The organism is Comamonas kerstersii (assembly GCF_002056725.1).
Classification (GTDB): Bacteria; Pseudomonadota; Gammaproteobacteria; order Burkholderiales; family Burkholderiaceae_C; genus Comamonas; species Comamonas kerstersii.
Genome location: NZ_CP020121.1, coordinates 226,923 through 342,265, shown reverse-complemented (window position 1 = coordinate 342,265; position 115,343 = coordinate 226,923). Strand labels below are relative to the sequence as shown.

The window sequence follows — 115,343 nt, the reverse complement described above, 5'->3', positions numbered from 1 at the left end:
GCATACCTCGCGCCACTGGCCGATCGACATTTATTTCCCGCAGTTCTCCGAGCACTGGAAGCAAAACACCCAGGAAGTACGCCTGTCGACACGGGCGAATGAGACGGGTGGTGCCTCTCCTCGCGCCTGGGATGCCGTGTTCGGCCTGTACCGCCAGGAAGTGGATATGTCGCGGGGTTATCAGTTCGACATGGTGGTGCCCAGCCTGTATCGGGTCGTGGATTCTGCATCGACCAACCGCACCGAGTCCCTGGCGGCTTATGGGGATGTGACCTGGCACCTCACCTCCAAGGCGGATATCACGACCGGCCTGCGTTTCACTCGGGATGAAGCCCGAACCCGTTTCGACGGCGAGCAGATGGGCAATGGCTTCCAGGGCCAGGCGTCGTCGAGCCAGAACACCTGGCTGGGGCACGTTGCCGCTGGCTATCAGTTTGCACCGCAGTGGCGTGGCTACATCAACGTGGCGCAGGGTTACAAGCCGCTGGGCTACAACCTGGCCCCTTCCAGTGTGGATGATGCCAAGGGCTATGGCCGCGAGCGCTCAATCAGCTACGAGGCCGGTGTGCGCTATTCCGCCGATACGCTGCGCGCCAGCATGGCCGTCTACCGCGTGGACAGCAAGGACGTGCAGCTTTATGGCGATGGTGACGTGGGCAACCAGACCTTGCGCAACGTCGGTGACACCCGCTCAGTTGGCGTGGAGTTCAATACCGAGTGGGATATCACCCGACAGTGGACGCTCAGTGCCGGCGGCTTTGTGAATGACGCCACGTTCCGCCGCTTCGAGGATTCCAGCGCCTGCACCGGCTGCAAGCACAACGACGTGCCAATGGCACCTCGTTATGGCCTGACCTTGGCCGCCAAGGGCAATGTACGCGTGGGTGACACGGTATTGCGACCACAGCTCTCAGTGCGCCGTACCGGAGCACATTACTTCGACAGCGCCAATACCCTGCGCCAGAACGCCTATACCGTGGTGGATGCCGGGCTGGCCTGGAGTCCGACCAGCAATCTGGAATTGATGCTCTACGCCCAGAATCTGACCGACAAGGCCTACCGGACCTATGGCTTCTCCTACGGGGCAACCGGCAATTTCGCTCAGGTGGCACCAGGCCGGACCGTGGGGCTGACGGCAACCTATATGTACTGATGCAGGCATGAGTGCAAGCCTTTGCTTCATTTGGACTGCACTCATGCCCTAGATCACGATCGACAACACCCTTGATGAACACATCGGATATGGAGGCTAAGGAACCTCTGCATAACTCGATTTCAAGCGTGATAGTGCTTGAACGAGTGTGATGTTCCCTTGCCCCTGGCACCCAAGATGCCCGCGTTTCGCGGGCATCTTGCTTTTTATGCACCCACACCAGGCTTGGATTGGCTGTTTTTCAGCAAACGGCCACGGGCCATCCACAAGTTCGCCAAGGCAAACAGGGTATGCAATTGCTGCGTGTTCTTTCTCAAGCCTCGGTAGCGAACTTTGACGTGGCCAAACTGACGCTTGATGACTCTGAATGGGTGTTCGACCTTGGCCCGGATCCTGGACTTCACCTGCTCAAGCTGCTCTTGCAGGGCTGATATCGGGTGCTGATGATCTAGCGCCTTGTGCTGGCTGCGCTTCATGGCGATATGCCATTGGAATTTGCGCTCAGGTTCTGGCGTTGGCATGTCGGGACGTTGGTCCGCGCCTTGGTAGCCAGCATCTCCATAGCCATCAACCTCTTTTCCATGCAGCAGGCTGTTGGCTTCAACGACATCATTGACGTTGGCTGATGTGCCCCGCACGGTATGCATCAAGCCAGAGTCCGCACCCACGCCAATATGGGCCTTCATGCCGAAGTACCACTGGCTGCCCTTCTTGGTCTGGTGCATCTCAGGATCACGAGATTTGGTGAAGCAGCAGCTTTTTACGCGCCAGCAAGTCCGTGACGGTCTTCAGGATTTGCTCGGCCAGCTTGTGTGTTTCCAATAGATGACGAAACCGCAGGATAGTGCTCTCATCAGGCGTGGCACTGCCCCATGACAGGCCAACGAATTCCCGAAACAAGGGCATGTCATGCAGCGCTTCTTCCATAGCTGGATCACTGAGGTTGAACCACTGCTGCATAAAGTGAATGCGCAGCAGCATCTCCACAGGAAATGGAGGCCGCCCTTTGCGACCTTCAGGTGCATATGGCGCAATCAAGTCCACCAACTCTTGCCATGGAACGACTTGCTGCATCTGCTCCAGGAATTCGCGTTTACGTGTTTTTTTTGGTGGAAAGGTTCAGGCCAAGATCAAATTGCTGCATAGGCCGGGATGCTGCCGCACCCGGCACGCATGTGCAAGCACATGCGTTGGGGACTTATGCAGAGGTTCCTTAGCTGGACCTTGCTGGCCAAGGCCTGCAGCGCCGCACTGGCCTGCACACCCTCAGGGTCAGCCATAAGAATATGAAACAACTCGCGCAGCAGTTCGCCGGTACGGCGACGGGTAACTTCAGCCATGGTTTTTCTCAAGAATCGTTGATGACTTACTCAGGGGTTACGAGCCCATAAAAAACCGAGATCTGCCGCTTGACATGCTCGCGCAGCGAGTTGGTGTCATTGACACGCAGTTGCTTAATGGCCGTCAGGTTAAAACCCACATCGGCCTTTGCATCACCAATTCCGCCGTTGTGCAATAGCAAGAAGTTTTCATGCTTAAGACCTTTACCCTGGTTCAAGCCCATCAAGTAGCCGATCTCGTGATAGACGTTCTTGTTACCGCAGGTCAGGTCGGCGATTAAGTAACCGGACCCCTCGATCAGCCGAAGGATTTCGTCGTTTATCTCGTATGAGTAGCCTGTATCAAACTGATCGATGCGAATTGGTCGTAGCTGAATATCGAGCTTGTGTTCACTGTTCAGATCGTTCACGGCTGCCTGGATGGCAGTGAAGTTGGCCTGTGTGTTGGCCGAGAACTGCATCGATACGAAAATCTGGCGACTCCGTGCCTGAGCCACCTTTTCAAAAATCCGAATCAAGTCCGGGGCGTTGATACGCTGCAATTCGTACTGATGGTTGCGCAACACCCAGTTTTCAAACTGCCCAAAGCGTTGAAGCCCTCCCGCCTGCATGACATCGCTCAGAGCAAAGTATAGAAAGGCGGAGAATAAACCTGATGCAGCACAACGCTGCAAACGGGTGTCGCCCTCGTACCTTGGTGCATAGCTTGTGTTGATCCGCTGGATGGCTCGCAACAGCACCGATTCAGCAGGGAGGCTGGGATCAAGATTTAAACGTTGACGCTCAGCCTGCCAATCGCGCAGCGCTTCAATCAACAGTGAGCAACGGGCATCAGATAAATCCCCTGCTTCGGGCAACTGTCCAAAGACCCGGCACAGATGGGGAAGATAGTCAAAATCCAAACGCTTGCGCAGCGCTCGACATAGCACGAACTCTGCGCCGAAATCACGGGCGAGCACATCGTCGGGAAAGCCAACCTCATCATCGATGATGCCTTTGTAGACCTCTTCCGATGTCAGCGGCAACGCCTTGCTGTTGATGTTGTAGAACAGCGCCTTCTCGCTTTGTTTGGCGCTGGTTTGGGGCAGCAGCAGGATGCAGAACGACACTGGTTTGGCATCCAGCAGGGCTTTGTCTGCCAGCGCTTCAAATGCACTGATGCGGTGATTGCCATCAATGCGCTTGAGCGATTTGCCCGATTCGGCAGGCACAGTCAGATTCACCCGCGTCAGTTCAGCCGCTGTCTTGGTTTTTGTTGGGCGTAGGCTGATGCCGTTGACATTGGATTTGAAGGGCTGGCCCTGCATTAAAAGCTGCATTGGATCAGCGCTCGGCGCGTCTTTCTTCTCGTAATCCACCTGCAGCTCCAGCGCCAGCACCACCTCGGGGAAAAACAGATACTCGCCACGCTGGTAGTAGGCCTGAATATCTTGCTGGTGCTTGGGCTTGAGATCGCGCTGGTAATCGTCGGCAAAAGAACATGCAGCCAAATCGCTAAGTTTGGCGAAGCCGCGCAACACCCGAAAGCCACCCAAAGTTTCGGTCATGACACCGTGGAGGGTCAGGCTCATACGGTTACCTCCCCAAGCAGCATCGCTTCGATGCGGCGCTTAGCAGCGCTAAGTTCAGACGCTGCCTTGGTTCTAAGATTTTCAGCTTCGGTCATGCGACGGTTCGCTTCGCTCACAATTTTTTCCTGAATAACGGGATCAGCAACAGGAATCAGCAGGTCTTCGATATCTTCCGTTTGGAGGCGGGGAAGTGTGTTTCCAGACATCAAATGTTTGGTTTGCTTTACTACCACCTGTGACCGCAAATACAGTGCGAGAAATTCGCTGCTAACTGAGCGCCCTTCAAGAACATGGAATTCGGTCGAACACAGTCCGTCAAATGGGGCGCAAAATACCTTATTCAGATAAGGACGCAATTTCGGAAACAACACTTGCCCTTTTCGGAATGCAAAAGCACTACTAACGGTCTCTTTCTCACTTGAAGGTATGTAGCGCCCAGTATTGGATTCAATATTCTCCAAGCCAATGTAAGTTGCGCCTTCCGGTATCTCTGTTCGCAAATCTCGAACGAAGAGGCAAACCGATTTTAAAGATAGCGAATTCAATCGTCGTAGCGCATCCACACAAGCTTCTCTTTCAGGGTGCAAAGCCTGGGGATCAAACCGCCACCCCACTAACTCCTTGCGCTGCGCCGTGAAGATGCGATTGTCAATGGTGTTTTCAGGCTCGGGCGGCAGGGTGATGCCGAGTTCTGACAGAAGATATTCGTCGATGCCCCCAAGAAGTTCGCTGGCTTTGGCTTCTGCCTGTTTGTACTGTTCATACGCGCCACTAAGCTCGTTGTGCACCTGCTTGTCGAGAATGACTGGAATCGAGCGCAACGCGGGATAGTCCAGCGCGGGGCGTGTGCCGCCCGTTGAACGACGTTTGGCCAAGGTTTCCGCGATGTCGGTGTTGAGCCAGGCAGCCAATGCCTCACTTGTGGCGCGGCTTTCGGTTCGAATGCGGGCAATGTGCTGATTGATATTGCCTTCGAATCCAATGGGCGGAACTGAGGCGACGGCCATGCGCCCGACGCCGGTGATTTTCACTAACAGGTCATCCTGAAGAACCTTGCTTCGGTTCAGCAACCCTTCGTGCGTTTCTCGGTTGACGTACTTCACCTCGTCCAGTGACAGGTGGCCGTCCACGTTGAGGTTCTGCACCCGAACAAATGGAATACCTGATTCCTGATCGGAGTAGTACTTTTCCTCTCCCTCTTTTTTGGGAGTAGAGCCGCCCGACATGACCATCACATAGTCGCGTAGCCTTGCGGTACTCCGAGCCGTAACACGAGCCTCCAGCCGCACAAACTTGGGAAGGTAGTAATAGGGGTCGTGCCTAGTCTGCATGTTCCCCCGGTGAACGATGAAGACCTTGTCTTCATCAAGCCCGGGGGTCAAACAAAAGGGCGTGTGTCTCCCGTTTCGAGCTGTTCAAGAAATCGCGCCAGCTCCTGCGTCACAGTGTCCAGCTCGTTTAGCGCCGTGGGGCGGCCTGTAGCGTCGTAACCGATATCTTCAGCAATCGCCATAAAGATGGGGTAGTCCTCGACCTGCTCTTTTACCTTGGCGAGGAAGTCGTCTTCCAGCGCTTCGCGCAGGTTGGCGATGCGTTCGTTGTAATCGTCGGTGGTGGCTTGCTGCCAGGCGGCGTAGGCCTCAGTCTCCATGTGCGCCTTGATGGCCGCTTTGGCTTCGGCTTTCAGATCCTTCTTGATGGCAGCAGTGAGCGTTCCTTGGGCTTCCAGTGCCTCTAGTCTGGCGACAAGGCCGTTTTCGATGTCCTGAATGGTTTGATCGCCCATCTTGAGTTTGATCTTCTTTTCCAGAATCAAGCTCTCTAGCGCCTGGCCCTGCGATTTCTTGCCAAACAAGTCGTCTTGCACTTGGGTCTTGATGGCTTGGATGGCCGCAGTGGTTTGCGCGTTGTACTTTTTGAGGAAGAGCACTGAGCTTTTTACGCCCGCGCCGTTGGCGGCAAAAGCAAACTGCGGCAATGACACCACGGCGACGATGCGCCAGTGTTCCTCTATCCAATCGCGCACGTATTGCATGCTGCTATTGGTAAGGATGCTGTCTGGGATCACCATGGCCAGATAGCCACCAGGTTTGAGGAAGCGGTGGCATTGCTCGATGAACAACACTTCAGTGGTTTGCTGCTCACGCACGGTTTCACGCAGCAGGTTGATGTTGTTGAGCTTGGCGTCGATCCAGTCCACACCCTTCTTGCCCAGCGAGTAGTTTTCCAGATAGCGCTTTTCAGCAAATTTAACCTTGGAGCCGAAGGGGGGGTTGGTGATGATGAAGTCGAAGGCATCTGCCTTGAAGCCTTTGTTCTTGGTCCTTTCGCGCATGGTGTCGATGGCCTCCAGGCCATCGAAGGCAATCACATTGGTATGACCATCGTCGTGAATGATCATGTTCATCTTTGCCGTGCGGGCAATGCCTTCGGAGATTTCAATGCCGAACAGATTATGTTCAGCAAAGTCGTGCCAGAAGTCGAAGTGTTCTTTGTAGCCTTCGGGCGTGGTAGGGTCGAAATAGCCCTCTCTGGCCTTTTGATCGGCTTGTTTGCGCACCTTGTCGAGCGCATGCAGCAGGAAGCCACCGCTACCGCAACTGGTGTCCAGCACCATGCTTTCATTGGTGATGGGTAGGGCATCGACAATGAACTGAACGATCTTGCGCGGGGTGAAGTACTGGCCGAACTCGCCTCGAAAGAAGCCCGTCATGAAGGTTTCAAAGGCTCGGCCCTTGCTGTCAAGATCGGTCTTGTTCAGGTTTGTGGCAGCCAGGTAGCCCACCACAGTTTGCAGCTCGGCATTCGACAGCCGAATGTCTTCCTTGAAAACCTCAGCATCCTTCTTACGTCCTTCTAGGTACAAGTTATGGATGCGTACCTTGAGGTCATCCCCTTTGTCATCGCTGAAAACCTGGAAGTCGTACGGTTCACCGTTTTTCCGCTTGGCCCGCTCATCCCAGATCTTGCAGAAGATCAGTTTATCCAGTTCGTCGAAAGCCTCTGCCGGGTTCCGCTTTCCTCCAGCCCACAGCGCATCGTGCGCCTGCTTGAAGATGCGCGTCAGTTCATTCTCTTCAACCGTTTTCAGCTCGAACCCACCTTGCCCGCCCTTGACGTACTTGGCTCGGGAGAGATGTCCCCCTGCGCGAGGTAAATCGGCTAAGCGATTGGCAACTCTCTCTTTAGGTGCCTTGCGGTCACGTAGGAAGTAGTCATTGCGAATGCCGGATGTCATCCAGACGAAGTCGGCATCAATGGAGTTTGCATAGCCAAAGCCTTGCTCCACCGCTTGATCCAGCTCGCCTTGACTGGCCTCTTCTCGCTTGCACTCGACAAGGATCACAGGCTTCTTCAGCGTCTGATCAGCATAGACAACGAGGTCAGCATATATGTTGGGTACGCGATGCTCTACAGCCACTTCGATGTCGATTTGACGTGCTGCGTATCCGTACTCCAGCACGAGCGAGGCGAAGGACTGCGCCCTGACCTTTTCCTCCGGATCACTCCAACGCAGCCGTTTGTTCTGATGAACGTAGGTAACGTTCTTCTGTTCGTCGTCGAAAGCCAATAGACCTTTTTCAACGGCCTTGGCAATCAATTCTTTGTTACTCACTGTGTCCTCATTTCTCTTCGAGTTCTGGATTGACTCATCGCTTGCCCAACAATCGAGGTCAATCAATCTTGGATTGGTCTGGCTTCAGCTCTGGCGGCGCGGAGAATCCCTGATGTTGCCCCTGCTTTGTGGAGTTCTTAGCTCCCTGCTTACGCGGCCTTTTTGCGCTGTGCCTCGTACCAGCGTTTCTCGTATTGCATAGGGCTGAGATAGCCCAAGCTCGAATGCAATCTGCGGCAATTGTAGAAGGCCATCCAGTTCATGATGGCCTGCCTTGCTTGCTCCCGAGTAGCGAAGCGCTGCCCATGCACGCAAGCGGTCTTCAATCGACCCCAGAAGCTTTCGATGGGCGAGTTGTCCCAGCAATTGCCTTTGCGGCTCATGGACGAGCGTAGGCCCCAGCCTGCTAACGCAGCTTGGAAGTTCTGGCTGCAATATTGGGCTCCCCTATCGCTGTGGAAGATGGCCCCTGGCTCGGGCCGCCTTCGCCACCAAGCCATTGCCATGGCATCTTTAACCAAGCTGCTTTGCATGTGGGGCTGCAGGCTCCAGCCCACCACCTGACGGCTGAACATGTCAATCACTGCAGCCAAGTACAACCAGCCTTCATCGGTCTGGATGTAAGTGATATCTCCACACAGAAGCTGGTTAGGGGCCTGTGGCGTAAAACGCCGTTGCACCAAGTCTGGAGCTACAGGCAGACTGTGCTTGCTGTCTGTGGTCACGATGAACTTGCGCTTGGTTTTAGCTCGTATGCCATGACTTGCCATCAGCTTACGAACCCGCTCTTTGCCAATGCGCAGCCCTTTGGCTTGCAGCTCTTTGTGCATGCGAGGCCAGCCGTATTCGCCTTTAACCTGTGCATGAATGGCACGTATGTGGGCTAGGGCCAGTTCATCGCTACACAAGCGTGATACCTCACCACCGTTGCGTCTGAATCGGAAGTAACCACTGCTGCTCACTTGCAGAACATGGCAAGAAACAGCGATTGGATAGACGTTCTTCATTTGGTCGATCCAGGCATACCTCGCAGCACGTCCTGCGCGAAGTACGCCGCCGCTTTTTTTGCGATGTCACGCTCCATTCGCAGGCGTGTAACTTCGGCTCGCAGACGGCTTATCTCCATTTGCTCCGGCGTGACCTTGCTTGCACCATCGGCAACCCCAAGCTTCAGAGTACCTGCTTTTACTTGTCGCACCCAACTGCCCAAGCTGGCCTTGGGGATGCCCAGCGTCTGGCACACCTGCATCTGAGACTGCCCGCTTTGCACCAAGCGCACAGCCTCCAACCTAAATTCCTGCGTGTATGCCGCACGTACTTGCTTTGCCACCATTTCTTAGCTCCTTGTCTACATTTTGGACAAAGCTAAGAACTCCCATTTCTAGGGGCAACTTCAGTGTACTGACTTGCCAAGCGCGGGGGCTGGATGCAGTATGCACTGCAGTGTGCGGTGTTGTTTGCCGCTCTTATTGATGAGCAGAAAGGTGCTGAGCCATGTCCGAAACGTCCAAGAATCTGTCCATTCCGATTGCGCATGCGCTGGACCCCCGTCTGTCGCAGGTGCTGGAGTACTGGCTGGGCGCGGAGTTTCCAGACAACGCCTCAGCCCTGACGCGCCAGCAGCTGTGGTTTACCAAGTCGGAAACCACAGATGAGGAAATCCGCAAGCTGTTTGGTGGCCTGCTGCAGGAGGCGCTGATGGGCAAGCTTGACGGTGAGGCCCTGGAGCAGCCGCTGGGCATGCTGGCCGTGCTGATTGTGCTGGACCAGTTCACCCGCAATGCCTACCGTGGTACGGCCAAGAGCTTTGCAGGCGATGAGCGCGCCCTGGCGCTGGCGCGCAAGGCGATTGATCTGGGCTGGGACACGGACGAAAGCATTCCCACCGTGGCGCGCATTTTTATGTACCTGCCGCTGGAGCATTCGGAAGACCTGCTGATGCAGGAGCACAGCGTGGTGGCCTTTGAGCAGTTGCACCAGGAAGCACCGCCCGAGCTGCGCGAGTTCTTTGCCACGACACTGGATTACGCCATTCGCCACCGCGAGGTGATTGCACAGTTTGGGCGCTTTCCGCACCGCAATGCCATGCTGGGGCGGGAGAGCACGGCTTCAGAGCGGGACTATCTGAGCAAGCCGGGGGCCGGGTTTTAGCCGCAAGAAACTGGCGTATGAACATGCCAAAGGCTGCCGGTTGGCAGCCTTTGGTTTATGAGCATTTTTTGCTGCTAAGGCTTGTGCAGTAAGCCTTGGCAGCTATACATCTTGCTGCTCCTCTCAGCTTGAGGGCGTGAGCAAGCGTGCGTCTATGCGGTATGCCACTGGTTCCAGATGCGCTTCCAGACAGGACATGGGGTTTTGTACGGCGAGTACGTCTCCTGTGCATCCATCGGCATGCAGCGCTACGCGGTACAGCCATGCCTTGTCGCCCAAGGTGGTGAGCACTTGTCGTTCGTTCTCACTGAGATACAGCGTGGCTGCGGGGGAGGGGGAACTTTTGACTTCAATGCAGCGCTCTTCCCCATAGGTGGTGTGAATGTCGTAGCCCCGGCCCACATCGCTCTGTGCCACCAATTGCACATGGCGCTCAGGATCGGGGCAGCCCATGCGGCGCAGACGTGCCATTTCAAATTGCAGGGCGACTTGCTCGCCTTGCTGACCTATTTCACTGCGACGTTCCAGCAGGGCTTGGAACATGTCTGCGTCCATAACGCGAGCTGTGGCGGCAGTCAGGGGACTGGTGGTCACAGGTGTTGCAGGCTTTGCATGGCGGGCAGGCGCTGACATCTCGTCCAGATAGATGTCCAGCAAAGCATGCAGTGCGAAAGGTGCGACGTGCAGCATCAGCGCCTGATGGCCATGCTTGGGGCCCATATAGGTGCAGGCCAGTACGCTGGCTGCAGGCTTGGCAGTGCCTGGTGCGTATGTTTCCTTCAACAGCACACCTTCAGGCAGACGGTCGCACAGTGCTTGGCCGGACTGTGAGCTGGCACGGACATAGAGGGTCACCATGCCTTGATTGGCCTTGTCGCTGCTTGTCAGTGCCATGCGTACGACGGCAGGGGTGCCTTCAAAGCCGTAGGTCAAAGCAGGGAGTTTGCGGCCTTTGGCATCGGCGCTACTGCCGTGTCCGGTTTCATGAATGACGGAGGCACCTCGTTCTAGCAGTACGCGGTGTGCCTGAACGCATTTGTCCGCTGCCTGTTGCAGCAGCATTTCCACATCTCTCATTGCATTTCCTTCTCAACTTGTAGGTAGCGGTTGAGTGAGGGGAATGCTAATCCTCGCCAAAGCATGTAAAGGATTGATGCTCTAAATTGATGAGCAAACGCAAGAAAAAAAGCTGCCGGATGTGAGGCGGCAGGCACCATTACCGCGGTCCACTGTTCCACATTGAGCTTGGGCATGCCTGCTTCAGCAGTGGTGGGCACTTCTGGCACCTGGGCGTTGCGCTGGTCGGTCGCAATGGCGATGGCGCGCAGTTTGCCAGCCTTGACAAAGGGGATGGACTCAGGGAAGTTGCTGAAGATCACATCCAGCTGACCGGCCATCAGGTCCGACAGCGAGGGTGAGCCACCCTTGTAGGGAATGTGCTGGATGCTGGTGCCATTGAGCTGGTTGAACAGCGCCAGTGACAGGTGTGAGGGCGTACCCAGTCCGCTGGAGCCAGCGTTCAGCGGCTTTTGCTTGGCGCCTTTGACCAGATCCTCCAGGCTGTGAATAGGGCTGTTGGCAGGCACGACCACCAGCACGGGGGAGCCCGCGAGGAAGGCCACGGGCTTGAGGTCTTTGCTCAGATCAAACTTGACGCGGCCCTGAAACAGCGTGGCGTTGACGGAGTGCGTCATGTTCACGGCCAGGATGTTGTAGCCATCGGCAGCTGAACGCACGGCAGCTTCAGCCCCCAGCATGGCTCCTGCGCCGGGCTTGTTGTCGATAAGCACGTTGAGGTTCATGCGCTCGCCCAGATGCTGGCCGACCAGTCGGGCCATGACATCGGTCAGCCCACCGGGCGTAAAGGGCACGATGTAGCGCAGCACGCTGCCTGCCTTGGGATAGGCAGCATCGCTTTGCGCCCAGCTGGCGGCAGGTGCGGCCAGTGCAAGGGCGGCAGCGGCCAGCAGGGAACGGCGAGTCAGAGGGGAAGCGGAGGAAGCAAACTGGGACATGGGAAGACGCTTCGGATGTTCTGGGAGGGCGGCGTGCGATGGTTACGGCACTCAGGCCAGCTTGGCCAGGGCCTGCAGCACCTTGTCAGCCACGAGGCTGCTGACGCGTTCGTTGGATTCCACGGTCAGGCCGGCAATGTGTGGGGTGAGGATGAGGTTGGGGCAGTCCACAAAGTGCGGAGCCGCGGGCAGGGGTTCCTGCGCAAACACGTCCACCGCAGCGCCGCTGAGTTGGCCGCTGCGCAGGGCGCTGGCCAGTGCCACTTCATCCACAATGCCGCCGCGTGCGGTGTTGATGAGCACGGCACCGGGCTTCATGGTGGCCAGGCGCTGGGCATCAAACAGGTTGCGGGTGCTGTCCAGCAGCGGCATGTGCAGGCTGACGACATCGGCCTGCTGCAGCAGGGCGTCCAGCGACAGCGGCGTGACCTGGTGCTCGGCATAGACGCTGCTGTCCGCTGGCAGGGCAGGGTCATAGGCGACGACGGTGACGCCCAGTGCGCGGGCCAGACGTGCGGTGAGCTGGCCGATGGAGCCAAAGCCCACCAGCCCCAGTGTGCTGCCCGACAGTTCACGGCCCTGCGACAGGGCGCTGCGGGGCCACTGGCCCTGCGCCACCAGCTGGCTGGAGCCATAGGCACCGCGCAGCAGCAGCATGGCGGTGGCAATCACGTATTCCGCCACGCTCAGTGCATTCGCGCCGGTGGCGGGAATGACGGTGATGCCGCGTGCTTCGCAGCCTGCGACATCGATGTTGTCCAGCCCCACGCCGAGGCGCCCCACGACGCGGCACTGGCCCAGCGCAGCCAGCAGCTCACCACGCACCTGGGTGCGGTTGCGCACGATGATGGCGTCGCAGGTCTGTGCGGCAGCCAGCAGTTCGGCAGGCTTGTCGACCAGATCAGGCTGGTAGCTGACTTCGTGAGCGGCTTGCAGACGCGCCACGGCGGGCAGGTCCATAAATTCAGTAATCAGAATGCGCATGGCAGCAAGAATTCGTTCGTCCCCTGCTGCGCTGCGGGCCGCGTAACAAAGCGCCAGTCAGCCTGAGCAGTCAGAGGGCCAGACCGATGCAGCCGCTGAATCTGGCTGCTCCGGCATGGCGGGTTATGGGATTGCGGCGAATTCTATGGACGCTGATTTTTGATTTATTTATATAGAAATTATCAAAACATCCTTGGGGCGATGCTTGAAAATAAAAATGTTTTAAAACAAAGGCTTGGATTTATTTTTAATAATGAATATGGTTTAGATGAATAATCTATAAGCTATTGCTCTGAAGCCCCATATTCCGTCGGAGTCATGGGTTTTCAAAATGTGTGCAAGTACTTGCAATGACTCGCAAGGCTGCAATGCATGGCCATGAAAAAAGCCACCGGCAGTGACTGCGGTGGCTTGCATGTTTTGGGGCGCTTTTTGGGCGCCAGAGCTTGTCCATCAAACGCTGGCAGCTATCAAAATGACGAATCAGGAACGACGGCCCGTGACCGACCAGCCAGCGTGCATGTTGTTCTTGTCGTTCTCGTATTCCCAGTTGGTGCCGCAGCGCTCGCACACATAGCGGGTGATGGTGACGGTGCCGGTTTCACGCTCGCGCTTGTAGTTGCTGCCCTGGGTCAGCTCCACGTGGCCGGGAGCTTTGCGCCAGTTGCGCTGGATGCCTGTGCAGGCATCGCACAGTTCGATTTTCTTGAGTTCGGAGATACGGTCGTTTTGATCTGGATTCATGGTGTGTGCCGGGCTGTAAGGGGCCAGACTGTACAGAAATTGCCGCGCTGAGGTGTGCATAGGGGTGCTTGCCACCAGCAGTTACAGACCTGCTGGCACCCCGTGTCAGTATGTGTGGATGCACCAATTCCCCATGGGAGCAAGGCGGCATACGGCCTGCGCCGGGAATGACTTGGTAACACCTGTTCCAATCTCCGGTTTGCACAGGCTTGTGCATGCTCACTTTAGGAGCGCAGCTGACCGGGTGAGTGGCGCTGCACAGGCCGGGTGTGCGGGGCATGTGAGCGCGCTTGCTGGGATTTCTTCTGTCTGTGGTGATGGTGGCAAATTGTTGGCAGGCACTGCTGTGGCAGTGGCTGGAGAGCGGGTGTGAGCAAGGCCTTTTGCCATGACAACACTGGAGGACAGAGAACAATGACTGCAAATACACCGACGCTGGTGACGTTTGCCATTTACCTGATTGGCATGCTGCTGATTGGCTGGATGGGCTACCGCGCGACCAGCAATCTCTCGGACTACATCCTGGGCGGTCGCAGCCTGGGCAGTGTGGTGACAGCGCTGTCAGCCGGTGCTTCGGACATGAGTGGCTGGCTGCTGATGGGCTTGCCGGGGGCGGTGTTTCTGTCCGGACTGTCAGAGGCATGGATTGCCATTGGCCTGTGCATGGGTGCATGGCTGAACTGGCGTTTTGTGGCGGCACGCCTGCGTGTCTATACCGAGAAGGTGGGCAATGCGCTGACGCTGCCCGACTACTTCACCAACCGCTTTGAAGACCGCAGCAGCCTGCTGCGCATTGTGACGGCGGTGGTGATTCTGGTGTTCTTCACGATTTACTGCGCCTCGGGTGTGGTGGCGGGGGCGCGTCTGTTTGAGTCCATGTTCGGTATGGACTACCAGACCGCGCTGTGGGTGGGTGCGATTGCCACCATGGTCTATGTGTTCATCGGCGGCTTTCTGGCTGTGAGCTGGACAGACACCATTCAGGCGGCGCTGATGATTACGGCGCTGATTCTGGCACCGCTGATGGTGATCTACGCCGATGGTGGCGTGGGTGCTTCCATGGACGTAATTGCTACGGCACGTGAGGGTGCGTTTGACATGCTCAAGGGCCATGGCTGGATTGCCATCATCTCGCTGCTGGCCTGGGGTCTGGGTTACTTTGGCCAGCCTCACATTCTGGTGCGTTTCATGGCGGCGGAGTCGGTCAAGACCATTCCCAACGCCCGCCGCATTGGCATGACCTGGATGATTCTGTGCCTGGGTGGCGCGGTAGCCGTGGGCTTTTTTGGCATTGCCTACTTTGGCTCGCGCCCCGAGGTGGCTGGTGCGGTGAATGCCAATGCAGAGACCGTGTTCCTGGAAGTGGCCAAGCTGCTGTTCAACCCCTGGATTGCCGGCGTGCTGCTGGCTGCCGTGCTGGCAGCGGTGATGTCTACCTTGTCGTGCCAGCTGCTGGTGTGCTCCAGCGCGCTGACGCAGGACATCTACAAGCAGTTCCTGCACAAGCGTGCCAGCGACAAGGAACTGGTGTGGTTTGGCCGTGCCATGGTGTTTGCGATTGCCGTGATTGCCATCCTGATTGCGCAGGACCCCAACTCCAAGGTGCTGGGCATGGTGAGCTATGCGTGGGCAGGCTTTGGTGCGGCCTTTGGCCCCATCGTGCTGTTCTCGCTGCTGTGGAAGCGCATGACCCGTAACGGCGCGCTGGCTGGCATGCTGGTGGGTGCGATAACGGTGCTGGTGTGGAAGCAGTATGGCTGGCTGAATCTGTATGAAATCGTGCCTGGCTTTGTGTTCTCGTCCATCGCCATTGTGGTGGTGAGCTGGCTGGGCAAGCCACCTTCCGAGCGCGTGCAGCAGGTGTATGCTGAAGTGGAGCAGGAAATCGCTCGCAGCGGCCAGTAAGCCAAAACTGCAGCATTGCCAGAAAAACCGCCGGGAGATCTACCCCGGCGGTTTTTTTATGTCTGCTTGCACTCACATGCCTTGCTACCTGGACGGCAAAAGCCTTGGCTGGCAGCAGCTGGTTCGGCAGCAGGGGCGGCAAAGGTGCAGACCCCAAGGGTGAGTTTCTGAGCGGATGTTTCTTGCGTTATAAGTGCTGTACCAGTGCAGCGGTTCGGCCAAGGCGGTGATCTCTGCATGGCCTGTCTGCATTGTCACGCTCACCAGGAAGCTCATGCCTCACCCCATACAGATCAAAGCCACGGAAAAACTTGCCATCAAAACGGTGCTGCTATCTCTGGTCATCGGCACGCTGGTGGGCTTTGTCGGTATTTTTTTTGAGATGGCCACCAGCTGGGTATTCGGCCAGCGTTCGGTCTGGGTGGACCAGTGGTTTTCCAACACCTATGCCGTGATTGCTGCCACGTTCACCGTGTCTGCGCTGCTGGCGGGTGCTTCCTACTACATCGTCAAGCGTTTTGCGCCAGAGACGGGGGGCTCGGGCATTCCGGAGATTGAAGCCTCCATGCAGGACCTGCGCCCTGTGCGCTGGTGGCGTGTGATTCCGGTGAAGTTTCTGGGTGGCGTGGGCAGCCTGGGCTCTGGCATGGTGCTGGGCCGTGAAGGCCCGACTGTGCAGCTGGGCGCCAATATCGGCCAGATGGTGGCAGATGTCGGGCGCGTCAAAGACAGGGAAACCCGCCACACCCTGCTGGCAGCCGGTTCCGCAGCGGGCTTGACCACGGCCTTTAACGCGCCGCTGGCAGGCATCCTTTTCGTGATCGAAGAGATGCGTTCGGAGTTCAACTACAACCTGATTTCGGTCAAGGCGGTGTTTGTGGGGGCCGTCATGGCGACGATTGCATGCCGCATGGTCAGTGGGCAGTCGCCCATTTTGCTGCTGGGCAGCTATGACATGCCTGCACAGAGCACGCTGTGGCTGTATCTGGTGTTGGGGCTGCTGTTTGGCGTCATCGGTATTGGCTTCAACAAGTTCCTGCTGTGGCTGCAGCAGAAGTTTCTGGACTTCTATCAGGGCAGCATGCTGCGCTTTGTGCTCACGGGGGCTTTTATTGGCGGGTGCTGCGGCCTGTTTGGTCTGTATCTGCCGCAGGCCGTGGGCGGCGGCTTTGATGTGGTGCACCAGGTATCTGCCGGGCAGATTGGTCTGGGCCTGCTGATGCTGGTGTTCGTGCTGCGGTTTCTGACATCCACCATCAGCTTCAGTTCTGGTGCTGCGGGCGGTATTTTCTCGCCCCTGCTGGCGCTGGGAGCCAGCTTTGGTGGCATCTTTGGCTATGTGGCCGACATGATGTTTCCGGAGAGTCAGCTACAGATGGGCTCGTTCGTGATCGCAGGCATGGGGGCGCTGTTCGCCGCCACGGTGCGCGCTCCGTTGACGGGGACAGTGCTGGTGCTGGAGATGACGGCCAGCTACACACTGCTGCTGCCCATGATCATCACCTGCCTGGGAGCCACCATCGTGGCGCAGTGGCTGGGCGGCAGGCCGCTGTACACCGTGCTGATGGAAAAAATCCTGGAGCGCAACGGCATTCCCTACGAGCGCAAGGAATAGGCCGCTGCGAGGCGGCAGAGAGAGCTGAGAGGCCGTATCAGCGCACGCGGCCTACGCTGGCATCAATCTCGCCATAGACGGTGATGCCGCTGGACGAGCCTGCAGAAGTCTCACCGGGCTGGTAGCTGCCAGAAGATGCGCAGCCGCTCAGGGCTGTGGAGATGGCGAGGGCCAGAATGGCCAGATAGCGTGTGTGCATGGAAAAACTCCTTGGCCTGCAGGCTAAACCATATCTGGCGCAGCAGTCGTAAGCAGCTGTCATGCACTCTGGTCCTGCTGCAGTGCTTCAGCCCTGAGGCAGATAGCGCAGCGCTGCTTCCACCAGTTTCATGGTGGCTAGTGGGTCATCGCAGGCAATGGTGTGGCGCTGGGGCATGCTGCGCAGCCAGGTGATCTGGCGCTTGGCCAGCTGGCGCGTGGCGGCAATGCCTTTCTCGCGCACCAGATGCAGGTTGATGTCAGTTGCGCCTTTGCGTTCCTGCCAGTCCAGCTCTTCCCAGACCTGGCGGTAGCCCACGCAGCGCATGCTGGGCAGATCGGGGTTGAGGTCGCCACGTGCGCGCAGGGCTTTGACTTCGTCAATAAAGCCCGCGTTCAGCATGCTCTCATAGCGCTGAGCAATGCGTGCATGCAGCCAGGCACGGTCATTGGGTTCCAAGGAAAAAAGCGTGCAATCGAAGGCTGGTCCTGCCTCAGCAGCTCTCTTTTTTGCCTGATGAAAGCTCGACAGTGGCTGGCCGGAGACATGCCAGACCTCCAGCGCACGCTGAATGCGCTGGCTATCGCCAGGTGCCAGGCGGGCTGCGGTTTCAGGGTCCACCTTGGCCAGTTCTGCATGCATGGCAGGCCAGCCTATTTCAGCCGCCTGTGCATCCAACTTGGCTCGCACTTCAGGATCGGCTGCGGGCATTTCATCAATGCCATCCAGCAGTGCCTTGAAGTACAGCATGGTGCCACCCACCAGCAGCGGGATAGCGCCGCGTGCACGAATCTCGGCGACCAGGCGCTGGGTGTCCTGCACAAACTCTGCTGCGCTGTAGGACTGAAGAGGGTCGATGATGTCAATCAGGTGGTGGGGAACGGCTGCCTGTTCTTCAGGGGTGGGCTTGGCCGTACCAATGTCCATGCCGCGATAGACCAGGGCAGAGTCCACGCTGATGATTTCGCTGGCCTGGCCGCGCTGAGCCAGTACGGCAGCCAGTGCCAGTGCGCCATTGGTTTTGCCGGAGGCAGTCGGGCCTGCAATCGCGATGCAGGGCAGGGGGGAAGTGGAGGCTGTCAAGGTCAAGCAGGAACAAACAAATCAAACCGGGCGACAGCCTGCATCGAAGGCATCAGTGGCTGCCGGGTTCGCCATGGCGGCGCACCAGCGTCCATGATGCCAAGGCTGCGCACAGGCACCAGAAGCTCAATCCGAAAACCAAGGGGTATACAGTGCCATTGAAGCTGCGGCCCAGCACCTGTCCGGAGGCAAAGGCAAACAGCATCATGATGAAGCCATTGAGTGCAGAAGCCATGCCTGCGGCCTGTGGAAAGGGGCTGATGGCGCCACTTTGCCCGCAGGGCTGCTGAAGGCCGTGGGAGACGGAAAACAGCATGCAGGTGGCTGCATAGGGCAGGCCATGGCGCACATCGCTGAATGCCAGTGCCAGCAAAATGGCGGCACAGGCTACCGCCAGGCAGCCTGCGAAGGCCACGGTCTGGCGCAGGCCAATGCGTTGCAGCAGCTTGCGGCACAAAATGGTGCCACCGATGTAGAGCATGCCGTTGCACGAAAGCAGCCAGCCCACTTGCCCGGGCGTCCAGCCCAGTACCTGTATAAAGACAAAAGGGGATGCTGTGAGAAAGATCACCAGACTGCCATAGGAGCTGGTGGTGGTAGCTGTGTAGGCCAGAAAGGTGCGGTGGCGCAGAATCTGTGACCAGCTGCTCAGCAGCAGCCGTGGCTGCAGTGCCTGCTTGTTGGGCTGCTGCACGCTTTCACGAAAACGCAGCCAGACCATGAGCCAGCCGATGATGCCCACCACGCCCAGTGCGGCCATGGTGGCACGCCAGCCGTACTGGGTGGTCAGCCAGCTGCCAAGGATGGGGCTGGTGCAGGCAATCAGCCCCAGCCCGGTCAGTGCCTTGGACATGACATGTGCACCTTCTACGGGCTGGTACAGGTCACGCACAATGGCGCGCCCGGCCATGACCACAGCGCCCAGTGCCATGCCCTGTGCACTGCGCATGGTGATCAGCATGTTCATGTCAGGAGCCAGCATGCAGCCAAAGCCAGACAGGGCATACAGCGCAATGCCGGTGAGCAGAATGGGGCGGCGACCAAAGCGGTCAGACAGCGGCCCCCACACCAGCTGTGAGCAGCCAAATGCCAGCACCATGGCGTAGAAGGTGGTCTGGGTCTGGGCCACGGTGGCCTGCAGCTGCTGTGAGATTTGCGGCAGGGCGGGCAGGTACAGGTCCGTGGTCAATGGCTGAAAGCCCAGCAGCACGGCCAGCAGTACAACGATGAAGACGGGGGACATGACGGCTGGTGCCGCCGCCGCAGTGGCAGGGGTATGAGACACGAAGCAGGAATCCAGTACAAACAAAAGCCGCTGTTGCGCTGCGGCATGCGCAGGCTAGCAGAGTTGTCTGCTGTGTGGTGTCGCTTGGGTCAGACGTTTCAGGTGAAAAATGCCGATAACGCCCATGGAATGAGCCGATGCAGCTATGGAATTTTCTGAGTATCTGACCTTGGCCTGCCAGAGGGCATCGATTGCATCTATGCTTGTGCGCCGCGGGCAGCAGCACGGCTGCCCCTGCTTGAAAAGGACAATGTGATGATGTTGTTGGGTATTGCTGCCAACCGGCTCCACCACCAAACCGAAGATGCCGCCCTGTTTGCACTGCTGCGCGCGTGCGAGTCCGGCATTCGTGAACTGCACCTGGGCCTGCATGCCGTGGGCCGTACCTATGACGCCATTGCGGCAGCCGACATGCTGCACCGTTACCCTGGTCTGGTGCGCTATCCCTATGGCCGTGAAGGTGGCCTGATGAAGCTGGTGGCCGAGGTGGTGGGCATGGGGGAAGGGCGTACGCTGGACGGTGCGATCTACCTCACGGACCCGGTGGATCCATCGTCCATCTTTCCCGAAGCGCTGGCGCTCAAGCGCCAGTGCGTGATTCACGGCAAGCCTTTTCTGTCTACGGTGGCCAGCGCCCGTGACTGGATAGAGATGGAGCGCATGCATGCAGGTCTGCAGCCCGACCGTAATGCCGACCGCTTCCACGACTACGAAAACCAGACCGTGGCGCTGATTGCCCACGATGCCATGAAGCCTGCCATGCTGGAATTCGCGGAAAAGAACTTTGCGTTGCTCTCACGCTTCAAGCGCCGTGTGGGCACAGGCACCACGGGCCAGCGCCTGAATGAAATGGCCTGGAGCAAAGGCTGGCCCGCAGACAAACCCTGGGTGGATCGATACAACAGCGGCCCGCTGGGTGGCGATGCACAGATTGCCGATCTGGTGCTGGAGCGCCGCTGCCAGCGCGCCATTTTCTTTGAAGACCCGCATGTGGCACGCCAGCATGAGGCCGACATCCAGTTGCTGGAGCGCGCCGTAACCACGGTGACGCACGAGGCTGTGTGCATCACCACACCCAAGGTGGCGCAGCGCTGGTGCGATGCAGCCACCTTGCGCGCAGGTTGACCGCGCAGGCCACAGTTGTCACAAAAACCATGGCTTGCTTGATCCGCATCAGGAAGCCTGTTCAGGCCTGTCAGGAGGTGAGGGCAGACGAGGCATTATGGAAAACCCTAGTACGAGTAATCAGAGATTTCCATGACTCCACGTTCTGTTTCTTCTCCCAAAAAGTTTTTGATTGGCGCTGGTCTTTTCAATCAGGTGGGCGAATACATCGCCGAGCATGGTGATTTCGTCTGCATCATTGCCGACCAGTTCTTCCAGCAGCGCATCGTTGAGCAGACCGTGCCCCAGCTGGCGGCTCAGGGCATTCGTGCCCATGTAGAAGTGTTTGGCGGCGAGTGCACCACCGATGAAGTGGCACGCCTGGAAGCTGCCGTGAAAGCGGCGGGTTGCAATGTGCTGCTGGGTGTGGGTGGTGGCAAGGGCCTGGACGTGACCAAGGCCGTAGCCCACAACTGCAAGCTGCCCCAGATTCTGGTGCCCACGATTGCATCGACTGATGCCCCCTGCACGGCCCTGTCTGTGATCTACAAGCCCAACGGCGAGTTTGACCACTACCTGTTCATGCCCCACAACCCCGATACCGTGCTGGCTGACACGCAGATCATTGCGCAGGCACCCGCACGCTTTTTCGCAGCGGGCGTGGGCGATGCACTGGCGACCTACTTTGAAGCCCGTGCGGCATGGCGCTGCAATGGCACCAACCTGATTCTCAAGCGTCCCTCGCGCACGGGGCTGGGGCTGGGTGAGATGTGCTATGAAATCCTGCGCAAGAACATTGATGCCGCCATGGACGCTGTGCGCAACAAGGCGGTGACGCCAGCCCTCGAAGAAACCATTGAAGCCACGATCTACCTGAGCGGTGTAGGTGCGGAAGCAGCCGGTGTGGCAGCGGCTCACGCTGTGAACAATGGCATGGCTGTGGTGCCTGCACTGCACAACGCCCAGCACGGTGAGAAAGTGGCCTTTGGCCTGCTGACCCAACTGGTGCTGGAAAACGCGCCTTTGGCAGAGGTGGAAGAAGTGATCCGCATCATCAAGGCTGCGGACCTGCCCCTGTCGTTGCGCGACTTTGGCCTGACCGAATGGGTGGAGGCTGAGTGGCGGCAGGTGGCCAAGCTGGCCTGCGACAAGAACGACACCATGGGCAATATGGGGCGCGTGATCACCGAGGAAGAGGTGTATGACGCGATGCTGGCGGCCAATGCCTTGGCGGAGCGTTACCACGATTAAGCGCTGCGTACGGGCTGACTGGCTGCATGGCCTGCAGCCAGTGCGCTTCAGGTTTGGTCATGCTTTGCAGGCGCGCTAGGATGGTTGCATCTCCCACAGCAATGGTGGGATGTACGGCATTGAAAGGAAAAGCATGACTGACCATGATTTGCGACCACCCCTGCAGCAAAAGCATCGCCCAACGGGCACTAGTAAGTGGCTGGTGGGGGGCGTCGTGATCGCTGTCGCCGCAGCTGTAGCCTGGTACACCAAGGATGACTGGCTGACGCAAGAGACTGTGCCTGTACCGACGCCGCCTGCCATCCCTGCTACTCCACCAGAGCCCGAGACGGTTGCGCCTGAACAGGCTGTGCCAGCAGCACCCCTGCGGGAGCTGACACCGCAAACGGAGCCAGGCCCTCAGCACCCTGTGCCCGAGCAGGTGGGGGATGTGCAGCCCGTGGCGGATGCAGCTTCGCTGGACCGCTGGGCTGTCGAATGGCTGGGCAAGCCTGCGCTGAAGTTCCTGATGCTGCCAGGTCTGGCCCACCATGTGGTGGCTACCATCGATAACCTGCCGCGCAGTCATGCAGCGCCGCACCTGTGGCCGCTGTCGCCCGTGGGCGGCAAGATATTGCTGGAGGAAGGCGCTGAGGGGCAGCAGATCGCACCAGCCAACAGTGCCCGTTATGACGCCGTGGTGGACTTTGTGACTGGCATCGCCCCCACACAGGCGGCAAGCTGGTATCGACAGGCCTACCCCGTGCTGCAGACGACCTATGAAGAGCTGGGCTATCCCGGTCAATATTTCAATGACCGATTGGTGGAAGTCATTGACCATCTGCTGCTCACGCCCGAGCCAGCAGGGCCGCTGGCTGTAACGCTGGTGCAGGTACAGGGCCAGATCGCGCCGCAGCAGCCTTGGCTGCGCTACGAATATGCTGATCCTCAGCTGCAGTCACTGTCTGCAGGGCAGAAGATCTTGCTGCGCCTGGGGGCAGAGCACCGCCAGCGCCTCAAGACTTATTTGCAGGACGTGCGCGCGCAGGTTGCAGGTCACTGATCCAGGCAATGGATCCAGGCATCAGGCTATGCGCCGCGCATGGCCTGATGCAGTGCTTGCAAAGTCAGTGCTGGCCTAGCCAGCCAACGGCTCCAGGGTCACGGGCACAGACTTATAGCAGGGGATGCCGCTGTCTGGGTCGTGGTACTCCATGGGGCACAGGTCGTTGGCCTCAGGAAAGTAGGCAGCAACACTGCCTCTGGCAATGTCATGCGGGACGGCAGTCAGTACCAGTCGTCTGTGGGTCTGGCCGGGCAAGGCTGTCTGCACCACCAGCTGAGCACCTTTTTCGATGCCGCGCTCGGCCATGTCCTGTGCATGCATCAGCAGCACATCGCGCCGGCCAAATACACCGCGATAACGGTCGTCATAGCCGTAAATGGTGGTGTTGTACTGGTCGTGGCTGCGCACGGTGGTCAGCCGCAGCACGTCTGTGAACTCAGGGTCTTCATGCAGGCCGGGAAAGACATGGAATTCGGCTTTCCCGGAAGCTGTTTTCCAGATGCGCTCCGTGGCAGGCAGCGGCAGACGGAAGCCGCCGGGGTGGCGAATGCGGGCGTTGTAGTCTTTGAAGTCTGGGTACACCTGCTCGATCAGGTCTCGAATGCAGTCATAGTCTTCAACCAGATAGGCCCAGTTGACACGGCTTGCTGGCAGTGTGGCCTGGGCGATGCCCGCGATGATGGCTGGCTCTGATCTGAGTTCTGCTGAAGCAGGTGGCAGCGCACCGCGAGATGCATGCACCATGGACATGGAGTCTTCCACCGTTACCGCCTGCGGGCCGCTGGCTTGAACATCACGCTCGGTACGTCCGAGTACAGGCAGGATGATGGATGCCTTGCCAATCAGCAAGTGTGAGCGATTCAGCTTGGTGCTCAGGTGGACGGCCAGCTCCAGGTTATGCATGGCTTGCTTGCAGCGTGCCTGGTCTGGCATGGCGGCTGCAAAATTGCCCCCCAGGCTGATGAGTACACGGCTGCTACCTTCGCTCATGGCCTGCAGGGCGCTAACCGCATTGTGTCCTGCCTTGTTCGGAGGGCGAAACCCGAAGGTTTGTTCAATGCGGTCAAAGAGCGCGGGATTGAGCAGCTCGGTAATGCCAACCGTGCGGTTGCCTTGTACGTTGGAGTGTCCCCGCAATGGGCAGATGCCAGCACCGGGCTTGCCCATATTGCCACGCATGAGCAGCAGCGCGGTGATTTGCTGCACATTGTGGGTGCCAGTGATGTGCTGGGTAATACCCATGCCATAGGTGGCAATGACAGCATGCGATGCGGCGTAGATGCTGGCAATCTCATGCATGGCGGCACGGGGCAAGCCACTGGCTGCTTCTATGCTGTCCCAGCTGCTGTTTTGCAGATCAGCGCTGAAAGCCTCAAAGCCCGAGGTGTGCTGGGCAATAAAGGCATGGTCGATCACGCCAGGCTGCTGGGCATCCAGCTCCAGCAGGGCTTTCATGATGCCTTTGAGTGCTGCGGCATCACCGCCGACTTTGAGCTGGTAGTAGGAGGAAGCAATACGGCTGGAGCCACCGGTTGCCATTTCCACAGGGCTTTGCGGGTTGGCAAAGCGCTCCAGCGAGCGCTCGCGCAAGGGGTTGAACACCAGAATCGGCACGCCACGCTGTGCGCAGTCATGCAGGTTGCTCATCATGCGTGGGTGGTTGGTGCCTGGGTTGTGCCCGAAGCTCAAGATGAGATCACAGCGGTCAAAGTCATCGAGGGAGACCGACCCCTTGCCCTGGCCAATGGTCTTGGGCAGGCCCACGCTGGTAGGCTCGTGGCACATGTTGGAGCAGTCGGGGAAGTTGTTGCTGCCGTACTCCCGTGCAAAGATGTTGAACAGAAAAGCCGCTTCATTGGAGGCCCGGCCTGAGGTGTAGAACTCCACGCTGCTGGGGTCTGACTGTTGCTGCAGCACTTGGGCAATACGTGCATAGGCCTCTTCCCAGCTGATGGCCTGGTAGGTGTCGCTGCCAGGCTCGTAGGCCATGGGGTGGGTCAGACGCCCTGTGTCTTCCAGATCGTGATCGCTCCAGCTCAGCAGCTCCTTGACCGTGTGCTGCGCAAAAAAATCGAGCGTTGCACGCTTTTTGGTGGCTTCCCATGTGACGGCTTTGGCGCCGTTTTCGCAGAACTGAAAGGTAGAAGTGTGTTCCTTGTCAGGCCATGCACAGCCCGGGCAGTCGAATCCGTCAGGCTTGTTGGTGTGCAGCAGTGTTTCAGCCGCCTGGCAGACATGCATTTCTTCTGCAATAGCCCAGGCAGTGGCCTTGAGTGCCCCCCAGCCCCCAGCGGGTGCTGTGTAATTGTGAATACCTTTCAGGTCGTTTTTTTCCATCGTAGAAGCCTTTGTTAGCGAGTATGACAATGGGTAAGCGCTTGTCATGCTAAGCAGATACGGGCCAACGATGCTGTCATCCAATACCCTGTTTCGCCCAGTGGGCAGTGCAGCAGTACATAAAAAAAGCCTGCGTAACGCAGGCTTGAAAGAAGATAACCTTCAGACTCAGGCAGCTGGATTTTCATCCTTGCCCTTGGACTTTTCACCGCCCAGCAGGCGATCCTTGAAGTCCAGTACCCGGGTGACGGCAGCACCCATGCCCATGAGCTGCATGGCAGTTTCAGGCTTGAGGCGCTGGACATCGTCGAACCAGGTCATGAGTTTCTCAATCAGCTCATACATGTCCTGCATGCGCTGCTGGGCATAGCGTTCATCATCGCTGGAAGCTTCTTCCAGCAGTGCAGAGCGCAGCATGGACTGCGTGGGTTCGATCTCGCGGCGGCGACGCTCTTCGGCCAGGCGGCGGAAAATTTCCCAGACGTCTTGTGGTGCTTCAAAGTATTCACGGCGATCACCGGCGTGGTGGCGCAGGTTGACCAGACGCCACGACTGCAGCTCCTTCAGGCCCATGCTGACGTTGGACCGCGAGAACTCCAGGGTCTCGGCAATCTCTTCGGCATTGAGTGCACGTGGTGACAAATACAGCAATGCGTAGATCTGGCCTACGGTGCGGTTGATGCCCCAACGGCTACCCATTTCGCCAAAGTGCGAAACGAATTGCCGTGTCAGTGCAGGAAGTGGGGTGTTTTGTGTCATACCCAGATTGTGCCTAGGAATGGGGAAATTACTGCAATTGCTGAATTTACTGATGCTTACCGGTATGGACTCTCTGCGCAGGATGTGGCGTGCAAGGCACGCCGGTAGCTGCTGTATCAGCGATGCAGTTCGCCAGAGCGCTCTGGCTGGTAGGTGATGGCTTCCACTTTGACGGTGACGACTTTGCCCGTGGGGCTGGGCAGTTCAAAGGTGTCACCGATGCGCAGACCCAGCAGTGCTGTGCCTACGGTGGCAAAGACGGAAACCTTGTCCGGGCTGCCATCGACTTCCTTGGGGTAGACCAGTGTCAGTGTCTGGCTGTTTTCGGTACCTTGCAGGGAGAAGCGGACGGTGGAGTTCATCGTCACCACGTCAGCAGGCATGTCCTGAGGATCGAGTACGTCAGCTCGGTCCAGCTCGGCTTCCAGAGCGTCACGGCCTGGAAAATTCTGGGGCAGCTTGTCCAGCAAAGCTTCCAAACGATCCATGTCCAGCGACGACACGGTGATAGCAGGTTTTTGGGTTGCCATGAAATACTTCCTCGCGGAGGTGCGGTTAAACCGCTGTGAAAGAAGGTCCGGCCCAGTGCATGCAAAGCTGTGGCGACTAGGCTGGAGGATAAGGCGAAAAGGGTGTTACAGCATGACTTCCAGGTTGTAGGACTTGTTCTGCATCTGTGCTGCAACAGAGAAAAGCCCGGGCAACGGTGGTTGTCCGGGCTTGGGGCTTGCACCCTCAGGGTGCAAAACCAATTGTTGGCGGGCCGGCCGACAAATGCAAGCATTTCGCACGGCCACAGTGCGGCAATCAGCAGTAAGTGTTAACCCGCTTTGGCGGCGTCCGCCAGCTTTTGTGCGCAGTGGCTGGCTAAGTCTGCATCACGTGCTTCCACCATCACACGCAGCAATGGCTCTGTGCCGCTGGCACGAATCAGTACGCGGCCGGTATTGCCCAGCCGCTGCTCCACTTCCTGCTGGGCTTGGGCCAGGAGCTGGTTCTGCTTCCAGTCCTGCTCAGGGGACAGGCGCACATTGATCAGCGTCTGCGGAAAGAGCGTCAGCGCTGACAGCTGCTCAGCCAGTGTCTTGCCACTGCGTACGCAGCTTTGCAGCACCTGCAGGGCGCTGACCAGACCGTCGCCTGTGGTCTGTTTATCCAGTGCCAGCAGGTGCCCAGAGCCTTCGCCCCCGATGAGCCAGCCCTTGTCGTTCAGGGCTTCCAGCACATAGCGGTCTCCCACCTTGGCGCGGACAAAACCAATGCCCTGCTGCTGCAAGGCAATCTCTACGGCCATATTGGTCATGAGCGTACCGACCACACCTGCGACTTGCTCGCCGCGCTGCAGGCGCTCCTGCACCATGAGGTACAGCAACTCATCGCCGTTATAGATGCGGCCGAAGGCATCCACCATGAGCAGCCGGTCTGCATCGCCATCGAGCGCCACGCCATAGTCGGCGTGGTTGGCACGCACTGCCAAAGCCAGTGCTTCAGGATGGGTTGCACCCACGCCATCGTTGATGTTCAGGCCATTGGGGTCACAGCCGATGGTGATGACATCGGCACCCAGTTCGTGCAAGACCTTGGGGGCAATGTGATAGGCCGCGCCGTGGGCAGCATCTACCACGATCTTGAGACCGTGCAATGACAGCTGATTGTCAAAGGTGCTCTTGCAGAACTCGATATAGCGGCCTGCGGCATCATCCAGGCGGCGGGTCTTGCCCAATGCTGATGAATCCACCCACTGCGGCGCATCTTCCAGCGCAGCTTCTACGGCTTCTTCCCAGGCATCGTCGAGCTTGCTGCCCTGTGCGCTGAAGAACTTGATGCCGTTGTCGTAGTACGGGTTGTGACTGGCACTGATGACCACGCCCAGGCTGGCGCGCTGGGTGCGGGTGAGGTAGGCCACGCCAGGTGTTGGCAGAGGGCCGAGCAAGATGACATCCACTCCTGCGGCATTGAAACCGGCCTCCATGGCTGCTTCCAGCATGTAGCCAGAAATACGGGTGTCCTTGCCAATCAGAACAGTGGGGCGCTCTTGCTGCTGTTTGAGCACGCGGCCTACGGCGTGCGCCAGACGCAGGGCGAAGTCGGGGTTGATGACCGATTGCCCCACTCTGCCGCGAATACCGTCAGTGCCAAAATACTTGCGAGCCATTGTCAATTCTCTTGTGATGCGTTGTTGTGTGTCTGGTCGTGCATGGCTTGCCAGACGGACAGTGCGGCCCTGGTTTCAGCCACATCATGTACGCGCACAATGCGTGCGCCGCGTTCTACGGCCAGCAGGGCCGCTGCGACGCTGGGAACCATGCGCTGCTGCACCGGCAGTCCACTGACCTGGCCCAGTGAGCCCTTGCGGGACCATCCGGCGAGCAGGGGAAAGTCTAAATCCAGCAGCTCTGCCTGTCGCGCCAGCAAGGCAAAATTTTGTGGCACGCTTTTTCCAAAGCCGATGCCATAGTCCCAGACGATGCGATTGCGTGCCACGCCACGAGCCAGCAATGCCTGGGTTTCGCGCAGCAGAAAGTCGCATACCTGAGGGACAGCATCGCCTTGCATGTGCTGCAGGTGCATGTTCTGCGGCGTCTGGTGCATGTGCATGAGGCAGACACCGCAACTGTGGTGGGCTGCGACCACATCCTGTGCGCCGGGCTGGCGCAGTCCCCAGACGTCATTGATGATGTCCGCTCCCAGATCCAGCACAGCCTGCATGACCTGTGGTTTGTAGGTATCCACAGAAACAGCCACGCCCAGCCGGACTGCTTCCTGTACTACGGGCAGTACGCGTGCCAGTTCTTCCTCCAGGGGGACGGCGGGCGAGCCGGGGCGGGTGGACTCTCCGCCGATATCCAGAATATCCGCACCGTCCTTGATCAGCTGCTCGGCATGTTGCAGGGCACGCTGGCCCTGGTACTTGCCGCCATCCGAAAACGAGTCTGGGGTGTTGTTGACGATGCCCATGATCAGAGGGCGCTTGAGGTCCAGCAGGAAATGGGTGGTTTGCCATTGCGGCATACGTTGATCTCCAATGGGCAAAGAAAAACGGGGCACTATGGCCCCGTCTGATGTGTAGTGCTGTCTCAGGCAGCGCTAGGCGATGGATTGGTGTCTACGGATGTAGCGCCACCGCTGGAGTTGTTGTTGTCGTCCGATGGGTTGGGCGTGCGGGGAACGAAGTCCTTTGGAGGACGGGGCTCCTTGCCAGCAAAGATGTCGTCCAGCTGCTCGGAGTCAATGGTTTCCCACTCCAGCATGGCCTTGGCCATGGCGTGCATCTTGTCCTGGTTGTCTTCGATGAGCTTGCGTGCCAGATTGTACTGCTCATCGATGATGCGGCGCACTTCGTCATCCACCTTCTGCATGGTGGCTTCGGACAGGTTGGCACCACGGCTGAAGGTGCGACCCAGGAAGGGTTCGCCTTCCTGCTCGGAATACACCATGGGGCCAAGTGCATCACTCATGCCGTAGCGGGTCACCATGTCGCGGGCGATCTGGGTAGCGCGCTCAAAGTCGTTCGATGCACCAGTGGTCATCTGGTTCATGAACACTTCTTCTGCGATGCGGCCACCGAACAGCATGGCGATCTGGTTGAGCATGTACTCCTTGTCGTAGGAGTAGCGATCCTTCTCGGGCAGGCTCATGGTCACGCCCAGTGCTCGACCACGAGGGATGATGGTGACCTTGTGCACAGGATCGCACTTGGGCAGCAGGCGGCCGATCAGGGCGTGGCCCGCTTCGTGGTAGGCCGTGTTGCGGCGCTCTTCCTCGGGCATGACCATGGTCTTGCGCTCCGGGCCCATGATGATTTTGTCCTTGGCCTTTTCGAAGTCCTGCATCTCGACAGTGCGCGCGTTACGGCGTGCAGCCATCAGAGCAGCTTCGTTGCACAGGTTGGCCAGATCAGCGCCGGACATGCCGGGCGTGCCACGGGCGATCACGGAAGCGTTCACGTCCTGACCCACAGGGATCTTGCGCATGTGCACGTTCAGGATCTGTTCACGGCCACGGATATCAGGCAGCGTCACATAGACCTGACGGTCAAAACGGCCGGGGCGCAGCAGGGCCGCATCCAGAATGTCGGGGCGGTTGGTTGCAGCCACGACGATCACGCCGAGGTTGGTCTCAAAGCCGTCCATCTCGACCAGCATCTGGTTCAGTGTCTGCTCACGTTCATCGTTGCCACCACCCATGCCGGCACCACGCTGGCGGCCCACAGCATCAATTTCGTCAATGAAGATGATGCAGGGAGCGTTCTTCTTGGCGTTCTCGAACATGTCGCGCACACGGGCAGCGCCCACGCCGACGAACATTTCTACGAAGTCCGAACCGGAGATCGAGAAGAAAGGCACCTTGGCTTCGCCGGCAATCGACTTGGCCAGCAGGGTCTTACCTGTACCAGGAGGGCCGACCAGCAGCAGACCACGGGGAATGCGGCCGCCGAGCTTCTGGAACTTGTTGGGGTCTTTCAGGAAGTCCACGACTTCCTTGACTTCTTCCTTGGCCTCGTCGCAGCCAGCCACGTCAGCAAAGGTCACGCTGTTGCTGTTTTCATCCAGCATGCGGGCCTTGGACTTGCCAAAGCTGAAAGCGCCGCCCTTGCCGCCACCTTGCATCTGGCGCATGAAGTAGATCCACACGGCAATCAAGAGAAGCATGGGGCCCCAGCTCACCAGCAGGCTCATGAGCAGAGAACCTTCTTCACGGGGCTTGACGTCGAACTTGACATCGTGGTCGATCAGATCTCCGACCAGGCCGCGGTCCAGATAGGTCGCAGTGGTGCGAACACGGCGATCATCGTTTGTGAGTGCAACGATTTCGGTGCCACTGGGGCCTTCCTGGATGGTTGCACTTTTGATGCGGTTGCTACGCACATCTGCCAGGAATTCCGAATAGCCGATTTGGGCAGCACCGGCACTGCCACGGGTATCAAATTGCTTGAATACCGTGAACAGCACCATGGCAATGACCAGCCAGACGGCAATTTTTGAAAACCACTGATTGTTCAAGCGGGGCTCCAGAGGAAAAGAGGAGAAACATTCATATGGGAAAGGGGTGTTTCCCAGATGTGGCTCATTTTAGGTCTTTCAAGCGAGAGCGCCGAGACCCTATTCCCGCCAAGACAACGGGATTCAAGGTTTTTCTGCGCCAGCAAGGGGGCTGCCGTCTTATTTCAGACCGATTCCGATCAGGAAAGTTTCTGCGGACTTGTCACGCGAAGACTTGGGCTTCAGGGGCTTGACCACCTTGAAATGCTCACGGAACAGTTTGACCAGTTCGTCGTAGCCGGGGCCGTGGAACACCTTGGTGACCAGCGCGCCTTCTGGGCGCAGGTGGCGGGTGGCGAAGTCCACGGCCAGCTCGATCAGGTGGGCTACGCGTGCGCCATCGGTGGTGCTGTGGCCGGAGAGATTGGGGGCCATATCCGAAACCACCACATCCACCGGCCGACCCTGAACCACATCTTCCAGTTGAGTGAGTACAGACTCATCGCGGAAGTCGCCCTGGATGTAGTGCACGCCTTCAATCGGCTCCATGGGCAGCAGGTCCAGAGAGATGATAGTGCCGTTGAGTTCACCTGCGGCTGCGCCGGTGGGCGATAGTCTGCGGCGCAGGTACTGGCTCCAGGCGCCGGGGGCGCAGCCCAGGTCGACCACAATCTGGCCGGGCCTGATGAGCTTGAAGGTCTCGTCAATTTCCTTGAGTTTGTAGGCTGCGCGTGCGCGGTAGCCGTCCTTTTGTGCGGCTTGCACATAAGGGTCGTTGATGTGCGCATGCAGCCAATTCTTGTTGACCTTCTTGCTTTTCGTTTTGGTATTCATCGCAAATTTCTTCCTGCCTCGATAATACGGGCATGCCCCAAATTGAATTAACTCCCGCTGAGCGCCGGGAACACCGCGCCAATGCCCACCATCTGGACCCTGTGGTCATGATTGGTGCTGACGGCCTTACACCGGCCGTACAGAAGGAAGTTGACGCCGCTTTGAACGCCCACGGCCTGATCAAGGTTCGTGTGTTCGGTGACGATCGCGCCGCACGTGAGCAGGTTTATCTGCAATTGTGCGACGAACTGAACGCTGCCCCCATCCAGCACATCGGCAAGCTGCTGGTGCTGTGGCGTCCCATTCCTGAGAAGGACAAGGCCTTTGACGAAGACCGTATGCCCGGTCCTCGTGACGTCAAGCTGCTGAAGTTTGGCCGCGCAGGCACCAAGCCTACGGTCAAGCAGATCCGCGTGCTGGGTAACCAGCGCCTCACACAGGGTGGCCTGATCAAGCGTGCCAAGAAGGCCAAGCCCAAGTCGCTCAAAAAAGGTCGTCCTGATTAAAGGCGCACTGCTGCATGACAGTTACTGCTTCCACATCTTCCGAGCGTCACATTCTGTGCATGAAGTGGGGCACCAAGTACGGGCCTGAGTACGTCAACCGCCTGTATGCCATGGTGCGTCGCCATCTCAGTGGTGATTTTCGCTTTGTCTGCCTGACCGACAATTCCGAAGGGATTCGTCCCGAGGTGGAATGTCTGCCGATTCCTTCGCTGGACCTGCCGCCTGGCATTCCCGAGCGCGGCTGGACCAAGCTGACCACCTTCAGCAAGGATTTGCATGGCCTCAAGGGCACGGCGCTGTTTCTGGATGTGGATGTGGTGATTACCGGTCCGCTGGATGACTTTTTCACCTATCCCGGTGAATTCCTCATCATCCACGACCACAAGCGCCCATGGCGCATCACTGGCAATTCTTCCGTCTACCGCTTTGAGCTGGGTGCGCACCCTGATGTGCTCGAGTACTTCCGCGGTCACTTTGAAGCAATCCGCAAGCAGTTCCGTAACGAGCAGGCCTATCTGTCGGATGTGCTGCACAAGCAGGGCAAGCTCAAATACTGGCCTGCTGAATGGTGCCCCAGCTTCAAGTACCACTGCATTCCCTCCTGGCCCACGAATTACTGGAAGCCACCGTTTGTGCCGGATAACGCGCGCATCGTGATCTTCCATGGTGAGTGCAATCCGCCGGATGCACTGGCAGGACGCCGCAACCGGCGTTTCCGCTTTATCAAGCCTGCCACCTGGGTGGCCGAGCACTGGCGCGAATAATTCCGTTTCTTTTTTTATTGCTACATAGACCAAGCCCCTCTGGCCGTGCCTGAGGGGCTTTTTTGTATGCCTGTGCTTTGGCCGCCAGGCATTTTCCGCAGTGTTGAAAAGCGAAAAGGGGCCTTGCGGCCCCTTTCGGTACTTTCAGTGAAACGCCCAGGCGATCAGATCACGCCTTGAGCCAGCATGGCGTCAGCCACCTTCACAAAGCCGGCGATGTTGGCGCCGTCGATGTAGCTCACGGAGCCGTCGTTGCGCTTGCCATACTTCAGGCAGGCGGCGTGGATGCCTTGCATGATCTGCAGCAGGCGTGCGTCCACTTCTTCGGCGGTCCAGCTCAGGCGGCCAGCGTTCTGGGACATTTCCAGACCGGATGTGGCCACGCCGCCCGCGTTCGATGCCTTGCCGGGGGCGTACAGCACGCCAGCGGCTTCGAAGGCCTTGGCCGCTTCGATGGTGGAAGGCATGTTTGCGCCTTCAGCCACGCACAGCACGCCGTTGGCGATGAGCTGCTTGGCATCGGCTTCGTCCAGTTCGTTCTGGGTGGCGCAAGGCAGAGCCACGTCGACCTTGATGCTCCAGGGGCGCTGGTCTGCCAGGAATTCCACGCCGGGCACCTGGGCGGCGTAGTCGCTCACACGGCCGTACTTGTTGTTCTTGATGTCCATCAGGATGGCCAGCTTCTCGGGCGAGAAACCTGCAGGGTCGTACACGGTGCCCGAAGAGTCGGACACGGTCACTACCTTGGCGCCCAGCTGCATGGCCTTTTCCACAGCGTACTGGGCCACATTGCCAGAACCGGAGACGGAGACTGTCATGCCCTGGAAAGACTGGCTGCGGGTCTTGAGCATTTCTTCCGCGAAATACACCGTGCCGTAGCCGGTGGCTTCAGGGCGGATCAGCGAGCCGCCAAAGCTCAGGCCCTTGCCGGTGAATACGCAGGCAGCGCTGTTGGACAGCTTCTTGTACATGCCAGCCATGAAGCCCACTTCACGGCCACCCACGCCGATGTCGCCCGCAGGTACGTCGGTATCAGGGCCTACGTGGCGGAACAGCTCCTGCACGAAGGCCTGGCAGAAACGCATGACTTCGGCAGGGCTCTTGCCCTTGGGGTCGAAGTCGGAGCCGCCCTTGCCGCCGCCCATGGGCAGGGTAGTCAGTGCGTTCTTGAAGGTCTGCTCGAACGCCAGGAACTTCAGCACGGACTGGTTGACCGAGGGGTGGAAGCGGATACCGCCCTTGTAAGGGCCAATGGCCATGCTGTGCTGGATGCGGTAGCCACGGTTGACTTGCACCTGGCCCTTGTCGTCGGTCCAGCAGACGCGGAACTGGATGATGCGCTCAGCTTCCACCAGACGCTCCAGCAGGGCCTGGTCAGCGTACTTGGGGTTTTGCTCGATGAAGGGCCACAGCGACTCCATCACTTCGGTGACGGCTTGCAGGAATTCAGGCTGACCGGGGTTGCGATCAGCAACGTTTTGCAGAAATTGGTCGAGGTTGGCGTACTTCATGGAGAGCAGGTCTTTCAAGGCACAAAAATAAAAGCGCCACAGCGCACGCCCAAAATTATGCCAAAAATGTATGCCTTCATGCACCAAAAAAGGCATAACGTGTATAAGTTTGGTGCATAACTGAACAATGTCAGTGCATGCATGCACGGTTGTTGGCGCTTGCTGCACAGAGGAAGTGCGGCGGTTGCAGCTGTCTGGCGCTTGATTTTTGATAGCACTCCGGGTGTGCTGTGATGACTGCTCTCTTTTGGATATGTGGGTCATGCCTGATGGCGCATGGTATGCAGCGCTGAGGCTGCTTCAGTTTTACAAGCAGCTAGCGCCCGATTTATGGGCACTTCAAATACAAAAGCGCCTGAAGTCCTTGAACTTCAGGCGCTGCAAGCTATAAAAACAATGAATGACTGGCTGTGTGAGCCGTTTCAGATCAGCTCAAACGGAATCGCACCCCACTGGATGGTGTGGGCCGCCAGGCCGTAGGCCAGTGCCTGGGCTGCGCTGGTGTCGGTGAGGTGGCGCACCTCGGGTGCATGCGATGTGGTGTGGCAGCGCAGCAGCCAGTCCGAAGGGGGTGCATGGCTGGCAGTGTCGGTAATGCAGATCAGCTTGGCGCCGAGCTTGCGGGCGCGCTCGCACAGGTCGGCCATGTCGGCACGGATGCCGCCCAGCGCAAACAGCACCACCATGTCGCGCGGTGCAATGCGGGCCAGTACGTCTTCCACGGTTTCCCCCGCGGCCGGTGCGCCGTAGATAGGCTTGTCCAGCCCCGCCATCAGGTGGCCGCGCAGGGAACGCGCCAGCATGTGGTTGTGCTGCAGGCCCACGCAGAAGATGGCCGGAGCCTGGTGCAGGGCCGAGGCCATGGCATCCATGGTGCTGGCAGGAATCTGCGCCAGCGTGGCGGTCAGGTTGTCCTGCAGCTGCTGCCACAGCAAGGCGCAGTTGGGCGTGCTGGGCGAGATGCTGACGTCGGCCGCTGGCAGGGGCAGGCCGCCGGTGCTGGCTTCCAGGCGCGCGGTGCGGCGTGCTTCTTCATAGCTGTCATAGCCCAGGCGGCGGATAAAGCGCGTGACCGTGGCGTTGGATACGCCCGTCAGCTGAGCCAGTTCGCTGGCGCTGTAGCCTGCCAGGTTGATGGGGTAGTCCAGCACCACCTGGGCCAGCTTGCGCTCGGTGGGAGAGAAGGTGTCGAGCGCCGCGCGCACGCGTGCGAAAAAGGGAATGGACATGCGTTGGGAAGAAGAAGTGGTGGGCGTAGCCATGATCAACGGCCTCGCAGAAACAAGGCGTCAAGCTCTTTCATGCTCAGCTGCCGCCAAGTGGGGCGGCCGTGGTTGCATTGGTCAGAGCGCTCGGTGGTTTCCATCTGGCGCAGCAGGGCGTTCATTTCGTCAAGCGTGAGCCTGCGGTTGGCGCGCACCGCACCGTGGCAGGCCATGGTGGCCAGAATTTCATTGCGTGCGCGCTGAATGACGCCGGAGGCTTCATGCTGCTCCAGCTCTGCCAGCACGCTGCGCGCCAGTTCTACGGCATCGCCTTGCGCCAGCGTAGCAGGCACGGCGCGCACGGCCAGCGTCTTGGGCGAAAACGGCGCAATTTCCAGCCCCAGCACGCGCAGTGTCTCAGCATGGGCTTCGGCCGTGGCCACTTCCTGCGGCGTGGCGGCAAAGGTGGCAGGTATCAGCAGGGGCTGGCTGGCAATGGGCTGGTCATTGCCCAGCTGGGCCTTGAGGCGCTCGTAGACGATGCGCTCGTGGGCGGCGTGCATGTCCACAATCACCATGCCTTGCGCGTTCTCGGTCAGGATGTAGACACCATGGATTTGAGCCACGGCACGGCCCAGCGGCCAGTTGCTGGCAGTGGGTGCAGGGTTGGATGCTTCAGATACAGAAGCGGCTTGCGCTGGATTGGCAAGGTTTTCCGTATGTTTTGTATCTGAAATGCTTGTGGATACAGCGCTGGTAGCTTGTAATTCTGTAGCTGCAGGTGCAGATGGGGGGGCAGATGCAGAAGTGGGTACAGATGCGGGGGCGGTGGCAGGTGGCGTATCGGCCTTGGCTTCACGCAGTGGGGCCCACAGCGCCTGCAGGTCGCTGACCTTGTGCCCAGCCTGCTCCTGCAGCGGCATGCTGAACTGCACTTGCGGCTTCATGGTCGGGCGTACAGGTGCGCTCACCTTGGGTTGCCAGAGCGCGCTGGGGTTGGCTGTGGTGGGGGCAGTGTCAGTTTGCGTAGCTGTGCCTGCCTCGGCCTGTTCCTGCTCGGCCAGCAGCGCAGCACGCGGTGCGGCCAGCGCATCTTCCACGGCATGCTTGATGGCCTGGTGCACTTCGCGGCTGTCGCGAAAGCGCACCTCGATCTTGGTGGGGTGTACGTTCACGTCCACGCGGGCGGGATCGATCTCCATGTACAGCGCGTAAATCGGCTGTTTCTGGCCGTGCAGCACGTCTTCATACGCACTTTTGGCGGCGTGGGTGATGACCTTGTCGCGCACAAAGCGGCCGTTGACGTAGCAGTACTGCTGGTCCGGGCGGCTGCGTGCGGCATCGGGCAGGCCTGCGCGGCCATAGACGGTGATGCCGCTGGAGGCCGAGGTGCGCAGTACGGCAATGGTGTTGCTGACGAAATCGTCACCGAGCACATCGCTCAGACGCCGGGCCAGAGCGTCGGCGCGCTGCTGGCTGTCCTGCGGATCAAAGCTGACGGCACGCCACTGCTCGACCAGCTTGCCTTCGTGCCAGATGGCAAAGCCCACATCGGGGCGCGCCAGCGCATGGCGGCGCACGGACTCGATGCAGTGCGCCAGCTCCGTGGCATCGCTCTTGAGGAATTTGCGGCGTGCGGGCGTGCTGAAAAACAGTTCCTTGACTTCCAGCGTCGTGCCGCGGCTGCGTGCAGCGGGGCGCAGTTCGCCGCTGCGCGCTTCCAGCAGCCAGGCCTGCTGTTCGCCTTCCAGGCGCGAGAGGATGGAGGTTTCGGACACCGAGGCAATGGCGGCCAGTGCCTCGCCACGAAAGCCCATGGTGCCTACGTGTTCCAGCTCCTGCAGATCACGGATCTTGCTGGTGGCATGGCGGCGCAGGGCCACGGGCAGCTCTTCACGGGGAATGCCGCAGCCATCGTCTTCTACGGCAATCAGGCGCACACCGCCCGCGAGCAGGCGTACGGTGATCTGGGTGGCGCCAGCGTCCAGGGCGTTATCGACCAGCTCACGCACGACAGAGGCAGGGCGTTCGACCACCTCACCTGCCGCAATCTGGCTGATCAGCTCATCGGGCAGGTCCTGGATGGAACGGCGGGTAAGAGGGGGGGTATGAGGGATATCCACCCCGGTGATTCTATGCAGTGTGGCTGTCTGATACAGGCTGTGCGTGGTTTAGGGCTGTAGCCAGGCGTAAAAAAGCCGCTTCAGGAAGCGGCCAAAGAAGGGGAAAGCGAAAAATATTCAATGGCGTTTTTTGCCGCGGTGTGGCTGGTCGGATTTTTTGCCCACTTCATTGCCAATCAGTGCACCGGCGGCTGCACCGCCCACCGTGCCCAGTGTGGAACCAAAGACGGCATCGCCGAGCAGTCCACCTGCGACTGCGCCAACGCCTGTGCCAATCTGCGCATTGCTGGGGGAGTTGGTGGCGCAGCCGGCCATGGCCAAGGTGATAGCCAGTGCGCCGCTGAGGAAGATGGTACGTGTGTTCATGTTCGGCTCCTGTTGAGTAAGCGGGTGCTGCAGTGCCTGCAGCGCATGGACAGTGACTGTGCCAGCAATGTTGCAGCGGTCTTGCAAAGAAGCTGTTATGGGTGCGTGAATTACGTAAACGAATGTTTTTTTGCTGCAAACAAGTGTGATGCCTGTCTCGCAAAGTGAGGGCCGCATCTGCAACGCGGTACAGTGCAGGCCGTGCTCTGCCAGTCAGACTGACGTCTGGGTGGTGCACTGTTGCAAAGGATATGGATTGTGGAAATCGTTGCTTTTTTGATTGACTTTATCTTGAACGTCGACAAGCACCTGGAGGCGTTTGTGGTGGCCTATGGCCCCTGGGTGTATGCCTTGCTGTTCATCATCGTGTTTGTGGAAACCGGCGTGGTGGTCATGCCGTTTCTGCCCGGGGATTCGCTGCTGTTCATCGTGGGCGCCATGTGTGGTGCAGGCATGATGGACTACTCCATTGCCGTCCCTATCCTGCTGGTGGCTGCGGTGCTGGGCGACCAGTGCAACTACAGCGTCGGGCGTTTTTTCGGCCCCCGGGTGTTTCAGTGGGAAGACTCGCGCTGGTTTAACCGCAAGGCCTTTGACCGTGCGCATGACTTTTATGAGCGCTATGGCGGCGTCACCATTATCCTGGCGCGTTTCATGCCCTTCATCCGTACCTTTGCGCCTTTTGTGGCTGGTGTGGCCCATATGTCGCGCGGCAAGTTCACGATGTTCAATGTCTCGGGGGCCATTTTGTGGGTGGTGGGCATCGTGACGGCAGGCTACTTCTTCGGCAATCTGCCCTGGGTGAAGGAGCACCTGGAGAAAATCATCTGGGCGCTGATTCTGATTCCTGGCCTGATCGCCATCTACGGCGGCTGGAAGGCTGGCCGTCAGGAAAAGCAGACCGCCTGAGCTGTTTTCTGCTGCTCTCCCTCAAACGCTGCCGCTGGCAGCGTTTTTTTATGCCTGATTTTTGAATGATTTACGGCATGGGTGCAGCCGTCGCATCTACAGATATTTTTTGCATGAATGAAGTGGCCATTTTTTCAGCACTGTCAACGGGCAGATTTACATGGAAAAAATGTGCATGAAAAAACGCATTTTTTACAGGTATGCACATTTTCGGAAGCTTCCTAAACATGCAGATGGGCGCCCTGCCTAGACTTTGCCCTGAAACAGGTTGCCAGCTGCTATGCGCATGAAAGAGCTGTGTGAGGCTGCAGGAAAAAGTGAGAGGGCGTGCCGTGTTCAGTCGTCAACCCAGCGGGAAAAGATCAAATGCCGGGTGTGAGTAGTTGCTTTTGTATTGCAATGACTGAGGCTGCATGTGTCACCTCAGGTTGAAAAAAGATGGATGAAATAAAAATATTTTGCAGAGATCAAGCACTATGCCGTTATTCCGAATAATGAGCTTTGTGATATTCGCATGGCTTTCTGCGCTGTGGTGTGCGCTGATATTGTTTTACGCTTCCATGGACTGGCAGATGGAGTATCAGCTGGGTAGCGTGGGGGATAAGCGCGCAGCAAGCATTCACGCGGCAGAGGTCGGTGATGGCCGTACTGCCAAGCATGTGTTTGAAACCACGAAGGTCCGGCACGCAGAGAACTAGCTGTCGGGTCCCGGACGATTGGTTACTTAAAAACAAGCGTCCGTTGCTGCATGGCCGAGAGGTACTTCGAGAAGTTCTGGCAACATGGCAAGCCCGCGCCAAGGCGTTGCCATGCTGATCAGTCTTCATAAGAACGGCACGACCACACCTGCCACCCGCTTGGCATTGCAGTAAGCCACTGGTACAGATCGAGAGTTAGCACAGCAATACGGCATTGGCATAGGGACCGTGCGTAAGTGGCGCAGCACAAGCACGGTGCATGACGCCAGCCACACGGCCCACCGCCTGCAAACTACGCTCAATGCAGGGCAGCAAGAGCTGGTTATTTATCTGCGCAGCCAGCTGCGGCTACCTCTGGATGACTTGTTGGCGGTGGTGCGAGCGTTCATTGAGCCGGCCATGAGCCGTTCTGCGCTGGATCGCTTGCTGCGCAGACGAGGCTACTCCAGATTGCCCGTACAGCCCAAGCCTGAGAGCGAGCACAAACCCTTCAAGGCGTATGAGCCTGGCTATGTGCATGTAGATGTGAAGTACCTGCCCCAGATGCAAGATGAGGACAAGCGCCGCTATGTCTTTGTTGCCATTGATCGGGCCACACGCTGGGTGTTCATTGATATCAAGCAACACAAGGCGGCAGCGTTCGCCAAAGCCTTCTTGGCCGCCGTCCGCAAAGCTGCAGCATTTAGGATTCACACCATCCTCACCGACCACGGCAAAGAGTTCACAGACCGCTTGTTTGGCAGTCGCACTCGCCAGCCCACAGGCGAGCACGAATTCGACCAGCTATGCCAAGCACTGGGGATAGAACACCGGCTCACCAAGCCCAGGACGCCAAAAACCAACGGCATGGTCGAGCGCTTCCATGGCCGCCTGCGTCCAGTACTGCGCGCGCACCACTTCAACAGCGCAGAGGATTTGGAAAAGACGCTGCACAGGTTTGTCTGGCTGTATCACCACCACTTGCCGCAAAAGGCACTGGGGCACGAAGCCCCAGTTCAAGCAATCAAAAAATGGAAGATGAAAGCACCTGATTTATTCGTCAAGAACGTGCGCAATCATCCGGGACCTGACAACGGCTGCCGGCGCTGGGGTTGTGCTGGCTCAGTCCTTTGTAGGCAGAAACCTGCAGCTCACGCATCTGGTAAACCTGCCACAGCCGCGCCAGCCGCTGGCTACGCTGGTCTTCAGGAAAACGTGCCAGCACATCGGCGCTGAGCTGCTCAGCCTGCTGCCACTCCTGCAGGTCCAGTGCGGTCAGGCCCTGTTCCACTTCCACGCCGTGTGCGCGTGCAGCGCGGCTTCGGCAATTTTGAGTTCCTGCTCTGCCAGCCTGGGCCAGCCACGTATGCGGTACAGCTGTGCCAGGTCGGTGCGCAGATTGTTATTGGCGGGTGCGGTGCGCACCATGTGTTCCAGCCGATGCTGCGCATTGGGCGTGGCATTGGCATACAGGTCCATCAGGGTCGAGGTATGGATGGCGTCGAGGTACGGCGCATTCGGAATTTTTTGTGCATCGCCCTCTACATAGCGCCATGGGGCGTAGTGCTGTGCCAGCACCGGTGCCAGCTGCTGTGCAGTGCCCACAGCGCCCTGGTCGGCATAGGCAAACAGCAGGCCCTGATCCTGGTTGCGGCGGATGCCTGCATCCTCACGCAGATAGCTGCGCTGTATGAGCTGCTCATACAGCTGCGCCGCTCGTTCTGGCTGGCGCAGGTACAGATAGGCTGCAGCCACCTAGGCCATGACGTAGTCCGGGATGGACACGCCTTCTGTCTGCAGTGCCTGGAATTCCTGCACCAGCTCTTGCATGGCATAGCGCGCATGGAAAGCCTGCAGGCGGTTAAGGCGCACACGCTGGTACAGGGGCTCAGCGCCTGCTCCTGCGTATTGCAACTGTGTCAGCAGTTGCCTGTACTGCTGCAGTGTGCGGTCGGCGATGGCAAAGCGTTCCTCTTCGCTGCGCGTGCTCAGGTCCGCAAAGCGCACGCTGAATGCCAGTGCATCGGCCTGCAGCTCCCAGTGCTGCATGGGGCTGAGCAGCCCGGGGTATTGCTGCGCGATGCGCAGGGCAGCCTCTGGCTGGTGGGCACGCTGCAGTGCCAGCACATACTCGCGGACGACGTAGCTGTGCTCACCGGCCTCGGCCATGGCCCGGTCTACATACTCCAGGCTGGCAAACACCCCGTGCTGGCGCAGCTGGGCATAGGCCATGACCAGCAGTGCATCTACATTGCGTGGCTGTTGCAGCAGCAGATGCTGGGCCATGGTCACGGCCTGCGCTGCAGCGCCGCTGTCTGCCAGCACATAGATTTCGCCCCAGGTGTAGGCCGCTTCTTCGGGATGCTGTCGCTGGCCCTGGCGGTACAGCTTCAGGGCTGCGTCCCAGTCTCTGGCATCACGCAGAGCCTGTGCCTGCTGTAGCAGCGTACTGCTGGCATGGCTGCGCACGGGGCCTGCTATCAGGCATGCACAAAACAGGCTGAAGCACAGGATGCGTCGGTACGGTCGTGGGTGAACTGTCCCTCGCAGTTCAGGTGTCACTCGATGACAGCGCATGGGGCTTATAAATTATTTGAATTGAGTTGTTTGGTTTTTTGTTTTTATTAATTCTCTGACATCAAAGAGCATGTGTTTGTCAAACAGTGTCAGGAGGTATCGGCATGAGCCACATGCCGTCTTGCATCAAGCCGTGCGGGAGGAGAAAGCATGGATGCAAGATGCAAAAAACCCACGTTTTCAGGCGTGGGTTTTGGGGAGGGCGGTTGCAACGTTCCGTCAGATGGAGCGTGAACGCGGCATGGGTGGGTGCTTGGCAAAGTACTGCAGGATGCCTTTCATGAGTGCATCGGCCAGCTTGGCCTGGTAAGCCGGGCTGCGTAGCTTCTGCTCTTCGCCGGGGTTGCTGATGAAGGCCGTTTCCACCAGCACACTGGGAATGTCTGGCGCCTTGAGCACGGCAAAGCCTGCCTGCTCCACGCGTGGCTTGTGCAGCTTGGCAAAGCTGCCCAGCTGGGTGAGCAGTGCGGTGCCGAGCTTGAGGCTGTGGTTGATCTGGGCGGTGGTGCTCATGTCCAGCAGCATCTGCTGCACGGCAGCATCCTGGCTGCGCACATTGAGGCCACCGACGAGGTCAGCCTGGTTTTCTTTGTTCGCCAGCCAGCGCGCTGCCGTGCTGGTTGCACCTTTCTGGCTCAGGGCAAACACGCTGGCACCGGCGGCAGAGGGCCGGGTGAAGGCGTCTGCGTGGATGCTGATGAACAGGTCCGCCTGCACGCGACGCGCTTTTTGCACGCGTGTGCCCAGGGGCACGAAGTAGTCGCCATCACGTGTCATATAGGCACGCATGGGGTTGCCGCCCACAGAGCTTTTGTTGATGCGATCGCGCAACTGTTTGGCAATTCGGAGCACCACGTCTTTTTCCCGCGTGCCCTTGGGGCCGATGGCACCCGGGTCTTCGCCTCCATGACCAGGGTCCAGCGCAACAATGATGATGCGATCGGTTTTGGTGGCATTGCCTGGTGTCTTCGCAGGCTTTTTGGCTGTGCTTGGCGCTGGGGGCGCCGCAGGGGCGCTGGGCTGGGTTGGTGCGGCCGGAGGCTGAGCAGGCGCGGCGGGGGTGTCCGGGCCGCTGTGCTTGGCAATCAGGTCAGCCAGCGGATCATCGCTGTCTGCAGGCAATGATGCGCTGGGGGCAGGCGCAGTTGGGTCTGCTGCATCGCGCAGGCGGTCCTGAATCAGGGCTTCCAGCGGGTCTACTGGCGTGGCGGGATACAGGTCGAACACCAGGCGGTGCTTGTAGCTGGCCACAGGCTTGAGCGAAAACACCTGCGGCACGGCCTTTTGCTTGAGGTCTATCACCAGGCGTACCACGGTGGGCGAGTTCTGGCCGACGCGGATGGCCGCAATATTCGGATCGTCAGGCTGGACTTTGGCGACCAGCTCCTTGAGTTCGCCGTTCAGTTGCAGGCCTTCGATGTCTACGGCCAGACGTGGCGGGTCATCCACCAGCGTCTGTTTGGCAGACAGCGGCACATCGGACTCCAGCGTCACGCGGGAGTAGTCTTCGGCCGGCCATACGCGAACGGCCACAATGGTGGCTCCAAAGGCCAGGTGCTGTTTGCCGGCCAGCAGCAGGGCCAGGCTGCCAGCTTGCAGCAGGGTGCGTCGGTTAGGTCGGTAAGCGGTAAATAGGGGGTGCGCGGCGTCTTCGCTCATTGTGACCAGTGCTGCAGCATGTGCCGTCCACGCTCTGTGCTGGTGCGCAAAGTGACACGGCGTTGTGTTTCGTCAATTGCTTCAATATAGATAGCTAGATCCGCTGGTGGAGTCAGCGAAGCAGCTTTTTCCGGCCATTCTGCCAGTTTCAGTCCTTCACTGGCGAAGATATCTCTAAAACCCGCATCTTCCCATTCGCGTGGGTCGTCAAAGCGGTAGAAGTCAAAGTGCCAGATGTTCAGCTGCGGCGTTTCGTGTGGCTCCACCACGGCATAGGTCGGGCTCTTGATGCGGCCCTGCACCCCCAGGCTGCGCAGCAGGTGGCGCACCAGCGTGGTCTTGCCTGCGCCCAGGTCACCGTGCAGCGTGATGTAGGCATTGCGCACCTCGGGCATGGCAGCCAGTTCGGCCGCAAAAGCCGCAGTGGCTGTCTCGTCTTGCCAGGTCAGTACGCGCTCGTCTTGCATGGTGCTTTCTACAATCGGTGGGTTATGGTTTGCAGCAGTCAATTGATTCCTTTGATGCAGGACTGGGCCCGCGAGCTGGGATTTTCCCAAATTGGCGTTTCCGGCGTGGATTTGTCGTCTTGTGAGGACGGGCTGCTGCAATGGCTGGCCGCAGGTTTTCACGGCAGTATGGATTACATGGCCGCCCATGGCCTCAAGCGCGCCCGTCCGGCGGAGCTGGTGCCGGGCACGGTGAGTGTGATTACCGCCCGCATGGACTACCTGCCGCGCGACACGCTGGATGACTGGCAGACCGTGGAATGGGCGCGCCAGCACAGGCCGCAGGAAGCGATTGTTTCGGTCTATGCCCGTGGGCGGGATTACCACAAGGTGCTGCGCAGCCGCCTGCAGAAGCTGGCCGAGCGCATTGCGCAGGAGCTGGGCCCCATGGGCCACCGCGCCTTTACGGATTCCGCCCCGGTCATGGAGGCCGAACTGGCCCGGCGCAGCGGCCAGGGCTGGCGCGGCAAGCACACCCTGGTGCTCAGCCGCGATGCGGGCTCCATGTTTTTCCTGGGCGAGATCTATGTGGACATGGCGCTGCCGGAAACTGCCCCCGTCACGGCGCACTGCGGCAGCTGCAGCAGCTGTATGGACGCCTGCCCTACGGGAGCCATCGTCGCGCCGCATCGCGTGGATGCGCGGCGCTGCATTTCCTATCTGACCATTGAGCATGACGGTCCCATCCCGCTGGAGTTGCGGCCGCTGCTGGCCAATCGCATCTACGGCTGTGATGACTGCCAGCTGGCCTGCCCCTGGAACAAGTTTGCCCAGCGCGCCAGCCTGCCGGACTTTGATGTGCGTGGTGGCATGGTGGGCAGCACCCTGGTGCAGCTGTTCAGCTGGGATGAGGCCACCTTTTTGCGCTGCACCGAGGGCAGCCCGATTCGCCGCATTGGCCATGTGCGCTGGCTGCGCAATATTGCCGTGGCCATGGGCAATGCGTTGACTACGGCGCTGTCTGCCGATGACCGGGCAGCCATCCAGACCGCATTGCAGCAACGTGCCAGCCATGACAGCGAGATCGTGCGCGAGCATGTGCAATGGGCGCTGGCGCAGGCAAACCAATAAAAACAAGAGCGGCTTGCGCTTGATTCTGTTTGCTTTCAGAGTCTTTTGATTCTGAATTGCTTTGTTGGCAAGCGCTGGTAGCTATTGTTTTTGAATTGCACAGACAAAAAAAGGCCTGCATGGTGCAGGCCTGGTCTCCTCCGCTCTGATGAGTCTCAGAGCGTTTCCTCTGTTGTTCCTACCAGCTTGCAAACATGTGAAATGCACTTGGAAGTGCAGGGCTTGTTTGCGAGTTGATGGCAGGATTGTAGGAAGGATTTGCGACTGTGTGCGGGAAATTTTTATTTCATAAAAGATGTCTTATAGAAGACTTGTTCTGGTTGAATTTTCTAAGCCGGCAGGTGAGGGTGAATCTTGTTTAATACATTGTTTTTAATGATTATTTATTGATTTTAGTAATTACTGAAATAAAAAAGTTTTCTGAAGTTTTTCCGAAAGTCTGAGAGCTTTGATGGGTTTTTAAGGGTTTTCGCTCAGTGGGTGGTGTGCTTTCGCACGCGAACGATGAGGTCATAGCCGACGACTTCCAGGTCCGATGGCAGGGAGGGAATATGCGGCAGCGAAAGTTCGCTGGCATCGAGGTCCTGCACCATGCCTGTGTCCTCATGGTAGATGTGCGAGTGGGCCTCGACGCGGGAGTCATAAATCATGCGCTCTGCATCCATGCGCAGTGCGCGCAGCAGACCGCCTTGCACCATCACGGGCAGGGTGTTGTAGACAGTGGCGCGTGAGAGCGTGGGCAAGATCTTGCGCGCGGCCAGCAGCACCTCGTCAGCACACATGTGCACGGGCTGCTGCAGCAGCACTTGCGCAATCGCCAGTCGCTGGCGCGTGGGCAGAATGCCAGCGGCGCGCAGGCGCTCTGGCAGAGAAAGTGGTGCTGGTGTGGAATGCATGGTGTTTTTTCCCTTGGTGAAAACAGGGGGCATGCTGAAGGCTGGGCTGCGGTGGGCTCTTGCCGCTTGGCATGCGCTCCCGTCTGAATAGGCATGTGGCCCGGGAAAACAATGGCCGCAAAAGCATGTGGTGCACAGCTTTTGCGGTTTTGTCATAGCGTCTCAGACACCAGGCGCAGGGCCTGGTGAATAGGCTGCCTTACTTCTTGGCGAAAGGCTCAGGACGAGGTGTCTTGTCGCTCGAAGGAGGCAGGATAGGCATGGTCAACTGAGGCTGATCGCCAGTCAGTGTTTTCAGGAAGGCCACGATCTTGGCGTTTTCTTCGGGTGTGAACTTCTTGCCCAGTTGGATGCGGCCCATGGTGTCCACAGCTTCGCTCAGGGTGCCAGCTGCACCATCGTGGAAGTAGGGGTAGGTCAGCTCCACGTTGCGCAAGGTGGGCACCTTGAAGTTGAAGCGGTCGGCATCGGCACCAGTCACAGCCACGCGGCCTTCAGCGGGGTTGTCGGTCTTGTAGGGTTCCACCAGACCCATGCGCTGGAAGGAGTTGCCGCCCACGGCCACGCCGTTGTGGCAGGCCACACAGCCGCTGTCGCGGAACAGCACATAGCCTTCGAGTTCATCCTTGGTCAGCGCGGTCTGGTCGCCCTTGAGCCACTTGTCAAAGCGGGAGTTGGGGGTCACCAGGGTTTCTTCAAAGGCGGCGATGGCATTGGTCACCTGGTCGATGTCGATCTTGTCCTTCTTGAATACCTGTTTGAACTCCGCCTGGTAGCCGGGGATGGAGTTCAGCATGTCCACGGCCAGCTCGTGCGTGAAGGCCATTTCCATGGGGTTGGCGATGGGGCCACCGGCCTGCTCTTTCAGGCTGCCTGCACGGCCATCCCAGAACTGGGCCACGTTCATGCTGGAGTTGAGCACCGTGGGCGAGTTGATGGGGCCTTCCGCCCAGTTGTGGCCGATGGAGGTCTTGAGGTTGTCACTGCCACCCATGGACAGGTTGTGGCAGGAGTTGCAGGAGATGAAGCCAGACTTGGACAGTCGAGGATCAAACCACAGCTTCTTGCCCAGCTCGACCATGGCAGGGTTGGTGACCTTGGCGGGTTCAATGGGGGAGATGGGCTCGTTGTTAGGCTGCAGTGCCCAACTGGGGGCGGCAGCAAAACCTACAACCACCATGGCGGCAGCAACGAGAGGTCGGAGTTTCAGTTTCATGCGTGGCTCCAAAGCACTTGTACTTTTTTGAGGGCATGCTCTGTTGAGCGCTGCAAGCACCACGCTTGATACCTCGTTGCAAAGCCTGTGGCTTTACCCCTCGTCTCAAATCTCAAGTGCAAACCTGCGGCCTGCCCAGTGGTGTAAGCGGCGCCTGGGTAAACAGGGCACGACCACCTGTACCGAGTTCATGCGTGGCCCTGAAGGTATCGCACTACACGGCCTGCTTTAGAACCAGTCCAGATGGTGATCCCATTTCACTCGATGCTGTAACGACTGGTATTGCGACATATCAAAAGAAAGAGGTAGCACCAGCGGGTATTTGCGGATGTTGTTCAGCGGCCGCATTAGGGAAAGTATGGGGGACTCATCGAGATGGGTTTTCATCATCCAGAAAACACACAGGAGAACAGGGAGATGACAAGCAAATACGACCAGAATCTGGACCGCAATGCGGCCAACTTTGCCGCACTGACCCCACTGAGCTTTATCGAGCGCACGGCCAGCGTCTACCCCGAGCGGCTGGCCATCGTACATGGCGATCTGCGCCAGACCTGGGGCCAGACCTATGCGCGTTGCCGCCAGCTGGCCAGCAGCCTGCGCAAGGCAGGCATTGGCAAGAACGACACCGTAGCCGTGATCCTGCCCAACACGCCGCCCATGGTGGAAGCCCACTTCGGCGTGCCCATGGCTGGTGCCGTGCTCAACACGCTCAACACCCGTCTGGATGCCGAGGCACTGGCTTTCATGCTGGACCATGGCGAAGCCAAGGCGCTGATCGTAGACCCCGAGTTCACCGGTGTGATTGCCAAGGCGTTGAAGCTGCGCACCTGCACCGAGCCGCTGCTGGTGATTCAGGTGGACGATGCACTCTACGGCCCTGCTGCCACGCAGGTGGGCAGCATCAGCTACGAAGACTTTGTGGCCCAGGGTGACGCCGACTTTGCCTGGGAAATGCCGGAAGACGAGTGGGACGCCATTGCGCTGAACTACACCAGCGGCACCATGGGCAACCCCAAGGGCGTGGTCTATCACCACCGCGGCGCGGCCATCAATGCCATCAGCAATGTGCTGGAGTGGGACATGCCCAAGCACAGCGTCTATCTGTGGACGCTGCCCATGTTCCACTGCAATGGCTGGTGCTTTCCCTGGACCGTGGCAGCGCGTGCGGGTGTGAACGTCTGCCTGCGCCGCGTGGAAGCCAAGGCGATTTTTGATGCCATCCGCGACCATGGCGTGACCCACTACTGCGGCGCGCCCATCGTGCAGTCGCTGCTGGTGAATGCACCGGCCGAACTCAAGGTAGGCATTCCTGCAGGCGTGAAGGCCATGGTGGCCGGCGCTGCGCCACCGGCTTCGATGATTGAAGGCATGGAAGCCATGGGCTTTGATCTGACCCATGTGTATGGCCTGACCGAAACCTATGGCCCCGCCACGGTCTGCGCCAAGCACGAAGCCTGGCAGCAGCTGGACATTGGCGAGCGCGCGCGGCTGAACGCCCGTCAAGGCGTGCGCTACCACCTGCAGCGTGAAGTGCGCGTGATGGACCCCGAAACCCTGCAGCCCGTGCCCATGGATGGCGAAACCATGGGCGAGATCATGTTCCGCGGCAACATCACCATGAAGGGCTACCTCAAGAACCCCAAGGCGACGGACGATGCTTTTCGTGGCGGCTGGTTCCACAGCGGAGACCTGGCCGTGCAGTACCCCGATGGCTATATCCAGATCAAGGACCGCAGCAAGGACATCATCATCTCGGGCGGTGAAAACATCTCTTCGATTGAGGTGGAAGACGTGCTCTACCGCCACCCCGCTGTGCTGGCAGCTGCAGTGGTGGCCAAGCCGGATGAAAAGTGGGGCGAGACACCCTGCGCTTTCCTCGAAATCAAGCCTGGCACTGAGGTGACGGAGCAGGATATCATTGCCCACTGCAAGCAGCATCTGGCAGGCTACAAGGTGCCGCGTGCCGTGGTGTTTGGTGAGCTGCCCAAGACCAGCACGGGCAAGATCCAGAAGTTTGAGCTGCGCAAGCAGGTCGGCTCGGCCAAGGCGATTGCGGCCTGAAGCCGGAACTTCTAAAAAGAGAGCTGTTTGCGCTGATTTATCAAGGTTTTTGGAGATAAAAGTATCTGAATTGAAAGATTTATCAGCGCAGGCAGCTATAAAAAATGCAGACACCAGGTCTGCATTTTTTTGTGGTTTGAAGCGTTCAGTTCACTTCCAGTACTGGCACTTGCTTTCTTCCTTGGTGGTCCAGACTTCCTCGGCAGGCAGGGTCTTGACCAGCTTGTAGTAGTCCCAGGTGCCCTTGGATTCGGCGGGGGACTTCACCTCCATCAGGTACATGTCGTGGGCATAGCGGCCATCGGGGCGGATGCGGCCCTTGCCAAAGAAGTCGTTGATCTCCATGTCCTTCCACGCAGCCATGACCTTGTCGGCTTCCAGCGTGCCCGCTTTTTCTACGGCCTTGAGGTAGTTCATGGTGGCCGAGTAGTCGGCGGCCTGGATTTCGCTGGGGCGGCGCTTGGTCTTGGCCATGAACTTGTCGGCAAACTTGCGGCTTTCGTCATTCATGTCCCAGTACCAGCTGGTGGTGAACTGCAGACCCGCGGTGTTCTTCACGCCCAGACTGTGGATGTCGGAGAAGAAGATCAGCAGGCCCACGGGCTTCATCGCCTTGTCAATGCCAAACTCCTTGGCAGCCTTGATGGAGTTGACTGTGTCGCCCCCTGCATTGGCCAGGCCGAGGATCTGGGCCTTGGAGTTCTGGGCCTGCAGCATGAAGCTGGAGAAGTCGCTGGCGTTCAGCGGCGTCTTGACCGCACCCAGCACCTTGCCGCCATTGGCTTCGACGATCTTGGTGGTGTCTGCTTCCAGCGCATGGCCAAAGGCGTAGTCGGCCGTCAGAAAGAACCAGGTCTTGCCACCGTTTTCCACCACGGCCTTGCCCGTGCCCTTGGCCAGGGCCACGGTGTCAAAGGCGTAGTGCACGATGTAGGGGCTGCACTGCTCATTGGTCAGCACGGAAGTGCCCGCGCCGTTGTCCACGAAGACGCGTTTTTTCTCGGTCGCTACCTGGGCCATGGCCAGTGCCGTGGCGCTGTTGGTGCCGCCAAAGACCAGGCTGATGTTCTGCTGGTCAATCCATTCACGGGCCTTGCTGGCGGCAATATCGGCCTTGTTCTGGTGGTCGGCCGTCAGTAGTTCGATGGGCTTGCCCAGTACTTTGCCGCCAAAGTCATCAATGGCCATCTGTATGGCCGTGGCACCGTGCCTGCCTTCCACGTCAGCGTAGAGGCTGGACATATCGGTGATAAAGCCAATCTTGACGACGTCTGGCTCCTTGAACTGGGCGTGGGCGGCGCTGCCCAGCAGACCCAGTGCGCAGAAGGCGAGTGACAAGGGGGAAAGTTTCCAGCGTTGCATGCCTGTCTCCGTGAGGTGAGTGAAGACATACAGCGTGCGTATTTCAGGCCTGGCTTGCTACTAGGAGCATCCCCCGCAGGGATTGCACGCCTTGTGCAGGTTGATCCGCTTGCGCAAGTGCGCAAGCTGTCATTGCGCATGAAGGCATCACGAATGCTCGCGGATGGTGATGCGGCCCACGGGGCTGTCAGCACTGGTGGGGTTCATGGGGCTCACAGGACTTTCCGCCTGTGGTGCCATGACGGGCAGCACAATGCCGGGCACGCTGCCCTGGCGTGCAGCGGCGACTTCTTCGCCCAGATCGTGCACGGCGGCTGCGTAGTAGCTCGACCAGTTGTAGCGCGTGATGGCGTAGAAGTTCTGTGTGCCCACGATGTAGCTGGGCGCATCTTCGCCGTTTTTCAGCTCAATCAGGGCCAGCAGTCCTTCATGCCCCATGCCGCCTTCAGGCTGTACGCCCAGACGCAGCATCTGCGCAGGGGTAAAGCTGGGCAGGATGTCGGGTGCCAGCAGGGTCGGCAAATCGAGCTGCTCTGCCTGAAAGCGCGCGGGGTACCACACGGGCATGCCGGGTACCCAGCCATGGGCCTTGAAGTAGTTGGCCACGGAGCCAATCGCATCGGCCGGGCTGTTGAACAGGTCAATACGGCCATCGCCATCAAAGTCCACCGCCCACTGTGCCCAGCTGCTGGGCATGAACTGGCCCAGCCCCATGGCCCCGGCGTAGCTGCCGCGCGGGCCGGTGGTGGGCGTGCCAGCCTGGTGCATCATCAGCAGAAACTGCTCCAGCTCGCCGCGAAAGTAGCGCTGGCGCTCGGCCGCACGCGGGTGGGCCTGTGGGAAGTCAAAGGCCAGGGTGCTCAGGCTGTCGAGCACGCGCAGATTGCCCATGTGGCGGCCGTAAATGGTTTCCACACCAATGATGCCGACGATCATGGACGCAGGCACACCGTATTGAGCCTCGGCACGTGCCAGGGTGTCGGCGTTTTCGTTCCAGAAGCGCACACCGGCCTGAATGCGTACGGGGTCGATAAAGCGGCGGCGGTAGTCGCCCCAGTCGCGTGCCGTGGTGCGGGTCTTGGGCGCTGGCGTCATCAGCTTGGGCACTTGCGGCAGAAAGCGCGCCTGTGCCAGCTGTGCCTTGACCCATGCGGGGTCCAGCCCATGGCGCTGCGCCATGTCTTCAGCCCACTGCTGTGCATCCGCCCGCTGGCCATAGGGCGTTTGCATGCTGGTGCGCTTGGTGGCGCTGTTTTGCGAGAAAGCCGGAATGTGAAAGCTACAGCATGCGGCAAGGGCCAGGAGAAGCGAATGGGAAAGCAGGCGTTTCATGAAGTGCGGGGCCAGATCAATGCGCGGTAATGGCGCTGCAATGTGCGCAGACTGGGTGTCTGCGCATCATGTGGTGCGTAGCGCCATTGTTCCATCTGTTGCAGCCACTGTTGCAGTGGGCGCGAATCATCCCCCCATTGTGCTTGGACTGCGCGTGCCAGCGCCTGCAGGCCCAGACTGTCCGCATGGGCAATGCCCGCCTGCGCCAGCCTGCGGCGTGCGCGGTGCATCAGGCGCTGCCAGGGATCGGCGATGTAGTGCTGGCGCCAGCGCTGCAGGCCCAGCCATGCCAGCAACAGGGCCATGCCACATCCCAGTGCGGTGGCCAGGGTTACGGCAAGGTTCTGGCTGAGCTGCAGGCGCTGCAGCAGCTGGGCCTGATCGCCACGGGTGTAGTTCAGCACCCAGTCGTTCCAGCGGTGGTTGATGGCTTCCCACTGTGCTCGCAGCTGCTGCATGGCATCCCAGCCCATGACGCGGCCCATGGCTTGATTCAGTGGTGTGGCTGGCGGGCTCAGGCGCTGCAGCTGCTCGGTGCGGGAGGGGGCCACGGCTGTGGTCGGGTCAATGCGCAGCCAGCCTTCTTGGGGCAGCCAGACTTCGGTCCAGGCATGGGCATCGCTCTGGCGCACCGTCCACAGGCCATCGACCGGGTTGCGCTCTCCGCCCTGATAGCCCGTGACCAGTCGTGCAGGAATGCCCGCAGCGCGCATCAGCACGGCAAAGGCAGAGCTGATGTGTTCACAGAAGCCATCGCGCGTATCGAACCAGAAGGCATCGGCCGTGTGCGGGCTGCTGACCACGGTGGGGCTGAGTGTGTAGGTGTAGCCCCCCTGGCGCAGCTGCGTGAGCGCGGCCTGGATGATGGCCATGTCGTCCGCACCGTGCTGTGCGCGCAGCTGCTGTGCCCAGGCCAGGGTGCGCGGGTTGAGGTCTGCAGGCAGCTGCAGGTAGGGCTTGCGCTGCCAGGCAGACAGCTGCTGGCCATAGACAAAATGCAGATGGGCCTGGGCCTGGTAGCGCAGCACATCGGTGATGGGGCGCCAGGCCAGCCATTGCAGATCACTGGTCTGCAGCATGCGCCGCCGTGGCATGTCTGGCTGCTGCAGCGTGGCGTCCAGCGTCAGCAGCCAGCGCTGGTGGTGCGGTTCCAGCGTCAGCTCATAGGGCACGGCCTGGCCCAGACCGGTGGCCTGCTGGCTGGGGCGCATGGGGGCTTCGTCACTGCCTGTCTGCCACTGGCGGCCATCAAAATGGCTGAGCACAGGGCCGCGAAAGTACAGCAGGTGCTGCGGGGGCGTCTGCCCATCGGGCAGTGCAAAGCGCACGCGCAGGGCCACGCTGAAGTCCTGCGCCAGCTCTGCCACCTGCCCGACGGTGATCTGATTGCCCAGCCCGGTTCTGGCCTTGCTTTCCTGCGCAGGCAGGCCCCACAGCGGCCCAAAGCGCGGGAAGCTTAGAAACAGCACCAGCATGACAGGGGCGCCCAGCAGCATCAGCAGCCCGGAGGTGCGCAGCAGCTGCCCCAGGCTCGGGTAGCCTGCAGGCATATGGGCGTTGACCAGCGCGGCCAGCAGCCCCCAGGCCGCCAGCAGCATGGCGCAGGCCATCAGCAGCGATTGCGACTGCAGAAACAGCGTCAGCAGCGTGAAAAAGCCCAGAAAGAAGATCACCATGGCGTCGCGCCGCGCACGGACCTCCAGCGTCTTGAGCACGAGCAGCAGCAAAATCAGCACCACGCCGGCTTCAGGCCCGACGATGGTGCGGTACTGCAGAGCGGTGGCTGCGACGGCCAGCACCAGCAGCGTGTTGAGCAGCCATTTGCGTGGCAGAGCCTGCCCCCGCAGTACCGTGCCCAGTCGCCATGTCAGGATGAGCAGCGCCAGCGCACTGACCCACCACGGCAGAAAAGCCAGATGGGGCAGCAGCACCAGTATCACCACGCCCAGCACCAGCAGGGTGTCACGGGTTTCGCGTGGCATGGTGGTGAGGTATTGCTTCATGATTTATAGCTATCAGGGCAGGTGTATCAAGCGTTGGCGTGGTTTTTTGTTCATATTTTTCTGGTTGTGGCAGCGTGCGTGCCATCCACCGCCAGCGCGGCCAGACAGGTGTGCAAATGTGCGCTGCCTCCGGCGGGTGCAATGCGTTGCCCACTGGGCAGCACCAGTCCCCATGACCATTGCTGCGCATGGGCAAACAGCACCCAGGCGGTGAGCCGGGCAATCTGTGCCTCGGGGTCGTGCAGGCCGGTGGCATGGGCCGCCAGCCATAGCGTGTGGGTGGAGGTGCGGGCACTGTCGCGCACGACCAGTTCTCCGCTGCCAGAGGCCAGTGCCGTGGCGGCTTTTTTCCATACCACCTGGCGCATGGCATCGCCGCGCTGGTAGCTGCGCACGCCGTCGAACTCACTGCTGCCGCTGTGCTGCATGGGGGCGGAGCCATGCGCATTGGCTTGCCCAAAGCGAACCGGGGGCATGGGCGTTTCGGGGGCGGGGTAGACCAGCACTCGGTCATCGGGTTGCCAGTAGCTCCACAGCCGGAAGACGCCCAGTGGAAAACGGCTTTCCAGCAGAATCCGGGGCACCTGGTGCCAGCCGCGCAGGTGGGGCACGGAGCCCAGTTCTACGCGCGCTGTCTGACCGGGTGCGACATCGGTATGCGCCCAGGCCAGCGGTCCATGCAGCCGGTCCAGCGCCAGAGACAGGCCATGGCGCGCCCGCTGTCCTTGGTGGATCTGCAGCAGCACGGGAATGTGGGCGCGCTCGCCCTGAAAGACGGGCTGCAGGCTGTCCAGCCGCAGCTGCAGGCCGCGCAGATTGCGGTGCCCCATCCAGAGGCTGGCCAGTGCGCTGCCTGCTATCAGAAAGGTGAGGGCATAGCCCAGATTGAGCTGAAAGTTGATGCTGGCCACCAGCAGCACCATCAGTGTGGCAGCCAGTGCCCAGCCTGCCGCAGAGGGCATCACATAGATATTGCGCTGCTGCAGCGTGTGCAGAGGGTGGGGGCGCTGGCGGCGTGCTGCCCAGTCATGCAGGGTCTGCCGCCAGCGGCTGCGTGTGGGGTGTGGGGCGTGTGGCATCACGGAATGGCGATGGCCTGCAGCATGGCACGCACTTGCTCTACCGTGCCTCGCCCGGCGTTGGCCACGGCATGCAGGCGGTGTGCCATGGTCTGTACAAAGATAGCCTGTACATCGTCGGGCGAGACATAGTCGCGCCCCAGCACCAGCGCATGTGCCTTGGCAGCACGCAGCAGGGCAATGCCTGCACGTGGCGATAGGCCCTGCACAAACCATTGGCCGCTGCGCGAAGCGTCGAGCAGATCCTGGATGTAATGCAGCAGTGCAGGCGCTGCATGGACGTGCAGCACAGCTTGCTGCAGGCTGCGCAGCTCATCGAGTGTGACTTGTGCAGGCAGCGCATCCACCATGCTGCGGTGGCCGTGGTTGGCCAGCAGCTGCAGCTCGGCCTGGCGATCGGGGTAGCCAAGTTTGATGCGCATCAAAAAACGGTCCAGCTGGCTCTCGGGTAGCGGGTAGGTCCCGAGTTGCTCCAGCGGATTCTGTGTCGCAATCACAAAAAACGGCTGAGGCAGGGTGTGGGTCTTGCCTTCGACGGAGACCTGCTTTTCTTCCATGGCTTCCAGCAGCGCACTCTGCGTCTTGGGGCTGGCGCGGTTGATTTCATCGGCCAGCAGCACCTGGGTGAACAGCGGGCCTGGATGAAAGACAAAGCCTTCGCTGCCCCGGTCGTAGACGGACACGCCAGTCAGGTCGCTGGGCATGAGGTCGGAGGTGAATTGCACCCGCGCAAACTGCAGGCCAAAGCTGTGCGCCAGGGCATGTGCCAGCGTGGTTTTTCCCACGCCAGGCAAGTCTTCAATGAGCAGGTGACCGCCTGCCAATAGGCATACGACACAGTCTTGTACTTGCTGTGTTTTGCCAACGAGGACCGTGTTAAGCTGGTTCAGAAGCGAGCGAATGTGGTGCGAATGCATAGACAAAACGTAGACGCTGATAAGCGCTGTGCACTGGATGAATGACGGCGGGTGATGAGCCACGCGGCATCGACAGCAGTGTGAGCGACACCTAAAAAAACAGGGGACAAGAAACGTGGGGAAGACAGGCTATTTTTCTCACCGTGCGTGCTGGCGGCATGAAATGGGAGCGGGGCATCCCGAGAGCCCCGAGCGTCTGGACGTCATTGAAGATCGTCTGCTGATGACGGGGGTGTTTGATGGTGTGGAACGCATGGAAGCACCTCAGGCTGCGATAGGGGATGTGGAACTGGCGCACGACCGCATGCATGTGGCAGCGCTGCGTGGGCTCACGGATCGGCTGGTGGAAGAGCAGGCGGCAGGTGGCCCTGAATATACGCAGATCGATACCGATACCGCCATCAATGCACACACGCTGACTGCTGCGCTGCATGCGGCCGGTGCAGCCGTGGCAGCGACCGATGCAGTGCTCGATGGCACGCTGGAAAATGCTTTCTGCGCCATTCGCCCCCCCGGTCACCATGCCACGCGCAACAAGGCCATGGGATTTTGTTTTTTCAACAACGTTGCCATTGCTGCCCTGCATGCGCTGCAGCGCCGCCATCTTAAGCGCGTGGCGATTGTGGACTTTGACGTACACCATGGCAATGGCACGGAAGACATTCTGGCCGGTGACGACCGCGTGCTGATGGTGAGCTTTTTTCAGCACCCCTTCTACCCATTCAGCGGAGACAAGGACCCGGCTTCCAACATGCTCAATATTCCGGTGTCGGCCTATACCAAGGGTATGGACATCCGTGAGCTGGTCGAGATGCTGTGGATTCCGCGACTGGAAGCCTTCAAGCCCGAGATGATTTTCATCAGCGCCGGTTTTGATGCCCACCGCGATGACGACATGGGGCAGCTCAACCTGACCGAGAACGACTATATCTGGCTGACCGAGCGCATCAAGGATGTGGCGCGTCGCTTCTGTCACGGACGTGTCGTGTCCTGTCTGGAAGGCGGCTACATGATGGGGCCTCTGTCGCGCAGTGTGGAGGCACATCTTCGCGTACTTGCTGATCTGTAAATCATGAGTGACATCTTGCTGCAAAGCCGTGACGCACGTGGTGTGGTCACGCTGACCCTGAATGATCCCGCCCGCTTTAACGCGCTGGGGCAGGAGATGCTGCAGGCCCTGCAGCATGCGCTGGACACCCTGGCGCTGGATGAGCAGCTGCGTGCGGTGGTGCTGGCTGCCCATGGCAAGGCCTTCTGTGCCGGGCACAACCTCAAGGACATGGCTGCACACCCCGAACTGAGCTACTACCAGCAACTGTTTGCACAGTGCTCGCGCATGATGCTGAGCATTACGCGCCTGCCCGTGCCGGTGATTGCGCGTGTGCAGGGCATTGCCACGGCAGCAGGCTGCCAGCTGGTGGCGCAGTGCGATCTGGCGGTGGCCAGTACCGAGGCGCGTTTTGCCACCAGTGGCATCAACTATGGCCTTTTCTGTGCAACGCCCAGCGTGCCGCTGGTGCGCAACGTGCCCTTCAAGCACGCCATGGAGATGCTGCTCACGGGCGACTTCATTGGTGCACCAGAAGCGCAGGCACGTGGCTTGATCAACCGTGCCGTGCCGCCAGAGCAGCTCGATGCGCAGGTGGAACAGCTGCTGCAGTCCATCGTGCAAAAGCCAGCAACGGCTGTGCGCATGGGTAAGGCCTTGATGTACCGCCAGCGTGAACTGGGGCTGGATGCAGCTTATGCACTGGCTGGTGAAACCATGGCCTGCAACATGATGGATGCCGATGCCCAGGAAGGTGCACAGGCTTTTGCGCAAAAGCGTCAGCCGCACTGGCGCGGTGCAATCTGATGACTAGGGAATCTACCTAGTTCGCGTGAAATAACTCTGTTTGCAAGACGATGCGTGCATAAAATGGCACGATCGTTCTTTTTTGAGTTGCTGCATTGGTTCGCGCTGTACAGTTTTTTGCTGCAGTGCCACATAGAATGCATGACAATTTACGTCAACGTCAATTTCAACCATTTGCAATCTCACCGATTCCCAAGGAGCTGCAGCATGAAGGTACTGGTCCCAGTCAAGCGCGTGGTGGACTACAACGTCAAAGTCCGCGTGAAGTCCGACGGCACAGGCGTGGACATCGCCAACGTCAAGATGAGCATGAACCCCTTTGACGAGATTGCCGTCGAAGAAGCCGTGCGCCTGAAGGAAAAGGGTGTGGTCACCGAGGTGATCGCTGTCTCCTGCGGCGTGACCCAGTGCCAGGAGACCCTGCGCACGGCCATGGCCATTGGTGCGGACCGTGCCATCCTGGTGGAAACCAATGAAGAGCTGCAGCCCCTGGCCGTGGCCAAGCTGCTCAAGGCCCTGGTGGACAGGGAGCAACCCGGCCTGGTGATTCTGGGCAAGCAGGCCATTGACGATGACTGCAACCAGACAGGCCAGATGCTGGCGGCGCTGGCAGACCTGCCACAAGCTACTTTTGCCTCCAAGGTGGAAGTGGCTGGCGACAAGGTCAACGTGACCCGCGAAGTGGACGGTGGCCTGGAAACCCTGAGCCTGTCCACCCCTGCAGTGATCACCACCGACCTGCGCCTGAACGAGCCCCGCTACGTGACCTTGCCCAACATCATGAAGGCCAAGAAAAAGCAGCTGGACACCGTCAAGCCTGAAGACCTGGGCGTGGATGTGGCCCCCCGCATCAAGACCCTGAAGGTGGCAGAGCCTGCCAAGCGTGGCGCTGGTGTGAAGGTGCCCGATGTTGCAACGCTCGTAGAAAAACTCAAAAACGAAGCGAAAGTGATCTAACCCCCTGAGCCGCTTCGCGTCTTCCCCCAAGGGGGACGACAGCCTCGCGTCGGGGCGGCCCTAGCTCGCTGTCTCTGGCTTTGAGACGTGCGGGTTTTGAAGGTCGATGCCCGTTCGCGGACTTCGTAAGAACGTAAAGAATTTTGGAGTTGAAATGACTTCCCTCGTTATTGCTGAACACGACAACGCCTCCATTAAGGGCGCAACCCTGAACACCGTCACGGCTGCTGTGGCCTGCGGTGGTGATGTGCACGTGCTGGTGGCTGGTGAAAACGCCGCTGCTGCAGCCGCTGCTGCTGCCCAGATCGCTGGAGTGTCCAAGGTCATCCACGCCGATGGCGCAAGCTTGAAGGACGGCCTGGCGGAGAACCTGGCTGCACAGGTGCTGGCCATCGCCGGCAACTACAGCCACATCCTGTTCCCTGCCACTGCTTCCGGCAAGAACGCAGCCCCCCGCGTGGCTGCCAAGCTGGACGTAGCCCAGATCAGCGACATCACTGCTGTGATCTCTGCTGATACTTTCGAGCGCCCCATCTACGCAGGCAATGCCATTGCCACCGTGCAATCTGCTGACGCCACCAAGGTGATCACCGTGCGTACCACCGGCTTTGACGCTGCCGCTGCTACCGGCGGCTCTGCAGCCGTTGAAACCGTGGCGGCTGTGGCTGATTCGGGCAAGAGCGCCTTTGTGGGCCGTGAAGTGACCAAGAGCGACCGCCCTGAGCTGACGGCCGCCAAGATCATCGTCTCCGGTGGTCGTGCGCTGGGCTCGGCCGAGAAGTTCAACGAAGTCATCACCCCGCTGGCCGACAAGCTGGGCGCGGCCATTGGTGCTTCCCGTGCAGCCGTGGATGCAGGTTACGCCCCCAACGACCTGCAAGTGGGCCAGACTGGCAAGATCGTGGCACCTCAGCTGTACATCGCAGCCGGTATCTCGGGCGCGATCCAGCACCTGGCAGGCATGAAGGACTCCAAGGTCATCGTGGCCATCAACAAGGACCCTGAGGCTCCCATCTTCTCGGTGGCGGACTATGGTTTGGAAGCAGACCTGTTCGAGGCAGTTCCTGCACTGGTGCAGGCGCTGTAAATCGTGCGGAATAAAAGGAGGGTTTGCCCTCCTTTTTGCATTAGAGCCTCAGATGCCCCCGGCTGCATTGGACAGCGCATGACAGCTCATGCTGGCGAGCAGAACTTCGAGGGGGCGACGGGCAGAGCTGATCTCCCGAAACATGAATCAGCAAGTACATAACAAGAGACACACAAGCATGAGAGGACTGGGTTCACGCATATTCGCCAGCTGCTTGCTGGCTGTTGGTACCTGGGGGAGCACCCTGGCATATGCCGATTGGGTGATTGGGCAGGTGGGGCCGTTTACGGGGGCGTCCGCTGTGCAGACCAAGGCCTATGCGCAGGGCATGCGACTGTATTTCGACCAGGTCAACCGCCGCGGCGGAGTGCATGGCGAACGCCTCAAGTTGGTCACGGCCGATGATCGCGGCGTGCCGGAAACCACGGTAGAGCAGACCCGAACGCTGCTGCAGGACTACAAGCCCGTGGCGCTGGCTGGCTATTTTGGTAACCGCAATCTGCGTCATCTGCTGGACAGCCAGTTGCTGGCGCAGCACAGAATCAGTGTGGTGGGCTTTCAGAGCACAGACATGCAGGTGCTGAATGCGCCTCAGATGTTCAGTACGCGTGCCGGGCTGCCGCAGGAGCTGGAAAAAATTGCCAGGCATCTGGCTACGCTGGGGCTGCTGGATCTGGCGCTGGTGTATGACGACCGTGAACCTGAAGAAGCCCAGGCACTGGAGCAGCTGGTGCGAGAGACGGTAGCCAATGCTGGCGCCCGTCTGGTGACCAGCATGAAGATGCAGGGCCACAGAGTGGGGCAGGCTTCTGATGTGGATAGCCTGCAGAAGGCGCAGCCGTACATACAGGCCATTATTGTGGTGGCCTCCAGTCCCATGACAGCCGGGTTCCTGGAGCGCTATCGACTGGAGGGTGGGGCTGCGCAGATCTACGCCATCTCCAGTGCCGATATTGAACAGCTGGCGGTGCGTCTGCCGGTGGAGCTGATGCGTGGGGTGTCGATTGCACAGGTGGTGCCCAACCCCTACCGTTCCAACAACAAGCTCAGCAAGGAGTTTCGTGATCTGGTGCGCCAGAACGGGGGCGAAGAACAGCAGCCCGTGAGCTACGCCATGATGGAAGGTTTTGTGAATGCCAAGGTGCTGGTGGAAGCCATGCGCCGCAGCACGGCTCCATTGACGGCTGAGCAGCTGAGCAGCAGCTTGCGCAGTCTGGGGCCGGTGGATCTGGGCGGCTACTGGGTGGATTTTCGGCCCGGTGCGCAGGTGGGATCCAAATTCGTAGACCTGAGCATTGTCAATGCCCAGGGTCGGGTAACCCAATAAAAATGTAGCTGTCAGCGCAGATTTCATCTGCGTTTCCTGCCATTTTTTATATAAAAGAAAGACGAGACAATGAGTTTTACCGCACCTGTCAAAGACATGCTGTTCTGCATGGAGCACCTGGCCAATCTGCCACAGGTGGCACAGATTCCCGGGTTTGAAGACGCCAGCCTGGAAACCGCCCAGGCCGTGCTGGAAGAAAGCGCCAAGCTCTGCGAAGGCGTGATTGAGCCGCTGAACGTGCCCGGTGATACCCAGCCTTCGAGCTTTGCCGAAGGCAAGGTTGTGACCACGCCTGGCTTCAAGGAGGCCTACCAGCAGTACGTGCAAGGCGGCTGGCAGGGCTTGCAGCACCCTGTGGACTTTGGCGGGCAGGGCCTGCCCAAGACCATTGGCGCAGCCTGTGTGGAAATGCTCAATGCCTCCAACATCAGCTTTGCACTGTGCCCGCTGCTCACCGACGGTGCCATCGAAGCACTGCTGACCGCAGGCAGCGATGCACTCAAGGCCAAATACCTGGAGAAGCTGGTCTCGGGCGAGTGGACGGGCACCATGAACCTGACTGAACCCCAGGCTGGCTCGGATCTGGCGCTGGTGCGCACCAAGGCGGAGCCTCTGCCCGATGGCACCTACAAGATTTTTGGCACCAAGATCTTCATCACCTATGGTGAGCACGACATGGCTGAAAACATCATCCACCTGGTGCTGGCCCGCGTGGCCGGTGCGCCGGAAGGTGTCAAGGGCATCAGCCTGTTCGTCGTGCCCAAGTTCCTGGTCAATGACGATGGCAGTCTGGGGGCACGCAACGATGTGCATTGCGTATCCATCGAACACAAGATGGGCATCAAGGCATCGCCCACGGCTGTGCTGCAGTACGGTGACAACGGTGGTGCGATTGGCTACCTGGTGGGCGAAGAAAACCGGGGGCTGGAGTACATGTTCATCATGATGAACGCCGCCCGCTACGGCGTCGGCCTGCAGGGCATTGGCGTGTCTGAACGTGCCTACCAGCGTGCCGTGCAGTATGCGCGTGACCGGGTACAAAGCCGCCCTGTGGATGGCAGCGTGGCAGGCAGTGCCGCCATCATCCATCACCCCGATGTGCGCCGCATGCTCATGACCATGCGCTCCGTGACCGAAGCCTGCCGCGCCATGGCAAGCACGGCAGCGGCGGCTTATGACGCTGCCCACCACCACCCGGATGCCGAAGTGCGCAAGGCCAACGCTGCCTTCTACGAATTCATGGTGCCGCTGGTCAAGGGCTACAGCACGGAGATGAGCCTGGAAGTAACCAGCCTGGGCGTGCAAGTGCATGGCGGCATGGGCTTTATCGAAGAAACCGGTGCAGCCCAGTACTACCGCGACGCCAAGATTCTGACCATCTACGAAGGCACAACCGCCATTCAGGCCAATGACCTGGTAGGCCGCAAGACCGCCCGCGATGGCGGCGAGAACGCCAAGGCGATTGCCGCGCAGATTGCCAAGACCGAAGCTGAACTGCGTGCCAGTGGCTCGGCAGCAGCGCTGTCCATGGCGGATCGCCTGCAGTCAGCACGTGAAGCTTTCCTGCAGGTGGTGGACTTTGTGGTGGGCAAGGCCAAGGCATCGCCCAATGCCGTGTACGCAGGCAGCGTGCCCTACCTGATGCTGGCAGGCAATCTCATGGCGGGCTGGCAGATGGGCCGTGCCATGCTGGTGGCGCAGGACAAGCTGGCACAGGGCGAGGACGTGCCATTCATGCAGTCCAAGATTGCCACCGCCCAGTTCTATGGCGAGCACATTCTGACCCGTACGGCCAGCCTGCGCGACAGCATCCTGCTGGGCGGCGAAAGCGCCTGTGCACTGCCGCTGGAAGCGTTCTGACACCCGTGTGACAGTCTGAGCCTCAGGCACTGTCACTCTGCTCATAGACTCTGAAAAAAATAGCTGCTGGCGCTTGTGTATCAGGCGCTGGCAGCCAGTTTCTTTCCAATTTAAGACGGAGACGTTTGCATGTCCAAGATTCCTGCAGTGCTGCAAAACCTGGCGCTGCCAGTCATTGGCTCGCCGCTGTTCATCATCAGCAATCCCAAGCTGGTCATTGCCCAGTGCAAGGCCGGTATCGTGGGCTCCATGCCAGCACTGAATGCGCGTCCTGCGGAACAGCTGGACGACTGGCTGGCCGAGATCACCGAGGAGCTGGCGGCTCACAACAAGGCGAACCCCGATGCACCTGCGGCTCCCTTTGCCATCAACCAGATCGTGCACAAGAGCAATGACCGTCTGGAGCGTGACATGGAAGTCTGCGCCAAGTACAAGGTGCCGGTCGTCATCACCAGCCTGGGCGCGCGTGAAGATGTGAACCAGGCGGTACACAGCTGGGGTGGCGTGGTGCTGCACGATGTGATCAACAACAAATTTGCGCGCAAGGCCATTGAAAAGGGCGCAGACGGCCTGATCGCCGTAGCCGCTGGCGCCGGAGGTCACGCAGGCACCAAGAGCCCGTTTGCTCTGATTCAGGAAATCCGCCAGTGGTTTGACGGCCCGCTGGCACTGTCTGGCTCCATGGCAACTGGTGGTGCGGTGCTGGCTGCACAGGCCATGGGTGCAGACTTTGCGTACATGGGTTCGCTGTTTATCGCCACCGATGAAGCGCGGGCCGATACGGCCTACAAGCAGGCCATCGTGGACTGCAATTCTGACGACGTGATCTATTCCAACCTGTTCACAGGCGTGCATGGCAACTATCTGGCGCCATCCATCCGCGCTGCAGGTCTGGACCCCGACAACCTGCCAGCGTCTGATCCCAGCGCCATGAACTTTGGCTCGGGCCGTACCAAGGCCTGGAAAGACATCTGGGGCTGTGGTCAGGGCATTGGCGTGATTGACCGGGTTCAGCCCGCTGCGGACGTGGTGGCACGCCTGAAGCAGGAGTACCAGGCAGCACGAGCGCGGTTGCTGGGGGCGTGATCTCCAGATATTCCCCAAAGCACCTCCGGGTGCTTTTTTTATGCGCGGCAGCGTGATGTCCTGCAGCAACGCTAAGACTTGCACGGGTATGGTGTGCAGGGCATGGTGCGCAGTTGCTAGCATGTGCTGTTTTCTTTTTGTTGCAGACTCCCACACGATGACCACCACTGAGACTCCACCGCCAGACGGCAAGGCAGCGACCCGCGCACGAAGACCCGTACAACCTGGCAGTGGATGGCTGGTGATGGCCTCTTTGCTGTGGCTGCCTCAGGCCGCCTTTATCGCCTGGGCTGTGCAGTGCTTTGCCAATGGGCAGGGCATGCAGTATCTGGGCTGGCAGGTCGCAGGTGTGGCCGTTTGCGGTGTCTTGCGCGCTCTGTGTGAGGGGCGTGGTGTGCGCGTGACCTATGTGCATGCACGTGCACAGGTCAGCCAGTTGCGGGAGCAGGCCCTGCAGGCGCTGGCCCAGACTTCGCCCATGGACCGCACGCGTACTCCATCCGGCCTTGCAGCCAGTGCGCTGGCCGAGCAGGCCGAAGCCATCGTGCCCTGGCTGTCGCGCTATCAGCCAGCGATGTGGCGCGTCATGGTGGTCTCACCCCTGATCGCTGTGGCGGTGGCCACGCAATCCTGGGTGGCGGCCCTGATTTTGCTGTTTGCCGCACCCCTCATCCCCCTGTTCATGGCGATCGTGGGCTGGCGTGCCAAGGCCGCCAGTGAAGCCCAGATGGTGGAACTGGGGCAGATGAATGGTTTTTTGCTGGACCGCCTGCGTGGCCTGAGCACGCTGCGCGCCCTGCATGCGGTGCCGCACACGGCCAGCCGCCTGCGTGAGCATGCCGAATCGCTGCGCGTGCGCACCATGCGCGTGCTGCGTATTGCCTTTTTGTCGTCTGCAGTGCTGGAGCTTTTTTCGGCACTGGGCGTGGCCATGGTGGCCATGTATGTGGGCTTTCATCTGCTGGGTAATCTGCCGTTTGGTGCCTGGGGCGACAAGCTCAGTCTGGGCCAGGCGCTGTGGGTACTGATGCTGGCCCCCAGCTTTTTTGATCCGCTGCGTGAGCTGTCTGCCGTCTGGCATGACCGTGCAGCGGGGCAGGCCGCCATGGAAGGTCTGCAGGCTCTGAGCCAGCAGCGCAAGCCCTTGCCTGCAGCGCTACAACCAGTGCCTGATGCCGTGTCGCGCAGTGCGATGGGTGTGCGCACCCATGATCTGCAGGTCGCCGTAGATGGTGAGGCCATGCTGGCCCCCGTCAACCTGGATATTCAGCCCGGAGAGCATGTGGCCATCTGGGCGCCCAGCGGTGCGGGTAAATCGGTGCTGCTGGCGCAGCTGGCAGGCTTGTTGCCCGTGCCTGCGGGGCAGCTGGAGCTCGATGGGCGGCGCATGCAGGAGCAGGACTGGCCCGTCATGCGTGCACGCATGGCCTGGATGAGCCAGCAACCGCATATCTTTGCAGGCAGCGTGCCGCGCAATGTGCATCTGGGGCGTGAGGGGGGGGAGCCCGCTGCTGTGCAGCATGCCTTGCATCAGGCAGGGCTAGGCAAGGCCTTTACCCAGCGCTACAGCACCAGCCTGGGGGAAGCAGGGCAGGGCCTGTCTGGTGGTGAAGCCGTACGACTGGGGCTGGCGCGCATGGCTGTGCAGCAGCATGCAGGCCTGTGGCTGGTCGATGAACCCACGGCCCACCTGGATCCGGCAACCGGCGAGCAAGTCATGCACAACCTGCGCGAGATGGCGTCTGGCAAGACCTTGATTGTTGCGACCCATGATCCAGCCCTGGCGGCGCTGATGGACCGCACCATTGCGCTGAAGGAGGTGGCCGCATGAAAAAACAACGCATGGGTTTGCGGCAGATGGCCCGCTTGCTGGGGCAGATGGCGCCGCGGCACTGGTGGCTGGGCGGGATGCTGATGGCAGCGCTGACCGTCACCATGGGCATGGCATTGCTGGGCCTTTCCGGCTGGTTTATTGCAGCCACGGCCATTGCCGGGCTGCTGCCAGCGACAGCCATGGTTTTTGACATCTTCATGCCCTCGGCAGGCATTCGCCTGCTGGCCATGGGGCGTACCGCTTCGCGCTATGGCGAGCGTCTGGTCACGCACGAAGCTACGCTGGCCGTGCTGGCAGCGCTGCGGGAAAAACTCTTTCTGGGCTGGGCACAGCCTGGCGCGGCGCGTCAGCTGCAGCTGCGCCCTGCGCGCCTGCTGCAGCGCCTGACGGCAGATGTGGATGCGCTCGACAGCCTATATCTGCGCCTGATGGTGCCTGTGGCCGCAGCTGCAGGTGCTGTGCTGCTGGCCGCCATCGTGCTGGGTGCTCTGACCTGGTGGCTGGGTGTGGCTGTGCTGCTGGGCCTGTGCGTGGCTGGCGGTGGTCTGGCCTGGTGGCTGCTGCAGCGCAGCCATGTGCCAGCCCTTCGTCGCGCTGTGGCGCTGGAGCGCCTGCGTGCCCAGGCCGTGGATGTGGTGGCCGGGCAGACCGAGCTGCTCATGGCCGGTCAGCTGCCCCGAGCCTGTGAGCAGCTCATGCAGGCCGATGCCCGCGTGGCGCAGGCTGACCATGCGCTCAATCGTCTGGACGCGCAGGCTGCCACCGGCTTTGGTGTGGCCGGTGCATTGGTGCTGGCAGGTGTGCTGGCCATGGCTGGCTGGCTGGTACAGGCGGGTGTGATCGGCGCTCCGGGCGCTGCGCTGGCCTTGCTGGTAGCGCTGACGGCCATGGAGCCTTTTGCCGCACTGCGCCGTGGCGCACTGGAGGCTGGGCGCACGCGGCTGGCTGCGCGTCGATTGGGCGAGCGCCTGCAGGAGCCGGTCAGTGATGCACCCAGCTGGCAGCCTCCGGCGGATGCAGACACCGCCTTTGTGCTCGATCAGGTCACGGTGCAGCACGCCAGCTCTGCCGTGCCTGCGCTGCATCAAGTCAGCCTGCGCATTGCGAAAGGCGAAAGGCTGGCCCTGGTGGGCCCCAGCGGCGCTGGCAAATCTACCTTGCTGGAAGTGCTGGCCGGTGAGCTGTCCGTGACGGCAGGCACCGTACAGGCCATGCCCAGTGTGTGGCTGACCCAGCGCGTGGCGCTGTTTCAGGATTCCATCCGCGACAACCTGCGCCTGGCAGCCCCGGAGGCAGACGATGCTGCGCTGTGGGCGGTGCTCGAAGACGCTGGGCTGGCCGCCGATGTACGCGCCATGCCCAAGGGGCTGGACACCATGCTGGGTGAAGGTGGCCTGGGTCTGTCGGGTGGGCAGGCGCGCCGCCTCGGTCTGGCACGATTGTTTCTGTCACCTCAGCCCTGCTGGCTGCTGGACGAACCCACGGAAGGGCTGGATGCTGCCACGGCGCGTGATGTGCTGCAGCGGCTGATGCATCGGGCTGCAGACAAAACCGTCGTGCTCAGTACACATTTGCAACGAGAAGCGTTAATGACTGACACAGTTGTATGCATTGAAACTGGTAGTGTGCGTGGGCAAGCAAAAAAAGTAGCAGCCAGTTTTGATGAGTGGGTAAAGTGCTTGCGCCCTGACTGATGGCCTGTTGTGCTGGAGATAAGTCGACAGGTTGCGTATATGGCTGTTTTGGAAAGAAGTCCCTCGAGGAAAGGATGCCACCATGGAACTCGATATCGTCGATATATCGCGACTGCAATTCGCGGTAACGGCGCTCTACCACTTTTTATTCGTGCCGCTGACCCTGGGTCTGTCGGTGCTCATCGCCATCATGGAGACGGTCTACGTGATGACGGGGCGCACCATCTGGCGCGACATGACCAAGTTCTGGGGCGTGCTGTTCGGTATCAACTTCGCCATGGGAGTGGCGACTGGCGTGGTCATGGAGTTCCAGTTCGGCATGAACTGGAGCTACTACAGCCACTACGTGGGTGACATCTTTGGAGCACCTCTGGCGATTGAAGGTCTGATGGCCTTCTTCCTGGAAGCCACCTTCGTGGGCCTGTTCTTCTTCGGCTGGGACCGTATGACCAAGGTGCAGCACTTGATTGCCACCTGGCTGGTTGCCGCGGGCTCCAACTTCTCGGCGCTGTGGATCTTGATTGCCAACGGCTGGATGAACGTTCCCGTGGGCGCGGTGTTCAATCCGCAGACCATGCGCATGGAGGTGCATGACTTCTTTGCCGTGCTCACCAACCCTGTGGCGCAGACCAAGTTTGTGCACACCGTCTCGGCCGGTTACACCGTGGCTGCTGTCTTTGTGCTGGGCATTTCGGCCTGGTATCTGCTCAAGGGCCGCCATATTGAGCTGGCCAAGCGTTCCATGACGGTGGCTGCATCCTTCGGCCTGGCGGCATCGCTGTCCGTGGTGGTGCTGGGTGATGAGTCGGGCTATCTGACTTCCGAGCACCAGAAGGTCAAGCTGGCGACCATTGAAGCCATGTGGGAGACAGAGCCTGCACCAGCTTCCTTCACCCTGTTCGGCATTCCCGATCAGGAAAAGATGGAAACCAAGTACGCCATCCATATTCCATGGGTCATGGGCCTGATCGGTACCCGCTCGCTCGATACTCCGATTGAAGGTCTCAAGGAACTGGAAGCACGTGCGCAGACCCACATCCGCAATGGTGTGCTGGCGTATGACGCGCTGCAGAAAATCCGTCAGGTCAAACCGGGCGAAACCATTCCTGCCGATGTGCAGCAACAGTTTGAAGACAACGGCCACTGGCTGGGCTATGGCCTGCTGCTCAAGCGCTATGTCGATGACCCGCGCAATGCCACAGAAGCGCAGATCCATCTGGCAGCGCGTGATTCGATTCCCCCAGTGTTCCCGATCTTCTGGAGCTTCCGCATCATGGTGGCCTGCGGTTTCTTCTTCATCGCACTGATGGTCACCTTCTTTGTGCTCTCGGCCCGTCGCCGTCTGGATGCCCACCCCTGGCTGCTCAAGGTGGCGGTGTGCGCCATTCCTCTGCCCTGGATTGCGGCCGAGTGCGGCTGGATCGTGGCAGAAGTGGGCCGTCAGCCCTGGATTATTGAAGGGGTGCTGCCAACCGCCATGGCGGTGTCGAACCTGGGCGTAGGGACGGTGCTGTTTACGCTGTGCGTGTTCATTGCGATCTACACCGTGATGTTCATCATCGAAATGAAGTTGATGCACCGCGCCATCGTGAAGGGGCCAACGATGACCTCAGACCCAGACCCGCACGGCATGACAGCTGCTGCGCCTGCACCTGCGCTGGCCTCTGGCAAGCATGAGCAATAAACATAAGAGGGTCGCACCATGATCTTGCATGAACTGATTAGCTACGACGTCCTGCGCGTCATCTGGTGGCTGCTGCTGGGCATTTTGCTCGTCGGCTTTGCCGTCACCGACGGTTTTGACCTGGGGGCAGCCGCCTTGCTGCGCATCACTGGCAAGACCGATGTAGAGCGCCGTGTGGTGATCAACACCATCGGCCCTGTCTGGGAAGGTAACCAGGTCTGGCTGATTCTGGGCGGTGGAGCCATCTTCGCAGCCTGGCCGATGCTGTATGCCATTTCCTTCTCCGGCTTTTACCTGGCCATGTTTGCCGTGCTGGTGTGCCTGATCGTGCGCCCCGTGGCCTTCAAGTTCCGCAGCAAGCGTGACAGTGCCACCTGGCGCAACACCTGGGACTGGCTGCTGACGCTGTCTGGCTGGGGCGCTGCCCTGGTGTTTGGCGTGGCTGTGGGCAATGTGCTGCTGGGCGTGCCTTTCCGCCTGACCGACGATTTGCGCATGTTCTGGGAGGGCGGCTTCTTTGACCTGTTCACGCCATTTGCCCTGCTGTGCGGTCTGGTGTCGCTGTGCATGCTGCTGATGCACGGCGCTGTGTGGCTGGTCTTCAAGACCGAAGGTGTGGTGCAGGAGCGTGCCAGCCGCTGGGGCATGGTGGCTGCACTGCTGACCGTGCTGCTGTATCTGGCAGCCGGCCTGTGGCTGGCCAAGCTGCAAGGCTATGTGCTGACCGAGCCCATGAGCACCGTAGGCCCGTCTAACCCGTTGTTCAAGAGTGCGGGTGTGGCTGAGGGTGCCTGGCTGGTCAACTACGCCAAGCAGCCTGTGCTGTGGATCGTTCCTGCGCTGGGCCTGCTGATGCCGCTGATTGCTGCCTGGGCCATCAAGGGCCGCCATGAGTGGACGGCGCTGCTGTCCAGCGGAGTAGGCATTGCCGGCATCATTTTGAGCGTGGGCGTGTCCATGTTCCCCTTCATCCTGCCTTCGTCGGTAGACCCCGGCATGAGCCTGATGGTGTGGGATGCCTCGTCCAGCCACCTGACGCTGTTCATCATGCTGGTGTCAACCAGCATCTTCCTGCCCATCATCCTGGCCTATACCAGCTGGGTGTTCCACATCATGCGTGGCAAGGTCAAGGAAGAAGAGATTGAAGGCGGCAAGGGCCACGCCTATTAAAAACAGAGCAGCCAGCGCTTGGTATTCATGGCTTTGAAAGTCTTTGGATGCCTAAAGCTAAGTAGTACAAGCGCTGGCAGCTATCACTATTGAAGTTTGAAAGGAAGTCGCAATGTGGTACTTCGCTTGGATTCTGGGCCTGCCGCTGGCCGCAGCGTTTGCCGTACTCAATGCCATGTGGTTTGAGCTGCTCGAAGATGACGCCCAGCGCGCGCAATGGCTGCGCAAAGGGGATGAGGGCTAAGCAGGCATAGCGCCTTACCCCTCATACCGAAAACACCGCACGACGCCACGTCTGCGGTGTTTTTTTATGCCTGTGGCAGGCGCGAAAGCCACGCCATAACGATCAAGTAAATACCCTAGTTAAAAGATGGATCTGTGACACTTGCTAGCATTTCTTTAATTTCAGAAATTCCTGAAATTAAAGAATATGATTACATCCATGTCTTCTTTGCAAAGCTTGTCAGGGCAGCGCTGCCAGGCCCCGTGGTCTGAGGAAGCGGGATACCTTTCGTGCTGCAAACCCCACCCCATCGCCATGCCTGAAAAATAAAAAAGAGAGCGCCAAGCGCTTGAAAGATAAGGGTTCAATGGCAAAAAAGCTTGGAAATTTGCATGTAGCCAGCGCTGCTTTGCCATTGCGCCCCTATGGATCACTGCCCATTGATGCACTGCTGCCGCGTTGCGTGGAGCGATGCCATCACTGCCACCTGTGCTGCACGGCACGTGGCAACCAAGTTTTTGAGGAATCCCATTAGAAAGGAATTGCCATGGACCTCGACATCGTCGATTTATCGCGGCTGCAGTTTGCGATAACGGCGCTCTACCACTTCTTGTTCGTTCCGCTGACCATTGGCCTGTCGATTCTGGTGGCCATCATGGAAACCGTCTATGTGATGACGGGCCGCACCATCTGGCGCGACATGACCAAGTTCTGGGGCGTGCTGTTCGGTATCAACTTCGCCATGGGCGTGGCCACCGGCGTGGTCATGGAGTTCCAGTTCGGCATGAACTGGAGCTACTACAGCCACTATGTGGGCGATATCTTTGGTGCCCCTCTGGCGATTGAAGGTCTGATGGCCTTCTTCCTGGAAGCCACCTTTGTGGGCATGTTCTTCTTCGGCTGGGACCGCATGACCAAGGTGCAGCACCTGATTGCGACCTGGCTGGTGGCCATTGGCTCCAACTTCTCGGCGCTGTGGATCCTGATTGCCAACGGCTGGATGCAAAACCCCGTGGGCGCGGTGTTCAACCCCCAGACCATGCGCATGGAAGTGCATGACTTCTTTGCCGTGCTCACCAACCCTGTAGCGCAGGCCAAATTTGTGCACACCGTCTCGGCCGGTTACACCGTGGCTGCCATCTTTGTGCTGGGCATTTCGGCCTGGTATCTGCTCAAGGGCCGTCATACCGAGCTGGCCAAGCGTTCCATGACGGTGGCTGCATCGTTCGGTCTGGCGGCATCGCTGTCCGTGGTGGTGCTGGGTGACGAATCCGGTTATCTGTCGTCCGAACACCAGAAGATGAAGCTGGCGGCCATCGAAGCCATGTGGGATACAGAGCCTGCACCCGCCGCCTTTACCGCCTTTGGTTTCCCTGACCAGGAGGCCCGCGAAACCCATTTCGCCGTGCATATTCCATGGGTCATGGGCCTGATCGGTACCCGCTCGCTGGATACACAGATTCCCGGCATCAACGAGCTGGTGGCCAGCGCACAGGATCGCATCGTCTCTGGTGTAAAGGCCTATGACGCGCTGCAGACCATCCGCTCCTACAAGCATCCTGACCAGGTGCCAGCAGACGTGACCGCTGCGTTTGAAGACAACGGCAGCAATCTGGGCTATGCCCTGCTGCTGATGCGCTACACCGACGATCCCCGCAAGGCGACGGCCGAGCAAATCATGCAGGCTGCCAATGACACCGTGCCTCCTGTGGCGCCTCTGTTCTGGAGCTTCCGCGTGATGGTGGGCCTGGGCATGTTCTTCATCGTGCTGACTGCGACCTTCTTCGTGCTGTCTGCCCGCCGCCGTCTGGATGCCCACCCCTGGCTGCTCAAGCTGGCGGTGCTCTCCATCCCCTTGCCGTGGATTGCGGCCGAGTGTGGCTGGGTGGTGGCCGAACTGGGTCGCCAGCCCTGGATCATTGAAGGGGTGCTGCCGACAGCCATGGCTGTCTCCAACCTGGGTGCAAGCACGGTGCTGCTGACGCTGGGCCTGTTCATCGCCATCTATACCGTGATGTTCATCATTGAAATGGTGCTGATGCGCAAGGCCATCCTCAAGGGGCCGCAGGAAGCAAGCGCGCCGCATCTGAGCGCGTATGAGCCGCAGTCCAAGTAACCCGAGGAGTCACACATGATCTTGCATGAACTGATTAGCTACGACGTCCTGCGCGTCATCTGGTGGCTGCTGCTGGGCATTTTGCTCGTCGGCTTTGCCGTCACCGACGGTTTTGACCTGGGGGCAGCCGCCTTGCTGCGCATCACTGGCAAGACCGATGTAGAGCGCCGTGTGGTGATCAACACCATCGGCCCTGTCTGGGAAGGCAACCAGGTCTGGCTGATTCTGGGTGGCGGTGCCATCTTTGCTGCCTGGCCCATGCTGTATGCCATCTCGTTCTCGGGCTTTTACCTGGCCATGTTTGCCGTGCTGGTGTGCCTGATCATTCGTCCTGTGGCCTTCAAGTTCCGCAGCAAGCAAGCAAGCACTGCCTGGCGCAACACCTGGGATTGGCTGCTGACGCTGTCCGGCTGGGGCGCTGCCCTGGTGTTTGGCGTGGCCATGGGTAATGTGCTGCTGGGCGTGCCTTTCCGCCTGTCGGATGACATGCGCATCTTCTGGGACGGCAGCTTTTTTGACCTGTTCACGCCATTTGCCCTGCTGTGCGGTCTGGTGTCGCTGACCATGCTGCTCATGCACGGTGCTGCCTGGCTGGTTTTCAAGACCGAAGGTGCAGTGCAGGCCCGCGCTACCCGCTGGGGTGTGATGGCCGCCGTGTTGACCACCGTGCTGTATGTGGTGGCAGGCTTGTGGCTGGCCAAGCTCAGCGGCTTTGTGCTGACCGAAGCCATGAGCACCACAGGCCCTTCCAACCCCATGCTCAAGTCTGCTGCCGTAGGTGAGGGCGCCTGGCTGGCCAACTATGCCAAGCAGCCCCTGCTGTGGATCGTGCCTGCCATCGGCGTGTGCATGCCGCTGCTGGCTGCGCTGGGCATGAAGCTGCGCCGTGAATGGCTGGGGCTGATGAGCAGCGGTCTGGCTATCGCTGGCATTGTGCTGAGCGTGGGCGTGTCCATGTTCCCCTTCATCCTGCCTTCGACGGTCAACCCCCAGTTCAGCCTGATGGTGTGGGACGCCTCGTCCAGCCACCTGACGCTGTTCATCATGCTGGTGTGCGCCGTGATCTTCATGCCCATCATCCTGGCCTATACCAGCTGGGTGTTCCACATCATGCGTGGCAAGGTGCAGGAAAAGGAAATTGAAGGCGGCAAGACCCACGCCTATTAAAAAAAGAGCTGCCAGCGCTTGATATTCAAAGGTTTGAAAGTCTTTGAATATCTAAAGTCAAACAGCACAAGCGCTGGCAGCTATCACTATTGAAGTTTGAAAGGAAATCGCAATGTGGTACTTCGCTTGGATGCTGGGCCTGCCGCTGGCTGCAGCGTTTGCCGTACTCAACGCCATGTGGTTTGAGCTGATGGACGATGAAGCCACCCGCAAGCAGCTGCAGGACCCGTCCGCAGGCTGAGCATCGGTTTTCGTGTGCGTCAAAGCAGCAAAGGCAGCCTTCGGGCTGCCTTTGTCGTTATGGAAGCGGTTTTGACAACTGCCGCTCAGAATGCCAAATCTGCGCGCAGCCAGAAAGTGCGTCCAGGCTCGGCAATGCGCTGGTAGCCCGGATAGCCAAAGCCCGCATTGCCCAGCAGGTTCAGGTGCTCGGTGTATTGCTGGTCAAACAGGTTATCAACCCCGGCCAGCAGCTTCACATGGCTGGAGAGTTTGTAGCCCACGTTCAGCGCCAGCGTGCCAAAGCCTGCCGTGGGCTGCAGATCGCGCCCCACCACATTGCCTTCGTTGCGGCTGTAGCGGTGCTGTGGGGCAACCAGTCGCCACAGGGCGCCTGCCGTCCACGGGCTCTGGGCATAGTCCAGACCCAGCTTGAGTTCAGCCGGTGGTGTCTGTGGCAAGGGGCGGTCGTCCGTGGTGTTGTGCTGCCAGACGGTTGCCAGCGTGGCCTGTGCCGTCCAGGCTGGGCTGAAGCGGTAGCTGCCGCCCAGTTCAAAGCCTGCAATGTGCGCATCTACATTGCGGACTTCTTTGCCGTTGCCAGCGTAGTTGAACAGGATGTAGTCACGCATCTGCCCCACATAGCCTGCGGCCCAGGCCTTGGCATGTGATCCCTGCCACTGCGCACCAAAGTCCAGTTGCGTGGTTTTTTCGGTCTGCAGCGCCTGAAAGCTGTTGCCCTTGTCGATGCCGCTGTTGCCAGCGGAGAACAGCTCCCAGTAATCCGGAAAGCGCTGCACATGGCCCAGACCCACGTACACCGTGGTCTGTTTGGCAGGGCTGTGCTCCCAGCGCACAAAGCCGCTGGGCATGGCCTGCTCACGGCGGTGGTCAGACAGGCTGGTGGTGTAGCGGCGTGCTTCGGACTGGTCCAGGCGCAGACCGGCCACCCAGCGTGTCTGCGGGCTGATCTGCCAGTTCGATTCTGCAAACCAGCCCCAGTTGCTCAGGCGTGCATCGCGCACGCGCGGCAGGCCCTGGTAGGGCACGGCCGGTGTGCTCATGCGCTTGTCATGCGGGCTGATAAAGCTGTCAAAGCCGGTGATGACTTCAAGCGACGCCGCAGGCTGCAGCGTCAGCGCCAGGCGTGCGCCATTGGTGGTGCGGCTGACATTGCTCACGCGCGCACCGGTGCTGGGGGCGGGGCGCAGCGTGTAGTTGTCCATGACGTGGTCAGCGCGGTGGTGGAACAGCTGCGCTTCCACCTTGGTCAGCCAAGGCGTGAGATGGCGCTTTTCCAGCCGCAGGCCCAGGCTGTCGCGGCGGAACTTGCTGCCATCCATGCCGCGTGTGGCGTAGCTGGCCTTGCCGTCGCCAGCGCCCACGCTCAGCTCGGCCAGGGTGTAGGCATCGGGTGTCCAGCCCAGTTCCAGATCGGCGTTCCACTTTTCGTAGGCCGCATGCACACGCTGGCCTGCGCCATCACGGTAGTCATTGCTGTGTGAGCGGTTGGCATGCAGCCGGGCGTAGACCTGGCGATTGCCCAGCTCCAGTTCGGCATTCTGGTCATTGCGACCAAAGCGACCGGCCATGAGGCTGGCGCTCACGCGGGCGGTGGGTTCGGTGAACGCGGGCGGCTGGCGCTCAAAACGCACCACGCCTGCGGAAGCCCCAGGCCCCCAGAGCACAGTCTGCGGCCCCTTGATGAGGGTGAGCGTGTCATAGGTCTCGGGCGAGATATACGAGCTGGGCGAATCCATGCGGCCGCCGCAGGCCCCCAGAATTTGTGCGCCATTGCTCAGCAGGCTCAGGCGCGAGCCGAACTGGCCGCGAAACACGGGGTCACTGTTGCTGCCGCCGTTGCGCAGTGCAGCAAAGCCGGGGATGGTCTTGAGGTAGTCAGCCGCATCACTGGCCGGAATGGGCTGGCGAGGCAGTTTGGGGTCTATGCGGACCTGCACTGGAGAGTGGTCGTGGACGGCAGTGACCACTACTTCGGGCAGGGAACGAGAGGTATCAGCAGTTTCGGATTGCGCTTGGGCAGCGCTGCCGCAGAGCGCAGTCAGGCACGCCACTGCCAGTGCGGTAGGCGATAAAGATGGGAACATCGGATGAACTTTCCGCGCAGGATGAGGGCAGGCTTGCGCCTGCCCTCATCGGTGCATATTAGAGGTCAAAAAGAACGGTGCGTACCCAGTGACGGGTACGCGAACTTTTTTTCAGAGAACGCGGAAACTGGCCGGAGGGCCTCGGGGCGGAAGTGGTGCCCGGACAGGCTGTGCAGCCGGAAACAGCACCGGCCACAGCCACGGTGCGCGGTAGTGCGGCACCGGATAGGGAGCGGCCTGCAGGCGGATGGCAGGCGGGAGCATGAGCGCCAGACACAGCACGCAGTGCGGGCCTGCGTGCTCGTCATGCGCGTGGGTCGCAGGGGGCGTATCAAAGGCAGACAGCAGCCATTCTTCATAGGCCTGCTGCTGGCTGGCCGCTGCAGCTGGTGCGTCCTGCGGCAGGCACAGGCTGTGCAGCATGGACTGTGTCAGCGTTTCGTGCGTGGCCGGGGCTGTGGCGGCGCGCACGCGTACACCGGAGAGCATGGCCACCAGCAATAGCAGCGCAAATGCCGTGACGACCACGGCATGCAGGCGGCGAGATTGGCGGATGCGTTCCAGCATGGGCGCGCATTATGCGAGCCAGTACCTGCTCGCAGAGCTTCATGCTGCGTCGGTTTGCGCTAGCGCAAGAAAAGTCCCAGTCTGCCGGGATGGGAATTCACCGGAAGGACTGGAGACAGAACCTGCGACAATTTGACACAACCTCCATGCGCGCCATCCATGTCTGTCCCTGACTTTCTGACCAGCACCGACTACGCACAGATCTGCGACAGTCTGCCTGACCCTACCTTCATCCTCTCCGAGTCCGGGCGATACATCGCCATCCTCGGCGGCAAGGACAAGCGCTACTACCACGATGGCAGCTCACTGGTAGGCAAGTACCTGCAGGACGTACTGGTGCCCACCAAGACCAGCTGGTTTCTGGAGCAGATCCGCAAGGCGATTGACAGCCAGCAGATGCTGGTGGTGGAGTACGAGCTCAGCTCCCGCGATGTGCTGGGCCTGCCACCCGAGGGGCCGGAAGAAGTCATCATCTTTGAAGGACGCATCAGCCCGCTCAAGCATGCTGTCCACGGTGAAGCGGCGGTAGTCTGGGTGGCCAGCAACATGACGGCCAGCAAGAATCTGCAGAACCAGCTGCTGCAGCGGGCCATGAGCGATGAGCTCACCGGGCTGTGCAATCGACGCCACTTCATGCAGTCACTGGCGCGCGCCTATTCGGATTTCATCGCCAGGAAGGTGCCCTCCATCTGCCTGCTGAGCGTGGATGTGGACCATTTCAAGGCCATCAATGACCAGCAGGGCCATGTTGCCGGGGATCAGGCGCTGCGCGATCTGGCCCAGGCCTTGCTGCAGATGGCGGGGCCTGAGGATCTGGTGTGCCGTGTGGGGGGCGATGAATTTGCCATTCTGTGCCATACCTCCATGGTCGAGATGCCCGCGTTTGCACAGCAGCTGCTGGAGCTGGGCAGCCAGGCCCTGCGCCCCTATGCCACACGCAGCAGCACGCCTGCGCTGAGTCTGGGCATGGCGCAGTTTGATCGGAGCGACACCAGCATGGAAGACATCATCCAGCGTGCAGACCAAGCGCTGTATGTCTCCAAGAAGCAGGGCGGGCACCGCATCAGCGCGTCAGCGCAAAGCTGGCACTAAACAGTACACCCCAGACTGCAAAAAACCGCCGAAGTGGCGGTTTTTTGTCTTCAGGCTGCCAGTTGCTGCGCGTGGTGGCGCAGGTGGTCTTCGATGAAGGTCTGGATGAAGTAGTAGCCGTGGTCGTAGCCACCCTGGCGGCGCAGGGTCAAAGGCTGGCCCAGCTGGGCGCAGGCTGCCTCAAAGGCTTCTGGCAGCAGCTGCTTTTCGTGCAGGAATTTGTCGGCCATGCCCTGGTCAATCAGGATGCCTGCGGGGTAGGGCGCCTTGCCCTGCTTTGCCATGAGCAGTGTGGCGTCGTACTGTGCCCAGACGGCGCGGTTGTCACCCAGGTAGCCGGTGAAGGCTTTTTCACCCCAGGGACAGTTGCTGGGGTTGGCAATGGGGGCGAAGGCCGACAGGCTCTTGAACTTGCCAGGGTGGCGCAGGGCCAGCGTGAGTGCGCCGTGACCGCCCATGCTGTGGCCGCAGATGCCCAGGCGTTGCAGGTCGATGGGCAGGTAGCGGCCAATCATGGGCAGCAGCTCATCGATGATGTAGCTTTCCATGCGCCAGTTGCGCGCCCAGGGCATTTGCTGGGCATCGAGGTAAAAGCCTGCGCCTACGCCGAAATCCCAGCTGTCGGCTTCGCCCTTGACGTTGGCACCACGCGGGCTGGTGTCGCAGGTAATCAGGGCCATGCCCAGTTCGGCTGCCAGGCGCTGTGCGCCAGCCTTGATCATGAAAGTTTCTTCCGTACAGGTCAGTCCGGCCAGGTACAGCAGGGCGGGTACTTTTTCGCCCTGAATGGCCTGTGGAGGCAGGTAGACCGAGAACTTCATGGCCAGGCCAATTTCGCGGGAATCGTGCTGGTAGTAGCGCTGTGCGCCACCAAAGCAGGCGTGGGCGTTGATCAGTTCAAAAGGGGTGGACATGGGGCTACTCCTGGAAAAATAGCTGCTTGCGCTGCTTGCATAAGACTTTCCGATGGAAAACATTCAGAAAGCTAATATTTGCAAGCGCAAGCTGCTCTGGTTTTAACAGTTTGTCTGCAAAAGCTGTGCCCAGTGTAGGGCGCACCAGCCATTTATGGCTTGTGGCTGGCCGCAGCCGCTGCTGCAGCGGCACGCAGCTTGTCTTTCTTGCTGGGGCGCTTGCCTTTGATGCCGCCATGGTTGCCATCTTCATGCGGCGCACGTTCTGGGGCTTTTTCGGTGACGGGGTAGGCAGGCAGCGTCTCCAGTTCGATGTTGAGCTGGTTGCGCTTGGCAATCAGCTTCCAGTGCGCCTGTGTGGCGGGAGAGACGAAGCTGATGGCTGTGCCCGACAGGCCTGCACGGCCTGTGCGGCCGATGCGGTGCGTGTAGTCATCGGCGGAGCGTGGCAGGTCATAGTTGACCACTACGGGCAGGGCGTCGATATGAATGCCGCGCGCCGCCAGGTCGGTGGTGATGAGCACCTGCCACTGGTGGTTCTTGAACTCCTGCAAGACCTTCTCGCGCGCGCCCTGGCTGAGTTCGCCGTGGAAAGCGGTGGCGTAAATCTTCCTGGCGTAGAGCTTGTTGGCCACATGCTCGGCGCTGTAGCGGCTGGCGACAAACACCAGCATGCGCTGCTCGGGGTACTGCGCCACCAGGTCCCGCAGCACGCTGGTGCGCTTGGCGGCATCCACGTAAATCGCGCGCTGGGCAATGGTGGCGTCTTGCTGGTGGGTGTTTTCCACTTCCACGCTCACATGGCCTTCGCGCAGCAGCTGGCCCACCAGCGTCTGCACAGCAGGGCCAAAGGTGGCAGACAGCAGCAGGGTCTGGCGCGCGGTCTTGGCAGGCAGCAGCGCCAGCACTTGTTCCAGCTCTTCGGCAAAGCCCAGGTCCATCAGGCGGTCGGCCTCATCCATCACCAGGGTGTCGATGGTGTGCAGCTTGAGCTGGCTGTGCGCCACCACGTCCAGCAGGCGGCCGGGTGTGGCAATCACCATGTCTGCACCGCCGCGCAGCGCCATGAGCTGTGGGTTGATGGAGACACCACCTGTGAGCACCGCCACCTTGGGGCGGCGGCCCATGGCTTCGCCTACGTGGTAGATCAGCTCGGCCACCTGCGCCGCCAGCTCACGTGTGGGCACCAGGACCAGCGCCTGCGTGCTGCGCGAGCCCTGGCGTTGGGCAGCATCGCTGAGCAGCCATTGCTGCAGCAAGGGCAGGACATAGGCCGCTGTCTTGCCAGAGCCAGTGGGCGCGCAGGCGCGCAGATCGTGGCCGTTCAAAATGGCAGGAATGGCTTGAGACTGCACGGGAGTGGGTGCAATCAGTCCTTGAGAAGCAGCAGCATGGGCCAGCGAAGGCGCAAGGCCAAGGGCAGAAAAGGGCATGGGCAAACGCGAGGATGTAGCGTTGAAAAGCAAAGGCTGCGATTGTCGGTCCTGCCGCAGCTTTGTGTGCGGCAAGGACTTTTGCAGCCCTTGCGGGGGAACCTTTGGTGGATGCAGTGCTCAGCGAAAGAGTGAGTCGCACTGCAAGTGCTTAGACTCGCTAACGCAACTCTGGATTCGTTGTTGCGAAGCCTTGTCGTACGACTGGTACTGCCCGCGGCTTCGCGCCTCGCCTCCAACGCAAACCTGCGGTTTGCTGGGTTGCGTGAGCGGCTCTTGGTGAGTTGGCAGATGGTCTTGATGGATGTTGAAAGAAAGGGAAAAACAACCCATGGGTGTTTTATGGAAAGCGGTTGCCGTACTGGGATTGGCTTTGGGGGCTGCGCAGGCGCAGGCTGAGTTTGTGAGCATTGCTGGCAAGAGCGTGAATGTGCGGCAAGGCCCGTCAACCCAGCATGATGTGAGCTGGGAGCTGAGCAAGGGCTACCCCATGAAAGTGACACAAAAGCGCGGCAACTGGCTGAAAGTGCGCGACTTTGAAGGGGAGCTGGGCTGGGTCTACAGACCTCTGACCGGCAAGCAGGCCCACCATATCGTCAAAGCACCCAAGGCGAATATGCGCACCGGCCCTGGCACGCAATACAAGAAAGTTGCCAGCTTTGAGCAATACGACCTGCTCAAGACGCTGGACAAGAAAAACGGCTGGGTCAAAGGCCAGGCCAGCAATGGAAAGACGGGCTGGATCTCCAAGAAACTGCTGTGGGGCTGGTAAGCACCAGGCCATAGTTCCACAATGAAAGAAAGCGCTCCGAGGAGCGCTTTCTTTATGCGGGATTCAAGTTTTTAGTACTTGACCACCGAGCGGATGGACTTGCCTTCGTGCATCAGATCAAAGGCTTCGTTGATCTTTTCCAGTGGCATGGTGTGGGTAACGAAAGGTTCCAGCTGGATCTTGCCTGCCATGGCGTCTTCCACCATGCCGGGCAGCTCGGTGCGGCCCTTCACGCCACCAAAGGCCGAGCCCATCCACTTGCGGCCGGTGACCAGCTGGAAGGGGCGGGTGGAAATTTCCTGGCCCGCGCCTGCCACGCCAATGATCACGCTCTGGCCCCAGCCGCGGTGGGCGCATTCCAGCGCTGCGCGCATGACGTTCACATTGCCGATGCACTCAAAGCTGTGGTCCACGCCCCAGCCCGTCATCTCCACGATGACTTGCTGGATGGGCTTGTCGTAGTCCTTGGGGTTGATGCAATCGGTCGCGCCAAAGGTCTTGGCCAGATCGAACTTGGCGGGGTTGGTGTCGATGGCAATGATGCGGCCGGCCTTGGCCTGCTTGGCACCCTGGATCACGGCCAGACCAATACCACCCAGACCGAACACGGCCACGGTGTCGCCTTCCTGCACCTTGGCGGTGTTCTTTACGGCGCCCAGGCCGGTGGTCACGCCGCAGCCCAGCAGGCAGACTTGCTCGTGGTTGGCTTCGGGGTTGATCTTGGCCAGCGACACTTCGGCCACCACGGTGTATTCGGAGAAGGTGGAGCAGCCCATGTAGTGGTAGATGGGCTGGCCGTTGTAGGAAAAGCGCGTCGTGCCATCGGGCATCACGCCCTTGCCCTGGGTGGCGCGCACGGCAGTACACAGGTTGGTCTTGCCGCTCTTGCAGAACAGGCACTCACCGCACTCGGCGGTGTACAGCGGAATCACGTGGTCACCGGGCTTGACGCTGGTCACGCCTTCGCCCACTTCCACCACAATGCCAGCGCCCTCGTGGCCCAGCACCACAGGGAACAGGCCTTCGGGGTCTTCACCGCTCAAGGTGAAGGCATCGGTGTGACACACGCCAGTGTCGGTAATCTTGATCAGCACTTCGCCTTTCTTGGGCGGAGCTACGTCGATCTCCACGATCTGCAGGGGTTCTCCGGCCTTAAAGGCCACGGCGGCACGAGACTTCATGGGGATAGCTTTCGAAAAATAAGGGGCATATGGGCGTAGCCGTGCATGGACTGCGCCCTGCGGAAATCCTGAATGTAGGTCAAGACAGCCTCCTGTGGCTTGCGTATTTATTTGCCGCAGGCGGCAATTACAGCGCAGGCGCCGTCCACGTGGACAGCAGTTCGGCAAACTCATCGGCCACGGAGGGTTGTTGTGGGGCCGTGGCCGCCTGTACTGGTGTCGGCTCAGTGGACGTGGTGGGGGCTGTATCTGCAGTCTGTGCATCCAGCAGCTGCAGCAGATGGAGCTGGGGGTTCACCAGCCACAGGCACATCACATAGGTGGCTGTGGCGATGGAGGGGTCGCCACGTTCAATGCGTGCCATGGTGGGCTGAGAGATGCCCAGCTTCTGCGCCCACTGTGCCTGGGTTTCTCCGCGCGACTTGCGCGTTGCGACGATGCGCTGTGCGACCTGTTCGATTTGCGAAAGGATAAAAGGCGGAAAGTCTGCAGGGCAGGTGTTCTGGCGAGGCATGGCGCGAATGGTAGAGCGATTCGCGCTGCGTTTTTGCAAATCTATGGATATTTTCAGAGCAGCCATTCAATAGGCAGCAGGCCCAGCAGCCACAGCGTCCATCTTTGGTACCACGTGGTCTGTGGCTCTACGCTGTAGACGGGCGGTGGCTGGCCTACGCCGCTTTGCCAGCACAGTTGTCCATCTTCTCCCAGACTCAGGTGGAAGGCACGGCTGGGAATGTCTTCGCTAAAGCTGCGGCTGATGGCCTGAGCCAGTCTGGGACTTTCAATCATCAGCCCCATCTCGGTGTTCAGGTGCACGGAGCGTGGGTCAAAGTTGAATGAGCCAATGAACGCGCGCTCTCCAGCCACGGCAAAGGTTTTGGCATGCAGGCTGCTGCCGGAGCTGCCCAGCTCCGTCAGGCGCAGTTGCAGGGATTCGTCTTCATCGGCGTATTCCGGAGGGCGCCCGCGCATTTCGTACAGCCCGATACCGGCGTGCAGCAGCGGTTTTCGGTACTTGGCATAACCGGCATGCACAACGGCCACATCGGTGGCTTCCAGTGAGTTGGTCAGTATGCGCACCTGTATGCCTTGGGCGCTTAACTGGGCAAAGGCATCCACGCCTGCTTGCGTAGGCACAAAGTAGGGGGATACCAAATCCAGGCTGCGCTGCGGGGTGCCAATGGCGCGCAGCATTTGCTCGCCAATCAAGGCGTCAGTTTGTGCCTGGCCTGAATTTTCTCGGGCGGGTCGCTCACCAGATGGGCCTTGGCCCATTCCAGGGGCAAGGTGGTTGCCAGCATCTGCTGCACAAATTGAAGCTGCCGCGCAATACAAAGGGGTTGAACAGGCGCACCTGCACGTGGGGGTGGGCATTGAGGGCCAGCAACTCAGCATCCAGTCCAGCTGTGCCCAGATCGTCGAGCAGCAGCCGCACCTGCACGCCGCGGTCGGCCGCCATCAGTAATTCATTCAACAGCAAGCGCCCCGTCTTGTCGGCGCGCCAGATGTAGTACTGCACATCCAGGCTGTGCTGGGCTGCTCGTGCCAGCAGCGCACGGGCGGCAAAGGCTTCTTGCGCATCGGTCAGGGCGTAAATGCCGGAGTCACTGTCATCGGCGCGGTCTCTTGCGCGCATTTGCTCTATGGCCACACTCAGCTCGGAAGGTGCATCAGGCTCCGGCAGCTGGACCGAAGCTGGATGCTGCACTGCGGGCAAGCTACATCCGCTCGCCAGTAAGGTGCCAACAAGTACGGCCCCTAGCATGCACCAACGCTTGATCTTCATGGAGCAGCCTTTTGAGGCATGCCCCATAGCGTGTGTAGATCGCTCGATCTCGTGCCATGCAAAGGGAACAAGCGCAGGAAGGTGGGCATTGGGCTGAAAGCTGTGTGCATTTTTTGGCAGGGCATTGGCTGAATAAAGGCAGTTGCCGCTTATAAAGGCCTTTTCTTCACAATAACGACAGGAGCAAACGATGCCTTACACCGCCTATGTAGCAGCGGGGTTGAATGGCTATGAACAGGTGTTGGAAATGCATGGCCCTGCGGGCCTGGATTTTTTGAATGCGCGTGTTCCTCATCGTTTTACCGGTGTGTACAGGCTGGAAGATGGCGTGCTGCATAACGTCTATCTGCATGACAAAGAAGGCGAGGTCATTCCAGATTTTCTACAGGCAGTGCCGTTGGGCGATAGCTTTTACCAGTTTGTACTGCGCGACCGCGAATTTCGCACCTGTGATACCGCACGGGAGCCTATGCTCGATGGTCACAAATATCAGGGTGTGATTGGCGCTTACTACGGAGTGCCTCTGGTCAATAACTATGGTGATCTATTCGGCACGCTGTGTCACTTCGATGTTCTGAACTACAGCATCAGCGATGAAGAGTTTGCGTTTCTGAACAAGGCTGCATTGCTGTTGCCCAAGTATCTGCTGCGCAGCACATCCAGGGTGGTATTGCTGCCGGTCTGATGCGACGGGTGGGTTAGCTGCCTTACCGTTTGCAGTGCGTTTTTGTCAAAGCCTCCAGCAGACCAGTGCTGCCGGAGGCTTTGTGCTTTAGTCGCCCATCACCACACCTTCACGGCGTGGGTCGGCACCACCCAGCCACAGTTGCTTGCCGTGTGCCATGCCGCGCGTGATGGCCTGCAGGCCGCTGGTCAGTTCTTGCTCCTTGACTTCCGCACCACGTGTTCGCAGGGCCTGCACCGTGCTGGGCGGAAACTTTCCTGCTTCCAGCAAGCTGGGGCCGTTGAGGCTGCTGAAGTTGGGCAGGTTGATGGCCTGCTGTGGCATCAACCCCCAGCCCAGCACGCCTTGCAGCGTCTTGGCCGTGTAGTGGATGATTTGCGCCCCGCCGGGGCTGCCAGCGCTCATCACCAGCTCGCCGGTTTCCTTGTCGAATACCAGCGTGGGCGCCATCGAGGAGCGTGGTCGTTTGCCGGGTTCGACGCGGTTGGCAATGGGCTGGCCGTCTGCTGTGCGTGGGGCCAGGCTGAAGTCGGTCAGCTCGTTGTTGAGCAAAAAGCCATGCACCATCTGGCGGCTGCCGAACTGGTCTTCGATGGTGGTCGTCATGGCCAGTGCATTGCCATAGGCATCCACAATGCTGATGTGGCTGGTGCCGTACTCGATCTGCTCTGGCATGGGGCCATGGCTGACCTGTACTTTGCCCGGGATGCCGGGTTGTGCCACCTTCATGCTTTGCTGGCCAATCAGGCGCGCACGCTCCTGCAGGTAGCGGTTATCCAGCAGGTTCAGCCAGTCGCCGCCCGGGGCTCGCACAAAGTCAGGGTCGGCTACGTACAGCGCACGGTCTGCAAAGGCCAAGCGTGCGGCTTCGGTGTAGTAGTGCAGCCAGTCGGCTGTGGGCAGGCCGTCTGCGCCCAGCGGCATGCTGGCCGCAGGCGTGTGGCTCAGAATGCCGAGGATTTGCCCCACCGCAATCGCTCCGGAGCTGGGTGGTGGAAAGCCGCAGATGCGGTAGCTGCGCACGGGCAGCTGGCCTTGCGGTGTCCAGTCATGGCACAGGGCTTCACGCTGTTTGGGCTGGTAGCTGGCCAGATCCTGCAGGGACAGCACGCCAGGGTTGGTGGGGTGGCTGCGTACCTTGTCCACAATGGCCTGGGCTATTGCACCTTCGTGCAGGGCCTTGCTGCCATCACGGGCAATGGCTCGCAGCACCTGGGCGTAGGCGGGGTTTTGCAGCACCGTGCCTACGGGCAGAGGCTGCCCATCGCTGCCGTAGAAGTAGGCGCGCGCAGCAGGGTCCTGCGCCAGATATTTTTCCTTGAGCAGCAGGCTGTGCAGGCGGGGGCTGAGCTTGAAGCCTTGCTCAGCGAGCTGGATGGCTGGCTCGAACAGCGCGGCCCATGGCAGTTTGCCGTACTCCTTGTGCGCAAGCTCCAGCATGCGTACTGCGCCGGGTGTGCCTACAGAGCGGCCGCCAACCACAGCGTCATGAAAGGCCATGGGTTTGCCGTCAGGCTTGAGAAACAGGCTGTCTGTTGCGGCTGCAGGTGCGGTTTCACGACCGTCATAAGCCTGCACCTTGTCGCCTGCTGCATGCAGCAAAAAGGCACCGCCACCAATGCCGCTGGATTGGGGCTCCACCAGGCCCAGCACCATCTGCACGGCAATGGCTGCGTCAACGGCACTGCCACCAGCCTTGAGAATTTGATAGCCCGCATCAGTAGCCAGCGGATTGGCCGCTGCCACGGCAAATTTTTCTGCAGCCCAGCCAGGCTTTTCGGTCCAGCCTGAACTGCCTTCGGGCTGATCCGGTATCTGGTAGCTGAAGCGGTGGCTGTCTGAAGTGGGTGTGCTGCTGCAGGCAGCCAGCAGCGCCGCGGAAAGCACAACGCCCAGCACAGAGGCTGGGCGTTGCATGCTGATTGGAAGCTTACGCATGGGCCATTTCCTTGTTGAGTGAAGGCCCAGTGTGCGCCAAAAACGCAGTCCTGACAGCAGAGGCTTTACGCCCCTGCTGGTTTTTCAGTGGATCAGCGGATCCAGGTGATAAAGCCCTGAATCAGGAAGGCATTGACGATGTCAATGAAGAAGGCACCGACCAGCGGCACGATCAGGAAAGCCTTGTGCGAAGGGCCATACTGGTTGGTGATGGCCTGCATGTTGGCCACGGCCGTGGGGGTAGCACCCATGCCAAAGCCGCAGTGACCGGCAGCCAGCACAGCGGCATCGTAGTTCTTGCCCATGATGCGGAAGGTCACAAACATGGCGTACAGCGCCATGACCAGGGTTTGCACGGCCAGGATGATGACCAGAGGACCGGCCAGATCGGTCAGCTCCCACAGCTTGAGCGACAGCAGGGCAATGGCCAGGTAGATCGACAGGGACACATTGCCAAACACGTCAATGGCGCGATCGAACACCTTGAAGCCAAAGATGTAATCCAGCACGTTGCGGATGATCACACCACCGCCCAGACACCACACAAAGGTAGGCAGCTGGATGGCTGTGCCCTTGGTCACGTGGGTCATGAATTCACCAAAGGCCAGACAGGCAGCGAACAGTGCCAGGGTTTCAATGGCAGCGTCGGCAGTGATCAGGCGAGGTGTCTTGCTGGGAGATTCCAGGTTCACGAAGTCGTTCTGCTCATGACCGGCAGCAGGTGTGGAGCCGAGCTGATCGGCTTCGCTGCGTGGCTTGGCCAGCTTGTGCTGGGTGATCAGGCGCTTGGCCAGAGGGCCACCCATGATGCCGCCAATCACCAGACCAAAGGTGGCGCAGGCCATGCCCAGGGTGGTCGCGCCAGTCAGGCCGTGCTGCTGTTCCAGCACCGAGCCCCAGGCACCGGCGGTACCGTGGCCACCAACCAGCGTGATGGAGCCAGCGACCAGACCCACCAGTGGATCCAGACCCAGCGCCTTGGCCAGGCCAATACCCACGGCGTTCTGCACGAGGATGAAGACCACGATCACGCACAGGAAGATCACCAGGCCGATGCCGCCCTGGCGCAGCTTGGCGAAGTTGGCGCTCAGACCAATCGAGGCAAAGAAGGCCAGCATGAAGGCGGTCTGCAGACTGGATTCAAAGCCGAACGACCAGCCCATGGTGGCGTGCAGTATGTAGATGACGGCTGCTATCAGCAGCCCGCCTGCTACGGGTTCGGGAATGTTGAAATCACGCAGAAAGCGTATGCGTGACACCAGGAACTTGCCCAGCAGCAGGACCAGGACAGCCAGTATGAGTGTGTAATTCGTGCTGAAAGTGATATGCATAAATGCTTCTTCCATAAAGCCAAGCACTATCTTGGTGCGCGCAGATGTGCACCAGAAAGCACCGCTATGAGAGGGACGGTCACGGAGCGTTCATCCAGTTATGAGGGAAATGAATCCTTCGTGCTACTAAAAATGTAGTTGCTTTCGCAATTAAATTGAAGCTTAACTGGTTGAATTCTTGATATTCTGAAAAGTTCTTTTTATGACTTTTTCGAATCTTTAAATGCTAAGCAAGCGGTTTAGCTTGGTTTTTTCGCGCGCTGACTATGCACGAAAGTGAAGCATGGGCGCTGAAATCTACGGGTTATCCCCTCTGGATTTCTCGGTTTGAGAAGGGGTGTCATCGCATTCTGTGCTATGCGAGCGTGCATTTACGTGAGCGTGTGCTTCGGTGTATTCCCATGCCGCTTTCCACGCCTTTCCCCTGCCAGCGTGATGGGTTGCAGCATGCCTGTGCCTAAAAAATAGAGACGCGTGCCCGGCCCATGCGCTGCGCCTGCTCGCAGGCTGCCTGCGCACGCTCCAGTGCGTGCTGCGGCGCTTCCAGGTGCTGTACGGCAATCACGCCCGCGCTAAAGCTTTGCGGCAGCACCTGCTCATCCAGCAGCAGGGGGCGTTGCTGCAGCGCCATCTGCAGCCGTGCCAGGGCCTGTGCGGCCTGGGTTGGATCGGTTTCCGGAAAGATGACGGCCAGCCGGTGGTCGCTGGTGCGCCCCAGTGCATCCTGTGGCCGTAAGGTGCTGCGAACCAGTCGCGCCAGATGCATCAGGGCTGCGTCATCTGCCTGCATTGAGACGGGTGATGCTGGGGCCTGTGGCGGGTCCACTTCCAGGCAGGCCAGGCTCAAGGGGAAGTGGTGGCGCTGGTTGCGTGCCTGCTCGGTGGCCAGTGCTTCTTCCAGCCCTGCAAGATTGAAGGCGCCGGTGGCGGCATCGTGGCGGGTGATCTGCTGGATTTCCTGCAGGTGGGTGGACAGCTCCAGAATCTTCTGCTCCTGGCTTTCGGCCTGGGCACGCAGGTCGGCCAGCTGAGCCTGAACCATGCGGTTTTCCGTGGCCAGCGCCGTGCCGGAGCTCACTACGGCTTCCAGCATCGAGGCCAGCTCGCCCAGATCCTGCGACTGCTGAATTTGCTGCGCGCAGGACTGCAAGGCGCTGGCGTGGGCTTCGCTGAGCTGGCCCAGACGGCTCATCTGCACCGCGTGCTCGCCCAGCAGCTGTTTGAGCTGCTCATGGACTTGTGAGCGGTTGCCTTCAATTTCCAGATGGCGGAACAGCAGGTTCTTCAGGCAGGACTGAATGGTGTCCAGTTGCTGCAGCGTCCATGGCTGGGTGATGGCATCGGTCAGGGCCTGTGCGTGCTGCTGCAGAGAGGCGTCCTGGCGGGCAATGTCTGCAATATGGGTGCAGACCATGCGCAGCAGGGCGTGAATGCAGTGGCGACGCTGGGCCTGGTCTTCGGCGGTGAAATTCAGCCGGTAGCTGTAGTTGTGCAGCTTGGCTTCCAGGCGTGGCAGTGGCAGGTCGTCATCTGCCAGAAACTCCAGCAGCTGGTCGGACAGCTCTCGCATGCGCTGGTCGGCGCTGCCCAGCACGCTCCTCATGGCCTCCACCATGCGCGCCAGCTGCTGTGCGGTGGATGCAGGCAGGGCATCCACAATCTGCGTCGCCGGGCTGGTGTGGGTGACAGGCGGCTGCGGCGTAATGCCCAGATCGAGCTGGGCGTAATCTACGATGGCGCTTTGCAGTGCGGTCCAGTCCTGGCTTTCTACGGCCTGCTGAAAACTCTGTGCCAGGCGTTTTTGCACCGGGGTCTGCGTGGGCAGAATGCTGGCGATACGGCGCAGCGGTGTCTGCGGAAAGCTGACCTGCGGCAGCAGGCCGGCTACTTCCTCATAGACTGACTGGTAATTGGCAGGCGTAGGCGTCAGTCGCCGGGCGGCCAGCAATTTCAGGGTTTCACGGGCAATGTCTGCAGGGGTTCGGAGTGCCACAGCGGGGTTGTCTCGCAAATCAAAAGCGCAAGTTTCGCAGAGCAGAGGGGCTTTTGCAGCAACTGGCCTGCATGCTCTGACAAAGAGACGCTCAATGCCTCCTACAATCGTGCTAACTGTTAAAACCCATGAAGATTCTTATTTCTAACGACGATGGTTATCAGGCACCTGGAATCATCGCCCTGTACGAAGCTTTGTCTGCGATCGATGGAGTGGACGTGGATGTGGTCGCACCAGAGCACAACAACAGTGCCAAGTCCAATGCCCTGACATTGCATTCCCCCCTGTATGTGCACCATGCGGCCAATGGTTTTCGCTATGTGAATGGCACGCCTGCGGACTGCGTGCATATCGCCATGACGGGCTTGCTGGGGTATCGGCCCAATCTGGTGGTCTCGGGCATCAACAATGGCGCCAATATGGGCGATGACACCATTTACTCCGGCACCGTAGGTGCAGCCATGGAAGGCTTTCTGTTTGGCGTGCCCGCCATTGCCTTCTCGCAGGTGGAGCGCAACTGGGGGGAGCTGCAGTCTGCAGCCCAGAAAGCCAGGCAGATCGTGCAGCAGATGATGCAGCAGCAGCTGATCGGTGCCTCGCCCTGGCTGCTGAATGTGAATATTCCCAACCTGCCACTGGAGCAGATGGGGCAGGTCAAGCTCTGCCGCCTGGGGCGCAGACATTCGGCCGAGCCCGTGATTACGCAGGTCAATCCACGTGGTGAAACCATGTACTGGATTGGCAGCGCAGGTGCGGCCAAGGATGATTCGGAAGGCACGGATTTTCACGCTACTGCACATGGCCATGTCTCCATGACTCCGCTCAAGGTTGATCTGACGGACCACGATCATCTGGTGTACTGGGCGCAGACTGCCTCGCGCCTGGACACTGCCATGCAAGGCGTACAAAAGCAGGAGATGGCATGAGTCGTTCCAAAGGTACAGGCGTGCCTTCCTGGGTGGCATCTTCTGCCGTACCCAAGTCCACGGTGAGTGGTCGCGCGGTGAGCAGCACGGCAGTGCGCAGCCCTGTAGTGCCCGCACCTGTGGGGCTGGGGCTGGACTCGGCCGCTGTGCGCCAGCGCATGGTGCAGCGCTTGGCGGCGGGCGGCATACAGTCGCAGAAGGTGCTCAGCGCCATGGGCCAGGTGCAGCGCCACCTGTTTGTGGACAGCGCGCTGGTCAATCAGGCCTACGAAGACACGAGTCTGCCCATTGGTCTGCAGCAGACCATCTCTAAGCCCAGTGTGGTGGCACGCATGATTGAGCTGCTAGAAGGAGCAGAGTACGTACGCGCCATGGGGCGCATGGGGCGGGTGCTGGAGATCGGCACGGGCTGTGGCTATCAGGCGGCCGTGCTGGCCTGTGTGGCGCAGCAGGTGTATTCGGTGGAGCGTCTGCGCGGCTTGCATGACAAGGCGCGGAACAATTTGCGTCCCCTGAAACTCACAAATATTCACCTTTTATTTGGGGATGGGATGCTCGGCTATGCGCCAGGAGCGCCATATGCAGGCATCATTTCTGCCGCTGGAGGAGATGCTGTGCCTCAGGCATGGCTGGATCAGCTGGCGATAGGCGGGAGGCTGGTAGCCCCTATCGTGAAGGGCAAGGGACAGCAGGCGCTTTTGGTGATTGATAAGACGCAGCACGGATATACAGAGTCCGTGCTCGAGGCTGTGCATTTTGTGCCCCTAAAATCTGGAATTGCCTGAAAGGGAGTGAATATGTTTTTATCGCGTGGGCTGGGTACTTTGGCAGCAGTGCTGGTGAGCAGTGGTGTGCTGCTGGGGTGCGCCCAGGTGAATAAGGCTCCTGTCGAAGATCGCAGTGAGTCGCGTGCCAGATCAACGGTGGACCCATCCACTTTGCCCGGAGCGGAAAACGCGGGCAAGCCTGGCTATTACACCGTGCAACCCGGAGATACCTTGATTCGTATCGGTCTGGAGCATGGTCAGAGCTGGAAGGACATTGCACGCTGGAGCAACTTGAGCAATCCTGACCTGATTGAAGTGGGTCAGGTGGTGCGCGTGGTGCCGCCCGGCTCGGTGGAGTCTCAGGCCAGCGGTGCACGCCCTGTGACATCGACCTCGGTGCAGGCGGTGACCTTGCCTCCGGCTGGCAGCTCATCCAGCTCAGCAGCGGCTGCCAAGCCTGCGGCTACTGCACCTGCTGCCACCACATCGAGCAGCACATCGACGTCCAGCGGTGGCGATGCCAGCGGCCTGGGCTTTATCTGGCCTGCTTCCGGCCCTGTGATTGCTGGCTTTAACGAAGCGACCAACAAGGGGGTGGATATTGCAGGTAAGGCTGGTGACCCTGTGCTGGCTGCCGCCGATGGCCGCGTGGTGTATGCAGGCTCGGGTCTGCGTGGCTATGGTCACCTGGTGATTCTCAAGCACAACAACACCTATCTGACGGCTTATGCCCACAATCAGAAGCTGCTGGTCAAGGAAGACCAGAGCGTCAAGAAGGGGCAGAAGATCGCCGAGATGGGTAGCAGCGACGCAGACCGCGTGAAGCTGCACTTTGAAGTGCGCCGCCAGGGCAAGCCCGTAGACCCTTCGCGCTATCTGCCTGCACGTTGATCACAGCCAGTCACTGGCTTTGTCAGAATGCCCGGTGTCGAGGATGCCGGGCATTTTTTGTTGATTGTTTGAAATAGGATTTTGCGTGACTCAGAACGCTTTGCCTCAGGATGCTGCGGGCCTGCTGGAATCTGAAGACGCTGTAGAGCTGGAAGCTGCAGACGCAGGTGTCGAGCAGCGCGAGCATGTTGTGCAGATGGCGCTGCATGGCGTGCGCCTGGACAAGGCGCTGGTAGAGCTGGTGCCCGAGTTCTCGCGCAGCTATCTGCAGCAATTGCTGGAGCAGGGTGCAGTGCAGCTCAATCGCAAGCCAGCGACCAAGTCCTCCGCCAAGGTCAAGCTCGGTGATGTGATCAGCATCGAAATGCGTCCCACGGCGCAGAGCCAGTCCTTCAAGCCTGAAACCATGGCGCTGGACGTGGTCTATGAAGACGAGCACCTGCTGGTTGTCAACAAGCCCGCCGGGCTGGTGGTGCATCCGGCACCCGGCAACTGGCAGGGCACGCTGCTCAACGGTCTGCTGGCCCACCATGCGGGTGCGGCTGCCGTGCCGCGTGCAGGCATCGTGCACCGTCTGGACAAAGATACCAGTGGGCTGATGGTAGTGGCCAAAACCCGCCAGACCATGGATGCGCTGGTGGCCATGATTGCCCGCCGCGATGTAAGCCGCCGTTACCTGGCGCTGGCACACAAGCCGTGGAAAGGTGCGCAGATGCAGCAGGTCAATGCCCCCATTGGCCGTGACCCGCGCAATCGCCTGCGCATGGCCGTGGTCGATCTGGCGCAGCACCCGGGCAAGGAGGCGCGCACGGACATCACCTGCTGGGATAGCACGGATGCGCACTGCCTGGTGCACTGCAAGCTGCATACCGGCCGCACCCACCAGATTCGCGTGCACATGCTGTCGCTGGGGCATCCACTGGTGGCCGATGCCCTGTATGGCGGTGCGGCGGATGGCGAGATGCAGCGCCAGGCCCTGCATGCATTCCGTCTGTCTTTTGTGCATCCGGTGACGGGTGAGAGCCTGGAGCTGGCGGCCGAGCCGCCGCAGGATTTCCTGACTGCGGTGGAAAAACTGCGTCTCAGCTACAATCCCCGCTAACTTGAGGGCAGGTCTTGAAGGTCTGCCCTTGTCATTGGTGTACTTGCCCGTGAGGGTCCGGTCCATCTGTCTTTATCTCTCCGCATGTGAGGCTTCCGCGTCTAAACCATGAATACGGTTGATGCCAAGCGGGTCCTGGAAACCGCCCTGATCTGTGCGCAGCAGCCTTTGCAGCTGCGGGAGTTGCGCGCCCTGTTTGATGACCATCTGGGGGCGGATACGCTCAAGGAGCTGCTGCTGTCGCTGCAGCAGGACTGGACGGGGCGCGGCGTGGAGCTGGTGCAAGTGGCTTCGGGCTGGCGCTTTCAAAGCCGCCCCGAGATGCGCAGTTATCTGGATAAGCTGCACCCTGAAAAACCGCCGCGCTACAGCCGTGCGGTGCTGGAGACCCTGGCCATCATTGCCTACCGCCAGCCCGTCACGCGTGGCGATATTGAGGACATTCGCGGCGTGACTGTGAATAGCCTCATCATCAAGCAACTCGAAGATCGTGGCTGGGTCGAAGAAATTGGTTACCGTGAAACTGTGGGGCGCCCTGCCTTGCTGGCGACCACGCGGCAGTTTCTCGATGACCTGGGTCTGAAGTCGCTGGACGAGCTGCCCATGCTGGATGAGCCAGAAGCGCAGGAGTCGCTCTTTACCGCGCTGGAAGAAGACGCTGCTGCCAGTGCCGAGCCTCAGCCCTCGGCCGTGCCTGAAGGCGATTTGTTTGCCGAGCCTGCACTGCCCATGGATGCGGTGTTTGTGCCCCTGGCATCAGACAGCGAAGCGGCTGCCCCGCAGACCACCAACGAACAGCCCGAGGCTGAAACGCCTGCTGCTGAACAGTCCGCAGCACCCGCCGAGCCACAGCAAGACTGAACGCAGGCTTGCTGCCCACAATTTGAATGAATGCGTCTGCCGACCACAAGGGCTGGCGCGGAAATGGAAATCATGACCAAAGAAACCAAGCCAGCACGTCGTGCCCCACGTGCCGAAGCAAATACTCCAAAGAATATAGCTCCTGAGGCAGAAGTCATGCAGGTTGAAGATGCCTATGACTTTGAATCCGTTATTTCTGGGGCGCTGGACGCTGCAGAAAATGAAGCGGAAAGCCCTGCTGCCGCTGCCAAGCGTGTGCTCAAGCCTGAAGCGGAGTCGCCCAAGCTGCACAAGGTGCTGGCGCAGGCCGGTCTGGGTTCGCGCCTGGAAATTGAGCGCTGGATTGGCGAAGGCCGCATCACCGTCAATGACGAACTGGCCCACGTCGGCCAACGCATTCAGCTGGGTGACAACATCAAGGTCGATGGCAAGCCCGTCAAGGTGCGTATTGCCCCGCCCGCCGTGCGCGTGCTGGCCTATCACAAGCCTGTGGGTGAGGTGGTGACGCTGGACGACCCCCAGAACCGCCCCACTGTATTCCGTCGCCTGCCCAAGCTGCCGGTGGGTAAATGGCAGTCGGTGGGCCGTCTGGACCTGAACACAGAAGGTCTGCTGCTGTTTACCAACTCCGGCGCACTGGCCAACAGCCTGATGCACCCCCGCTTTGGTCTGGAGCGCGAGTACGCCGTGCGCGTGCTGGGTGCGCTGACCAAGGAAGAAAAGCAGCTGCTGACCACGGGTGTGAAGCTCGAAGACGGCGAAGCCTCCTTTGGCTCCATTGAAGATGGCGGCGGCGAAGGTGCCAACGTCTGGTACCGCGTGACCATCTCCGAAGGTCGCCACCGCGAAGTGCGCCGCCTGTTTGAAGCCGTGGGCCGTGCCGTCAGCCGTCTGATCCGTATCCGCTACGGCGCCATGTTACTGCCCCGTGGCCTGCGCCGTGGTGCATGGATGGAGCTGGACGAAAAAGACGTGCAGGCGCTGGTCAGCGCCGCAGGTGTGGCCCTGCCCAAGCCCGGCAAGCCTTCGACGCAGAACACGGTGCGCCGTGCTTCGGACCGTGCAGGTTCGCGCAACAAGGCGCGCGTCAATGCGGCAGAGGAAGAGCGCTTCCTGCGTGCCCGCCGCTCTGCCAAGGGTGGCCCCAAGCGCACCAGCAACAACAACTACCAGCTGCCCACCACGAGCAGCAAGCCCGATCCATTGAAGACATCGGTGGGCTACATCGGCAGCGACAGCCTGGCACGTGCGCGTGCCGAGCAAAAGCGCAAGCCCCGTGGCCGCCGCTGATCCATGCAAAAACGCGCTTGCCAACCAGTTTCTAGGGTTGGCAGCGCACCGCTAGAATCAAGGGCTTTGGTGCGACACGTCGTGTCGCTCTGCTTAGATGGAGCATATCCATCTGCAACGATTCAGCCTTTGAAAATCGTACGGTCAGACCTCCCAAGGGTCGGACTCAAGGCACATTCTTCCTACCGGCTGAACCCAATCGGGTCAGCACTTGTCACACAGAACATCGGTTCGCCGACTGTTCTGCACCTGCGTGGGCGCTTCGCTCATGCCAGACTGCGGGTCACGTTTTCACGTGCACCCGGGTCGCTTCACACCTTTAACCGACACCACAAGTGTCTGGATTCAAAGCAGAGCATCCTCTTTTGGGAGGTGTTCGATCGTGCATGCGATTTGACAATGGAAGAAACCGCAGAGCGCAGCTCTGATCTGCCTTGTCGTACAACCTAGCAATGGGTTGCTGTGACCTTGTGTGCGACCACAAGTAGCCTACGGTGACGTGCAGGACCAGTAATGGGTCTGTGCGAAGCTCACCTGACAATGCTCCCTACGTTTGTAGCGAAGGCAATCCGTGAGGATGTCTTTGGAAACTGCCAGCAGAAGGGCGGTGAAGGGGCTAGGCTAGTTCCGCATGGGCAACGTAAAGTGAATCATCGTTTGAACCTGGGTCATGATTGAGTGGCCAAATCTGCTGATAGGCCATAACCAAAAGGTGTGCTGCCGGTATCACCTGTCAAAACTAGGTGATCGTCGTCACAAGGCAGTCCCAGGAGAGATGAGTCCTAAACGGATAGACGGGAAGCGGTGTGCGCCGCTGAATGTCGGTAGATCGGGGAACGTGGTAAGCCCCACTGTCCGCCCGCACGCCTAGGCGTGCGGGCAGGGAAACCGTAAGGCAACCTGTTGGATGAGGGGGTATGGGATAGTGGAAAAAGCGAAGGGCTGCCTGTAATGGGTGGCATAGGGGTTCTTGCCCTGACGTGAAAGCGTGCCCACTTCCACTTGGTGCAACCGTCGTTAAACGACTGCATTTGTTTAAACCTAACCCGAAGGGATGGTGTGCGCATCCCTTCGGGGAGACGTGCGCCTTCTTGCTGGGTTTTACTTGGTAGGAGGAAAGCATGAGAAAACTCACCGGCGACGGCGAATCTGCGTCCTCACGCGAACCGCAAGACTGGCATGCCATTGATTGGCGCCGGGTCGAGCAGTTTGTGAGAACGACGCAGAGACGTATAGCGAAGGCTACGCTGGAAAAGGATTGGCGCAAGGTGAAAGCTTTGCAACGGTCTTTAAACCACTCGTTTTCCGCCAGGGCACTGGCGGTGAGACGAGTCACTGAAAACCAAGGCAAGCGAACGGCGGGAGTCGATCGCCAGCTGTGGGATTCACCTGCCCTGAAACGGGCGGCGATAGGTCGATTAAAGCAGCAACGGGGGTATAGAGCTAAACCGCTTCGGCGGGTCTATATCCCCAAATCCAACGGAAAGGAACGCCCTCTGGGAATTCCTACGATGTTGGACAGAGCCATGCAGGCGTTACACCTGCTGGGTCTGGAACCTGTGGCGGAAACCACGAGCGATCCGAATAGCTACGGCTTTAGGAGAAATCGTTCGACGGCGGATGCTATGGGGCAGATATTTGTTTGCACCTCACGAAAAGCTTCGGCTCAGTGGGTGTTGGAAGCGGATATCGAAGGTTGCTTTGACCATATCAATCACGAATGGCTGGTGCGTCACGTTCCTATGAACAAGACAATCTTGCGTAAGTGGTTGAAAGCCGGAGTGGTCCATCAGGGCCGCTTATCGCCAACCGAGGAAGGAACGCCGCAAGGCGGAATCATCTCGCCAACTTTGGCGAATATGGCGTTGAACGGGTTGGAGGGCGGTCTTATTGAGCACCTCGGTGCGAGATTTGGACGCTCGAAGATCAAAGGGCTTAAAGTCAATGTGATCCGGTACGCCGACGATTTTGTGGTTACAGGTAGCTCCCGGGAGCTTCTGGAATCCGAGATCAGGCCGTGGATAGAAGCATTCCTTGCACAACGAGGGTTGCGGCTGTCGCTGGAAAAGACCAAGGTCGTGTACATGGACGAGGGCTTTGATTTCCTGGGGTGGAATTTCCGAAAATACAAGGGAAAACTACTCATCAAACCGAGCAAGAAGAACGTGAAAGCGTTCTACAGCAAGGTGAGGGGAATCCTGAAGACGCACATATCGGTGAAGCAGGAGGATCTCATTGCCAAACTGAATCCAGTCCTTCGGGGTTGGGCGCAGTACCACCAGCCGGTGGTGGCGAAAGAGGCCTTCAGTCGGATGGATAGCCTGATCTACTGGCGCCTTATGCGTTGGTCGAGACGGCGGCATCCGAATAAGTCTCGGTCATGGTGCAAAAGCCGTTACTGGCAGCGCATCAAGGAGCGGGACGAGTTTGCTGCGACCGTGAGGGCGGAAGGAGGTTCGCGCACGTGGAAACTGTTGAAGCTTGCTGATACAGAGATCGTGCGACACGAGAAGATCAAGGGGGAGTACAACCCCTTTGACCCTGCTTGGGAGGTGTATGGCGAAAAGTTGCGTACGAAACGCATGCTCAAGAGCATGTCGTACCAGTACGAGACTTCGATGCTGTTCATCAAGCAAGACGGGCGTTGTGCGCTTTGCGCAGAACCACTGGACTACGAAGGCGGATGGCATGACCACCACATTGTTCGCAAGGTGGATGGTGGGTCAGACGCTATGTCCAATCGGGTGCTTCTGCATCCGGTCTGTCACACACGGCTGCACGCTCTTGGGCTGACAGTTACGAAGCCGGCCTGAAAAGGCTTTGATTCTGGTTTGGTTGCAGACTCTGAGTAAAATCGTGAGTTTTGCCGCGGGACTAGATTGTTGTGCTTGAGCCGGATGCGATGAAAGTCGCAAGTCCGGTTCTTAGGGGGGGATGGTTCAGTAATGAACTGTCCCTACCCTACCCGATTCGGCAAAAAATACATCCATTTTCATTAGGAAATCCAAATGGCTATCGAACGCACCCTCTCCATCATCAAGCCCGACGCAGTTGCCAAGAACGTGATCGGCCAGATCTACACACGTTTCGAAAACGCTGGTCTGAAGATCGCTGCCGCCAAGCTGGTGCACCTGTCTCGCCAAGAAGCTGAGCAGTTCTACGCTGTGCACAAGGAGCGTCCTTTCTTCAAGGATCTGGTTGAGTTCATGATCTCCGGCCCCGTGATGATCCAAGTGCTGGAAGGCGAAAACGCCATCCTGAAGAACCGTGAGCTGATGGGCGCTACTGACCCCAAGAAGGCTGAACCCGGCACCATCCGCGCTGACTTTGCTGACAGCATCGATGCCAACGCCGTGCACGGTTCCGATGCTCCTGAAACTGCTGCTGTGGAAGTTGCCTTCTTCTTCCCCGGCATGAACGTTTACGCACGTTAATTGCTGTGAATCCCATGCTGGCCGTGCTTGCTGTTGCGGCGGCACTCCTGCATGGGAGTGTCGCCCTGTGAGTGGTCCGGGGTATTGCTATATGACCACCAATCTACTGAATTTTGACCTCCAGGGCCTTGTCGCCTACTGCGAATCGCTGGGGGAAAAACGTTTCCGAGCTACGCAACTGTTCCGCTGGATCCACCAGCGCGGTGCGAGCGACTTTGACCAGATGACCGATCTGGCCAAGTCCTTGCGCGAAAAGCTCAAGACCCAGGCTGTGATCGAAGGCCTGCCGGTGATTACCCAGCACGAATCCCAGGACGGCACCATCAAGTGGTTGTTCGACGTGGGTGACGGCAATGCGGTGGAGTCGGTCTTTATCCCTGAAGATGACCGCGGCACGCTGTGCGTGTCCTCGCAAGCGGGTTGTGCGGTGGGCTGCCGTTTCTGTTCCACCGGCCATCAGGGCTTTAGCCGCAATCTGACCACGGGCGAAATTCTTGCCCAGCTGTGGTTTGCCGAGCACTTCCTGCGCAAGCACCTCAAGACCGAAGAGCGCGTGATCACCAATGTGGTGATGATGGGCATGGGGGAGCCCATGCAGAACTACTCCGCCCTGGTGCCCGCGCTGCGCACCATGCTGGACGACCATGCCTATGGCCTGTCGCGCCGCCGCGTGACCGTGTCCACTTCCGGCGTAGTGCCCATGATGGACCGCCTCTCTCAGGACTGCGCCGTGGCGCTGGCCGTGTCGTTGCATGCGCCCAATGATGCGCTGCGTGACAACCTGGTGCCCCTGAACAAGAAATACCCGCTGGACGAGCTGATGCAGGCTTGTCTGCGCTATCTGGAGTTCGCGCCACGCGACTTCATCACCTTTGAATACTGCATGCTCGATGGTGTCAATGACCAGCCCGAGCATGCCCAGCAGCTCATTGCCCTGATCGAGAAATACGGCAAGGGCAAGCCTTGGTGTAAGCTGAACTTGATTCCGTTCAATCCTTTCCCCGCTTCGGGACTGCTACGCTCGTCGAATGCAGCAGTGGCTGCGTTTGCTAAGGCCTTGAGCGATGCAGGCATCGTCACCACGGTACGCAAGACGCGCGGTGACGATATTGATGCAGCCTGCGGTCAGTTGGCTGGTGATGTGAAGGACCGTACCCGTGCGGCAGAACGCATGGCCAAGCAACGTACGATTCCTTTGCAGCCAGTTCGTTAGTCGCTTTTCAAGAAAAAGGATGTGCATGAGTGCTCTCACCTCTCCCGTAAGAAATGCAATGCGTAAAGCCCATTGGGGCGTGCTGGGATTGGTAGGGGCGCTCATGCTCACTGCGTGTGCCTCTGCCCCGCAGGTGCAGCAGCCCCAGGCTCCAGCCTCTGCGGCTGAAGAGCAGCGTCAGCGACTGGCGCAAACCCGCCTGCAGCTGGCGGCGCTGCACTTTCAGGAAGGTCGCAACGATGTGGCGCTCAATGAGCTGGAGCAGTCGCTGCAGGTCCATCCGCGCAATGCGGATGCCTACAACCTGCAGGGCTGGATTCATCTGGCTCGCGAAGACCATGCCGCGGCACGCGCCAGCTTTGACCGTGCGCTGAGCTTGCGTCCCAATGATGCAGACACGCTCTACAACATCGGCTGGCTGCTGTGCCAGCAGCGCCAGTTTGTGCAGGCCGATCAGCACTTCGACGCATCGCTGGCAGCGCCGCGCGGCAGTGATGAAGTGCGCATGCGTGCCTGGCTGGGCAAGGGTGTCTGCCTGCGGCAGGGTGGGCGTAACGACAAGGCATTGCCGGCGCTGGAAAAAGCCTACGAACTCGATCCCGGCAACCCTGCGGCTGCCTACAATTTCGCGGATGTCCTGCAGGCCACAGGGCAGGCTGAGCGCGCGCGGTTTTATGTGCGTCGCCTGAATGCTGGCCCCGCAGCTTCTGCGCAGTCGCTGTGGCTGGGCATCAAGGTGGAGCAAAGTCTGGGTGATCGTGCTGAGGTGCGGCAGCTGGCAGATCAATTACACAAGCAATTCCCTGATTCCCAGGAATGGCGATGGTTCGAGCAGGGAGCTTTTAATGAATGAGGTGGTGGTGGAGAGCGCTAATCAACAAAACAGCAGCGATGATGCAGTCATGCAGCCAAGCAGCGGACAGTTGTTGCGCCAGGTGCGTGAGCAGCAGCAGATGACGGTGCAGACCCTGGCCGCCATGCTGAAAGTGCCTGTGCACAAATTGCAGGCTTTGGAAGAGGATCGCTGGGACGCTCTGACCGACGCTGTGTTCACACGTTCGCTGGCGCTGAGCGTCTGCAGAATTCTGAATATTCCTTCCGAGCCAGTGCTGGCCGGTCTGCCCAAGCTCGAAGGCTCCAAGCTGTCTGCCAACCCCGAAGGCATCAACGCGCCGTTCAAGGACAAGACCTTGCGCTCGCTGATGTCGCCTTCGCATGACAGCAGCTCGGGCAGTGCTTTCAAGATCGTGGCAGCCTTGCTGATTGCCGTCGCTGGCAGTGCGGGTCTGTATTTTTTGCCACAGTGGCAGTCTGAAGAGCAGGAAACTGTTGAGGCAGCGCCTGCCAGTGTGGAGCCTGAGCTGATGTTTGCACCACAGGCGCCTGGTGTCGTGGTGTCTGTGCAGGAGACCACCGTTGCCGAGCAGCCAGCAGCCGCAGCGCAGGAGCCTGCACCTGCGCCCGCAGAAACGGAAGCTGCTGCGGCTGCAGTGCCGTCTGCTGATGCAGCGCAGCCTGCCGAAGCCCAGGCTGGCGCAGGCCCCCGTCTGCGTTTTGCAGCCAGCGGTGACAGCTGGGTCCAGGTGCGTGATGCGCAGGACAAAGTTGTCATGGAGAAAATGATGAAGGCGGGTGATGTCCTGGACCAGGCCGCACCCAGCCGCCCTCTGAAGGTGGTGGTGGGCAATGCCGGTGCCACCACGCTGGAGGTAGATGGCGCTGCGTTGAACTTGCAGGAGTCTGCCCGTAACAACGTAGCCCGATTTGAGGTGAAGTGAAGTGTCTGACCACACATTCCAGGCGTCGCCCATAGCGATTGCCTCGCCGCTGCCCCGCAAGAGCCGTCAGGCTCGCGTGGTGTGGCGCAACAATATCGTGACCGTGGGCGGTGATGCGCCCGTGCGTGTGCAGTCCATGACCAATACCGACACGGTGGATGCGGTGGAAACCGCCATCCAGGTGCGGCAGCTGGCCCAGGCCGGTTCGGAAATGGTGCGCATCACCGTGAATACGCCCGAGGCGGCTGCGGCTGTGCCTTACATCCGCGAGCAGCTCGACCGCATGGGCGAGTACGTGCCGCTGGTGGGTGACTTCCACTACAACGGCCACCGTCTGCTGACCGATTACCCGGCCTGCGCTGAAGCACTGTCCAAGTACCGCATCAACCCCGGCAACGTGGGCAAGGGCGACAAGAAGGACAAGCAGTTCGGCCAGATGATCGAGATCGCGGCCAAGTACGACAAGGCCGTGCGCATTGGCGTGAACTGGGGCTCGCTCGACCAGGAAATCATGGCCGAGCTGATGGACGCTAACAGCAAGCGTGCCCAGCCCTGGGAAACCCGTCAGGTGATGTACGAGGCGTTGATTACGTCGGCCATCAGCTCTGCCGAGCTGGCGAAGAACATCGGTCTGAACCCTGACAACATCATCCTGTCGTGCAAGGTCTCCGGCGTGCAGGACTTGATTTCTGTGTACCGCGAACTGGCCCGCCGCTGTGACTACGCGCTGCACCTCGGTCTGACCGAAGCGGGCATGGGCACCAAAGGCACGGTGGCTTCCACTGCCGCCCTGTCTGTGCTGCTGCAGGAAGGCATTGGCGACACGATTCGCGTCTCGCTCACGCCCCAGCCTGGTGAAGCCCGTACGCAGGAAGTGGTCGTGGCTTCGGAAATTCTGCAGTCCCTGGGGCTGCGTGTGTTTGTGCCCAGCGTGACGGCCTGCCCCGGCTGCGGTCGCACCACCAGCACCACCTTCCAGGAACTGGCCAAGCAGATTGACGACTACCTGCGCGGCCAGATGCCCGTGTGGCGCATGAAGTACCCCGGCGTGGAAGCCATGAAGGTGGCCGTGATGGGTTGCATCGTGAACGGCCCCGGCGAGAGCAAGCATGCCGACATCGGCATCAGCCTGCCCGGCAACGGCGAAGCGCCTGCAGCCCCCGTCTTCATTGATGGCGAAAAAGCCATGACACTGCGCGGCGAAGGCATTGCTACGGAGTTCCAGCAGATCGTGGAATCCTATGTGCAGCGCCGCTGGGGTGGTGCACAGGCTTAATGAAAACAATAGCGGCTAGCGCTCGTGTATAAAGGCTTTCAAATATAAAACTATCTGAAAACCGCGCTAGATCAGCGTAAGCTGCTCTTATTTTTTAGAGCTGCCTTTTTGAGAGAACGACAAAGTGGCAAAGACCGAAAAACTCTCCGCCGTCAAAGGCATGAATGACATCCTGCCCGGTGAATCCGCGCGCTGGGAATGGCTGGAAGCGCAGGTGCGCGATCTGATGGGGCGCTTTGCCTACCGCAATGTGCGCACACCTATCGTGGAGCACACCCAGCTGTTCGTGCGCGGCATCGGCGAGGTGACGGACATTGTGGAAAAGGAGATGTACTCCTTTGAAGACAAGCTCAACGGCGAAAAGCTGACCCTGCGCCCCGAAGGTACCGCCAGCCTGGTGCGCGCCACCATCGAAAACAACTTGCTGTACGACGGCGGCAAGCGCATGTGGTACATGGGTCCCATGTTCCGCCACGAGCGTCCCCAGCGCGGCCGCTACCGCCAGTTCCACCAGATTGGTGCGGAAGCCCTGGGCTTTGCTGGCCCTGATGTGGATGCGGAGCTGATCTTGCTGGCCGTGTCGCTGTGGAAGCGTCTGGGTCTGACCCAGTGGCGCCTCGAAATCAACAGCCTGGGCCAGCCCGAAGAGCGCAAGGCCCACCGTGAGGCGCTGATTGCTTACCTGGAGCAGCACACCGATGTGATGGACGAAGAGGCCAAGCGTCGCATGTACTCCAACCCCCTGCGTGTGCTGGACACCAAAAACCCTGCCATGCAGGACATGGTCAATGCTGCGCCCAAGCTGCTGGACTATCTGGGCGAAGCTTCGCTGGCCCACTTCGACGGTCTCAAAGCCATTTTGGACGCCAACGGTGTGCCATGGACGGTCAACCCTCGTCTGGTGCGCGGTCTGGACTACTACAACCTCACCGTGTTCGAGTTTGTGACCGACCTGCTTGGCTCGCAAGGCACGATCTGCGCCGGTGGCCGCTACGACTACCTGATCGAGCAAGTGGGCGGCAAGCCCGCGCCTGCCGTGGGCTGGGCCCTGGGTGTGGAGCGTGTGCTGGAACTGGTCAAGGAGCTGGGCACCGATATTCCACAGCCTGAGCTGGATGTCTACGCCATCGTGCCAGACGCGGCAGCCATGCCTGTGGTGCTGCGCACCCTCACGCAACTGCGTGAAGTCGGCGTGCGCGCACAGATGCACACGGCGGGCGCCGAGGGCATGGGCTCCATGAAGTCGCAGTTCAAGAAGGCGGATGCCTCGGGCGCACGCTTTGCCCTGATCTTCGGTGGCGACGAGCTGGCACAGGGCATGGTGACCGTCAAGTCGCTGCGCGACGGACAGGGTGCGCAAGTGCAGCAATCGCTGGCCGATGTGGCATCCTGGGCGCTCAGCCTACAATCGAACGCTTAATTTGTTACGACACCAGATATGGCAACGCACCTCGACCTTGAAGAACAAGAGCAACTTGAACAGATCAAGCATTTCTGGAACAAGTGGGGCACGCCCATCACTGCCGTAGCAGTGGTGGTCATGGCCGGTTTTGCGGGCTGGAATGGCTGGCAGTACTGGCAGCAGCGTCAGGCGCTGCAGGCCTCTGCCGTGGCCGATGTGGTGGTTGCCGCGGTGGCCAGTGGTGACCAGGCGCGTGCCTTGCAGGCCTTTGACACCGTCAAGGCTGACTACAAGGGCACGCTGCAGGCCGATCATGCGGCGCTGGTGCTGGCGCAGTCCGAGGTGGATGCCAACAAGCTGGCTGAGGCCAAATCTGCCCTGCAATGGGTGGTGGACAACAGCAAGGACGAGGGCTATCAGGCCACCGCCAAGCTGCGCCTGGCAGCTGTGCTGATGCAGGAGAAGGATCTGGATGCCGCAGCCGCTTTGCTGCGCACCAGCTTCCCCGCAGAATTCAAGGGCTTGGCAGCAGATCGCCTGGGCGATGTGCTGCAACTACAAGGCAAGCCCCAGGAGGCGACTGCAGCCTATCAGGATGCATGGAAACTGCTTGCTCCGCAAGTGGATTACCGGGCACTGGTGGGCTTCAAGCTCAACGCATTGGGGCAAGCAACTTCTGACTCAGTGATCTCGACGGAGACAAAATAAGTGAATCACAGCGCGCAACACCAACAAGGTTCTCGTTTCTGGAAGACTGCTCAACGGACGGCACTGGCTGCAGTGCTGCTTACAGCCTTGGGCGGTTGTGCGTGGTTTGGATCGAGCAAGGCTCCAAAGCCTCTGGATCTCGGCCCCAATGTGGTGAACTTGCCCGTGCGTCAGGCATGGAAGCTCAGCATCTCCCCCCTTAAGGACAGCAATGTGCGCGCCAGCGTGCAGGGCGACAACGTGGTGATCGCCTCGGCCGATGGTCAGGTGGTCAGCATCAATGCCGCCAATGGCCGTGAAAACTGGCGTGGCCAGGCTGGTCAGCGCCTGCAGACTGGCGTGGGTGCCGATGGCCGTCTGGCTGCCGTTGTGACCTCGGGTAATCAGCTGGTGGTGCTCGATGCTGGTAACAAGCTCTGGAGCAAGCCGCTCAACGCCGCTGCCTATACCGCACCGCTGGTGGCTGGTGGCCGTGTGTTTGTGCTGACCGCAGACCGTGCTGTCTCTGCCTTTGATGCAGAAAACGGTGCGCACCTGTGGACCCAGCGCCGAGATGGTGAGCCGCTGGTGCTGCGTCAGCAGGGCGTGCTCATGCCTTACGGCAACGACTTGCTGGTAGGCCTGTCTGGTCGCCTCGTTGCGATGAATCCCGACAATGGCAACATCGAGTGGGAGGCGCCTATTGCTTCGCCTCGCGGTACCAACGACGTGGAGCGTCTGGTGGATCTGGTCGGTCCTGCCAGCCGTATGAGCAATGCTGTCTGCGCGCGCGCTTTCCAGGCTTCCGTGGGCTGTGTGGATGCGAATGCAGGTCGCACGGCCTGGACGCAAACTGCCAAGGGAGCAGTGGGAATTGCAAGTGATGCAGAGTACGTGTTTGGCACGGAAAGCAACGGTATCGTGCAGGCATGGAAGCTGATGGACGGTGAAAAAGGCTGGTCTGTGGACCGCCTGCAGCACCGCAAGCTGACCGCACCGCTGGTGCTGGGACGCTCGGTGGTCACAGCCGATGAGTTCGGTCTGGTGCACATGCTGTCCAAGCGCGATGGTTCACATCTGAACCGACTGACAACTGACGGAACTGGCGTGACCGTGACGCCAGTTGTGGCTGCAGATACTTTGGTCGTAGTGACCCGCGGCGGTAGCGTTTACGGCTTCCGCCCGGATTGATGAATAGTTTTCAATGAAACCAGTTATTGCCCTTGTTGGGCGGCCCAATGTGGGCAAATCCACCTTGTTCAATCGGCTGACAAAGTCCCGCGACGCCATCGTCGCAGACTTTGCCGGTCTGACGCGTGACCGCCATTACGGTCAGGGCAGACAGGGTAAGCACGAGTACATCGTGATCGACACGGGTGGTTTCGAGCCTGATGCCTCCAAGGGCATCTTCAAGGAAATGGCCAAGCAGACCCGCCAGGCTGTCGCTGAAGCCGATGTGGTGCTGTTTGTGGTGGATGCGCGTGATGGCCTGTCTGCACAGGACCATGACATCGGTAACTACCTGCGCCGTCTGGGCAAGCCCTGCGTGCTGGTGGCCAACAAGGCCGAAGGCATGAAGTCCGGCGCCCAGCTGTCTGAGTTCTACGAACTGGGCCTGGGTGAGGTGTACCCCGTCTCTGCCGCACACGGTCAAGGTGTGCGCGGTCTGGTCGATCAGGCGCTGGGCCTGCTGAACCTGCCCGAGGCACCGGAGGACGAAGACACGATTGAGAACGTTGAGGCGCGTCCTGTGCGTCTGGCGCTGGCCGGTCGCCCTAACGCAGGTAAATCCACGCTGATCAATGCCTGGCTGGGTGAAGAGCGTCTGGTGGCGTTCGACATGCCGGGCACCACACGCGATGCGATTTCCGTACCGTTTGAGCGCCACGGTCAGAAGTTTGAGCTGATCGACACCGCAGGTCTGCGCCGCAAGGGGCGCGTGTTTGAAGCCATCGAGAAGTTCTCGGTGGTCAAGACGCTGCAGGCCATTGAAACGGCCAACGTGGTGCTGATGCTGATCGATGCCACCGAAGGTGTGACCGATCAGGATGCGCACATTGCGGGCTATATCCTGGAAAGTGGCCGTGCTGTTGTGATTGCAGTGAACAAGTGGGATGCGGTCGATGACTACCAGCGTCAGCTGGTGGAGCGCTCCATTGAGACACGTCTGGGTTTCTTGCGCTTTGCGGCCATTCACTTCATCTCGGCGACCAAGCGCCAGGGTCTGGGTCCGCTGTGGGCATCTATCGTGCAGGCGCACAAGGCGGCGACTTGTAAGATGCCGACGCCTGTGCTCACACGCGTGCTGCTGGAGGCTGTGCAGTATCAGACACCTAAGAAGGTGGGTGCATACCGCCCCAAACCACGCTATGCGCACCAGGGCGGCATGAATCCACCCATCATTGTGGTTCACGGCAACTCTCTGGAGCACATTACGGAGGCATACAAGCGTTTTCTGGAAGGACGCTTCCGTAAAGAGTTTGATTTGGTGGGAACGCCTCTGCGGATTGAGTTCAAGACTTCCCATAACCCCTATACCGACTGAGGACGGGAAGCCATTACCATGGCGCTGGTGCGAACGAATCCCTAGGGGATGAGGGAGCACAGAGCGCTGTGGTAAGGTGTCGGTTTACAACAAAATTTCCGAACACGGAGAATATCGTGAGCAATAAAGGTCAACTCCTGCAAGATCCTTTCCTGAACGCACTGCGCCGCGAGCACGTGCCTGTCTCCATCTATCTGGTAAATGGCATCAAGCTGCAAGGTCAGATTGAATCTTTTGACCAGTACGTAGTGCTGCTGCGCAACACAGTGACACAAATGGTCTACAAGCACGCCATCTCCACCATCGTTCCCGGTCGCGCCGTGAACTTCAACGTGGCTGACAACAACGACAACGAGGCAGCGGCCGCTTGAAACTGTTGATTCATCCTTTCCCCGCGCAGCAGCGCGGGGCTGGGGAGGCTTGGATATGAGTGCGTCGTCCAGTTCCTCCCCTGACGCCACCCCTGTCGTTCTGGTTGGCGTTGACTTCGGACTTCCCCATTTTGATGCTGAGCTTGAAGAGTTAGGGCTGCTGGCCCAGACCGCAGGCTTGGATCCTGTCGCACGAATCACCTGCAAGCGCAAGACGCCAGATGCCGCTCTGTTTGTCGGCAGCGGCAAGGCGGAAGAAATCCGCATGCTGGCGCAGATGCATGGAGCCCAAGAGGTCCTGTTTGACCAGGCGCTCAGTCCTGCGCAGCAGCGCAATCTCGAAAAATACATGCAGATGCCGGTCAATGACCGTACTTTGCTGATTTTGGAGATCTTTGCGCAGCGTGCACGCAGTCATGAGGGTAAGCTGCAGGTGGAGCTCGCACGTCTGCAATACATCAGCACACGTCTGGTACGTCGCTGGACCCACCTTGAACGCCAGATGGGTGGTATTGGTGGGCGTGGTGGACCTGGTGAAAAGCAGATTGAGCTGGACCGCCGCATGATTGCCGAGGCCATCAAGCGGACCAAGGACAAGCTGCAGAAAGTCAAGAAGCAGCGCCAGACACAACGCCGCCAGCGTGAGCGCAGAGATGTGTTCAACATCTCGCTGGTGGGCTACACCAATGCGGGCAAATCCACACTGTTTAATGCACTGGTCAAGGCGCGGGCCTACGCGGCTGACCAGCTGTTTGCGACCCTGGATACCACCACACGGCAGCTGTATCTGACGGAAGCGCAGCGCTCGGTGTCCTTGTCTGACACTGTGGGCTTTATCCGCGATCTGCCGCATGGTCTGGTGGAAGCCTTCCAGGCCACGCTGCAGGAGGCGGTGGATGCAGACTTGCTGCTGCACGTTGTCGATGCATCGAACGAAACCTTTCCTGAACAAATGGATCAGGTGCGCAAGGTGCTGGGAGAAATCGGCGCGCTGGATATTCCGCAGATTCTGGTGTTCAACAAGCTGGATGCCCTGCCGGATGGACGCAAGCCTGTGCAGCTGCAGGATACCTACGATGTGGACGGTGTGGCCGTGCCTCGTGTCTTCGTCAGTGCGCGTTCAGGCGAAGGCCTGACGCAGCTGCGCCAGATGCTGGCCGATGCTGTACTGTCCAGCAAAGGTGCTGCGGATGCATCGCAGGAAGATGAAAGCCTGCAGTTGCCGCCAATTTCCCCAGAAGAAGACGATGATTGAGCAAAGCGCCTGATTGAAGATTGGGCACAATGCCATTTGGTTCATAGCAATACCAATTGAGACTTTTCGCATGAATTTCCTGAATCGCGCCCCTCGATGGGCAGTGCTGCCAGAACGCTTGCGGGGGATGTTCAATCTGAATGATCCCCGCTGGGGCCGTGGAGAGGACAACAACACGCAGGGCGAGGGTGAGCAGCGCCCGGATTCTGACCGTCCTGTTCCGCCGCCTTCTTCGCAACAACCCTCCCAAGGGCGTAACAACCAGGCAGGTCAACCACCGGATCTGGATGAACTGTGGCGTGACCTCAACCGTAAGCTCTCGGGCTGGCTGGGTGGCGGCAACAAGCCACCACGCGGTGGTTCACAGGGTGGCAGTCAGCCTCCTGAGATGAAAGGTGCAGGTCTGGGCGTGGGTCTTATTGGCGGTGTGGCCGTGCTGGTGTGGCTGTGCTCTGGCTTTTTCATCGTGCAAGAAGGTCAGCAGGCGGTGATTACACAGTTTGGCAAGTACCACTCCACAGTCGGTGCGGGCTTTAACTGGCGTCTGCCATGGCCTATCCAGAGCGATGAACTGGTCTATGTGTCGCAAATTCGCTCGGTGGAAGTGGGTCGTGACAACATCGTCAAGGGTACAGGGCTGCGTGATTCGGCCATGCTGACCAAGGATGAGAACATCGTCGAAATCAAGTTCGCCGTTCAGTACCGTCTGAATGATGCGCGTGACTGGCTGTTCCAGAGCAAGAACCCTGATGTGGCAGTGGTGCAGGCGGCTGAAAGCGCAGTGCGCGAAGTCGTGGGCAACATGAAGATGGATGCTGCGCTGGCCGACGAGCGTGACCAGATTGCGTCCCGCGTGCGTGATCTGATGCAGAAGATTCTGGATCGCTACAAGGTGGGTGTGGAAGTCATTGGCGTGAACCTGCAGCAAGGCGGTGTACGTCCTCCTGAGCAGGTGCAGGCTGCGTTTGACGATGTGCTCAAGGCAGGTCAGGAACGCGAGCGTGCCAAGAATGAAGCCCAGGCCTATGCCAACGACGTGGTGCCTCGTGCCCGTGGTACTGCAGCGCGTCTGAAGGAAGAGGCAGATGCCTATCGCAGCAAGATCGTGGCGCAGGCTGAAGGTGATTCGCAGCGCTTTGTGCAGCTGCTGCCTTCCTACCAGAAGTCTCCGCAAGTCATGCGTGATCGCATGTACACCGATGCCATGAAAGAAATTTACGGCAACGTGACCAAGGTGCTGGTGGATTCCAACAAGGGCTCCAACCTGCTGTATCTGCCGCTGGACAAGATCATGGATAGCGCCAAATCGCAGCAATCCTTCACATCGGAAGATGCTGCGCATGCACCTGCATCGAGTGCATCCGGCAATAGCAATGCGGCGGCAGGCACTTCACGTGCACGTGAAGTAAGCCGTTCGCGTGATCGCGATCCACGCTGAGGAGATAGCTTGTGAATAGAGTTGGATTTATCGCATCTACGCTGCTGGTGGTGATTGCGCTGGCAAGTTCGATGCTCTTTATCGTGGATCAGCGCCAGTTCGGTGTGGTCTATGCACTGGGACAGATCAAGTCGGTGATTACCGAGCCCGGTCTGCACGTGAAATTGCCACCACCTTTCCAGAACGTGCGCTATATCGACAAGCGTCTGCTGACGCTGGATAGCTCGGACGTTGAGCCCATGCTGACCGCTGAAAAGCAGCGCGTGGTGATCGACTGGTATGTGCGTTGGCGCATCTCTGACCCACAGGAGTACATCCGTAATGTGGGGTTGGACGAAGCCGCTGGTGCAGCGCAGCTCAACCGTGTGGTGCGCAATGCCTTCCAGGAAGAAGTGAACAAGCGCACCGTGCAGGAGCTGCTGTCTTCGCAGCGTGAGTCTTTGATGGCTGACGTCAAGAAGGAAGTGCTGGAAGCCGTGAACGGCAGCAAGCCTTGGGGTATTGATGTGGTGGATGTGCGTATCACCCGTGTGGACTATGCGGAAACGATTACCGAGTCCGTATTCCGCCGCATGGAAGCGGAACGCAAGCGCGTGGCCAATGAGCTGCGCTCCACAGGTCTGGCCGAAGGTGAAAAGATTCGTGCGGAAGCCGACCGTGAGCGTGACATCACCATTGCCAATGCCTACCGTGATGCCCAGAAGGTCAAGGGTGAAGGTGATGCTGAAGCTGCTCGCATTTATGCAGATGCCTTTGGCAAGGAACCCAAGTTTGCGAACTTCTACCGCAATCTGGAAGCCTACAAGCAGACCTTCACCAGCAAGGGTGATGTGGTGGTGGTGGACCCCTCCAGCACAGAGTTCTTTAACGCTTACCAGGGCTCGACCAAGTCTGACAAGTAAGCGGCTGGCCTGAAAAGTCCGATAGGGCGCTGCATGGCGACATGCCAGCCCCGCATAAAGCCAAGACGTTGCTGCAAGCACGGTCTTGGCTTTGCTTTTTATGGGAGGTTCTTTATGGGCTATCGCACTCTGAGTGGCTTTGCTGTCCCGTATGCAATAACGTGCATCGTGGGTGGGCCTTAAGCCTTTATTAGGGATGGGTGTTGATAGCCGATAGAATCACGTTTTTAACAGCTGCTCCATTTTTTCCATGTCCGCTTGGGTCCTGCCGGATCATATTGCCGATGTCCTGCCTTCTGAGGCACGGCATATCGAAGAGCTGCGTCGAGGATTGCTCGATACGGCACGCAGTTATGGGTATGAATTGGTCATGCCCCCGCTCCTGGAGTATCTGGAGTCTTTGCTCACCGGCACGGGTGAAGCACTGAACTTGCAGACGTTCAAGCTGGTGGACCAGATCTCTGGTCGTTCCCTGGGCTTGCGCGCAGACATGACGCAGCAGGTTGCACGTATCGATGCACACCTGCTCAATCGCCAGGGTGTCACACGTCTGTGCTATTGCGGCCCTGTACTGCATGCAACACCAGATCGCCCACGTGCAACACGTGAGCCTCTGCAGTTTGGTGCAGAAATTTACGGTCATGCAGGCCCTGAAGCGGATATTGAAGCGCTGAGTCTGGCGCTGGCCTGCGTGCAAGGCGCAGGGGTAAAAGATTTCACCGTTGACCTGGCAGATGTGCGCATCGTGCGCAGCCTGCTTGCAGGTGTAATGGTTGAGGCCAGCGTGCTGCAGAAAGTGCATGCGGCACTGGCTGCCAAGGATGCTACAGCGCTGGCTGCGCTCACCAAGAATTTTCCCCAATCTTCGCGTGAAGGTCTGCTGGCACTGCTGCAGCTGTATGGGGATGTGGCTGTACTGGATGAGGCAGAAAAAGCACTGTCGCACACGCCTGGTGCGCAGCATGTGCTGCAGCATCTGAAATGGTTTGCGGCGCAGTTCCCCGATGCGAATGTGACATTCGATCTGGCAGATCTGCGCGGCTACTCTTACTACAGCGGTACACGTTTTGCGTTGTACGCCCCGGGTGCCAGCGATGCGCTGGTGCGTGGTGGTCGCTACGACGAAGTCGGTGCCGTATTTGGACGCAACCGCCCTGCGGCGGGCTTCTCGCTGGACATCAAGCAGCTGGTGTCGGTGGTGCCATCGCGTCCGCTGCGGGCGGCCATCCGCGCTCCCTGGGGAAATGACGCACAACTGAGTCTCACTATTGCGCAGCTGCGTAGCCAAGGTGAGACTGTGGTGTGTGTGCTGCCCGGGCACGAGAGCGAGGTGGACGAATTCCACTGCGACCGAGTACTGGTGCAAAGCGCCGGTCAATGGGTCGTTCAAGCCATCTAAGGCATTTTTCAATTCATCGGATTTGAGATTATGAAAGCAACCAAAGGTCGCAACGTGGTCGTCGTCGGCACCCAATGGGGCGACGAAGGCAAGGGTAAATTGGTCGACTGGCTGACCGAAAGCGCCCAAGGTGTGGTGCGCTTCCAGGGCGGCCACAACGCTGGTCACACTTTGGTGATCAACGGTGTCAAGACCGCGCTGCACCTGATTCCCAGCGGCATCATGCGTCCCGGCGTGAAGTGCTACATCGGCAACGGTGTGGTGCTGTCCGTGGGTAAGCTGTTCGAGGAAATCGAAGGTCTGGAAAAGGCTGGCGTGCAAGTGCGTGACCGCCTGCGCGTGTCGGAAGCTTGCCCCTTGATCCTGCCTTTCCACCAAGCACTGGACGTGGCCCGTGAAGCGGCCCGTGAACAAGGCGGTGTGCAAAAGATTGGTACGACCGGCAAGGGTATTGGCCCTGCTTACGAAGACAAGATTGCCCGCCGTGCGCTGCGCGTGCAGGATCTGAAGTACCCAGAGCGCTTTGCCACCAAGCTGCGCGAGCTGCTGAGCCTGCACAACCATATTCTGGTGAATGTGCTGGGCTCCAAGAACTTTGACTTTGGCGCCGCACTGAGCCCCTACATGAAGGATGGCGAAGTGCAGTTTGATGCGGTGTACGACGAAGCCATGCGCCATGCAGAGCTGCTCAAGCCCATGATCGCTGACGTGTCGCGTGAACTGAACGACCTGCATGCCGAAGGCGGTAATCTGCTGTTCGAAGGTGCACAGGGCACACTGCTGGACGTAGACCATGGCACCTACCCCTACGTCACATCGTCCAACTGCGTGGCTGGTAACGCTGCCGCTGGCGCAGGCGTTGGCCCCGGCATGCTGCACTATGTGCTGGGTATTACCAAGGCCTACTGCACACGCGTGGGTGGCGGTCCATTCCCCACCGAGCTGGAATGGGAAAAGGAAGGCACACCAGGCTGGGTCATGTCTACCGTGGGTGCTGAAAAAGGTGTGACT

General features: G+C 59.6%; 95 protein-coding genes and 3 pseudogenes (2 of these 98 cut by a window edge). 53 read left to right on the top strand and 45 right to left on the bottom strand.

What is annotated here, in order from left to right; genetic code table 11:
• A protein-coding gene (locus B5M06_RS01570; RefSeq protein WP_114070935.1) for a TonB-dependent receptor crosses the window boundary here: on the top strand, positions 1-1,153 show its 3' portion. Its footprint begins 893 nt before the window's first position; only the last 1,153 of its 2,046 coding nucleotides appear in the window; its start codon lies beyond the left edge, outside the window; its stop codon occupies positions 1,151-1,153.
• Between the two features lie 209 nt (positions 1,154-1,362).
• Here B5M06_RS01570 and B5M06_RS01565 read toward each other — a convergent pair.
• The 6 genes and pseudogenes from B5M06_RS01565 to B5M06_RS01540 all read right to left on the bottom strand — a co-directional run.
• Positions 1,363-2,297, bottom strand: a pseudogene (locus tag B5M06_RS01565) (transposase); the annotation flags it as partial.
• A complete protein-coding gene (locus B5M06_RS17225) occupies positions 2,284-2,493 on the bottom strand; it encodes a hypothetical protein (protein WP_054064977.1) in 210 nt (69 codons plus the stop codon). The pseudogene B5M06_RS01565 and the gene B5M06_RS17225, both read right to left, overlap by 14 nt.
• 26 nt (positions 2,494-2,519) lie before the next feature.
• Complete coding sequence (locus B5M06_RS01555) at positions 2,520-4,064, bottom strand: ParB N-terminal domain-containing protein (protein WP_054064978.1); 1,545 nt, start codon at positions 4,062-4,064, stop codon at positions 2,520-2,522.
• Complete coding sequence (locus B5M06_RS01550) at positions 4,061-5,446, bottom strand: restriction endonuclease subunit S (RefSeq protein WP_054064979.1); 1,386 nt, start codon at positions 5,444-5,446, stop codon at positions 4,061-4,063. The genes B5M06_RS01555 and B5M06_RS01550 overlap by 4 nt, the downstream gene beginning before the upstream one ends.
• Positions 5,443-7,680 (bottom strand): type I restriction-modification system subunit M, encoded by a 2,238-nt coding sequence (locus B5M06_RS01545; RefSeq protein ID WP_054064980.1) that lies wholly within the window; start codon positions 7,678-7,680, stop codon positions 5,443-5,445. Before B5M06_RS01545 ends, B5M06_RS01550 begins: the two co-directional genes overlap by 4 nt.
• Before the next feature lie 149 nt (positions 7,681-7,829).
• Positions 7,830-9,013 (bottom strand): IS3 family transposase gene (locus B5M06_RS01540; protein WP_114070859.1). Its coding sequence is split into 2 segments (ribosomal slippage): positions 7,830-8,737 and positions 8,737-9,013, totalling 1,185 coding nucleotides; the frame shifts between segments, so codons are not numbered across the junction.
• A 161-nt stretch (positions 9,014-9,174) separates the two neighbouring features.
• On the opposite strand from B5M06_RS01540, the gene B5M06_RS01535 reads away from it, so the two are divergent.
• Positions 9,175-9,831, top strand: a complete 657-nt coding sequence (locus B5M06_RS01535; RefSeq protein ID WP_054065518.1) for a DUF924 family protein — start codon at positions 9,175-9,177, stop codon at positions 9,829-9,831.
• 123 nt (positions 9,832-9,954) lie between these two features.
• On the opposite strand, the gene B5M06_RS01530 is transcribed toward B5M06_RS01535, so the two are convergent.
• From B5M06_RS01530 to B5M06_RS01515, 4 genes are all read right to left on the bottom strand, one after another.
• A complete protein-coding gene (locus B5M06_RS01530) occupies positions 9,955-10,908 on the bottom strand; it encodes a protein NO VEIN domain-containing protein (RefSeq protein WP_054065517.1) in 954 nt (317 codons plus the stop codon).
• The gene (locus B5M06_RS01525; protein WP_080025134.1) at positions 10,905-11,846 is read right to left on the bottom strand and encodes a Bug family tripartite tricarboxylate transporter substrate binding protein; all 942 of its coding nucleotides are present in this window, start codon (positions 11,844-11,846) and stop codon (positions 10,905-10,907) included. Before B5M06_RS01525 ends, B5M06_RS01530 begins: the two co-directional genes overlap by 4 nt.
• Positions 11,847-11,897: 51 nt before the next feature.
• The gene (locus tag B5M06_RS01520; RefSeq protein ID WP_054065516.1) at positions 11,898-12,830 is read right to left on the bottom strand and encodes a hydroxyacid dehydrogenase; all 933 of its coding nucleotides are present in this window, start codon (positions 12,828-12,830) and stop codon (positions 11,898-11,900) included.
• Positions 12,831-13,313: 483 nt separating this feature from the next.
• Positions 13,314-13,574: a hypothetical protein gene (locus B5M06_RS01515; RefSeq protein ID WP_054065525.1), complete on the bottom strand. Its 261-nt coding sequence runs from the start codon at positions 13,572-13,574 to the stop codon at positions 13,314-13,316.
• Positions 13,575-13,988: 414 nt separating this feature from the next.
• On the opposite strand from B5M06_RS01515, the gene putP reads away from it, so the two are divergent.
• Positions 13,989-15,479, top strand: coding sequence for a sodium/proline symporter PutP (gene putP, locus B5M06_RS01510; protein WP_054065515.1), 1,491 nt, complete (start codon positions 13,989-13,991; stop codon positions 15,477-15,479).
• Between the two features lie 274 nt (positions 15,480-15,753).
• A complete protein-coding gene (gene clcA / locus B5M06_RS01505) occupies positions 15,754-17,094 on the top strand; it encodes a H(+)/Cl(-) exchange transporter ClcA (RefSeq protein WP_054065524.1) in 1,341 nt (446 codons plus the stop codon).
• 37 nt (positions 17,095-17,131) lie between these two features.
• Here the strand turns inward: clcA and B5M06_RS17220 are convergent, their stop codons facing one another.
• The 3 genes from B5M06_RS17220 to B5M06_RS01495 form a co-directional block, all read right to left on the bottom strand.
• Entirely contained in the window at positions 17,132-17,293 is a 162-nt protein-coding gene (locus B5M06_RS17220) for a hypothetical protein (RefSeq protein WP_165442787.1), read from the bottom strand.
• Positions 17,294-17,380: 87 nt separating this feature from the next.
• Positions 17,381-18,376, bottom strand: a complete 996-nt coding sequence (miaA, locus tag B5M06_RS01500; RefSeq protein WP_054065514.1) for a tRNA (adenosine(37)-N6)-dimethylallyltransferase MiaA — start codon at positions 18,374-18,376, stop codon at positions 17,381-17,383.
• Between the two features lie 52 nt (positions 18,377-18,428).
• Positions 18,429-19,661, bottom strand: a complete 1,233-nt coding sequence (locus B5M06_RS01495; RefSeq protein WP_054065523.1) for a multidrug effflux MFS transporter — start codon at positions 19,659-19,661, stop codon at positions 18,429-18,431.
• Positions 19,662-19,919: 258 nt separating this feature from the next.
• Here B5M06_RS01495 and B5M06_RS01490 point away from each other — a divergent pair, with 258 nt between their 5' ends.
• From B5M06_RS01490 to B5M06_RS01480, 3 genes are all read left to right on the top strand, one after another.
• Positions 19,920-20,786 (top strand): methylglyoxal synthase, encoded by an 867-nt coding sequence (locus B5M06_RS01490; protein WP_054065522.1) that lies wholly within the window; start codon positions 19,920-19,922, stop codon positions 20,784-20,786.
• A gap of 132 nt (positions 20,787-20,918) precedes the next feature.
• Positions 20,919-22,016: a glycerol dehydrogenase gene (locus tag B5M06_RS01485; RefSeq protein ID WP_054065513.1), complete on the top strand. Its 1,098-nt coding sequence runs from the start codon at positions 20,919-20,921 to the stop codon at positions 22,014-22,016.
• Positions 22,017-22,149: 133 nt separating this feature from the next.
• Positions 22,150-23,058, top strand: a complete 909-nt coding sequence (locus B5M06_RS01480; RefSeq protein WP_054065521.1) for a DUF3014 domain-containing protein — start codon at positions 22,150-22,152, stop codon at positions 23,056-23,058.
• Positions 23,059-23,133: 75 nt separating this feature from the next.
• Here the strand turns inward: B5M06_RS01480 and B5M06_RS01475 are convergent, their stop codons facing one another.
• The 7 genes from B5M06_RS01475 to B5M06_RS01445 form a co-directional block, all read right to left on the bottom strand.
• Positions 23,134-25,398 (bottom strand): FdhF/YdeP family oxidoreductase, encoded by a 2,265-nt coding sequence (locus tag B5M06_RS01475; RefSeq protein WP_054065512.1) that lies wholly within the window; start codon positions 25,396-25,398, stop codon positions 23,134-23,136.
• Between the two features lie 168 nt (positions 25,399-25,566).
• Positions 25,567-26,157, bottom strand: coding sequence for a GbsR/MarR family transcriptional regulator (locus B5M06_RS01470; RefSeq protein ID WP_054065511.1), 591 nt, complete (start codon positions 26,155-26,157; stop codon positions 25,567-25,569).
• Between the two features lie 116 nt (positions 26,158-26,273).
• Positions 26,274-26,687, bottom strand: coding sequence for a nucleoside diphosphate kinase regulator (gene rnk / locus B5M06_RS01465; RefSeq protein ID WP_054065510.1), 414 nt, complete (start codon positions 26,685-26,687; stop codon positions 26,274-26,276).
• A gap of 290 nt (positions 26,688-26,977) precedes the next feature.
• Complete coding sequence (glmM, locus tag B5M06_RS01460; RefSeq protein ID WP_054065509.1) at positions 26,978-28,312, bottom strand: phosphoglucosamine mutase; 1,335 nt, start codon at positions 28,310-28,312, stop codon at positions 26,978-26,980.
• A gap of 2 nt (positions 28,313-28,314) precedes the next feature.
• Entirely contained in the window at positions 28,315-29,169 is an 855-nt protein-coding gene (folP, locus tag B5M06_RS01455; RefSeq protein ID WP_054065508.1) for a dihydropteroate synthase, read from the bottom strand.
• A gap of 65 nt (positions 29,170-29,234) precedes the next feature.
• Positions 29,235-31,160: an ATP-dependent zinc metalloprotease FtsH gene (gene ftsH / locus B5M06_RS01450; RefSeq protein WP_054065507.1), complete on the bottom strand. Its 1,926-nt coding sequence runs from the start codon at positions 31,158-31,160 to the stop codon at positions 29,235-29,237.
• A gap of 159 nt (positions 31,161-31,319) precedes the next feature.
• Positions 31,320-31,973 carry an RlmE family RNA methyltransferase gene (locus B5M06_RS01445; protein ID WP_054065506.1) on the bottom strand — a complete coding sequence of 218 codons (654 nt, stop codon included), beginning with the start codon at positions 31,971-31,973 and terminating at the stop codon, positions 31,320-31,322.
• A 32-nt stretch (positions 31,974-32,005) separates the two neighbouring features.
• Here B5M06_RS01445 and B5M06_RS01440 point away from each other — a divergent pair, with 32 nt between their 5' ends.
• Both B5M06_RS01440 and B5M06_RS01435 read left to right on the top strand, forming a co-directional pair.
• Complete coding sequence (locus tag B5M06_RS01440; protein ID WP_054065505.1) at positions 32,006-32,479, top strand: YhbY family RNA-binding protein; 474 nt, start codon at positions 32,006-32,008, stop codon at positions 32,477-32,479.
• 14 nt (positions 32,480-32,493) lie between these two features.
• Positions 32,494-33,243, top strand: a complete 750-nt coding sequence (locus B5M06_RS01435; protein WP_054065504.1) for a glycosyl transferase — start codon at positions 32,494-32,496, stop codon at positions 33,241-33,243.
• Between the two features lie 164 nt (positions 33,244-33,407).
• Here the strand turns inward: B5M06_RS01435 and gdhA are convergent, their stop codons facing one another.
• From gdhA to B5M06_RS01415, 4 genes are all read right to left on the bottom strand, one after another.
• Positions 33,408-34,754 (bottom strand): NADP-specific glutamate dehydrogenase, encoded by a 1,347-nt coding sequence (gene gdhA / locus B5M06_RS01430; RefSeq protein WP_054065520.1) that lies wholly within the window; start codon positions 34,752-34,754, stop codon positions 33,408-33,410.
• Between the two features lie 422 nt (positions 34,755-35,176).
• Complete coding sequence (locus B5M06_RS01425) at positions 35,177-36,016, bottom strand: MurR/RpiR family transcriptional regulator (RefSeq protein ID WP_077344823.1); 840 nt, start codon at positions 36,014-36,016, stop codon at positions 35,177-35,179.
• 2 nt (positions 36,017-36,018) lie between these two features.
• Positions 36,019-38,082 carry a DNA mismatch repair endonuclease MutL gene (mutL, locus tag B5M06_RS01420; protein WP_054065503.1) on the bottom strand — a complete coding sequence of 688 codons (2,064 nt, stop codon included), beginning with the start codon at positions 38,080-38,082 and terminating at the stop codon, positions 36,019-36,021.
• 117 nt (positions 38,083-38,199) lie between these two features.
• A complete protein-coding gene (locus tag B5M06_RS01415) occupies positions 38,200-38,448 on the bottom strand; it encodes a glycine zipper domain-containing protein (protein ID WP_054065519.1) in 249 nt (82 codons plus the stop codon).
• 258 nt (positions 38,449-38,706) lie between these two features.
• Between B5M06_RS01415 and B5M06_RS01410 the strand changes: the two genes are divergently transcribed.
• Both B5M06_RS01410 and B5M06_RS01400 read left to right on the top strand, forming a co-directional pair.
• Positions 38,707-39,357, top strand: a complete 651-nt coding sequence (locus B5M06_RS01410) for a DedA family protein (protein WP_054065502.1) — start codon at positions 38,707-38,709, stop codon at positions 39,355-39,357.
• Positions 39,358-40,166: 809 nt separating this feature from the next.
• Positions 40,167-41,126 (top strand): annotated as a pseudogene (locus B5M06_RS01400) (IS481 family transposase); the annotation flags it as partial.
• A 183-nt stretch (positions 41,127-41,309) separates the two neighbouring features.
• On the opposite strand, the gene B5M06_RS01395 reads toward B5M06_RS01400, so the two are convergent.
• The 4 genes from B5M06_RS01395 to tsaE form a co-directional block, all read right to left on the bottom strand.
• Positions 41,310-41,789 (bottom strand): hypothetical protein, encoded by a 480-nt coding sequence (locus B5M06_RS01395; protein WP_054066716.1) that lies wholly within the window; start codon positions 41,787-41,789, stop codon positions 41,310-41,312.
• On the bottom strand, positions 41,790-42,503 hold the full coding sequence (locus tag B5M06_RS01390; protein ID WP_054066715.1) for a hypothetical protein: 714 nt from the start codon (positions 42,501-42,503) through the stop codon (positions 41,790-41,792). It lies immediately after the preceding gene.
• Between the two features lie 327 nt (positions 42,504-42,830).
• Positions 42,831-44,270, bottom strand: a complete 1,440-nt coding sequence (locus B5M06_RS01385) for an N-acetylmuramoyl-L-alanine amidase (RefSeq protein ID WP_054066714.1) — start codon at positions 44,268-44,270, stop codon at positions 42,831-42,833.
• A complete protein-coding gene (gene tsaE / locus B5M06_RS01380; RefSeq protein WP_054066713.1) occupies positions 44,267-44,779 on the bottom strand; it encodes a tRNA (adenosine(37)-N6)-threonylcarbamoyltransferase complex ATPase subunit type 1 TsaE in 513 nt (170 codons plus the stop codon). The genes B5M06_RS01385 and tsaE overlap by 4 nt, the downstream gene beginning before the upstream one ends.
• 12 nt (positions 44,780-44,791) lie before the next feature.
• Between tsaE and queG the strand changes: the two genes are divergently transcribed.
• A complete protein-coding gene (gene queG, locus B5M06_RS01375; RefSeq protein ID WP_054066718.1) occupies positions 44,792-45,847 on the top strand; it encodes a tRNA epoxyqueuosine(34) reductase QueG in 1,056 nt (351 codons plus the stop codon).
• Between the two features lie 473 nt (positions 45,848-46,320).
• Here queG and B5M06_RS01370 read toward each other — a convergent pair whose 3' ends face one another.
• Positions 46,321-46,743, bottom strand: coding sequence for a Fur family transcriptional regulator (locus B5M06_RS01370; protein ID WP_054066712.1), 423 nt, complete (start codon positions 46,741-46,743; stop codon positions 46,321-46,323).
• Between the two features lie 199 nt (positions 46,744-46,942).
• Positions 46,943-47,959 carry a cytochrome-c peroxidase gene (locus B5M06_RS01365; RefSeq protein ID WP_054066711.1) on the bottom strand — a complete coding sequence of 339 codons (1,017 nt, stop codon included), beginning with the start codon at positions 47,957-47,959 and terminating at the stop codon, positions 46,943-46,945.
• 417 nt (positions 47,960-48,376) lie between these two features.
• Between B5M06_RS01365 and B5M06_RS01360 the strand changes: the two genes are divergently transcribed.
• On the top strand, positions 48,377-50,023 hold the full coding sequence (locus B5M06_RS01360; protein ID WP_054066710.1) for an acyl-CoA synthetase: 1,647 nt from the start codon (positions 48,377-48,379) through the stop codon (positions 50,021-50,023).
• Positions 50,024-50,173: 150 nt separating this feature from the next.
• Here the strand turns inward: B5M06_RS01360 and B5M06_RS01355 are convergent, their stop codons facing one another.
• The 5 genes from B5M06_RS01355 to B5M06_RS01335 form a co-directional block, all read right to left on the bottom strand.
• Positions 50,174-51,385 carry an ABC transporter substrate-binding protein gene (locus B5M06_RS01355; protein ID WP_054066709.1) on the bottom strand — a complete coding sequence of 404 codons (1,212 nt, stop codon included), beginning with the start codon at positions 51,383-51,385 and terminating at the stop codon, positions 50,174-50,176.
• Positions 51,386-51,532: 147 nt separating this feature from the next.
• Positions 51,533-52,717 (bottom strand): lytic murein transglycosylase B, encoded by a 1,185-nt coding sequence (gene mltB, locus B5M06_RS01350; protein WP_077344722.1) that lies wholly within the window; start codon positions 52,715-52,717, stop codon positions 51,533-51,535.
• Positions 52,714-54,720 carry a transglutaminase TgpA family protein gene (locus B5M06_RS01345; protein WP_054066708.1) on the bottom strand — a complete coding sequence of 669 codons (2,007 nt, stop codon included), beginning with the start codon at positions 54,718-54,720 and terminating at the stop codon, positions 52,714-52,716. The genes mltB and B5M06_RS01345 overlap by 4 nt, the downstream gene beginning before the upstream one ends.
• Positions 54,721-54,770: 50 nt before the next feature.
• Positions 54,771-55,799 carry a DUF58 domain-containing protein gene (locus B5M06_RS01340; protein ID WP_054066707.1) on the bottom strand — a complete coding sequence of 343 codons (1,029 nt, stop codon included), beginning with the start codon at positions 55,797-55,799 and terminating at the stop codon, positions 54,771-54,773.
• Entirely contained in the window at positions 55,799-56,716 is a 918-nt protein-coding gene (locus tag B5M06_RS01335; RefSeq protein ID WP_054066706.1) for an AAA family ATPase, read from the bottom strand. Before B5M06_RS01335 ends, B5M06_RS01340 begins: the two co-directional genes overlap by 1 nt.
• 115 nt (positions 56,717-56,831) lie before the next feature.
• On the opposite strand from B5M06_RS01335, the gene B5M06_RS01330 reads away from it, so the two are divergent.
• The 15 genes from B5M06_RS01330 (at position 56,832) to cydX (B5M06_RS01260) (ending at position 75,017) form a co-directional block, all read left to right on the top strand.
• Positions 56,832-57,785, top strand: coding sequence for a histone deacetylase family protein (locus B5M06_RS01330; RefSeq protein ID WP_240183977.1), 954 nt, complete (start codon positions 56,832-56,834; stop codon positions 57,783-57,785).
• Positions 57,786-57,788: 3 nt separating this feature from the next.
• Positions 57,789-58,571, top strand: coding sequence for an enoyl-CoA hydratase (locus tag B5M06_RS01325; protein ID WP_054066704.1), 783 nt, complete (start codon positions 57,789-57,791; stop codon positions 58,569-58,571).
• A 207-nt stretch (positions 58,572-58,778) separates the two neighbouring features.
• Positions 58,779-59,528 carry an electron transfer flavoprotein subunit beta/FixA family protein gene (locus tag B5M06_RS01320; RefSeq protein ID WP_054066177.1) on the top strand — a complete coding sequence of 250 codons (750 nt, stop codon included), beginning with the start codon at positions 58,779-58,781 and terminating at the stop codon, positions 59,526-59,528.
• A gap of 154 nt (positions 59,529-59,682) precedes the next feature.
• Positions 59,683-60,615: an electron transfer flavoprotein subunit alpha/FixB family protein gene (locus B5M06_RS01315; protein ID WP_054065888.1), complete on the top strand. Its 933-nt coding sequence runs from the start codon at positions 59,683-59,685 to the stop codon at positions 60,613-60,615.
• Positions 60,616-60,793: 178 nt separating this feature from the next.
• Entirely contained in the window at positions 60,794-61,942 is a 1,149-nt protein-coding gene (locus B5M06_RS01310; protein ID WP_054065887.1) for an ABC transporter substrate-binding protein, read from the top strand.
• A 69-nt stretch (positions 61,943-62,011) separates the two neighbouring features.
• Positions 62,012-63,802, top strand: coding sequence for an acyl-CoA dehydrogenase (locus tag B5M06_RS01305; protein ID WP_054065886.1), 1,791 nt, complete (start codon positions 62,012-62,014; stop codon positions 63,800-63,802).
• Positions 63,803-63,931: 129 nt separating this feature from the next.
• Entirely contained in the window at positions 63,932-64,888 is a 957-nt protein-coding gene (locus B5M06_RS01300) for an NAD(P)H-dependent flavin oxidoreductase (RefSeq protein WP_054065885.1), read from the top strand.
• 157 nt (positions 64,889-65,045) lie between these two features.
• Positions 65,046-66,719 carry a thiol reductant ABC exporter subunit CydD gene (gene cydD / locus B5M06_RS01295; RefSeq protein ID WP_077393459.1) on the top strand — a complete coding sequence of 558 codons (1,674 nt, stop codon included), beginning with the start codon at positions 65,046-65,048 and terminating at the stop codon, positions 66,717-66,719.
• Positions 66,716-68,416, top strand: coding sequence for an amino acid ABC transporter ATP-binding/permease protein (locus tag B5M06_RS01290; protein WP_054065883.1), 1,701 nt, complete (start codon positions 66,716-66,718; stop codon positions 68,414-68,416). The genes cydD and B5M06_RS01290 overlap by 4 nt, the downstream gene beginning before the upstream one ends.
• 82 nt (positions 68,417-68,498) lie before the next feature.
• Positions 68,499-70,100 carry a cytochrome ubiquinol oxidase subunit I gene (locus tag B5M06_RS01285; RefSeq protein ID WP_054065882.1) on the top strand — a complete coding sequence of 534 codons (1,602 nt, stop codon included), beginning with the start codon at positions 68,499-68,501 and terminating at the stop codon, positions 70,098-70,100.
• An 18-nt stretch (positions 70,101-70,118) separates the two neighbouring features.
• A complete protein-coding gene (gene cydB, locus B5M06_RS01280; RefSeq protein WP_054065892.1) occupies positions 70,119-71,270 on the top strand; it encodes a cytochrome d ubiquinol oxidase subunit II in 1,152 nt (383 codons plus the stop codon).
• Positions 71,271-71,382: 112 nt separating this feature from the next.
• Positions 71,383-71,514, top strand: coding sequence for a cytochrome bd-I oxidase subunit CydX (gene cydX, locus B5M06_RS01275; RefSeq protein ID WP_054065891.1), 132 nt, complete (start codon positions 71,383-71,385; stop codon positions 71,512-71,514).
• Positions 71,515-72,040: 526 nt separating this feature from the next.
• Entirely contained in the window at positions 72,041-73,609 is a 1,569-nt protein-coding gene (locus B5M06_RS01270) for a cytochrome ubiquinol oxidase subunit I (RefSeq protein WP_054065890.1), read from the top strand.
• A gap of 15 nt (positions 73,610-73,624) precedes the next feature.
• Positions 73,625-74,776 (top strand): cytochrome d ubiquinol oxidase subunit II, encoded by a 1,152-nt coding sequence (cydB, locus tag B5M06_RS01265; RefSeq protein ID WP_054066438.1) that lies wholly within the window; start codon positions 73,625-73,627, stop codon positions 74,774-74,776.
• A 112-nt stretch (positions 74,777-74,888) separates the two neighbouring features.
• Positions 74,889-75,017, top strand: coding sequence for a cytochrome bd-I oxidase subunit CydX (cydX, locus tag B5M06_RS01260; RefSeq protein ID WP_054066437.1), 129 nt, complete (start codon positions 74,889-74,891; stop codon positions 75,015-75,017).
• Between the two features lie 85 nt (positions 75,018-75,102).
• Here the strand turns inward: cydX (B5M06_RS01260) and B5M06_RS01255 are convergent, their stop codons facing one another.
• Entirely contained in the window at positions 75,103-77,103 is a 2,001-nt protein-coding gene (locus tag B5M06_RS01255) for a TonB-dependent copper receptor (protein WP_054066436.1), read from the bottom strand.
• A 111-nt stretch (positions 77,104-77,214) separates the two neighbouring features.
• Positions 77,215-77,670: a hypothetical protein gene (locus B5M06_RS01250; protein WP_054066435.1), complete on the bottom strand. Its 456-nt coding sequence runs from the start codon at positions 77,668-77,670 to the stop codon at positions 77,215-77,217.
• Between the two features lie 159 nt (positions 77,671-77,829).
• Between B5M06_RS01250 and B5M06_RS01245 the strand changes: the two genes are divergently transcribed.
• Positions 77,830-78,762 (top strand): sensor domain-containing diguanylate cyclase, encoded by a 933-nt coding sequence (locus B5M06_RS01245; protein WP_054066434.1) that lies wholly within the window; start codon positions 77,830-77,832, stop codon positions 78,760-78,762.
• A 50-nt stretch (positions 78,763-78,812) separates the two neighbouring features.
• Here the strand turns inward: B5M06_RS01245 and fghA are convergent, their stop codons facing one another.
• Positions 78,813-79,676: an S-formylglutathione hydrolase gene (gene fghA / locus B5M06_RS01240; protein WP_054066433.1), complete on the bottom strand. Its 864-nt coding sequence runs from the start codon at positions 79,674-79,676 to the stop codon at positions 78,813-78,815.
• A gap of 152 nt (positions 79,677-79,828) precedes the next feature.
• Positions 79,829-81,109: a DEAD/DEAH box helicase gene (locus tag B5M06_RS01235; protein WP_054066432.1), complete on the bottom strand. Its 1,281-nt coding sequence runs from the start codon at positions 81,107-81,109 to the stop codon at positions 79,829-79,831.
• Between the two features lie 331 nt (positions 81,110-81,440).
• On the opposite strand from B5M06_RS01235, the gene B5M06_RS01230 reads away from it, so the two are divergent.
• On the top strand, positions 81,441-81,881 hold the full coding sequence (locus tag B5M06_RS01230) for an SH3 domain-containing protein (protein ID WP_054066431.1): 441 nt from the start codon (positions 81,441-81,443) through the stop codon (positions 81,879-81,881).
• A 71-nt stretch (positions 81,882-81,952) separates the two neighbouring features.
• Here the strand turns inward: B5M06_RS01230 and B5M06_RS01225 are convergent, their stop codons facing one another.
• The 3 genes and pseudogenes from B5M06_RS01225 to B5M06_RS17750 form a co-directional block, all read right to left on the bottom strand.
• Positions 81,953-83,062: an S-(hydroxymethyl)glutathione dehydrogenase/class III alcohol dehydrogenase gene (locus tag B5M06_RS01225; protein WP_054066430.1), complete on the bottom strand. Its 1,110-nt coding sequence runs from the start codon at positions 83,060-83,062 to the stop codon at positions 81,953-81,955.
• A 127-nt stretch (positions 83,063-83,189) separates the two neighbouring features.
• Positions 83,190-83,576 (bottom strand): helix-turn-helix domain-containing protein, encoded by a 387-nt coding sequence (locus tag B5M06_RS17335; RefSeq protein WP_240183976.1) that lies wholly within the window; start codon positions 83,574-83,576, stop codon positions 83,190-83,192.
• A gap of 53 nt (positions 83,577-83,629) precedes the next feature.
• Positions 83,630-84,848, bottom strand: a pseudogene (locus B5M06_RS17750) (phospholipase D-like domain-containing protein).
• Positions 84,849-85,038: 190 nt separating this feature from the next.
• Between B5M06_RS17750 and B5M06_RS01210 the strand changes: the two are divergent.
• Complete coding sequence (locus tag B5M06_RS01210; protein WP_054066427.1) at positions 85,039-85,533, top strand: hypothetical protein; 495 nt, start codon at positions 85,039-85,041, stop codon at positions 85,531-85,533.
• An 87-nt stretch (positions 85,534-85,620) separates the two neighbouring features.
• Here the strand turns inward: B5M06_RS01210 and B5M06_RS01205 are convergent, their stop codons facing one another.
• The 3 genes from B5M06_RS01205 to B5M06_RS01195 form a co-directional block, all read right to left on the bottom strand.
• Positions 85,621-87,450: a gamma-glutamyltransferase family protein gene (locus B5M06_RS01205; protein ID WP_114070921.1), complete on the bottom strand. Its 1,830-nt coding sequence runs from the start codon at positions 87,448-87,450 to the stop codon at positions 85,621-85,623.
• Positions 87,451-87,563: 113 nt separating this feature from the next.
• Positions 87,564-88,802 (bottom strand): sodium/glutamate symporter, encoded by a 1,239-nt coding sequence (gene gltS / locus B5M06_RS01200; RefSeq protein WP_054066443.1) that lies wholly within the window; start codon positions 88,800-88,802, stop codon positions 87,564-87,566.
• Between the two features lie 457 nt (positions 88,803-89,259).
• Positions 89,260-90,795: a GGDEF domain-containing protein gene (locus tag B5M06_RS01195; RefSeq protein WP_134192500.1), complete on the bottom strand. Its 1,536-nt coding sequence runs from the start codon at positions 90,793-90,795 to the stop codon at positions 89,260-89,262.
• A 128-nt stretch (positions 90,796-90,923) separates the two neighbouring features.
• Between B5M06_RS01195 and surE the strand changes: the two genes are divergently transcribed.
• The 22 genes from surE to B5M06_RS01085 form a co-directional block, all read left to right on the top strand.
• On the top strand, positions 90,924-91,721 hold the full coding sequence (gene surE / locus B5M06_RS01190) for a 5'/3'-nucleotidase SurE (RefSeq protein WP_054066424.1): 798 nt from the start codon (positions 90,924-90,926) through the stop codon (positions 91,719-91,721).
• The gene (locus tag B5M06_RS01185) at positions 91,718-92,506 is read left to right on the top strand and encodes a protein-L-isoaspartate(D-aspartate) O-methyltransferase (RefSeq protein WP_054066423.1); all 789 of its coding nucleotides are present in this window, start codon (positions 91,718-91,720) and stop codon (positions 92,504-92,506) included. Before surE ends, B5M06_RS01185 begins: the two co-directional genes overlap by 4 nt.
• A gap of 12 nt (positions 92,507-92,518) precedes the next feature.
• Complete coding sequence (locus B5M06_RS01180; RefSeq protein ID WP_054066442.1) at positions 92,519-93,379, top strand: peptidoglycan DD-metalloendopeptidase family protein; 861 nt, start codon at positions 92,519-92,521, stop codon at positions 93,377-93,379.
• 85 nt (positions 93,380-93,464) lie between these two features.
• Positions 93,465-94,481 carry an RluA family pseudouridine synthase gene (locus B5M06_RS01175; RefSeq protein WP_420809972.1) on the top strand — a complete coding sequence of 339 codons (1,017 nt, stop codon included), beginning with the start codon at positions 93,465-93,467 and terminating at the stop codon, positions 94,479-94,481.
• A 108-nt stretch (positions 94,482-94,589) separates the two neighbouring features.
• A complete protein-coding gene (gene scpB / locus B5M06_RS17320) occupies positions 94,590-95,342 on the top strand; it encodes an SMC-Scp complex subunit ScpB (RefSeq protein ID WP_054066421.1) in 753 nt (250 codons plus the stop codon).
• 30 nt (positions 95,343-95,372) lie between these two features.
• Positions 95,373-96,632, top strand: a complete 1,260-nt coding sequence (locus tag B5M06_RS17315) for a pseudouridine synthase (RefSeq protein ID WP_080025131.1) — start codon at positions 95,373-95,375, stop codon at positions 96,630-96,632.
• Positions 96,633-97,753: 1,121 nt separating this feature from the next.
• Entirely contained in the window at positions 97,754-99,445 is a 1,692-nt protein-coding gene (gene ltrA / locus B5M06_RS01160; protein ID WP_054066419.1) for a group II intron reverse transcriptase/maturase, read from the top strand.
• Positions 99,446-99,640: 195 nt separating this feature from the next.
• Positions 99,641-100,066: a nucleoside-diphosphate kinase gene (ndk, locus tag B5M06_RS01155; RefSeq protein WP_054066418.1), complete on the top strand. Its 426-nt coding sequence runs from the start codon at positions 99,641-99,643 to the stop codon at positions 100,064-100,066.
• Positions 100,067-100,157: 91 nt separating this feature from the next.
• A complete protein-coding gene (gene rlmN, locus B5M06_RS01150; RefSeq protein WP_054066417.1) occupies positions 100,158-101,279 on the top strand; it encodes a dual-specificity RNA methyltransferase RlmN in 1,122 nt (373 codons plus the stop codon).
• Positions 101,280-101,337: 58 nt separating this feature from the next.
• Positions 101,338-102,132, top strand: a complete 795-nt coding sequence (gene pilW, locus B5M06_RS01145; protein WP_205245363.1) for a type IV pilus biogenesis/stability protein PilW — start codon at positions 101,338-101,340, stop codon at positions 102,130-102,132.
• Entirely contained in the window at positions 102,125-103,057 is a 933-nt protein-coding gene (locus B5M06_RS01140) for a helix-turn-helix domain-containing protein (RefSeq protein WP_054066415.1), read from the top strand. The genes pilW and B5M06_RS01140 overlap by 8 nt, the downstream gene beginning before the upstream one ends.
• Position 103,058: 1 nt before the next feature.
• Positions 103,059-104,333 carry a flavodoxin-dependent (E)-4-hydroxy-3-methylbut-2-enyl-diphosphate synthase gene (ispG, locus tag B5M06_RS01135; RefSeq protein WP_054066414.1) on the top strand — a complete coding sequence of 425 codons (1,275 nt, stop codon included), beginning with the start codon at positions 103,059-103,061 and terminating at the stop codon, positions 104,331-104,333.
• Positions 104,334-104,457: 124 nt separating this feature from the next.
• Positions 104,458-105,753 carry a histidine--tRNA ligase gene (gene hisS / locus B5M06_RS01130; protein ID WP_054066413.1) on the top strand — a complete coding sequence of 432 codons (1,296 nt, stop codon included), beginning with the start codon at positions 104,458-104,460 and terminating at the stop codon, positions 105,751-105,753.
• A gap of 18 nt (positions 105,754-105,771) precedes the next feature.
• Positions 105,772-106,443, top strand: a complete 672-nt coding sequence (locus tag B5M06_RS01125) for a YfgM family protein (RefSeq protein ID WP_054066412.1) — start codon at positions 105,772-105,774, stop codon at positions 106,441-106,443.
• A complete protein-coding gene (gene bamB, locus B5M06_RS01120) occupies positions 106,444-107,613 on the top strand; it encodes an outer membrane protein assembly factor BamB (protein WP_054066411.1) in 1,170 nt (389 codons plus the stop codon). It begins immediately after the preceding gene.
• Between the two features lie 13 nt (positions 107,614-107,626).
• A complete protein-coding gene (gene der / locus B5M06_RS01115) occupies positions 107,627-108,967 on the top strand; it encodes a ribosome biogenesis GTPase Der (RefSeq protein WP_054066410.1) in 1,341 nt (446 codons plus the stop codon).
• Between the two features lie 116 nt (positions 108,968-109,083).
• The gene (gene hfq, locus B5M06_RS01110) at positions 109,084-109,338 is read left to right on the top strand and encodes an RNA chaperone Hfq (RefSeq protein ID WP_054066409.1); all 255 of its coding nucleotides are present in this window, start codon (positions 109,084-109,086) and stop codon (positions 109,336-109,338) included.
• 55 nt (positions 109,339-109,393) lie between these two features.
• On the top strand, positions 109,394-110,593 hold the full coding sequence (gene hflX, locus B5M06_RS01105) for a GTPase HflX (RefSeq protein ID WP_054066408.1): 1,200 nt from the start codon (positions 109,394-109,396) through the stop codon (positions 110,591-110,593).
• 70 nt (positions 110,594-110,663) lie between these two features.
• Positions 110,664-112,031, top strand: a complete 1,368-nt coding sequence (gene hflK, locus B5M06_RS01100) for an FtsH protease activity modulator HflK (protein ID WP_054066407.1) — start codon at positions 110,664-110,666, stop codon at positions 112,029-112,031.
• Positions 112,032-112,042: 11 nt separating this feature from the next.
• On the top strand, positions 112,043-112,933 hold the full coding sequence (gene hflC, locus B5M06_RS01095) for a protease modulator HflC (protein ID WP_054066406.1): 891 nt from the start codon (positions 112,043-112,045) through the stop codon (positions 112,931-112,933).
• A gap of 250 nt (positions 112,934-113,183) precedes the next feature.
• Complete coding sequence (locus B5M06_RS01090; RefSeq protein ID WP_054066405.1) at positions 113,184-114,332, top strand: ATP phosphoribosyltransferase regulatory subunit; 1,149 nt, start codon at positions 113,184-113,186, stop codon at positions 114,330-114,332.
• A gap of 30 nt (positions 114,333-114,362) precedes the next feature.
• Positions 114,363-115,343: the 5' portion of an adenylosuccinate synthase gene (locus B5M06_RS01085; RefSeq protein WP_054066404.1), read on the top strand. It continues 396 nt past the right edge of the window; 981 of the gene's 1,377 nt are visible here — the first part of the coding sequence; it begins with the start codon at positions 114,363-114,365; its stop codon lies beyond the right edge, outside the window.

Coding starts and splice junctions, on each gene's coding strand:
- B5M06_RS17225 (WP_054064977.1), bottom strand. CDS start 2,493: ATGGCTGAAGTTACCCGTCGCCGTACCGGCGAACTGCTGCGCGAGTTG.
- B5M06_RS01555 (WP_054064978.1), bottom strand. CDS start 4,064: ATGAGCCTGACCCTCCACGGTGTCATGACCGAAACTTTGGGTGGCTTT.
- B5M06_RS01535 (WP_054065518.1), top strand. CDS start 9,175: ATGTCCGAAACGTCCAAGAATCTGTCCATTCCGATTGCGCATGCGCTG.
- B5M06_RS01530 (WP_054065517.1), bottom strand. CDS start 10,908: ATGAGAGATGTGGAAATGCTGCTGCAACAGGCAGCGGACAAATGCGTT.
- B5M06_RS01525 (WP_080025134.1), bottom strand. CDS start 11,846: ATGTCCCAGTTTGCTTCCTCCGCTTCCCCTCTGACTCGCCGTTCCCTG.
- B5M06_RS01520 (WP_054065516.1), bottom strand. CDS start 12,830: ATGCGCATTCTGATTACTGAATTTATGGACCTGCCCGCCGTGGCGCGT.
- B5M06_RS01515 (WP_054065525.1), bottom strand. CDS start 13,574: ATGAATCCAGATCAAAACGACCGTATCTCCGAACTCAAGAAAATCGAA.
- putP (WP_054065515.1), top strand. CDS start 13,989: ATGACTGCAAATACACCGACGCTGGTGACGTTTGCCATTTACCTGATT.
- clcA (WP_054065524.1), top strand. CDS start 15,754: ATGCCTCACCCCATACAGATCAAAGCCACGGAAAAACTTGCCATCAAA.
- B5M06_RS17220 (WP_165442787.1), bottom strand. CDS start 17,293: ATGCACACACGCTATCTGGCCATTCTGGCCCTCGCCATCTCCACAGCC.
- B5M06_RS01490 (WP_054065522.1), top strand. CDS start 19,920: ATGTTGTTGGGTATTGCTGCCAACCGGCTCCACCACCAAACCGAAGAT.
- B5M06_RS01485 (WP_054065513.1), top strand. CDS start 20,919: ATGACTCCACGTTCTGTTTCTTCTCCCAAAAAGTTTTTGATTGGCGCT.
- B5M06_RS01480 (WP_054065521.1), top strand. CDS start 22,150: ATGACTGACCATGATTTGCGACCACCCCTGCAGCAAAAGCATCGCCCA.
- B5M06_RS01475 (WP_054065512.1), bottom strand. CDS start 25,398: ATGGAAAAAAACGACCTGAAAGGTATTCACAATTACACAGCACCCGCT.
- B5M06_RS01470 (WP_054065511.1), bottom strand. CDS start 26,157: ATGACACAAAACACCCCACTTCCTGCACTGACACGGCAATTCGTTTCG.
- rnk (WP_054065510.1), bottom strand. CDS start 26,687: ATGGCAACCCAAAAACCTGCTATCACCGTGTCGTCGCTGGACATGGAT.
- glmM (WP_054065509.1), bottom strand. CDS start 28,312: ATGGCTCGCAAGTATTTTGGCACTGACGGTATTCGCGGCAGAGTGGGG.
- folP (WP_054065508.1), bottom strand. CDS start 29,169: ATGCCGCAATGGCAAACCACCCATTTCCTGCTGGACCTCAAGCGCCCT.
- B5M06_RS01445 (WP_054065506.1), bottom strand. CDS start 31,973: ATGAATACCAAAACGAAAAGCAAGAAGGTCAACAAGAATTGGCTGCAT.
- B5M06_RS01440 (WP_054065505.1), top strand. CDS start 32,006: ATGCCCCAAATTGAATTAACTCCCGCTGAGCGCCGGGAACACCGCGCC.
- B5M06_RS01435 (WP_054065504.1), top strand. CDS start 32,494: ATGACAGTTACTGCTTCCACATCTTCCGAGCGTCACATTCTGTGCATG.
- gdhA (WP_054065520.1), bottom strand. CDS start 34,754: ATGAAGTACGCCAACCTCGACCAATTTCTGCAAAACGTTGCTGATCGC.
- B5M06_RS01425 (WP_077344823.1), bottom strand. CDS start 36,016: ATGGCTACGCCCACCACTTCTTCTTCCCAACGCATGTCCATTCCCTTT.
- B5M06_RS01415 (WP_054065519.1), bottom strand. CDS start 38,448: ATGAACACACGTACCATCTTCCTCAGCGGCGCACTGGCTATCACCTTG.
- B5M06_RS01385 (WP_054066714.1), bottom strand. CDS start 44,270: ATGAGCGAAGACGCCGCGCACCCCCTATTTACCGCTTACCGACCTAAC.
- queG (WP_054066718.1), top strand. CDS start 44,792: ATGCAGGACTGGGCCCGCGAGCTGGGATTTTCCCAAATTGGCGTTTCC.
- B5M06_RS01370 (WP_054066712.1), bottom strand. CDS start 46,743: ATGCATTCCACACCAGCACCACTTTCTCTGCCAGAGCGCCTGCGCGCC.
- B5M06_RS01365 (WP_054066711.1), bottom strand. CDS start 47,959: ATGAAACTGAAACTCCGACCTCTCGTTGCTGCCGCCATGGTGGTTGTA.
- B5M06_RS01360 (WP_054066710.1), top strand. CDS start 48,377: ATGACAAGCAAATACGACCAGAATCTGGACCGCAATGCGGCCAACTTT.
- B5M06_RS01355 (WP_054066709.1), bottom strand. CDS start 51,385: ATGCAACGCTGGAAACTTTCCCCCTTGTCACTCGCCTTCTGCGCACTG.
- mltB (WP_077344722.1), bottom strand. CDS start 52,717: ATGAAACGCCTGCTTTCCCATTCGCTTCTCCTGGCCCTTGCCGCATGC.
- B5M06_RS01345 (WP_054066708.1), bottom strand. CDS start 54,720: ATGAAGCAATACCTCACCACCATGCCACGCGAAACCCGTGACACCCTG.
- B5M06_RS01340 (WP_054066707.1), bottom strand. CDS start 55,799: ATGCCACACGCCCCACACCCCACACGCAGCCGCTGGCGGCAGACCCTG.
- B5M06_RS01335 (WP_054066706.1), bottom strand. CDS start 56,716: ATGCATTCGCACCACATTCGCTCGCTTCTGAACCAGCTTAACACGGTC.
- B5M06_RS01325 (WP_054066704.1), top strand. CDS start 57,789: ATGAGTGACATCTTGCTGCAAAGCCGTGACGCACGTGGTGTGGTCACG.
- B5M06_RS01320 (WP_054066177.1), top strand. CDS start 58,779: ATGAAGGTACTGGTCCCAGTCAAGCGCGTGGTGGACTACAACGTCAAA.
- B5M06_RS01315 (WP_054065888.1), top strand. CDS start 59,683: ATGACTTCCCTCGTTATTGCTGAACACGACAACGCCTCCATTAAGGGC.
- B5M06_RS01310 (WP_054065887.1), top strand. CDS start 60,794: ATGAGAGGACTGGGTTCACGCATATTCGCCAGCTGCTTGCTGGCTGTT.
- B5M06_RS01305 (WP_054065886.1), top strand. CDS start 62,012: ATGAGTTTTACCGCACCTGTCAAAGACATGCTGTTCTGCATGGAGCAC.
- B5M06_RS01300 (WP_054065885.1), top strand. CDS start 63,932: ATGTCCAAGATTCCTGCAGTGCTGCAAAACCTGGCGCTGCCAGTCATT.
- cydD (WP_077393459.1), top strand. CDS start 65,046: ATGACCACCACTGAGACTCCACCGCCAGACGGCAAGGCAGCGACCCGC.
- B5M06_RS01290 (WP_054065883.1), top strand. CDS start 66,716: ATGAAAAAACAACGCATGGGTTTGCGGCAGATGGCCCGCTTGCTGGGG.
- B5M06_RS01285 (WP_054065882.1), top strand. CDS start 68,499: ATGGAACTCGATATCGTCGATATATCGCGACTGCAATTCGCGGTAACG.
- cydB (WP_054065892.1), top strand. CDS start 70,119: ATGATCTTGCATGAACTGATTAGCTACGACGTCCTGCGCGTCATCTGG.
- cydX (WP_054065891.1), top strand. CDS start 71,383: ATGTGGTACTTCGCTTGGATTCTGGGCCTGCCGCTGGCCGCAGCGTTT.
- B5M06_RS01270 (WP_054065890.1), top strand. CDS start 72,041: ATGGACCTCGACATCGTCGATTTATCGCGGCTGCAGTTTGCGATAACG.
- cydB (WP_054066438.1), top strand. CDS start 73,625: ATGATCTTGCATGAACTGATTAGCTACGACGTCCTGCGCGTCATCTGG.
- cydX (WP_054066437.1), top strand. CDS start 74,889: ATGTGGTACTTCGCTTGGATGCTGGGCCTGCCGCTGGCTGCAGCGTTT.
- B5M06_RS01255 (WP_054066436.1), bottom strand. CDS start 77,103: ATGTTCCCATCTTTATCGCCTACCGCACTGGCAGTGGCGTGCCTGACT.
- B5M06_RS01250 (WP_054066435.1), bottom strand. CDS start 77,670: ATGCTGGAACGCATCCGCCAATCTCGCCGCCTGCATGCCGTGGTCGTC.
- B5M06_RS01245 (WP_054066434.1), top strand. CDS start 77,830: ATGTCTGTCCCTGACTTTCTGACCAGCACCGACTACGCACAGATCTGC.
- fghA (WP_054066433.1), bottom strand. CDS start 79,676: ATGTCCACCCCTTTTGAACTGATCAACGCCCACGCCTGCTTTGGTGGC.
- B5M06_RS01235 (WP_054066432.1), bottom strand. CDS start 81,109: ATGCCCTTTTCTGCCCTTGGCCTTGCGCCTTCGCTGGCCCATGCTGCT.
- B5M06_RS01230 (WP_054066431.1), top strand. CDS start 81,441: ATGGGTGTTTTATGGAAAGCGGTTGCCGTACTGGGATTGGCTTTGGGG.
- B5M06_RS01225 (WP_054066430.1), bottom strand. CDS start 83,062: ATGAAGTCTCGTGCCGCCGTGGCCTTTAAGGCCGGAGAACCCCTGCAG.
- B5M06_RS17335 (WP_240183976.1), bottom strand. CDS start 83,576: ATGCCTCGCCAGAACACCTGCCCTGCAGACTTTCCGCCTTTTATCCTT.
- B5M06_RS01210 (WP_054066427.1), top strand. CDS start 85,039: ATGCCTTACACCGCCTATGTAGCAGCGGGGTTGAATGGCTATGAACAG.
- B5M06_RS01205 (WP_114070921.1), bottom strand. CDS start 87,450: ATGCAACGCCCAGCCTCTGTGCTGGGCGTTGTGCTTTCCGCGGCGCTG.
- gltS (WP_054066443.1), bottom strand. CDS start 88,802: ATGCATATCACTTTCAGCACGAATTACACACTCATACTGGCTGTCCTG.
- surE (WP_054066424.1), top strand. CDS start 90,924: ATGAAGATTCTTATTTCTAACGACGATGGTTATCAGGCACCTGGAATC.
- B5M06_RS01185 (WP_054066423.1), top strand. CDS start 91,718: ATGAGTCGTTCCAAAGGTACAGGCGTGCCTTCCTGGGTGGCATCTTCT.
- B5M06_RS01180 (WP_054066442.1), top strand. CDS start 92,519: ATGTTTTTATCGCGTGGGCTGGGTACTTTGGCAGCAGTGCTGGTGAGC.
- scpB (WP_054066421.1), top strand. CDS start 94,590: ATGAATACGGTTGATGCCAAGCGGGTCCTGGAAACCGCCCTGATCTGT.
- B5M06_RS17315 (WP_080025131.1), top strand. CDS start 95,373: ATGCGTCTGCCGACCACAAGGGCTGGCGCGGAAATGGAAATCATGACC.
- ltrA (WP_054066419.1), top strand. CDS start 97,754: ATGAGAAAACTCACCGGCGACGGCGAATCTGCGTCCTCACGCGAACCG.
- ndk (WP_054066418.1), top strand. CDS start 99,641: ATGGCTATCGAACGCACCCTCTCCATCATCAAGCCCGACGCAGTTGCC.
- rlmN (WP_054066417.1), top strand. CDS start 100,158: ATGACCACCAATCTACTGAATTTTGACCTCCAGGGCCTTGTCGCCTAC.
- pilW (WP_205245363.1), top strand. CDS start 101,338: ATGCGTAAAGCCCATTGGGGCGTGCTGGGATTGGTAGGGGCGCTCATG.
- B5M06_RS01140 (WP_054066415.1), top strand. CDS start 102,125: ATGAATGAGGTGGTGGTGGAGAGCGCTAATCAACAAAACAGCAGCGAT.
- B5M06_RS01125 (WP_054066412.1), top strand. CDS start 105,772: ATGGCAACGCACCTCGACCTTGAAGAACAAGAGCAACTTGAACAGATC.
- der (WP_054066410.1), top strand. CDS start 107,627: ATGAAACCAGTTATTGCCCTTGTTGGGCGGCCCAATGTGGGCAAATCC.
- hflX (WP_054066408.1), top strand. CDS start 109,394: ATGAGTGCGTCGTCCAGTTCCTCCCCTGACGCCACCCCTGTCGTTCTG.
- hflK (WP_054066407.1), top strand. CDS start 110,664: ATGAATTTCCTGAATCGCGCCCCTCGATGGGCAGTGCTGCCAGAACGC.
- B5M06_RS01090 (WP_054066405.1), top strand. CDS start 113,184: ATGTCCGCTTGGGTCCTGCCGGATCATATTGCCGATGTCCTGCCTTCT.